Source organism: Sinorhizobium numidicum, assembly GCF_029892045.1.
Classification (GTDB): Bacteria; Pseudomonadota; Alphaproteobacteria; order Rhizobiales; family Rhizobiaceae; genus Sinorhizobium; species Sinorhizobium numidicum.
The window spans coordinates 113,703-229,045 of sequence record NZ_CP120367.1 but is presented as its reverse complement, the minus strand read 5'-3'; the positions used below and the strand labels follow the sequence as shown (position 1 = coordinate 229,045).

Sequence of the window (115,343 nt, the reverse complement as noted above, 5' to 3'; positions counted from 1 at the left end):
GCAGAGTGCGGCCGCCCAGCGGAAGATGCCGAGAAGGATGAGCGCCGACATCGCGAGTTCGAAGACGATGACCCCGACCGCGAACAGCGGAGCCGGCGTCAGGCCAAAATGGTTCATCTCCGCGATCGCGCCGCCGAAGTCATATATTTTCATCAGCGGCCCCTGGATGTACGCCGAACACAGGGCAAGCAGCGCGAGGAAGCGGAGCGGCGGAGATGCAAGGGGCCGCACATAAGCCGCCGCGCGCGTTTCTTTCGAAATGGTCGTCATGGCCCGGTCCCTTCCTATACGGCCCAGCAGGAGCAGCCGAGTGCGCCGAAGAAGCCCTTGAGGTCCGAAATCGGCAGCTTCGATGTCCATGCCCCGGCATGGTCGTGGCCATGGACGTTGCAGTTGCTGGCGCAGCCGCAGGTGGCGATCGCCGTCCGACGCAGAGAGCGCTTGCCCGCGCCCTCCGGTTCTCCCCAGGCCGCATAACCGCCGAAGGTGCGCACCGGGGACCAGTCCGGCATTGCCGGCGGAACGTCATTTTCGTTGAAATCGGCGAAAGCGCCGGCCCCGTAGACGATCTTGCCGCCGACCATGGTGAGCTCGGACGTCAGGAACGATATTTCGTCTTCCGCGCAGGCAAAGAAATCCTTGTCGGGCACGATCAGGTCGGCGAACTGGCCCTTCTCGATCCGGCCCTTCTTGCCTTCCTCGTTGGAGAACCAGGTGACGTTCTCGGTCCACATCCGAAGTGCCGTTTCGCGGTCGAGGCAGTTGGCGCGCGGATAGAGCTGCATGCCGCCGAGCGTCTTTCCAGTGATCATCCACGAGAGCGAGACCCAGGGATTGTAGGAGGCGACTCGGGTGGCATCGGTGCCGGCCGAAACGTGCACGCCTTTCTCCAGCATCTTCGCAATCGGCGGCGTTGCCTCGGCGGCCCCATGCCCGTATCGCTCGACGAAGTATTCACCCTGATAGGCCATCCGGTGCTGGGTGGCGATGCCGCCGCCGAGCGCGGCGATGCGGTCGATCGATCGCTCCGAGATCGTTTCCGCATGGTCGAAGAACCAGTTGAGCCCCTCGAGCGGCATGTCCTGATTGACCTTCTCGAACACATCGAGCGCCCGTGAGATGGTCTCGTCGTACGTAGCGTGCATGCGCCAGGGCCAGCGGTTCTCAACGAGCACACGCACGACCTCCTCGAGGTCGCCTTCCATCTCCGGCGGCATGTCCGGGCGTGGCTGGCGGAAATCCTCGAAGTCGGCGGCGGAGAACACCAGCATCTCGCCGGCACCGTTGTGGCGGAAATAGTCGTCGCCCTGCTTGTACTTCACCGAAGAGGTCCAGTTGAGGAAGTCCTGCTTCTCCTCCTTGGGCTTTTGGGTGAAGAGATTGTAGGCAAGACGAACCGTCATCTGCCCCTCGTCGGAGAGCTTCTGGATGACTGCGTAGTCGTCGGGATAGTTCTGGTAGCCGCCGCCGGCATCGATGACACCGGTGACGCCGAGACGGTTGAGCTCGCGCATGAAGTGGCGGGTCGAGTTGACCTGGTAGTCGAAGGGCAGCTTCGGCCCCTTGGCGAGCGTCGAATAGAGAATGCCGGCGTTGGGTTTTGCGAGCAGCATACCGGTCGGATTGCCGCTGGCGTCGCGGATGATCTCACCGCCCGGCGGGTTTGGCGTGTCCTTCGTATAGCCGACGGCGCGCAGCGCGGCACCATTGAGCAGGGCGCGATCATAAAGATGCAGCAGGAAGACCGGCGTATCCGGCGCAACGGCGTTGATCTCCTCGATGGTCGGCAGACGTTTTTCGACGAACTGGTGCTCGGTGAAGCCGCCGACGGCTCGCACCCATTGCGGCGGTGGTGTGATCGCCACCTGACGTTTCAGCATGTCCATCGCATCGGCGAGCGAGCGCACGCCGTCCCAGCGGAGCTCCATATTGTAGTTGAGACCGCCACGGACGACATGCGTGTGATTGTCGATCAGGCCCGGCAGAACGCGCTTGCCCTTGAGGTCGATCACCTTCGTGCCTGGTCCGGCAAGCGCCATGATGTCCCTGTCGTGGCCGACCTCGAGGAACTTGCCGTCCTTGACGGCGACCGCCGTGGCGTGCGGATTCGTGCGGTCGAGCGTGGTCACCAGACCATTGTGCAGGATCAGATCGGCCCTCATTGGCTTGTCTCCTGAGGTCGGAATGGCATAGGCGGCGCGCGCCGGTGAGAACAGGTTAGGGAGCGCCAGGGCGGACGCTGCTCCCAGAAAACCGCGGCGGGTCGGCATTAGCTGATCTCCCGTGCCGACGGCTGGTCGGGCGCAACAACAGGCTTATGGGCGGCCCCGGTCGGCAGTTCCCCGAAAACATGCGGCAGGCAGTGGCTATTGAACCACGAAATGTTGACCGGATTGCCGGACATCAGGCGCTTGACGAGTGGCACTGCCTGTTCGCCGACGAGGATCCCTAAGAGCCCCACCAACGCGATCACCGGCGGAGCCGGGGAGCGAACGTTGAGCAGGCTGTAGATGACACCGACGAGTAGCCCGGCCCCGAGTGAAAGGAGATACATCTTCATCGTCAATCCCTTTAACAATTGGTCGTCTCCACTCCGACCGCGTGGGAGCGGCCGGAGCGGTGCTCGGCTGAGCAAACCCAGTGAATGTCAGTGGCCTTCGGAGGCGCCGAACATGGTCTTGGCGTAGATGATACCGAGGCCGTAGGCGCCGCCGAATTTTTTGGCGATGCCGGTGGTCATGTCGTAGGTTTCGGTGCGTGCCCAATCGCGCTGCAATTCGAGCATGTATTGGAGCGAGGTCATCGGACGGACTCCGGCTTGCACCATGCGGTCCATGGCGCGCTCATGCGCCTCGTCCGACACGTCGCCACAGGCATCGGCAACGACGTAGGCTTCGAATCCCTGATCAAGCGCGGACAGGGTCGGGCCGACGATGCAGACTGAGGTCCACAGGCCGCAGAAAACGAGGCGCTTCTTACCGATGCGATTGACCTCCTCGATCACCGCGGCATCTTCCCAGGTGTTCATCGAGGTGCGGTCGAGCAGCGGCTGTCCGGGGAAGGCATCGGTGATCTCCGAGAACATGGGACCGGAGAAGCTCTTTTCCGCGACGGTCGTCAGGATCGTCGGGACGCCGAAGCCGGCAGCCGCGTTGGCGACCAGCGCCGCATTGTTGCGCAGTTGCACAGCGTCGATCGACTTTGTCGCAAAGGACATTTGCGACTGGAAGTCGATCATGATCAGGGCGTGATCCTTGGGCGAAACGAGAAGTTTCCCGGGGTTCGGTGTCGCGGTCATGGTAGTGGCCTCTTTCGGTTCGTTGCTGATGTCCGACACAATGCCGAGGACGACTGCCCATTTCTTGTAACGAAAGAGGGACTTTTGTACTTTTTGATTGCCGCCAAACCTGCGCCCGGACGAATTGATGCAAGATCACTTGCTTCAGTTGAACCAGTAAGAGGTGTCAACCGTACCGTCGCATAGCGCGCTCTTGGCCTCCCCCAAGGCTCCCTGACGGGAACCGCTCTTCTTTTCAAGCGCCCAACTTAGGACTGCCGGCTTCGTCTCCAGGCCCCGGGGGTGGCGCCTATCGACTGGACAAAGGCGCGAGTGAAGTGGCTTTGGTCCGCGAAGCCGCAGATGGTAGCGATCTCACTGAGAGACCTCTGCGAGAACTGCAGCAAATCAACGGCCTTTTCGATGCGTTGCTGCAACAGCCATCGATGCGGCGTCTTGCCCATCGTTTCACGAAAGGCCCGTAGAAATGTCGCCTGTGACAGATTGCAGGCCGAAGCGAGCTCCTCGACGCTCAGGTCACCATTCAACCGGCCCTGGACGAGATCCTTGATCTTTGTCTGGCAATGTGAGGAAAGTCGGCGTCCGCTCGCGGCCGTCCCGCCGCGGCCGTTGCCGTACCGCTGAACAATATGAAGCCCGATTGCGACCGAGAGCTGGTCGACAAACAAGGCGCTCCGGTCCGCGCGCCCATCCACCGTCGCAAACAAGGCGCCCAGCATGCCGCCGAGCACAGGATCTGGGTGCGCGGCAACGGGGCGTAACTCGCTGACACTTCTGAGGTCCGCCGCGTCGGCGATCCGCTCGAGTGCGTTGTGATTGATTTCGAGCAGCATGAAGTTGAAGGAACCGCTCAGGTCAGCGCGATAATCGTCGGCGAAATTCCGCAAGTAAACGGCGTTCTGCTCGAAATCATGCATAGTCGAATGATGTTCTTTGAAGATACGGCGCCTGTGTCCGCCTGCTGCGGAAAGGCCGACCAGATATCCACGCCCGGTCGCTGGCGTCGTGACCCTGCCGGGCGGCGCCGAAGCCGACCTCTTGCGATAGAAGGTCATGTCGCGACCCTCGAGCATTCGGTCGTCGTCTAGCCTGTCCATAGAACAACCAAGACTGTCGTGCGGTCTTCTGCTTGCTGCAATCGAGGAGACGTCGGTCATGGCCTTTGGGTCCTGAAAGTTGAGCTTACCTGCAGCGTAGACCGCTTCGACCGCACTAAGCATCGGCACAGGACCAAGGCAGTACGCGGGTCGCGGTTTAAAGAGACAGCCTCCAGATGGTGCTCGGAGTCGCGATGAATGGCCCCATCATCGCCGCGACCGGGATATCGTTCTTGTACGAAACTCACGTATTTTGCATGATATGAGCCAGCCGCTGGGATCAATCCCCGAGCTGATCCAAGGCCACGCTGAAGGGCTTGTTCTTTCGTCTGAACCGTGCCGGTGTCTCACCCGTCAGACTTGTGAAGACCCGTGTCATGTGGCTCTGATCGGCGAAACCGCAACTGATCGCGACCTCCGCTATCGGCAGGTCCTGCAGCAACAGTTCCTTGACCCGCGCGATCCGGTATTCGGTCAGCCATTTTGAAGGGGTGCGCCCAAAGCTTTCCTTGAAAGCCTTGTTGAAATAGCTACGCGACAGTTCGCAGCGAGAAGCCAGATCTCCAATCGAGAACGGTTTGTTGAAATGAGCAGCCAAAAATTCCGTAGCGAATCTTTCCTGCCAGGGCGCCAAGGTCCCCTTCTTATCCACGGGGAAGTGCAGCCCGCCATAGGTTTGACTGAGGTGCGCCAGCATCGCGAGATTGATCTGCTCCAGAAAAAGAGGATTGGCCTGTTCGGGGTTGTCGAGCGATGGCAGCAATGCCTGGGCGAGGCCATGCATGACCGGATCTATGCGGCCTTGGACGCAAGTGAGCGCCGTGTATTCGCTACGCCCGACCTCTTCCGCGAAGGCACGCATGCGGGAAAACGGAACATGGAAGCGGATATTGTCGAACGGCGAAAGGTGATGGCACTGCCACTGATCGCGAAGATCGGTGATCGCAAGCGACGCCTTGGCGTGTCCGCCTTCGTAGATCAATCGGCCACGTCGCCATAGCCGATGGGCATCGAAGTCACGAAGCTGAATAATGACGCCAAATGCGTCTGTGCACGGGATGGCCGATGCGACGTCCAGATCGAAACGATCGGAATACGTCCTCGTAACGATTATATCGCCGGCAGCAATTGACTTGACGATCGGGTCCGGCCCATGGCTTGCGGCGTTCAATCTTTCATGCAGGGCCATCGGCGTCGTCTCCCGATTTCTGGCTAGGCGCGATAACACCGTTTAATGGTGTGTCGGATGCTACAGTAGTTCAGGGTACGGATACAGGGCTGACACTCGTTCGCACGAAGCCGCAAGCGATTTACCCTTCCCATCATTGGAGCCAGCGCGCCCGCCAGGCTGACGGGGTGGCGCCGGTCACTCGACGGAATACCTTGGTGAAATGATCCTCGTCGGTGAAGCCGCATCGGGTGGCGATCTCTACGAGTGTCAATGCACGCTCGGCGAAGTACTGCTTGGCACGCCCAATTCGATGGCGCATGAGCCACTGTTGCGGTGTCTCGCCAGTCACGCCCTTGAAGCCTCGGATGAAATCACGGCTGGACACACCAGCCGCCGAAGCTACTGCCGCGATCGGGAAGTGATCGGCAAAATGGTCGATCATGAAGTCCTTGGCGGCCTTTTCCTGCCAGACTGAGAGGCGCGCTGTACTGGAGCCCGGCTCACCGGAAAGATCGCCATGAGCGTGAAGCAGGTGGGCACAGATGGCGATTGCGATGTGCTGCAGAACTGGAGCGTGGAAGCTCCCTTGCTTTTCAAAAAGCGGCAGAAGAGCTGCCCCAAGATTGCGCATGACATCATCGTACTCACCCCGCCGGCATCTAAGCCTGGTTGCTTTTGGGGCAGCCGAGAACTCGCCTACTTCCCGAAAGAGCTCTCGCGGCAGCTGGAAAGCGAGTGAATCGAGATTGCTGAAAAGGCGGATGCAGGCGCCAGGGGCCAGATCGACGAGACAAACGGAACCCTGCCGAAAGCGGCGAACTTCGCTCTCCGTACCATCGGGAGCAACGTCGCAATGGTGCGCATCCTTCAGATAGAGCATTAGGAAATAGGCGTCGTCCGGCGGCAAGGACACCAGGCGGCTCGCATACCCGTTCAACCGCCAGTCCAAGCGCGTCACAGAAAATCTGGCATCACGAACCGGTCGAGCCAAAAGACATGGAGTGTGCGGCAAGCCGAAATGAGCGCCCACGCCCTCTCCCCTTCCCGTCCTATGATTCATCCGCACCTCCCAATAGATGCCTGCTCTTGTGCTGCGAGAGGTCCAGTCGCGACCGGGTTCATTCCGGGCCGACAGAGGGGTATTCGCCGACGTGCAAAGAAAGACGCGTTTTCCCGACCGTGACGATCTCTACCACAGATGGGGGCCCATATAGGCGGTTGCTGTCCCATTCAAAAGGAAGGATGCCAGCTAGCCAGCTCAATTTCTTGTAATATTTGCTCGCCTTTTGCCGGATAAGACACGTTTCACGCCAAATAGGACGGGAGCCCGCCTCCGCTTTACAGCGGGCGCGTATGGGTAACGTACTTTTCGAAGAAGTCCGAGAATTTGGCAACCCGCATCGGCAGTTTCTCGTAGGGAGGATAATAGAGTGTCAGCCAGAGCTCGGGAGGCTCCCACTCGGCAAGGACTTGCTTCAGCGTGCCCCGTGCCATCGCATCGTCGACGATGAAGTGCGGCAGCAGGGCCACGCCTTCTCCGTTTTCCGCCATTCTTGCGATGAGCTCGCCATTGTTCGCGGCCAGCAATTTGCCGGCTCTTGTCTTTCGTCTTCGTCCGCCATGCGTCAGTTCCCAGCTCTCGGCGATCGCCTCCTCGTCATAGGCAATGCAGGCATGGCGATCGAGGTCGTCGGGCGTCTCAGGTGTTCCAAAAGCGGCGAGATAGCCTGGGGAGGCAACAAGGACACGCCGCACGCGACATACTTTGCGCCATATCGTTGACTTGTCGCCCGGCGGCTCCGAGACCCTCACCGCGAGATCGAAACTGTCGGAAACGATGTCGATGAACCGGTCGGTCAGGGTAAGCGAAACACTCGTCCGCGGATATTCGACCCGAAAGCCTGAGACGATGTCCGGCAGGATGTGTTGGCCGAGCGACAGCGGCGCGTTGATGCGGATCAGCCCGGCGACATCCCCATGCTGTTCGCGCAGTTCCTCCCTCGCCTGGTCGAACTGTCTAATCAGCGGCTCGATGCGCGCCGCGTAGACGGCTCCGGCCGAGGTCAGCGAAACCTGACGCGTCGTTCGCAGCAGGAGCTGAACTCCAAGGCTATCCTCCAGCGCACTGACGGCGCGGGTAACGGTCGGCGCCGTCATCGATAGCTGGCGCGCCGCCGCCGTGAAGCTGCGCTGCTGCGCCACTGCTAGGAATACGCGGATATCGCCTAGATCGCTCATGCCCTTTTATTGCAATAAATGCAACAATATTGTCAATATTATTGCTATTCATTTTCGCGACGGCCTGACCGACCTTTGCTCTCGGAAGTAACCGAACCAGAGAGAGACCACCATGCTCACACAGATCAAAGGGCTTCACCACGTCACGTCGATGGCCGCCAATGCCCAGGAGAACAGCGATTTCTTCACCAAAACACTCGGCCTGCGCCGGGTGAAGAAGACAGTCAATTTCGATGACCCGGAGGTATATCACCTCTATTACGGCGACGAGATCGGCACGCCGGGCTCGGTGATGACCTATTTCCCGTTTCCGCACATTGCCAAGGGACGCGCGGGCGCCGGCGAAGTGGGCGAGAGCTCTTTCGCCGTCGCGAAGGAGACACTCGGCTACTGGGAGGAACGACTTACCGCGCGTCACGGCCTTTCGAAGCACGAGCCCCGCGGCGAGAAGCGCCTTCGCTTCAAGGGCCCCGACGGAGATGCCTTCTCGCTGGTCGAAGTCGATGGCGATCCGCGCTCGGGTTGGGCCAGCAAAGAGATCGGCGCCGACAAGGCGATCAAGGGTTTCCACGGCGCAACTCTGCGCATTCGGGATCCGGGCGCGACCCGGGAGCTGCTAAGCTTCATGGGTTACCAGGAGGTGGACCACAAAGGCGACTGGTCGCGCTTCGCCATCATCGGCGGAAACGGCGCCGACGTCATCGATCTGGAAACAGTTCCCCAGGCCGAATTCGCCCGCCTCGGCGCTGGCTCGGTGCATCACATCGCCTTCGCCGTGGACGACCGTGCGGCCCAGGCTGAGGTCCGCAAGGCTCTGATGGACGCCGGCTATCAGGTCACGCCTGTCATAGACCGCGACTACTTTTGGGCGATCTACTTCCGCACGCCCGGCGGCGTGTTGTTCGAGATAGCAACCAACGAGCCGGGGTTTGACCGGGATGAAGACACGGGGCACCTCGGTGAAGCTCTGAAGCTTCCCAGCCGCTACGAGCCTTATCGCCACCAGATCTCATGCCGTCTCGAGCCGATCAGGGACTAACCGACTGCGGGACCGCGGCAGTTCACGTCCAGCCCGACGGAGAAGACCATCATGACGACCTCATCCTATCAGGCGCTCATAAGAGCGCCCGGACGCAACGCACCCATCGTCTTCTCCTTTCACGGCACGGGTGGAGACGAATATCAATTCGCCGAGTTGGTCGGACAAATTTTGCCCGATGCCGGGCTGATCTCGCCGCGCGGAGACATCTCGGAGTTTGGCGCGCTGCGCTTCTTTCGTCGTACGAACGAAGGCTCCTACGACATGGAGGACCTGGCAAGACGAACAGAAAAGATGTCCAGTTTCATTGCTGCCCACAAAGCAGCAAATCCCGGGCGGGCAATATACGGCCTCGGCTACTCGAACGGGGCAAACATCCTTGCGTCCGTTCTGTTCAGACATACCGGCCTTTTCGACCGAGCTGCCCTGCTGCATCCACTCATTCCATGGATCCCCGCGAATGTTGAGCAGTTGAAAGATCGATCAATTCTGGTCACCGCAGGCCAACGTGACCCGATCTGCCCGCTCCCGCTCACAGAGAGGCTGGTCGATTATTTTGTTAAACAGAAGGCTCGCGTAGAGGCATGTTACCATTCCGGCGGACATGAGATCCGACCTGAGGAATTGGAAGCATTGCACGCGTTCCTGACGTAACAGACCGCGCTTTCTGACGTCGCCGGTGCTCGCCGGAGCCGGGCCGGGCCTCGCGTTCATGTATTTTACAGCCATGCTGGTGAAGATCTGAGCAAACACGCAAACGGCCAGGGTTGGCTCTGGCCGACCGCTTACGCCAGGGTCCCTGCACGGCGAACAATTGCGCCGAGTAGAATGGCGGCTCGTCGATTGTCAATGTCCGCTTCTCAGCGAGCGTTGCCGTTAGGCAAGGGGTGGGAACTTCCGCCTCCCACGCCCGTGGGCCAACAACCATGTAGCGGTTCCCGTTGATACATTATGCGATCTTCAGACCACAGAGCGGGAACGCGGCCAGTACGACCCATTTACGCCGCCCTCTTCCCCAAGAGGAGCGCAAGTCCCTCGGTACATTGGGCAGGCCCGACGAATCGCAGGCATTAGTAGCGATGGTCTGGCGATGCGCCGGTACACACCGAAAATTAGCTCTTCTAACATCGCGTAGTCCTAATGCGAAACAGGAGAGATAAATGCGCGGCGCTGATATTCTGGTAGAAATGTTGATCGGCTATGGCGTCGAGACGATTTTCGGCGTGCCCGGCGATACCAACGTCCCACTCTACGAAGCTCTGCAGGGCCGTGAAGACAAGATCCGTCATGTGATGGCCCGCGACGAACGTTCGGCGGGGTTCATGGCCGATGCCTATGGCCGTTTCACGAACAGGCCCGGGGTTTTTGAATGCCCATCGGGGGCGGGTGCAATGTACTCTCTGCCACCAGTCGCGGAATCGAACGGTTCCTCCGTGCCCGTCATCCTGCTGACGATCGACATCCCCCTGCCCGGGGAGGGGCGCGGGGTTCTGACCGAGCTTGACTGCGCCAAGCTCTTCGAGCCCGTCACCAAGCTGTCGGTGCAGGTCAAATCGCCCGAGAAACTGCCCGAGATCATTCGCCGCGCCTTCCGTGTTGCCTGCTCGGGCAGGCCAGGTGCGGTGCATCTGCAGATCCCCGAAGACATGCTAATGGCCGAGGTCGACCCGACGCGGATTTCACTGCATGTTGAGGAGGAATGCCGCACGTTCCCCGCCTACCCCACCCTGCCTCCTCGCGGCAAGCTGCAGGAGGTTCTGGAACTCATTGCCAAAGCTGAACGCCCGCTCATCGTCGCGGGTGGTGGGGTAAACCGGGCAAGAGCCGGGGACCTGATCACGGAGCTTGCCGTGAAATACAACATACCAATGTGCACGACCATGACGGGACAGGGCGCTATCGACGACGATCACCGCCTTGCAATTGGTGTAATTGGCGACAACGGTTACCATCCCCATGCGAACTGGGCACTAGAACACTCGGATTTCGCCCTGTTCGTGGGCTCGCGCATCGGGTCGGTCGTCACTATCGGCTGGACTTTCCCCAAAATAACGCTGAACCGCCGCCTCGCGCAGATCGACATCTCGCCGGAGGTGATGGCGAACAACTACGAGAACCTGCTGTCCATCCAGGGGGACGCGCTTCTGGTGCTGACGGAATTGCTGCGGCTCGAGAGCGCCATTGATGGCTCGCGCCATGAGCCTTGGATTGAGGAACTGAATGCTTACCGGCGCGTCTTCTGGCAACACGCCGAGGACGCGTTGACAGACGAGCGACTGCCCATGCGGCCTGAGCGGGCAGTCCGAGGTTTCAACGACGCACTGAGCGCCTCTGGAAAACCGGCGTTGATTTACTCCGATGCCGGCACGCCGACCCCATATATGACGCGCTATCTGAAGATCAACGATCGCGAAACTCGCTTTGCAATCCCTCGCGCCTTCGGCGGTCTCGGCTCCGCCTTACCTGCCACAGTCGGTGCATGGCGGGCTGATCCTAGCAAGCGTCCGATCGGCCTTTTCGGTGACGGATCCTTCGGGATGACGGTAGGCGAGCTTGAGACATTGGTGCGACTGCAGGTGCCCGCAATCCTCATTCTGTTCAACAACGGCACCTTCGGGTGGATCAAGGGTCTGCATCGGTTGAAGGGGCACAACCACTGCTTCGGCGTCGATTTTCTCCCACCGCAGGGCCAAGCCATCGCCGAGGCCTATGGGCTGAAAGCCTGGACGGCAAAGACCGGACCAGAACTGGACGAGGCTCTCGGTGGGGCCTTCGCCTATGAAATGGGTCCATGTTTCATCGACATCCATGTCGAATCGATCGCCGACCGGGTCCCACCGGTTTACTCCTGGCTGACGAAACGCGGCGATGACCCGCTGGACCTTCAGCCGGCGGAACGGCTCTATCTCTGATGAAGGCCCGGCGCCGGAGGCAGAAATTGCCTCTGGCGCTGGAACTCGGCCAAAAACCAGTCGCGGAAAGCCCGCACGCCGGCCGAGCCGATGCGAGACTCGGGATAGCATAGGTAAAAGCTCTCGCCTGAGGGCTGACGCCGGCGGAACGCCGGTCGAAGCCGACCTTCCGCAATCTCTTCGCGCACATGTATTTCGGGTACCACTGCCAAACCCATTCCCCGAATCGCACATTCGATGATCATGTCCGTCGTCGGAAGGCGTGGTCCGTAGATGCGGCTGTTATAACTTACTCCGGCGCCGCGCAGCCAATGTAGCCAAAGGCTCGGCCGGGCGGAGTTCTGGATCAGCGGGCAACCGAGCAGCGCTTCGTCGTTCGGCAGGCCCTCGGCTGGAAGGAGCTCCGGCGAGCCCACAACGACCAGCTCCTCCGCGAACAGCAGATGGCTGCGCGCACCGGACCAGTTTCCCGTCCCCCTGACGAGGGCGAAGTCGAGCTCGGATGTCGCGAATTCCAGATCATGCCGGCAGGGATAGACTTCAAACCACGCTTGTGGATGGGTCGAAGAGAACGCCGTCAGTACAGCCGCTCCCCATCTTCGCATCAGAGTCGGAGGCAGCCCGATCTTTAGAATGCCTTGGGTCTTCCTGCCGCGCACAGCGTCAATGGAGGCTTCTTCCAACTTGCCGAGCAGGCGCGAAACCTCCTCATAGTAAGTCGCCCCGGACTCGGTCAGAATGAGCCGCGGACCCGAGCGCTCGAAGAGGCTAAGGCCAAGGAAACCCTCAAGATTCCTAATCTGGCGGCTAATGCCGCTCTGGGTGATACCGATGTCTTCGGCCGCGCGGGTAAAATTCAGATGCCGGACTGAAGCGTCAAAGGCATGCAGGGCTGAAAGGGACGGCAGGAAACGGCGCAAACATCAAGCCTCCAACGATGCATGATGACTTTAAGTCATGAAGAACGGAGTTTTCAATGTTTTTCCTTGGGGGGATTCAACTGCATTCTAATACAAGGAAGGATGTGAGGTTGACATGGATTACGGCGACAGCATCGATCGCAATCTGATCAGCATGTTGGAAGAGAACGCGCGGCTACCGGCAAGTGAGCTTGCGCGCAGGGTCGGTTTGGCGCGATCGAGCGTCCAGGAGCGGATTGAGCGACTGGAGCGTCGCGGGATCATTTTGGGCTATCGAGCGATCGTCGGGCGTCATCTCGTTGCCCAGAGCATCTTCGCTTACCTGTTCATCGCCACGGCACCGCGGGCGGCGCAGCGGCTTTTTGCGATCCTGCGAGAATATCCGGAAATCCTCGCCGCCGATGCGACTAGCGGCCCGGCCAACATCATGTGCCGGGTCTGTGTCAATTTCCTCGAGGACCTCGACGCACTCATCGAAGACCTCGCGAAGATGGAAGGAATTGAGAGCGTCACCTCTTCGGTGGTGCTTTCCAACAAGATCAACCGCGAAAGCGGCTTGATCAACGTCAGGGCCCAATGAAGGCCACCAACCAAAGGGGAACCACAATGAAGAGACGTGATTTTAACAAGAGTTTATTGCTCGCCGGCAGTGTTACCCTATTATCGCGGGGTACCGTGCGAGCGGCGGCCGAAGGGCCGACGCTCGAAGCCATCCGGGCGCGCGGCGCACTGCGGATCGGCGTGTTTTCAGGGACCGAACCCTACTATCACAAAGATCTGGCAACCGATGAATGGGGCGGCTTCTGCGTGTCGCTGGCGAAGGACTTCGCCGAGCATCTCGGTGTAAAGCTCGATATGGTCGAGACTACCTGGGGCAATGCGGTCATGGACCTGCAGGGCAACAAGATCGACATGATGTTCGGGCTGAGCAAGAATCCCGAGCGGGCAAGGGTCGTCGATTTTACCGGCGCGATGCTCGACAACACTTTCACCATTCTGACTCGCAGCGATCTTTCGGTCACCAAATGGGAAGAGCTGAACAAGTCCGAGGTGCGAGTGGCGGTCGACTTGGGATCCACACACGATATGTTCGCGCGGAAGAACTTGCCCGACTGCACACTTGTCGCGCTCAAGAGCGCGGATGAAGTGATCCTCGCCCTGCAGTCCGGCCGAGCCGATGCACTGATCCAGGTGGCGCTGCTTTCTGTGGTCACGTCGAAGAACCTCGGCGACAAGTTCAATCTCGTCGTGCCTCAACCGCAGTCCAGCCAACCGACAACGATCGGCGTTCGCCGCGATCCGAATGGCGAGTTTCGCGATTTCGTCGATAACTGGCTCCAAGCGCGGCGACAGGAGGGTAAGGTGAACGAGTGGATTCTCGACAGCCTTGCGCTCGTCGGAGTCGACCGGGCGAAGCTGCCGCCGACGCTGAAGTTCTAGTCGCCGGTCGCCGCGATGTCCGCCCCTGCCCGTTCACTGGGTGTCATCATGCTGGATACGGACTTTCCTCGTCCACCGGGCGATGTCGGTCATCCCGGCTCATGGGACTTCCCGGTAAAGTTCAGACGCGTCAGCGGAGCCTCGCCGGACCGGGTGATCCGTCGAGGAGGCGCTGGCCTCCTCGACGACTTCATCGCGGCCGGTGAGAGCCTCATAGCGGAAGGTTGCTGCGCCATCATCACGTCCTGCGGATTCATGGCACTGCATCAGCAGCGCTTGGCCGCTGCCCTTGGTGTTCCGGTCGCGGCTTCGAGCCTGGTCCAGCTTCCATTGATCGAATCAACCCTTGGCGCCGGACGGCGGGCCGGTGTCATTACCTATGATGGCGCCAATCTGACGCCGGAAATGCTCTCGGCCTGCGGCGCGGAACCCTCCACGCCAGTCGCCGGGGTCCCTTCCAACGGCGCTTTCCATGCCCTGATCGAAAGCGGAGCTTCCTATGACCGGGCCGGGCTCGAGGCTGAGGTCATATCCGTCGCCTGCGATCTCGTGGCACGGAATCCCTCTATCGGCGCGATCGTTCTCGAATGTACCAACATGCCGCCTTTTGCAGCCGCTATCGCGCAAGCCTGCGCCATGCCGGTCTTCGACGTCCTGACGCTTGGCCGGCTGCTCTACAGTTCAACCTGCCCCCGGCACTTTACCGGGATGGAATAAGGTCGCACCCAATGGATTATCAATGGGATTTTGCCACTCTCTGGCAATATCGTTATCTCCTTCTGGAGGGCCTAGCCTATACGGTTGGCTTCACGGTGCTTACCGTCGTTTCCGGCGTTCTCGTCGGCACGATCTTCGCGCTGGCCAGGCTGTCCGGGCTCCGCGTGGTTACCGTTCCTGTGATGGCTGTCGTCGAATTGTTTCGCTGCACCCCGGTGCTCGTCCAGCTCGTCTGGTGTTATTACGCGTTGCCCATGCTGACCGGGATCGAAATCTCGCCACCCATGGCCGCCTTCCTGACGCTGACGCTCTATGGCGCCGCGTTTTATTCCGAGATCATCCGCGGCGGGATCGTCTCGATCGACATAGGCCAGTGGGACGCCGGCCGCGCGATCGGGATGCGGCGCCGGCAATTGATGGGCAAGATCATCCTGCCGCAGGCGCTGCGTCGGATGGTTCCGCCGCTCGTCAACCAATCGGTTCTGCAGTTGAAGAATACGTCGCTCCTTTCGGTCCTGGCCGTTCCCGACCTGCTCTATCAGGGCCAGCTCGTGACGTCGGCGACCTATCGTCCGCTGGAAACCTACACTCTAATCGCCGCGATCTACCTCGCAGTCCTCTTTCCGCTGACCCGGACGGCACACTGGCTCGAGGACAGGACGAAGACATGACCTATGAGCCCCTTTCCGATTTGCCGAACCGCCGGAGCACCCTCATGGACAAGGATCTGATGATTGAAGTCGTGGGGCTGAAGAAGTCCTTCGGCCCGCTCGAAGTTTTGCGCGACATCAATCTGATCGTGCCGCGTGGCCATGTCGTCGCCCTGATCGGTCCGAGCGGCTCAGGTAAGTCGACCCTGCTGCGCAGCTTAAACCTTCTTTGCCTTCCGGATGCGGGCTACGTCGCTATTGGCGATCAGAAGATGGATTTCTCCGCCGGAAACGTCTCACTGCGTGACAGGGACCTCGCCGCATTCCGAGCGAACACGGGGATGGTGTTTCAGAACTTCAACCTGTTTCCGCATATGAACGTAGTCGAGAATGTCATGGTCGGCCCGGTGACAGTATTGAAGCAGGACAAGAAAAGCGCACGCGAACGCGCCATCGAACTTCTTGCCAAAGTGGGCCTTGCCGACCGAGCCGAAGCACACCCCGATCAGCTCTCGGGGGGTCAGAAGCAGCGGGTCGCCATCGCCCGCGCTCTTGCGATGAACCCGGACGTGATGCTTTTCGACGAGGCGACCTCCGCCCTCGATCCAGCGCTCGTGGGTGAGGTGCTGGCTGTGATACGGCAGCTCGCCGAACAGGGCATGACCATGATCCTCGTCACTCACGAAATGGCTTTCGCCCGCGACGTGGCAGACACCGTGATCTTCATGAAGGACGGTTACGTTGTCGAAGCGGGCGATGCACGCCAGGTCATCAACCATCCGCACGAAACGGCAACGCGCGAATTCCTTAGCCATTTCCACGGCAGGCTTGCCTGATCTGGATCGCAAGACAACGGATAGAACTCATGACGGGCAAGGTAATTGTTCTGGGCGCGGGGATCGTCGGCGCTTCCACCGCGCTGAGGCTGGCTGACGCAGGCTGGAATGTGACGCTCTGTGACGGCGGGCGCCCGGGCGGCGAAGGGGCCGCAAGCTATGGCAACGGAGGATGGATCAGCCCGGCGTCGATAATCCCGATGAGCGTCCCGGGGATCTGGCGCAAGTTGCCAGGCTATCTCCTCGATCGCAGCGGACCGCTGACCATCGACTGGGCCTCCATCCCACGTCTTGCGCCATGGCTTTTTCGATTTCTACTGGCCGGCGCGACCGAGGCCCGCGTCACGAGAACCGCACGTCACCTCAACAGCCTTCTACACGATGCGCCGGCGCGTCATCTGGCGCTCGCCCAACGCATCGGGCAACAGCAACTGGTCATCCAGAAGGGCTTGCTTTATGCCTATCCGGATCGGGCCGCATTCGAGGCTGAATCCCTGAGCTGGCGGCTGCGGCGGGAGAATGGCGTCGCGTTTGAGGAATGGGACGAATCCGAACTGCGGCGCCAATTGCCGGCACTTGGTCCCAATCACCGCTTTGGTGCCTATGTCACGAAAGGCGCCCACTGCATAAATACGGGCGCCTATGTCGCCGGCATAGTCGAGGCGGCGATCAAGGCAGGTGTGCGCTTCGTCCAGCGAGGTGCCTACTCGATTCTCACCACCCCGACACCCAGGGTGGTTCTCGATGGTGGCGACAGTCTTGCTGCGGATTACATCATCGTCGCCGCCGGAATCCACTCCGGACGGCTAATGCGCGGGCTCGGAATCAAGATCCCGCTGGAAAGCGAGAGAGGCTATCACGTGACGATCACCTCGGACGAGGTCCCGTTCGACATTCCGGTAATGCCTAGTACCGGGAAGATGGCAAATACACCGACGGAAATGGGACTGCGGCTTTCGGGACAGGTCGAGCTGGCGTCGGTCGACAAGGCACCGAACTGGCGGCGCGCAGAAGTTCTTCAGTCCCACGCACTGGCTAGCTATCCCTATCTGGCAAACGAGAGCCAGTCGGAGCTCAAACTCTGGATGGGCCACCGCCCCTCCACGCCCGACGGACTGCCCGTCATCGGTCCACTGAGGCAGTATCCGGGGATCGTCACCGCGTTCGGTCATGGGCATGTCGGGCTCGCATCCGGGCCGAAAACGGCCGATCTCGTGCTGCATGCACTTGATGGGCGGCAACCAGAGCGGGAAGGAGCGTTCTTGCCGGCGCGATTCGGATGCTGAGGCTGCGCGCTCGGTGCTAAGCTGGTCTATGTTCAAGCCAAGGGAACAAACCCGCGCTTTGCACTTTCCGTAGCTCGGGGAGTGGGAGGAAGTGCTGCATTTCGACGTTCACGTCGGAAAGGCTCTGATCCGGCTTTGGCACTCGGCGTCGGCTTGCGTTCGCCTGCCCCTTCCAGACTCCCGTCGGCTGCCCACTCTAGGGAGATTATCATCCGTTCGCCCAGAAGGAATTCGGAAAACCTTCACGGCAGTGGCGGTGTTAGCGTTCTGACGGCCGGGACGCGGATGAATGCAGACGATTTCCAGCCGGTCGGCGCCGATATTTTCGAAGCGGGGAATATTGGCAGGCCCGACGACGATATCGCCGGCCGAGCCGCGTGTTTTGTGATTGCCAACCGTAAACTCGGCCTCGCCTTTGCGGATCACCCACGTTTCCGCATAGGGGTGCACGTGCAGTGCCGGCCCGCGCCCGGGATCCGCATCGACGACAAAGAGCGATACTTTGCTGCCAAACTCACAGCCTCGTGCTGTCGGTTGCACTCAGTGCACACCGAAGGCCCGATCGCGACGGGAACGCTTCAGCGACTGCTGCACGAACGAGGGCACACAACGAAAACACCGGTCAGGAGTTGCCCCGCCCTGCGTGCAAGAAGTGACCACTCGCCTCCAACGGATGAACGGATTTGAATCGCCTGGCAGTGGAAAGCTATGTCACTGCCCCAATTTCGTGGCGGCGCCCATTCCCTTCAATACATTATGCGACTTTTGAAGTACAGAACATGAACGTCCCGTCGATTGATGCTCACAACTTCAGAATGGTTTCCGATGCCTTTTCCGCGATCATAATTACCGGTGAGTTCGTGTTACCGGAGACAATGGTCGGCATGATAGAGGCGTCGACGATACGCAGTCTGTCGATCCCGTGCACGCGCAACTTCGGGTCCACCACCGCCATTGGGTCATTCCCCATCTTGCAGGTGCCGACCGGGTGAAAGATGGTCGTCGCAATATCGCCGGCGCGACGGATTAGGTCGGCGTCGCTCTCGTATTCCTTGCCAGGCAGCATTTCGTGCGGACGGAAGCGGGAGATCGCCTTGGTCTCCATGAGGCTGCGGGCCTGTCGGATGGACTTTACCGCGAGCAACCGGTCGCCGGCAGTGGAGAGATAATTCGGGCGGATTTCCGGCGGCAGCGCCGAGTCGCGCGTGGTCACATGCACCGTGCCGCGGCTTTCAGGCCGAAGATTGCAGACGGAGACCGTGACGGCCGGATAGCGGTGCAAAGGCTCGCCGAGCCGGTCGGTGCTGAGCGGTTGCACGTGGTATTCGAGATCGGCCGTCGCGATGGCCGGATCGCTCTTGGCGAAGATCCCGAGCTGGCTCGGCGCCATGGAGAGCGGGCCGGATCGGCTGATGGCATATTGCAGACCCATATCGGCGCGGCTGAAGAGGTTGTGATAAAGCTGGTTCAGTGTGCGCGCGCCTTCGATCTTGAAGACGGTGCGGATCTGCAGGTGGTCCTGAAGGTTCTCGCCGACGCCCTGAAGTTCGTGATGGACGGGAACGCCGAGGGCGGACAGCAGATCCGGTCGACCGATGCCCGACAGCTCCAGGATTTTCGGCGAGTTGATTGAGCCAGCCGACAACACGACCTCGCGGGATGCGCGAGCGACGCAGAGGCGGCCGCGAAGGCGGAAACGCACGCCGGTGGCCACCTTTCCCTCTAATTCTAGCCGTGCGGTCTCGGCAGCGGTCAGGACGCGCAGATTCTCGCGCTTCATCGCCGGCCGGAGGAAGGCTTTTGTTGTGTTCCAGCGCACGCCGCCGCGCTGGTTGACCTCGAAATAGCCGGAGCCCTCGTTGTCACCGGTGTTGAAATCGTCGGTCTTCGGAATGCCTAGCTCTTCCGCCGCATCGCGGAAGGCGTCGAGGATTGGCCAGGAGAGTCGCTGGCGCTCGACGCGCCATTCCCCACCCGCGCCATGCATGGCGGATTTGCCACGGTAGTTGTCCTCCGACTTCAGAAAATAAGGCAGCACGTCGTCCCAGCCCCAGCCCGCATTGCCCGCCTGCCGCCAGCCGTCGTAGTCGGCAGCCTGGCCGCGCATGTAGATCATGCCGTTGATCGAAGAGCAGCCGCCAAGCACTTTTCCACGCGGATAGTTGAGCGCACGGCCGTTGAGGCCGGCTTCCGCAGCTGTCTTCATCATCCAGTCGGTGCGGGGATTGCCCATGCAGTAGAGATAGCCGATCGGCACATGGACCCAGTGATAGCGGTCCGTACCACCAGCTTCGAGCAGCAGAACCCGGTTCTTCGGATCGGCCGAGAGCCGGTTCGCCAGGACGCAGCCGGCCGAGCCGGCGCCGACGACGATGAAATCGTAGGTGCCTTCGTCCACCGCAGTTTCAGTTATAGGCATGGTCACGCCGCAACTCCCGCTGCCTTTTTTGCCGCCGCCGAAAGCCGCCGCCAGATCGGCGTCATGGCGTCCGTGATGTCCTTGTAGAGCGCGTAGCGCCGGTTGTAATGCGCGGCAAGCGCGCCATCCGGCCCATAGTGCCGATCGACCCGCACCATGGCATTCGCCCCTTCCATGAAATCGGCAAAGAGGCCGACGCCTGTTCCCGCGGCAATCGCGGCACCCAGCGCGCCCGTTTCCCGCGACACCGCGACGGAGACCGGCACGCGGAGCACATCGGCAAATATCTGCGGCCAGAGCCGGCTACGCGAACCGCCACCGGACAGCACCGCCTCGTCGAAGGTGGCCCCCGCCTTGCGGATCGTCTCGATATGCTGGCGGTGGCCGAAGGCGACGCCTTCGAGCAGGGCACGGATCAGATGCCCCTTGGTGTGCCAGCCGGCAATCCCATAGAAGCCTGCCCGCGCGTGGCCGTCCTGCTGGGCGCCGTAGAGATACGGGTGATAGAGCGGATCGTCCGCCGCCGGCTCGACGGCAGCCGCCAGCGCACAGCAGGCGTCGAAGGGCGAGAGGTTCTCCGTATGCTCGCCCTCGAAGAACTCTCGCACCAGCCATTCGAGATTGGCGGCCGAGGTGGCGCTGTTTTCCATCGCCATGTAGCGGGTGCGGTCGAAGGTCGAGGACATGAAGACCGGCCCGTCGAGATCGGGACCGTCGATGATGACCTGGTTTATGCTCCAGGTGCCGGCGATGATCGAGGCGCTGCCGGTGCGCGCGACGCCGGAACCGAGCGCCGAGGCGACGACGTCGAAGAGCCCGCCGATCACCGGCGTGCCCGCAGCAAGCCCGGTTTCCTGCGCCACCCTCTCCGTAACTGTGCCGGCGATGTCGGCGCTTTCGATGAGCGGCGGCAGCAGGTCCATGCAATCGGCGAGCCCATAGGCGTCCATCAGCGTCCTGTCATAGCGGCGGGCGGCGAGATCGAGCAGGCCGGCGCCGGACATGTCGGAGACCTCGCTGACGCGACGGCCGGTCAGGCGGTTGACGACGAAATCCTTGGAAAAGAACACCGTGCCGATGCGCTTGAAGACCTCCGGCCTGTGACGCTGCAGCCAGGCAAGAAGCGTCGGCGTCTGTGAGGGCCAGGGGCGCTGGCGGCCGATCGGATAGGTCCGGTCGCCCACGCCGTCCGCCGCCCATTCCTCGACGAGGCCTATCGCCCGCGTGTCGAGCGACTGGATGCCGAGCAGCGGTTCGCCGTTCCGGTCGAGCGCATAAAGTCCGTTGCCGTGGCCGGCACAGCCAATCGCGGCGATATCGGTCGCCGCGATGCCCGCCTTGTCAAGACAGGCGCGGATGACGCGTTTGGCATTGGCCCAGAGTTCGCCGAGGTCGCGCTCGACATGGCCGGGGCATGGCATGCGGCTGTGGCCCTCCTCCCCCGCATACGCCAGTTCCCGGCCCGTCCGGTCGAAAATCACCGCCTTGATGACGGTGTTGCCGGCGTCGATCCCCAAAAGATAGTCTCCCATTCGGAACCCCTCCCAAGGTTCGTTTACGCCATCACCCCTGCTGATAGAGCGCGAAGGCGTCCTCGCCGCTCGCATCCTCGTGCACGATCGCCATCAGCCCGCGCACCACGGCGCTCGGATTGGCATGCTGGTAGATGTTGCGCCCATAGACCATGCCCACTGCGCCCTGCCGCATCAAGGCGGCTGACTTGTCGAAGACGGCGCGAAGATCCTCCTTGCCGCCGCCGCGCACCAGAACCGGGCAGCGCGCCGCCTCGACGACACGGTGGAAATCCTCCGCATTGGTCGTCGGGTCGGCCTTGACGATATCGGCACCCATCTCGCGGGCAAGCCGCGTCAATGTGACGATTTTTTCCGCATCGCCATCGACCATGTAGCCGCCGCGTTCCGTCACGGGCTGCATGACGAGCGGTTCGATCATCAGCGGCATGCCGTATTTTTCGCAGTCTGCCCGCACGCGCGAAATGTTCTGCACGCATTGGCGGAAGAGACAGGGTTCGTCCGGCAGCATGAAGAGGTTGACCACCACGCAGGCGGCATCCATCTGCAATGCGCCGATCAGCGGCTCGGCCTCGTTCTGCAATACCGCCCACATGTCGCGATGGCGGATGCGGTTATAGGGATTGCCCATGTCGATGCGCATGACGAGCGCCGGCTTGTCCTTGCCGGGAATGTCCTGCAACAGATCGGCCTGGCCGTAGTTCATCTGGATCGCGTCAGGTCTGGCATCGACCAGCACCTTTACGACGGCCGGCATGTTCTCCAGCCCATCGAGGAAGGACGGCTCGTTGCAAACGCCGTGATCGATCGCCACGTCCAGGCAACGGCCGTTGCCGAACAGCCGGTTCATCCGGACCTTGCGGTTGTTTCGCATAATTCACTCCTTTGTTCGTTCCTTGCGGAAAGGCTCGCCTCCGCGACGCCGTGGCGCTCGCGCATGAGGGTGAGAAAACGGCTGCGCTCCTCGGCCTTGCGCGGCTCCGGCCATTCCTTTTCGGCTGCAAGCAGCTCGAGCGCGACCTCGGCCATGGCGAGGGAAAGCTCGCCGGTGATGGCAAGTGTCGTGCGCCGGAGAAGCAGGTCGTCCAGATGCTCGACCGCCTCCGTGTGGATGAGATACAGGAGCTCACGGGCGCTGTAGGCGGCATGGGGCAAGAGGTTGTCCGGCCCTGCGGCGGTGAAGCGGACGACGTCCTCCGCATCTGTGCCGTAGCGCTCGAAAAGCGTTGCGGCGCGATCGGGGGGAAGGCCTGTCGATTCCGACAGCGCCCGTATCCAGCCGCTGCGGTCTTTCGGAAATGCCCGTCCGCCGCCGAAAGCGCGATCGGCCGTATCAACGCGGCGGCTCTGGCCCAGCCGTTCCAGCGCCATGTCAGCGGCGAGTTCGCCGAAGGATCGGAAAGTCGTCCACTTGCCGCCGATCATGCAGAGCACCGGCGGCCCGCCATCGCGGCCTTCGAACACGGTGCAGAAATGGTCGCGCGGGATGCGGCCGGTGAAGCTATCGTTGCTGGCCGGCAGTGGTCGCACGCCGGCGAACTGAAAGACGATCTCTTCCGGTCGGATGCGCACGCCCGGCAGCACGAAGGCGAGCGATTGCAGGATATAGTCCCGCTCATCGGCCTCGCACCGCACTGCATCGGGATCGTCCACGCGGATATCCGTCGAGCCGACCAGCACCTTGCTGAGATAAGGAAAAAGGATGCAGATGCGGCCGTCCTCGTTCTCGTAGTAGATCATGTGCCCGTCGAGCATGTCGCGAAGCGCAGGATTGTCGATGATCAGATGCGAGCCCTTCGTGCCACCCGTCAGCGGAGCGGGTCGGGAGTCTGCGGGAAACAGCGTGCCGTTTGCGATATCAATCCAGCCGCCGGTGGCATTGATGACCAGCCGCGGCCGTATCGGAAACTCTTCGCCGGTTAGGTTGTCATGCAGCAGGAACTCCCCGGCGCCGGCCTGTTCGATCGTCGCGTAGTTCAGAGCGCCGGCATTTGGCGCGCCCGACAGAGCATCGCGCAACAGCTCGATGCCAATTCGTTCGGGATGACTGACCCAGGCATCGTAATAGGTAGCGGAGCTGCGGATTGCCGGATTGAGCGCAGGCCATTTTTCCAGCGTTGCTTTGCGGCCGCGGAACTGGTGCCGCGGCAGCAGCGCCCGCTTGCGCGCCAGGAAATCGTAGATACCAAGACCGGCCTTAATGGCGACGGCACCACGGCGGCTGGGGCGGCGGGTGAGGCCGAGAAAGCGCACAATGCCGTTGGCGAGACCGGAGAAGGTATTGAAAATCGGCACCGTGGTCGGCAGCGGGGCGACATAGTGGGGGGCGTTGCGCAGCAACCGATCGCGCTCGACGAGCGACTCCTGCACCAGGCTGAACTCACCATTCTCGAGATAGCGCAGACCGCCATGGACCATGCGCGAGAGGGCAGCGCTCGCGCCCGAGCAATAGTCGCCCTTCTCGGCCAGCAGCACATTCACGCCCTGCAGCGCAAGCTCGCGAAAGACGCTCAGGCCGTTGATGCCGCCTCCGAGGACGCACACGTCCACCTTCGGGCTTTGGCGGAGCCCGTCCAATGTCTCTTTGCGATTCATGATGACAGTTATCCGTCCATGTTGGCCAGCTTCGCCGAAACGGCCGTTTCGATGGCTGCCAGGTCTTCACCGGAAAGCGGCAAGGTTCCGGCTTGCGCATTGTCGATCGCCTGCGCTGGGTTGCGCGCGCCGCAGAGGGCAAAGGTCACGCCCGGCTGCTTCAACGTCCAGGCGATTACCGTCTGCGCGATGCTCGCGCCGTGCCGCTCTGCGACGGGCCGGATCGTCTCGGCGAAATCCCTGGCCTTGCGCCGGTTTGCGACGGAAAAGCGCGGATTGTCCTTGCGCTGATCGTCGCCGGAAAAGACCCGCTCCGGTCCGATCGCGCCAGAGAGCAGGCCGAGCGCCAGCGAGGAATAGCTGAGCGTCGACACGCGGTTGGCGATAGTGCGCGGCAGCAGGTCCGCCTCGATCTCGCGATCGATCATGCTGAACCGCTCCTGGATGGCATCAAGCGATCCGGTCTCGATGTACCGTTCCAGCTCCGAGCGGTTGACGTTGCTGGCGCCGATCGCGCGGATCTTGCCGGCCCGCTTCAGGTCTTCCAGCGCCGCAACCGTCTCCTCGATGGGCGTCGTCGCGTCCTGCCAGTGGGTGATGTAGAGGTCGATATGATCCGTGCCGAGTCGGCGCAGGCTTTGCTCCACCTCATGGATGATCGAGTCGCGGCCGAGATAACGATGGACCGGCTTGCTGTCCTGATCGAAGAAGTGGTTGCCTTTCCGCGTATGCCAGACGAGGCCGCATTTCGTGGCGATCACCGCCTTGTCGCGGCGGCCGGCGATCGCCTTGCCGACGATCTCTTCCGACCGGCCGAGGCCATAGGCCGGCGCCGTGTCGATGAGGGTGACGCCGGCATCGAGCGAGGCCTGAATGGCGGCAATTGATTCCGCCTCATCCGTTCCGCCCCACATCCAGCCGCCGATCGCCCACGTGCCGAGGCCGACGGCCGATGCCTTGACGCCGGAGCGTCCGATCTCGCGGGTTAACTGCTCACCGCTCATGCGGAAAATCCCTCCTCGGACGCAATTTCAAGAATACGCGCGCCGGTCGCCTCGTCGGTGACGAGCGTGTCGAGATGGTTGCCTCGCATGACGCTGAGGATCGGGCCCGCCTTGTTCGGTCCGCTCGCGACCCCGATCTTGGTCGGGATCGAGGCAAATTCCTCAAGCGTCAGCGACACCAGCGAACGGTTGAGGCTGTAGTCGCAAACCTGGCCCCGGCGGTCGAGCAGGTGGGCGAGCAGTTCGCAGGTCGCGCCGGAGCGTTCGATAGCTGCCCGGTCGGTGCTGGAAGATGGATGCAGGTCGTAGTAGCTCGAGTCGTCCGTAAGGATCGAGCCGATACCGACCACCGCCACCTTCGCCTCGCACGCCCGTTTGAAGACGTCGGCCACGGAGCGCATGTTGATCAGCATTTCCCGCTGCTCGGCATCGTCGGCGAAGAGGGGCGCGTGGATCTGGTAGGAGCGCCCCCCGAGCCGGTCGGCCATGAGGGTCGAAACATGGTTGACGTCAGTATAGTGCTTGCCCTGCACGCAGCCCGTTGCCGGAATGACTTCGACAGCAAAACGGCGCGGCGGCTGCAGGCCGGCGACGACGGCGCTCACCCCTTTGCCGCCGGTGATGCAGATTGTGTCGCCGTCGCCAATCTCCTCGATCAGTAGGCGGGCCGCCGCCTCTCCGACCGCCTGGAGCGCGATCTGCGGATTGTCGGAAACGGTCGGGACCACGACCGCACGGCTGATGCCGCCGAGCGCGAGCAAGCGTTCCTCCATGTCGACCAGCGGCTCGACCGGCGACTTGATCTTGATCTCAACGAGACCGAGCTGGCGGCCGCGCTTGATGAGGCGGTTGACGGTGGCTTGCGAGATGCCGAGCTGATCGGCGATCTGTGCCTGCGTCAAACCCTCCATATAGTGCAGGACGAGCGCCTGGTGCATCTGGCGGGCGATGACGATCTCCTCGCGCGGTGCTGTCGTCTTGGATTTCAGTTTCGCAATTGGCATGTCAGGCGGCCTTCCGCTTGTGCAGGAAATGGTCGAAGGAAACGGCAGCGAGCAGAATGCACCCCTTGATCATGTCCTGCCAATAGACGGAAACGTCGAGCAGGATCAGGGAGCTGGTGACGACAGAGAGAAGCGCGATGCCGAGGATGGCGCCGAGGATCGTGCCCGAACCGCCGTTGAGGGAGGCCCCTCCGATCACCGCCGCAGCGATGATGTTGAGTTCCATGCCAACGCCGAAGGTGGGGGTCGCCGCACCGAAGCGGGACATGTAGATGATGCCTGCGGCACCGGCGAGCGTCGAGCAGAGCACCGTCACCCAGAATTTGACCAGATTCGTCTTGATGCCGGAATAGAGCGCCGCCTTCTCGTTGCTGCCGGTGTAGAAAACCTTGCGGAAAGCGGTTGCGCGGCGCAGCAGGAAATCGAAGAGGATGACGACAGCGACGAAGATCAGGATGACATAGGGAACGCCGTAAAACGTGCCCTGCCCCACCGCCTTGAAGCCCGCCGGCAGCGTGAAGAGCGAAAGCGGCGTGCCCTTTGTGATGATCAGGCAAAGACCGCGCACGATCACCATGGCGGCGAGCGACGTGATGAAGTGGTTGAGACCCACGACCGTCACGAAGAAGCCCATGACGCCGCCGATCGCGCTGCTCGCAACGATGCCGACGAGCGAGGCCATCCAAGGGTCGAGGCCGGCGAGGAAGAGCGTGCCCGAGAGCACCATCGCAAAGCAGACGACGGAGCCGACCGCGAGATCGATGCCACCGACGATCAGCAGGATCGTCATGCCCACGACGACGATGCCTTCAACGGAAAAACTCATCAGCATGGCGCGGAAATTGCCGAGTGTCAGGAAGTGCGGCGAGGCAAAGCTCATAACCACGCAGAGTGCGAGGATGATCACGATCAGCCCCGCCTCGCGCATCCTGCCGATGCGTTTCCAGGACGATGTCTTCGGCGCGCCTGCCACCATCGTATCGATTGCCATTCCCGTCCCTCCCACTTGCTCGTCACGCGGCATGGCTCGCCGCCCTTGCCGTTCCCACCCCCGAGGCGAGGCGGATCACAGCCTCCTCCGCCATCTCGGCAGCGCCGAGCTCACCGGCGATGCGCCCCTCCCGGACGACGAGCACGCGATCCGCGAGCCCGAGCAGCTCCGGCATTTCCGAAGAGATGACGATGATGCCGATCCCCGAGCGGGCAAGCTCGCGCAGCAGGCGGTGAATCTCCGCCTTCGCGCCGACATCGATGCCGCGTGTCGGCTCGTCCATCAGGATGACCTTCGGCTTCACCGCGAGCTGCTTGGCAATCGCCACCTTCTGCTGGTTACCGCCGGAGAGCGATTTTACGGGTGCCTCGATACCGCCCATGCGCACCGCAAGACGCCGGGCGAAATCCTCGGCAAGCGCAGCCTCCGCACGTGCGTTCATGAGGCCAGCGGAATTGGTCAGCGACTTCAGATCCAGCACGGAAATGTTCTGCGCGATCGACATCTCCAGAAAGATGCCAGCGCCCTTTCGGTCCTCCGACAGATAAACGACCCCGGCCTTCACCGCATCGGAATAGGAATTGATCTTCTGCGTCTTGCCGCGAAGGCGTACCGCACCGGCCGTGCGCGCTCGAAGCCCGCAGATACCCTCAGCGATTTCCGTGCGGCCGGATCCGATCAGGCCGCCGATGCCAAGAATCTCGCCCTTGCGCAGCGCGAAGCTGACGCCATGGAAACGCTCGCCGTCACCGATGTTGTCCACCTCGAAGACCGGCTCGCCAAACGCGTCACCCGGTCCGAGCTTTTCCGGGTAGAGCTGCGTGATCTCGCGCCCCACCATGCGGCGTACCACATCATCCGGCGTGATGTCGGCAATGCGATCGGTACAGACGTAACGGCCGTCGCGGAACACGGTGACCCGGTCGCAGAGGGTGAAGATCTCGGCCATGCGATGACTGATATAGATGATTGATATGCCGTTCGCCTTGAGGTCGCGGATAATCGAAAAGAGCTGCTGCGCCTCGCTTTCGGTCAGCGCCGCGGTCGGCTCGTCCAGGATCAGCACCCGGCAGTCGAGCGTCAAGGCCTTGGCGATCTCGACGAGCTGCTGGCTGGAAATCGGCAGGTCCGCAACCTTGCGGCCGACGTCGATTGCGCCCAGCCGGTTCATTACCGCCTGCGCGTCGCGTTCGAGCGCGCGGTAGTTCATGAAGGGGGCACGGCGGCGGTTGGTCGCCGCCATGAACATGTTTTCGGCAACCGTCACATCCGGACAGAGCGCGATTTCCTGATGCACGAGCCCAATGCCGAGCGATTGGGCGACGGCTGGTGAGGATATCCGCACGACCTTCCCGTCCATGCGGATCTCGCCCTCGGTCGGCTGCAGTACGCCGGCGATGATGTTCATCAGCGTCGACTTTCCGGCGCCGTTCTCGCCGCAGAGGGCATGGATCTCACCCCGTTCGAGCCTGAAATCGACATCCGTCAGCGCCTTCACCGGACCGAAGTGCTTGGTCACGCCATGAATGGTCAGCACAGGCTCTGCCATCGTGTTCCTCCCCTCCCTGTGGCCATCCGCGCCATGAGGCGCGGATGTCGCAAATCCGGAGCTTACTCCTCGATGCCCTTCGTGCCGCGACGCTTCAGGTATTTGTCCCAATAGAAGTCGTCGGCATTTTCCGCCGTCACGATGGAGAGGCCGTTGTCGACGACCGGGATGCTCATTGGATTGAAGCCGGAGCGCTTGGCGTCGTTCATCGGATCGATCAGTTCCGGATGCTTGGCGAGCCATAGCAACATGAAGCCCATATAGCCCTGCATGCCCTGGTTCGGGTTGATCGAACCGAAGACCTCGCCAGCCTTGATCATGTCGAGGATATTGGCGTTGACATCCGCGCACATGACGAGGACCTTGCCGCCGCTTTCCTTGTTGGCTTGGGCGGCGCCGATCGCCGAATTCGCTTCCGGCATGAAGACGGCGCCGAGGTTTGGATTGGCCTGGATGATGCTGTTGAGGCCCTGATAGGCCTTGGTCGGATCCTGGTTGGAGGCAGCGCGGCCGACCAGCTTCATGTCCGGCCACTTCTCCTCCATGCGGCCGATGAAGGCCGCGATGCGCTTGTCGTGGTTGTCCTGGCCCGGATTTTCCAGAACCGCGTACTCGCCCTTGCCTCCCATCTTCTCGGCGATTGCGTCGGCGGCATAGATGCCTTCGCGGGTGTTGTCCGAGGTGATGAAGGACACGCGCTTGGAGAGCGGCGAGTCGGCCGCGAAGGTCACGACCGCCGTGCCCTGGTCGATCGCGCGGTTGATCGGCTCGATGAAGGGGTCGGAGTTCATCGGATGGACGAGAATGCCGGCCGGATTTTGCGCCAGTGCCTGGTCGAAGGTGGCGATCTGTTTGTTGACGTCATATTCCGGCGTGCCCGTATATGCCGTCTCGCAGCCGAACTGCTGACCGGCCTGCTTGAACATTTCATAGACCGGGAACCAGTATTCGACGCCGGAGACCATGACGTTCATGACGTATTTTTCGCCCGGCTTGCAGCGGAACGGGTTCTCCGTCTCGGCGGCCGCGGAACCGGCAAAAAGTGTTGCCGCAAGGACCGCCATCGCGGTCGTGCTCAGAAAAGTGCGCAAGTGTCCTCCTCGAGGCCGAAGCCCCTCCCAAAAAGCCCGAGGGCGTCGAACCGACGCCGATGATCTCAGTGAAGACCGGATTTCCTCCTCGAAGTCCGGTATGGGCAGCTAAACGCATAGCGCACTGCGTGTCAATATAATTCATGGTATGAATTATAATTCACGGCTGCAATCGCACTGGGAAGCAGGATTGATGCTTTGACCGAAGCTGTGCTGTCGAGCCAACGTTTGCTGTGATGCGAAGGGCCGGATGCGAGGAAAGCGACCGTGGCGTTCGCGCTTCAGTTCCGCTCCACGAAGAATCACCGAAGGTAGGGCGAGCGTCGCGTTTTGGACGAGGCATAGCGGAGTCGACTGCGTCATCTTCAGAGATCTGAGAGATGTCGAAGAATTGTGCTGCGCGATGGGACGGCGACCAGGAGGGGTTTTGATCCGGCAGTTCCGGTCAATACAGCATTAGGGAGCAAAGACCGTGGTTTTGCTACCTAAATGCCGGCTCAATACACTATGCGATCCGTTTTGGACATTAGGCGATCCCTCCTGGAACGTCTCCCTAGGTTCGCGCCCAAGGCCCGCGTAGGGAGGGCTCCTCTCGAGATGTTTGCGCGCCCAAAGGGAAGGTAAAAAGCGAGCCTCCTCTGCCGTTCAGTGGGCAAGCCTGAAAGGAAAATCGTGATCCAATGCGGTCTTCCGACGGTCGGCTGACAGGAAAGCGACGGGTTTGGGGCCGAAGAGCCGGTTTGAACCCTTCGCGAAATTGAACCTGAGACCCCCGAGAAAGTAGCGTCGATTGCGTCTGTGGGCCACATCTGGGCGTCATGCAAAAACACGCAAAATGCGAACTCTATCCGCCATCACGGTATAGGCTGCGATGAAAGGTGTACGCGGGATGACAAGCTCCCGAGTCCCGGCAATCCGGCCAGGACGACCACTTTCAGGAAAATCAAGAAGACGGCGACAGCGCGGACGATCTCTTCGTCGACGTGAACCGCCGCCTTTGGATTCTCGCTTTGAAGATGGTGTCGCGATCGTCAAGGGCGTATTGTGCCCAGACAAGCCTCATCGGTCACCCGCCACGGCCTTGCGCAAGGCCGCCGCCCGACGGTCGCGAAAGTGCGCGTCGGCGTCAGCATCATCGGCGTCGGGTCGCGTGTCCTCGAGCGCCCGTAATACCTTGGCGCGGAACCAGGCATCGTAGGACTCACTGTGGCTGACAAGTTCCAGCGGCAGGGCTCGTTCGTTCGCCGTCCGGGTTAATAGGATTCGAACAGCATCCGAGACGGTCAGGCCCATGTTTTCTAAAACCACCGTGGCGCGCTCTTTGACGTCGGCATCAATCCGAGTCTGGACCAGTGCATTTGAAACCATATGCGAGTCTCCCTTCACTGGTGTCAGTGTAATGCACCTGCATGACAAACTCCAGAGCCACCACTAACATCTCATTCTGAGCAGACCGCGCATTCCTCGTCAAACGCGGAGTTCCCGACGATAGATTATGCGATTTTCGAAGCACAAAACCGGAACATACGGAACGGCCGAGATAGCCCCTGCGCCCCGTCGCCCGCGCACATCGACCGGTTTGCCGCTGTTGCATTTATGTGCTGAGCACGGTGGACCCACGCTACGAAATGCCAGCTGAGGAGCGATGGTACGCCTCAATTCGGGGCGTCCATCCTGACCGGACCGTCAATCGATCGACGATGGGTTGTGCAAAGTTTGAGTTGACCGTTTTCGATGGCGAGGCGACACTTGCAACCTGCAGCAAGACAGGAGGAAAATGATGGCCGAGCCAGACCCCTGGCGCCACATGGCAAGCGCGCCGAAAGACGGCAGTCGGATCCTCGTTACGATCCGCCCGTCCGAACAGGGGGCGGCAGAAGTTGACCTCGCGTATTGGTCGAATGGCGATCAGTTCGGTCCAGGAGGTTGGCGCGCCTCTGACTCCTCGCCCGGCCGCATCATCGAATACGCCGAGCCCGAATTGAAGTGCTGGATGCCGATGCCCTCGGCCAATCTCGATCGCACCTCGATGCCCTCACCCTGGGAAGGCGAAGACGAGCGAGAGCTCGACGGGTCAGGGATTTAAGCTCTCGCACCGTCGTGTTGCGCAGATAATACGCAGCGAGTGGCGAAATCCAGTTGAGCTATCCACAACCATCCTTGCGATGGAAATATCTTTATCGGAAGTGCCGTGCGTCGCATGCCTTCGCTCTTTGCCTGCTCGACGTCGGCAGGCCCAGCTCTTCTACCCGTAGGCTGAGCAAGGAACTCGATCCGTTTCATAAATGCGCTTCCGTCGAACCTTTTGGACAATGGACCGTTGCCGGAAGGCTCTGCGTGGAAGAAAATCTCAAGATTGACCACAGGTATCGGGCGCATGCTGCGCAGGAGATCGATCTCCGGTCGCGTCGTCACGGCGAAGGAGCAATTATCGGAACGGAGTGCATCAAAGACTCCCGGCACCGTCGACCCTGCGATCGACTCATGCCCACGCTCCGCCAGTTTCGTGGCGATCATATTGGCCGCCGCCTTGGGTAGAAACACAAGGATTTTGTTGGGACGAATGGCTTCCAAAGACATGGCGAGTTCCTCGTGCGGAGACGAAGAATCTAGCCTTTGCCCGTGCAAGAGTGTGTTTGGTTATATTTGATTTTGTTGCGGGCCTCGCCCACTCGTCCCAAAGGACGGGACCTAGCGACTAAGCGGGCTCGATGATTTGCCACCCCGAACCGCTCCGGAAGCGCCCCCGTCGCTCTCGCGCGCCTCGTTGACGCGATCGGGTATAGGGCCTTGTGGAATCACACAGCGCAGCCAACGTTACCAGTCGTTTGCTTAGGCGCCGCGCCGCTCGCCGCATGACCTTCGGTAGGAAAATCCATCTGTGCCGCGAGACCGTGCGGCGGTCTGTTCAGGAGTTCGATCGTGCCGCCGTGTGCCCGCACGATGTCGTCGACAATCGAGAGCCCGAGACCGAACCCACCGCGGTCGGTCGATGTTCGCGCCGTATCGGCCTTGAAGAAAGGTTCGAGCACCCGGGTACGCAAACTGACGGGAAGGCCCGGGCCGTCATCGACAACGCTTATTCGCACGGTCCCATTTTCGAGCAGCGACAGCTCAACCGAGATCTCCTGAGCGAACTTGGTGCTGTTCTCGACGAGGTTGGTGATCGCACGTGCCAGCGATCGCGGTTTGCAGCGATAGGCGAGGCGTTCCGGCCCCGCATACCTCACATCGAAGCCCACATCGGAGAAGTCGGAACATACGGTCGCCAACAGACTGGGCAGGTCGGCGTTGACCGGTTTCTCGGCCGCCATCTCCTTGCTGAGATAGGTGAGGGTATCGTTGATCATGTCGCTGAGGGCGGAGATATCTTTCAACAGTGCCGTTTTCAGCTCAGGCTGCGCCGAGCGCTCCGCGCGCAGACGCAGACGCGTCAGCGGTGTGCGAAGGTCGTGGCTTATTGCGCGCAGCATGCGCGTGCGGTCATCGATCATGCTGCGAACGCGGCTGCGCATGTCATTCAATGATTTTGCTAGGGTTCGGATTTCGGCCACTCCGCTTTCGTTGAAAGGCCTGTCAGGCCCGTCATCAGGCTTCAAGGTTTCTGCGGCCTGCGCAAATTCAAGAAGGGGAGCCGCAATCACACGTGCAGCATAGAGCGACAGAAGAACCACCGGCAGGACAAGACCCAGCAGTTGCAGGACGATACTCACTTGCTGATCGCTGATCCATGCATCCGGAGGGGGTGGCGCAGGGAGAAACGCCAGAGCCCTATCATTACCGACTCCGACGACCAGCACATCGCGAAGTTTTCCAGTGGAAGTCTCCGCGCGGAAAGCCGTTGCGAAGCTGGCTGGCAGATTGTTCTGCACAAGATGGCGGACATCCTCAAAGGAGATGTCCGTATCGGCCTGCTTCAAAAGCTCCGCTGCCGAGACCTGTTCGACCTGAAGCCCTGTCCCGGACGTGGCGTCCAGAATCGCGGCTCGTTGCTCTGCGGACGCGGACGCTCGAACCTGATCGACGACCGTCTCGATCTTCAAGGCCGTCGTTCGGGCATACGAAACACTCTCCAGATCGTCACGCAAGAGCAATTCGGAAATGGCACCCAGTATGACGAGGCAGATGACGGGGCCGACGGCCAGGGCCGCAATCTGTCGACGGATCGACCCAGCTTGAAAGCGTGCAAACATCAGTACGCCTCGACTTTGGGCGTGAACACGTAGCCGCCGAGCCGGACCGTCTTGATCAGGGTCGGCTCCCGAACGTTGGATTCGATTTTCTGGCGAACCCGGCTGATGTGAACATCGATGCTGCGTTCGACCGGACCTGCGGTACCGGCATGGGTCAGTCGGAGAAGCTGCTCACGCGTCATGACGCGACCGGGATTCTGGCAGAATGCGAGAAGAATATCGAACTCGGCCGTCGTCATCGAAACGTGCACGCCCTGCGGATTCACGAGTTGCCGCAGGATCGGATCGATCTGCCAACCGGCGAACTGCATGGCTGTCTGCTGCGGGGGGGAGATCGCTCCGTATGAGGCGCGCCGCAACAGTCCTTTTATTCGCGCTATCAATTCCCGCGGATGAAACGGCTTGGTAATGTAATCGTCAGCTCCAAGCTCAATGCCTACAATGCGATTAATTTCATCGCCGAGTGCTGTGAGCATCACGATCGGAATGGTCGACGAGGCCCGCAGCCGACGGCATATGCTGAACCCGTCTTCTCCCGGCAGCATGCCATCGAGCACAACCAGATCGAAGGACTGCTTCTTCAGGATTGCGTCCATGTTAGCGGCTGAGCCAACCGCAGCAGCTTCGAAACCATTCTCCGTCAACATTTCGATGACCATCGCAGCGATCTCGTCGTCGTCCTCGACAAGAAGAATGCGAGGCACTGTCTCTGGCGCGATGAGATGTTGAGCTGTCATGTGGTTGCTCTTCAAGCGTGTGATCGAAAGCTGGATAAGGCACGATGTTTCATTGTCGCAAAAACACACCCAAAGTCACGGGTGAAGATATTTTGATATGTTAAGCTGAAGCTGGACCGTAGCGAGGCGCCACCACTCCGTCGGCCGCGCGACGATCATTGATGCCGAAATCACCGGCTGGCCACACCATGACGAGTATTGCACCGAGTTTGCCTAAACGGATGGCTGGCCTTCAATTGTCCGGGTGCTGACAACTGGTCTGCACACTCACGCGGAAGCTGTGCGGACTGCTGCGAATGAGTGTTTTTCTGCACTCATAATCTTTGTTTCGATCTGTTAGGCAGGACCCGCGGGCCAGCGGCATCGCCTCGCCAACATTTCTTAACATCAGAAAACCCAAGTTAACGACGTCGTCCGGGATAGTGCGGCCGCGAGAGGTATGACGCATTCCGCGTTGAACACTCTCGGTCAGCCCCCAGGAGCGAATTCGAATGTCATTGACCAAGTCCTATTTAATCCGGCCGCGTGTCGCCATAGCTGCGGGCCTCTCGGTGGTTGCTTGCCCACTGTTCCAGGCACACGCTGCCGACCTTTACGAGAGCGAGGCGGCCGCCATTCCTCCCTCAGGGAGCTTCGACAACGGACGCTTCGGTGGGATACGCCAGAAGCTTTCGGACTGGGACGTTATGGTCGGCGCCGGAGCCATCTATGCGCCAAAATTCGAAGGATCCGACGAGTTCGAACTCGTCCCCATTCCTATGATCTCCGCAACCTTCGGTGATCGCGTCACCGTCGATCCTGGCGGGGTGGCCGTCGACGTGTTCAAGTCCAACGGTTTCAAGTTCACGGTTAAGGGCGGCTACGACATGGGAGGAGGGCGCGATGAAGACGATTCCCCTCACCTTAAAGGCCTCGGTGACATCGACGCCGGCGCTGTCGTTGGAACGCAGATCTCGTATGAACTGGGACCCATGGAACTTTATGCGTCTGTCGACAAGACGATTGGCGGCAGCGACGGTCTGCTCGGTGAAGTCGGAGCGAATGTCTCCCATCACCATGATCGCTTTATCCTTTCCGCGGGCGCTTCCGCTACATTCGCCGACGAGAACCATATGGAAAGCTACTTTGGGGTAACGGCTGCCCAGTCCGCACGATCAGGCTTGCGGCAATACGATGCAGGCGCGGGTCTCAAGCGCGTCGACCTCGAAGCCTCCGTGACCTATATGGCGACGGAAAACTGGCTGGTCCGAGGCCAAGCAGGTGTCGGCTTCCTGACCGGCGACGCGAAGGACAGCCCGATCGTTCAGGACGATGTGCAGCCGTCAGCGATGTTGATCGTCGGTTACAAGTTCTAGGTGACCAGCAGCCACAGAAATTCCGCTGGTCTCCCTGCATCGGGATCGGCGGACTTTCTGTGGCCGGCACAGCGCGACCCGGGTCGTCGCGTTCGGCGACCAGACCTCGATTTTGCATTGTGGTCGTTTTCCCCGGCGAGCAAACACTTCCGTTGGAGATGGGCGGTAGTCACTTCGATCCTGCCTGGTTCTTTTTTGAGCCAGCAACTTCTTGTCGGCTGCATTCATACTGGAATATCGCCGCTGCAATCGGTGTACTTGCCTGCGTCTGCGTCGTTCTTATTCCCGCTGCACAAGAGGCCGTCAGAAAGCAGAGGCCGAGTCAGCCCCTTCAGCCATGATCGCCCCGTCAGCAAATCTTGATGCTCCTTTCCTCTGGCACCATGACCTCGACCTGCCGCGTGCCTGGCGTCCCTGCCTTCGGCCTCCAAAGAAAGACCCCTAGCCATGCGGCAGTCTCCGGACGAGCACCGGAACCACGAACGAGGCTGCGAGCGAGTCGCAGTCGACAGACCGGCGACTGTGGCGTTGGCCGGCACGATGCGGGTGATGGTCGCGTGAACAACGAGATCGATATTCTCTTTCCTCTCCATAACACGGTTGAATACTTATCAGGGCAATGCGTCAGGGCAATGCGGGGAAGCGCCTCCTGCTAAGTGAGGGAAGACGAGTGCGGCTATCGCCACTGCGCCATCTGTGTGGCTGCCAGCGTGTCGGTGAACGAGGGCCTGTCTTTCCACAGGCTGTCGCTTGCCATTCTTGCGTACCCCAAGTTGTAGACCGAGCGCATGTAATTGGTATTGAATGGGTCGGTCATGTCGTAGGAAACCTGCGCATCGATCGAAGCCATCCGAAACCGAATCCCGGTCTTTTGGGCATAGGCATAGGTAGCCAGCAGCGCGCTGCGTGTCTGTGCCTTGATGAGGAATGAACTCGCCCTCGCCATGACGACGAACGTATTATTCGTGGTGATGGCGAATTCCGGCATGAGGGCGTTGTTGACGAGAATGTACATGCTGAACTTAGGCCCTTTGGGCCATTCTCCCTCTTCCGCATTGGCAATCCAGCCCTCCGGGATCGTCAGGATTTGGGAGGCTGCACCTCCGTCGGAGTGCATTTCCTCAAACATCCGCCCACCTGCTGTGGCCTTGATGAGCACAGCGGGATAGAGGCCCGGGATGCTGGCTGATGCGATGATGATGTCCTGGAAGAGTTTCAGCGCGTCAGCCCGCTGACTGTCGGCGATGGCGCCCATGTTCCAGATCACTGCTCGTTGGGAATCGAGGTTCGAAGTCAAAACGAGCAAGCGCCGTCCTTTGCGATGCTCCGCGGCGATCCTCGCCAGTGTGTCGTGCGTCAGATACCGTTCGACCATTTTCCGAAGCGGTTCCTGGTTGAGGAGACTTGCGCCCAGCAGGCCCCTGGGCAGAAATCTCACGTCGACCAACTCCTGGGCGACGCCGCTTGTATAAAGATCGACCAGCGCCTTGTCGTAGGCCGGCCCGAGAAAGGCATAAGGCGCAATCAAGGCACCCGTGCTGACGCCGCTGACCATGTCGAATTCGGGCCGTTGTCCCTTGTCCGACCAGGCCTTCAGCGCTCCGACACTGAACGCGCCCCCGGCCCCTCCGCCCGACAATACGAGGTAGTTGATTTCCTTGTGTCTCAGGATAGGAAGCCAAGCACGTCCCTGGGGCAAACTTCCGCTCGAATCCGCGTAAATGCGGATATCGCCAAACCCCTCGACACTGGCTGCCGATGCGGCTTTTGGCCCGTAAGGAATACGGTCCGGCGCCATACAACCAGCAAGAAACGCCAACAGGAGGATAGCCAGTAGTCGAGGCATATCTGTAGCCTCTACCTACAATTCCGACGAGACATCAAAGCGTCCGCCAGCCGTCCACCAGCCGCCGTGAATACCGCTTCCGCTCCGAAGCCTGTTCGCCCGACGTGGTGACCGCAGTAGCAAACCTTCATAGTTCACAGCCAGATTCCTTCGAGATATCTCTGGCGGAACTAATTCGATTCTGTCGTTGGCTTGGGTTTCCTCTTGTTAAGAGTTGTTAAGCCGCATCCGCGGGAGCAACGCCGGATAATACGATTGCCCGAGCAACTCTGGAGCCGGAGTGCCTTTCTGCCCGGTACCGCCCGACATCAAACTTAATCTATCTTAATCGATCTTCGACCCCGTCTCACATTCGATCCGCTACATCCCGTGCAGGAAAGTACGGGATTGTGAGCACAGTAAATGAAGGCGGCCCATCGTAGAATCGTCGGCATCGGCAGCATTGCCGCCTGGCTAGTCGTCTCAGGCTGCACGGCCGTAGCCGATCTCAGGAAACCCGACGTTGAGATCGCAAATGTCTGGCATGCGACTTTCCCGCATGGCGGCCGGACCAGCGATCTTGTGTCCTGGTGGTCGGCCTTCAGCGATCCGTCGCTGACAACCCTCATCGCAATGGCACAATCCAAAAGCCCCGGCCTCGAAGCCGCAGCAGCTGAGATCGAGAGCGCCCGTGCCACGCTGGCGTCCGCACATTCGAACCTCTTTCCGGGGCTCAGCGGCTCGGCTTCGCTCGCGCGCTCGGGCACTGGCGGCAACGGTGCCAGCGAAGTTGCGGTATCCACGCTGACGAGCGGCAACCTCGACGCCTCTTGGGAGATCGACCTGTTCGGCAAAGTGCGGCAGAAAAGCGAGGCAGCACGGCTGAGGGTTGACGAAAGGATCGCCGATTGGCACGGCGCGCGCGTATCGCTCGCCGCCGAGGTGGCGGACTATTATGTGCAATACCGTGCCTGCCGGCAGCTAGAGCGTACATATACCGCCGAAGTAGCCTCGCAGCGCGAGACGATCCGGGCAACCGATACGGCGGCGGCCTCTGGCTTCACGTCGAGCAGCGACCTTGCACTGGCCCGGGCGGGCGCTGCGTCCTCCGCCTCGATACTCACTGCGCAGCGCGCCGAGTGCGAACTTCTCATCAAGTCACTCACCCGCCTTACCGGCGGCGACGAGCCTTGTGTGCGAAACCTTCTGGTGAAAGGCAGGTCGGACATTCCGACCCCGAAAACCTTCAGCGTCGCGGCCGTGCCGGCCGATGCCCTGCGGCAACGCCCTGACATCAACACGCTGGAACTCGAAGTCGCCGCTTCACTCGCCGAGGTCGGAGCGGCCAAAGCCGATCTCTATCCGAGCCTCAGCCTCGGCGGCTCGGTGACGATCGGCAGTTCTTCGCTGACGGGAACTTCGGCGCCCTGGTCCTTTGGCCCGGCCCTCTCAATCCCGCTCTTCAACGGCGGTGCGCGCCGCGCGGCGGTGGCAAGCGCGGTAGCCGCCTACGACCTGGCAGTGGCCGCCTACAAATCAGGCGTGCTGGATGCAGTCGCCGAAGTCGAAACCGCGCTCGTGCGGATCAACAGCACGCGACGGCGCATCGGCCACGCCACGGTCGCGGCGCACAACTACCGCGCCTATTTCAACGCCGTGGATTCAAACTGGAAAGCGGGCGGCGCGAGCCTTCTCGACCGTGAGACTGCCCGGCGGTCGGCGCAGTCGGCAGAACTTTCGCTCGTCGAGATCCGCCGCGACTCCGTGCGCTACTGGATCGCCCTCTACAAAGCACTCGGCGGCGGCTGGAATACGAGCGCCGCGGCCTCTGGAACTCTCCAGAAAAAACCAAAAGGAGATCAGCTCTGATGCGAGCGAAACCCCTTCTTGTTGCCCTTTTCCTCGGTGTGAAGCTCGTTTCGGCCGCGGCGCCTGTGCTCGCGCAACAGAACGAGGCAGCAGCGCTTACCGTCGCCGTAACAAAGCCTGCAGAACGCCAATGGCCTGAGACTATACCGGCCAGCGGCTCGCTGAAACCATGGCACGAGGCGGTCATCGCTGCGGAAATCGATGGCCTGCGTGTGACCGATGTCCTTGTCGATGTCGGATCGGTTGTCTCTCGAGGTCAGCCCCTCGGCCGGCTTGCCGACGAATCGGTGCGCGCTGAACTGCATTACCAGGAGGCCGCGCTGGCAAGCGCCAGGGCCGACCTCGCCAAGGCGAGGGCGAATGCCGGCCGGGCACGCAAGGTGGAGGGAAGCGGCGCGCTTTCGGATGAGAAGATCAACGAATACCTGATCGCCGAGCAGACGGCGATCGCCGGTGTCGAATCCGCCGAAGCCTCGCTGGAAAGCCAAAAGATCAAGCTTGCCAAGACAACCGTCATGGCCGCGGACGATGGGCTGATCACATCCCGCTCGGCCCAGCTTGGCGCGGTCGTCTCCTCCGGCACGGAACTGTTCCGCATGATCCGCCAACAGCGCGTCGAATGGCAGGCGGAAGTGTCTGCACGCTATTTGCCTCGCATCAAGGAAGGCCTGACCGCTACGTTCGTCGGTCCCGGTGAACGACGCGTCAAAGGGACAGTTCGGCTCGTCGGCCCGACGGTCAGCACCGATACCGGACGGGCGCTCGCCTATGTGGCGCTGCCGCAGCAGGCGCGCCCGCCCATCGGCCTTTATGTCACCGGCCAGATCGAACTTGAGACCACGGCGGCGCTCACCGTGCCCGAGACGGCGCTGATCCTGCGTGACGGCATCTCTTACGTCTTCACCGTGGACGCAGATAAGCGCGCTTCCCGGGTTCGTGTGGAAACCGGCCGCCGCAATGGCAGTGAAGTGGAAATCCTCTCGGGCCTCGACCGCTCGGCCGAGATCGTGATGGCGGGCGGCGCTTTCCTTTCAGACAAGGCCTTCGTCCGGGTGGTCGGTGACGCGCTCGTTCAGCTCGAACAGGAAGAAGCGCGATGAACTTTTCCGCCTGGTCGATTCGCAATCCGGTTCCCGCGATCCTGCTGTTCATCCTGCTGACCGTCGGCGGCCTGCTCGCCTTTGACCGGCTCCCGGTGCAGAATTTTCCCGACATGGACCTGCCGACGATTCAGGTCAGCGCCTCGCTTGAAGGTGCCGCACCGGCCCAGCTCGAAACGGAAGTCGCGCGCAAGATCGAAGACAGGCTCGCTTCGCTGAGCCTCCTCGACCACATCACGACGACGGTCACGGACGGGAGCGTCACCATCAATGTCTCGTTTCAGCTTGGAAAGAGCAGCGACGAAGCATTGAACGAGGTGCGCGATGCGGTCGACAGCGCGAGCGGCGATCTGCCTTCCGAGATGCAGGCACCGGGCGTGACCAAAGTGACGGTGCAGGGCTCCACTCTCCTCACCTACGCGGTGCGCTCCACGCGCCTCAACGAGACGGAACTCTCCTGGTTCGTCGACAACGACATGACGAAAGCCCTGCTTTCCGTATCCGGCGTCGGCGAGGTCAGCCGGATCGGCGGCATCGACCGTGAAGTGCACATCGACCTCAACCCCGAACTCATGAGCGCGCTCAGCCTTAGCGCGGCGACCGTTTCCTCACAACTCAAGTCCGTGCAGTCGGACACATCGGGCGGTCGAGCGGAGATCGGCGGCGGCAAGCAGGGGATACGCACACTCGGGGCGGTTTCCTCAATCGAGGAACTGAAGGCGCTCGCGATCCCCCTTCCGAGCGGCGAACTGGTGCGGCTGGACGAGATCGGCACAGTGACGGACAGCTTTGCCGACCGGTCGTCGATCGCCTATCTCGATGGCGAACGTGTGATCGCTGTCGAAGTCAAACGATCGAACGGCTTTTCGGACACGGGAGTCGCGGCTGCCATCGACGCGGCCATGCAGGATTTTGCTGCCTCCAATCCCGATGTCGAGATCGTCAAGGCTTACAGCACGGTCGGGCCGATTGTCGAAAATTATGATGGCTCGATGCACATGCTCTACGAGGGCGCGATTCTCGCGGTCATGGTGGTCTGGCTCTTCCTGCGCGACTGGCGGGCGACTTTTCTCTCGGCGGTGGCGCTGCCGCTATCGGTCATCCCGACCTTCGTTGTGATGTATCTGGCGGATTTCAGCCTCAACACGGTCACGCTGCTCGCGCTCTCGCTCGTGGTCGGCATTCTCATCGACGATGCCATCGTCGAGATCGAGAACATCGCGCGCCACCTGCAAATGGGGAAACCGCCGAAGGAGGCTGCGCTCGAAGCTGCCGATGAAATCGGCCTTGCCGTCATCGCCACGACCTTGACGCTCGTCGCGGTCTTCCTGCCGACCGCCTTCATGAGCGGCATTCCAGGCCTGATCTTCCGCCAGTTCGGCGTGACAGCAGCCGTGGCGGTCCTCGCCTCACTGGTCGTCGCGCGCCTGCTCACGCCCATGATGGCCGCCTACATGATGAAGGCGCACCCCGTCGAGGCAAAGGATGGCCGGATCATGCGCGCCTACATGACCGTGGTCACAACCTGCCTGCATCATCGCAATCTGACCATTCTCGGCGTTTGCCTGTTCCTCGGGCTATCCCTCTCGATGGTTCCCATGCTCAGCACCGGTTTCCTGCCACCATCGGACGACGCGCAGACGCAGGTCACCCTGACACTGCAACCCGGCAGCACGATCCAACAAACGGACGCGACCACACGGCGAGCGGCGGATATCGTTTCCGATCTGCCGGACGTCACACGCGTGTTCTCCGCGGTCGGTAGCGCCTCGTCGGGCGACCTTATCGCTTCCTCGGCGACGATCGACACGGCGACCGCCTCACTCGTCGTCGACCTGAAGAAGATCGGCGACCGCAGCCGCAAGCAGGCCGAGATCGAAAACGACATCCGGCAGGCGCTTGCCGTTCTCCCAGGCGCCAGGATCGGGGTGGGCACGGGCGGCAATGGCACGACGCTAGACATCACGCTCGCGAGCGACGATGCCTATGCACTCGACCGGGCGGCGGCCGAGCTCGAAGAGCAACTGCGCACCCTCCAGGGCATCGGAGCGGTGACCTCCAGCGCCTCCCTGCAGGCCCCGGAAATCCAGATCGTCCCCGACCTCGACAGCGCCGCCGCCCTCGGCGTTACGGCAGAAGCGATTTCCGAGGCGGTTCGCGTGGCGACGAACGGCGACTATTCCTCCGCACTCGCCAAGCTCAACTTGCCACAGCGTCAGCTTCCGATCCGCGTCCGATTCGATCCCAGAAACCGGACGGCACTCGACGACATCGCCAATCTCCGTGTTGCCGGCATCAGGGGCAGCGTCGATCTCGGCTCGGTCGCCGACATCCGCATCGGCGGCAGCCCGTCGGAGATCAGCCGCATCGACCGCTTGCGAAACGTCACGCTGTCGGTCGAGCTCAACGGCCGCATCCTCGGTGACGTCTACCGTGAGGCGCAGGCAGTGCCTGCCCTGCAGAACCTTCCGGACGGCGTCAAGCTTATCGAACAGGGCGAACTGCAGCGAAGCTCCGAACTCTTCGACAACTTCGCCATCGCGATGGGGATCGGCGTGTTCTGCATCTATGCCGTGCTGGTGTTACTCTTCCATGACTTCTTGCAGCCGTTGACGATCCTGACGGCGCTTCCGCTGTCGCTGGGGGGCGCCTTGCTGCCTCTTGTGCTGACCGGCACGAGCTTTTCGATGCCGGTGGTGATCGGCCTGCTGATGCTGATGGGCGTCGTGACGAAGAATTCGATCCTGCTGGTCGAATACGCGATTGTAGGGCGGCGCGGCGGTATGTCTCGGTTCGACGCCCTCGTCGATGCATGCCACAAGCGGGCCCGCCCAATCGTGATGACTACGATCGCCATGAGCGGCGGCATGTTCCCGGTGGCGTTGAGCCTTAGCGGCGGCGATGCGAGTTTCCGGCAACCGATGGCGATCGTCGTCATCGGCGGCCTGCTGACTTCCACGGTACTCAGCCTCGTCGTCATCCCTATCATCTTCACCTTCGTCGATGACTTCCTGCTGCTTCTCAAGCGGATCTTCCAAGGAAGACAAGATGAAGGACCGCTTGCCTGCTCAATTCGTCCCAAAAAATTCAAATCTTACACGGAAGTAGATCAATGACCCACTTTGCAACGCCGCCGGAACGGCCATTCAGACAGAAAGTGAGAATTCTTCTGCTCTGGGCGCTCGCGACGGCGTTCATGATTCTCAATCTCGTCAGCCGCCCAATCCGCCCGGGCTATAGTCTGCTCGAAAGTATTCTTGAGCAGACCGGTACATTACTAGTCATCGCTGGGGTGATCGGGCGGATCTGGTCGATCCTTTACGTGGGCGGAAGAAAGAATTCCGAGCTCGTGACCCAAGGGCCTTACTCGATCACCCGCAACCCCCTTTACTTCTTTTCTCTGCTGGCGATCTTCGGAGTCGGGCTGGTCTTCGGTTCAATTCTGATAGCGGCATTTTTCACAATTCTGGCGTATTTTGTTTTCTTGTACACCGCGAACCGAGAGGCGGCATATCTGTCGCATGTCTTCGGCAGGGAATTCGACGACTACGCCCGTGGCACGCCGCTGTTTTGGCCGGACTTTTCAGGTTTCCAACGGGGCCCGGAACGGAACTTTTCGCCTAATGCGCTACGAGTGACCATGCGAGACGCGCTCTTCATCGTGGCGCTTGTCCCGATTTCAGAGTTCTTCGAGTACCTCCACACCCAAGGCTATGTGTTGGCCGCGGTCACCCTCCCCTGATCAGCGGTCGGACGCCCAAAAGCCTCCCCGTGCCCCGTGCGGGGTGGCTTCGGGCTTTCCCGCCCGCAAGGGACGGTATAAGACGAAGTATGACTAGCCCTGCTTGAAGGATGAGCGCTGCGCCAGTGGAGGGTGGCTCTTGGGAGAAAGGCTATGACTAGCTGGAACTCGGGCCGCATAATCGGTCAGAAGCCTCCATTGAAGCCGAAGGAGGTCTGGGCCATCCGAACCCGCCTCCAGATGTGGGGTGCGGTACGCGACCTGGCGCTGTTCAACTCGCGATCGACAGCAAATTGCGAGCTTGTGATCTCGTCGCGATCTCAGTTGCTGATGTTGCGATTTCCGGGAGGGTTCGCGACCGGGCGATCGTTATTCAACGGAAGACCGGCCGACCAGTGCAGTTCGAATTGACCGATCAGACAGGGGAGGCCATCGCTGCATGGATTGGAAGTCGCAGGCTCGGTGAACGGGATTACCTGTTTCCGAGCCGCGTGCACGCAAAGACGCACCTGTCGACGCGGCAATATGGCAGGATCGTCGAAAGGTGGGTGTCGAGCATCGGCCTTGATCCCAAGTGTTACGGCACACATTCGATGAGACGGACTAAGGCGGCGCATATCTGCAAGAAGACGGGCAACCTGCGCGCCGTCCAGCTCTTGCTCGGCCACAAGCAGCTGGAGAGCACCGTGCAGTACCTCGGGATCGGGTCGACGATGCCTTGGCAATTTCTGAGCAAGGGGAGTTGTAGCGCTCAATAGCGGCGCTTCGCGTCGAAGCGCCGCCCGCTGGCCTGCCGAGGAGAAAGTTCGACCCGAAGCGGCCATCCGCTCAATCCATCCCGAATTGCCGCAATGGGGGAAAGCGGTCGCTCGAGCAATCCTGTTCCGAGAAGCGGTTGGAACGGACATTCGATCTGAAGCCACAAAAGGCCCTTGCGGCTGTTGGGATTTCGACCACAGCGGCTGTAGCTGCCGTTCCGGTATTTCGACGAGTGCCCATCTGGATCGAAGAATCTGAATACTCGTGGACTCCAAGACTCATCACCCTCGTGTGGGATTTTGCCGTTCAATCAAGCATCGATGCCGAATGCACGAGCATGCGCCGCCCACGACCTCAATCTTGCGGGGCATAGAGCCGTCTCGAATTCCGTACTCCCTTGAGTTGGAAAGTGCCGACATCGGCCAGATACTCCGCATCTCTGTCAGCGAGCAGCGCACGAAAGTTTTCCGACACCAGCAGCGACGCCCCAAAGCCCTGCAACTCGCCGCGATCCGCCAGACTTCGTTCACTACCGGGCCGATCACGGTAAAGTCCAGCCTTTCGTCGCTGCCGATGTTGCCGTAGAACACGTCGCCGGAGTGCATGCCGAGATAGATCTGAGGCAGCAGCACTCGCCGTCCAGCGGTTCGGCCGCATCGACGTGCTCGCCAACAACGCAGGCTACGGGCTGTTGGGCGCAGTCGAGGAAGCAACGGCAAGCGAGATCGAGGCCCTCTATGCCACCAATGTCTTCGGGGTCTTGAAGGTTACGCGCGCCGTCCTGCCGCACATGCGCCGCCAGCGCTCGGGCCATATCCTGAACTTCTCGTCGATCGGCGGCTACTTTGGCTATCCGGGCTGGGGCGTCTATGGGTCGACGAAGTTCGCGGTCGAAGGCCTGTCGGAATCGCTGGCAGCGGAGGTTGCCCCCTCGGCATCAAGGTGACGATCTTCGAGCCCGGCTTTTTCCGCACGGACTTCCTGCATGACAGCTCGCTGGCGATCAGCCCGGCTTCCATCCCGGAACCCCGAACCGTCATGGACTAACAAGAGGTTGTGAATTCGCCTCAGACTTCTGGCGCGATTTCTGGCTGCTCGCGCTTGCCGCGGAACATCGGACGTCCGGCATAAAGGCCACCCACAATTTCCAGTTGGAAACGCTGCTCGTCGCGATCGCGGACATTACCCGCTATGCCGTCGATTTCATGCAGCTCCGCGCCTAGCGTTTCCAGCGCCTTTTGGCCGAGAAGCATTGCCGATTCGAATGTCTCGCGAATATGGAAATCGACACCTGCCTTGACGAGGTCGAGCGCATGACGGCGATCAGTTGCGCGCGCCAGAACCGGGACAAGGGGGAACTCCGCCTTCACGAGCTCAACGATCTGCGTGGCGTCCTCAGCCCGGTCAACGCAGACCACGATCGCCTCGGTGCGCCCTGCGCCGGCTGCATGCAGTATATCGAGCCGCTTTCCGTCGCCATAGTAGACCTCGAACTCGAACTCCCGCGCCGTATTGATCATCTCGACGTCGATGTCGATGATGGAAATGTCATGACCGTGATCGAGCAGGAACTGGCTTACAATCTGCCCCACCCTGCCGAAACCGATGATCAGGACGGTTCCCTTCAGGTTCTCCGGTCGCTGCACCCCCTCCAATGAAGCGGGGATCGACTTCTCCACGACATTCAAGGCCGCGATAACCAACGGTGTCAACACCATCGAGATTATGATGATGGCCGTCAAAATGGCGCTCTGCTCGATGGTGATGATGCCGGCGGAAAGTGCAGCCGTATAGAGTACAAAGGCGAACTCGCCGCCCTGCGCCATGAACACCGCCCGCTCGATCGCCTCCCAATGGGAGGACCTAAGCAGCCGTGCGACCACGTAGATGACCAGCGCCTTAACGATCATATAGGCCGCGACATAGAAGAGGATTATCTGCCAATTGCGGGCAACGACGCGAAGGTCGAGCGACATCCCCACGGCGAGAAAGAACAGGCCGAGAAGGATGCCGCGAAACGGTTCGACATCGGCTTCCAATTGATGCCGGAACGTGGATTCGGACAAGAGTACGCCAGCGAGAAACGCGCCCATCGCCATCGACAGGCCGCCAAGTTGCATCACATAGGCGGATCCGATCACGACCAGTAGCGCTGCGGCAGTCATGACCTCGCGCGCCTGGGCGCTCGCGATTAGGCCGAACAGTGGATTCAGGAGATAGCGTCCGGCCAGGACCAGGCCGGCAATTGAAGCGATCCCGACGCCGATCGCTAACCAGTCGATGCCTGGGCTCGCGATCGCCCCACCGGGAACGATTGGGGCAAGGAAGGCGACCAGGGCGAGCAAGGGCACGATCGACATGTCTTCCAGCAGGAGGATCGAGACGATCCTCTGCCCCTTCGGCGTCGAGATCTCGCCGCGCTCCCCAAGGAGTTGCATCACAATCGCGGTCGATGTCAGGACGAAACCTGCGCCCGCGACGAATGAGGGCGCGACCGGAAAACCAGTGAACACGCCGATGGCCGTGAGACAGGCGGCGCACAGCCCGACCTGGGCGGCTCCAAGGCCAAAGATCTCGCGCCGCAATCCCCACAGCCGCGAGGGTCTCATCTCCAGACCGATGATGAAGAGGAACATGACGACGCCGAGCTCGGCGACCTGGAGGATTGATGCCGGATCATCGAGTAGTCTCATTCCGAATGGGCCTATTACCACACCACCGGCGAGATAACCCAGAACGGAGCCGAGCCCCAGGCGTTTGAACAACGGAGCCGCGACGATCGCCGCACCGAGCAGGCCGATCACCGGCAGCAGATCGATGCCGTGGGATTCAGAAGACACTTATGCACTCCCCGTTCCGTCGCGGCTCCTAAGCCTGCGCCGCCGAGATTTCAATTTTGGCGGATTACCTGTCTCACCCCGCGTCGATCGAGTCGATCAGGTCGCAAAGTTGATCTGGCAAGCTTCCGTGATGCATACGTTTTTTCAATGGTGCAACATTTCACCTAACTCTACATGCGAAAGCTTCCCATGCTGAAGAGCGCCGTTTCCCGTCTAGCCACGCTCAGGACTGCCGCACCGTTGGCCGCAGGGGCAGCCGGTGATGGAGCTGTCAGCTCGGTCCGGCAAGCACTAAGATACCCCTTGAACTGGCGGTTTCCCCGCGAAATGATGATTGGCATCCCTGTGCCCCTCAGCCCCTCAATTGGGACATTCGGCACCGGTGCTGACCCAGGTAGCGATCAATGCGGCAAACGTCTCCTGCGAACCGGGAGGAGCACTGCGACCTTCGCCAGGGTGCCAGGCCCAGCCGACCAGATGGTCTTCGCCCATGTGGCGTATGAGATCGGCAAGGGAACGATTGCCGTTCCGGCTCGTATCTTTCACCTGTTGGCAGATCTCACCCACCGTCAGCCCTTGCCACGCCATGCTGGCCGGCGCCAATGACCAGTGCGCATTCCCCGGAATTGACTTCATGCGGCTGCCGACCACCGGACGATTCTCGGCACCGTGGCAGGTGCTGCAGACAAGTCCCGCCGGACCTAGCGAGCTTTCGCTGGCATTGATAAACGGCACATGCGGGTGCATGTCTTCACCCTGCGTCGGGCTGCGCGTTGCCGGATGGCAGTTGATGCAGCGCGGATGCGTCATGACACGGCTTGCCTCCTCGAAGATGGCCTTCGAGCGCGCGTTAGTGTCCGCAATCGCATCAAAGTCGGAGACGGGCTTGAGGGCTCCACCATCCGATGATTCGGCATAACTTTGCAGTGATCCCATACCAGCAACGATACCGGTCGCAGCGAGAACGGCGACGAGCGTGATGGCGAAAATCCGCTTGAACATGATCACACCCTCCGCAAATCGTTTTGGTCGATCGGCAGCGATCGCAGACGCTTGCCGGTTGCCACAAAGATCGCATTGAGGAGCGAGGGTGCGACACCCGGTGTGCCGACCTCTCCTATGCCGCCTGGCGCCTCGGAACTTTGCACAATGTGAACCTCGATCTTCGGCGTCTCGTTTATTCTCAGAACGGGAGAATCGTCGAAGTTGCCCTCCACGACGGCGCCGTTCTCGACAGTGATGCGTCCATAGAGAGCAGCGCTCAGACCGTAGATGATGCCGCTCTGTATCTGGGCTTCGACCGTGTCCGGATTGATGACCTGGCCGCAGTCGACGGCGCAGATGATGCGCTCGGTCTTTAGGCTTCCGTCGTCCCCGACGCTCACTTCCGAGATCATCGCGGCGAAACTGCCGAAATCCTCCGAAAGCGCGATGCCTCTTCCCTTGCTGGGGGCAAGAGCGGTTGCCCAACCGGCCTTCTCCGCCGCAAGATCGAGCGCGGCGAGGAGGCGCGGCTTATGCTGAAGCAGGCGCCTGCGGTATTCCAGCGGATCGACGCCGGCGGCATGGGCCAACTCGTCGATGCCGCCTTCTATGGCGGGAAGATTGCGCGTCGCACCGACTCCGCGCCAGTTGCCCGTCAACATGCCCTGCGGAGCCTCATGGCGCACGAAGTCGGTGTATTTATTCGGGATCGCATAGGGGGTTTCGGCGCCCGCCATGATGTCGAGGTCTATGCCATCGCGGGTGAAGGCCGGCAGCCAGCGCGCCATTACGGCAGGGCCGATGACGCGGTGACGCCAGGAAACGGGCATGCCGTCGGCGCCCAGGGTCGCCGTGACCTTGCTGTAGTTCAGGTAGCGATAGCAGTCGTGGCGGATGTCCTCCTCGCGGCTCCAGGTGACCTTGACCGGGCCATCCACCTGCTTTGCGATTTTCGCCGCCAAAATGATCCCGTCGACATCAAGCCGCCGCCCGAAACCGCCACCCAGCAGGTGGTTGTGCACAACGACCTTCTCCAATGGAAGCCCGGTCACATCGGCGACGGCTTGCCGTGCTCGCCCCATGACCTGCGTTCCAACCCACACGTCACAACCATCGCTGCGAACGTGCAGCGTGCAGTTCATCGGCTCCATTGCCGAATGGGTGAGGATCGGGAGGCGGTAGACGAAGTCCAGCGCAGGTCCGTGCTCGGCTTCGGCTTTTGCAACATCGCCCTCGTTGATGTGCGGCAGGGCGTTGCCGTCAATCGCCTCTTCCGCCCGCTTCTCCAAGTCCACCAGCGAAAGAGTGCCATTCGGGCCTGGCTCCCATTCGATGGCGAGAGCAGCGAGCCCCTTGCGTGCGGCACCGGTGTTGTCGGCCACCACGGCAACAGCATCCTCGATCCGGACAACTTGTTTGACGCCCTTTACTGCCATGGCCGGTCCGGTCTCGACCGCGCGCAGTTTGCCGCCGAAGTGGGGACAGATTGCGATCGCCGCGTAAGACACGCCTTGCGGACGGGCGTCGATGCCGAATTTCGCGGTACCGTTGACCTTTTCCGGGCTGTCGAGGCGTCGGACGGAGTGGCCGATCAGTTTGAAGCTGGACGCAGGCTTCAGTGGCATTTCCTGTGGAACGGCTTCAGATGACGCAGCCTGTATCAGGCTGCCATAGGCGGCGCGGCGGCCGCTTGCGGCGTGGACGATATGCCCGGCCTCGGCACTGCACGTCTCGGGCGCGACGCCCCAGCCACGCGCAGCAGCGTTCACCAGCATGATGCGGGCGGCAGCGCCAGCTTTGCGCATCGGCTCGTAAACAGCGCGGATTGCGATGGAGCCGCCGGTGATCTGGTCGCCGAGCAAGGGATTTGCATACCGCGTGGGATCAGCAGGCGCATGCTCCAGCTCCACCTGATCCAGGGAGACTTCCAACTCTTCGGCCAGCAGCATAGCTACCGAAGTATAAATGCCCTGTCCCATCTCCACGGACGGCATGACGAAGACAACCTTGCCGTCGGCGGGGATGCGAATGAAGGCGTTGGGTTCAAAGGCTTCTGCGGCAGCGGACGAAGGCGAAGGCTGCAGGCCAATGACGAGGCCCGCTCCCGTCAGCGATGCACCAATCAGGAAGTGCCGGCGCGATACCGGAAGGGTGAGTTTGTCGTGAACGGACATGGCAAATCACCTCCCCGCTGCAGCGAGCTTGATAGCGGCGCGAATGCGCGGATAGGTGCCGCATCGACAGATATTTCCGGCCATGACGGCGTCGATATCGTCGTCGGTCGGCGACGGGTTGGCAGCTAGGAGCGCGGCCGCGGACATGATCTGTCCAGACTGACAGTAGCCGCACTGGACGACATCGATGTCGAGCCAGGCCTTCTGCACACGGGCGCCTTCGGCAGTCTCGCCAATCGCCTCGATCGTGGTGATCGGCTTGGCCGCCGCATCGGCGACCGGCATGACACACGCCCTCACGGGCACGCCATCGACATGCACCGTACAGGCACCGCACATGGCGATGCCGCAGCCAAATTTCGTGCCAGTGAGACCTATGGTATCGCGTATGACCCAGAGAAGGGGGATGTCGCCGTCTACATCGACGATATATTTCTCACCGTTGATTGAGAGTTCGTAAGACATACAATTGCTCCTTCGGTGCGGAGGGAGGAGTGATGATCGAGTACGCGCGTAGTCTTGGACCGACAGTGCTGACCGTATTTATACGGTTTCAGCACGCGACGCGTCGAAATCGGTCGAGATCGAGACATGCCGCCACTTTGAGATGATGCGGGCATCAGAGTCGTGCTTTGCCACGATGGCGGCAATCGTGTCGCTTCCGACAGGCATTCGAACCGGCGGATCAACCGCATCGGAGAACTCGACGACGAGTTTTGCAAATTTCTCCGGGTCGCCAGGCTGACTGTGATTGAGCCTGGCGGCACGCTCGCGTACCACTCCTGCGGTCTGGTCGTAGTCGCTTATCCGAACCGAGCTAATCGACAGCGAGGAAGAATCCAAGAAGTCCGTCCGGAAGTAGCCCGGCTCGATCACCGATACATGTATACCGAGCGGAGCGAGCTCTGCGTGGAGAGCTTCCGACAGTCCCTCGACTGCAAACTTCGTCGAGCAATACACTCCGAAGCCAGTCGCGGCTCTATAACCGCCGATCGAAGAGATGTTTAGAATTCTGCCCGACTTCTGCTTACGCATTTGCGGAAGGACCGCGCGGGTGACGGTCAGCAGACCGAAGACGTTTGTTCGATAAAGTCGCTCCACCTCCTCCGCCGATGCCTCTTCGACGGCACCAAGCAACCCGAACCCAGCATTGTTCAGAAGGACGTTTATCCCACCGAAACGCTCGACACCGGCTTTCACCGCCTGGCGGGCTTGGTCCGCGTTCGTCACGTCGAGTGGAACGGCCAACAAATTCGATCGCTCTCCGAGTTTGTCGGTGATCAATGTCGCGTTACGGGCCGTGGCCACGACGTTGTCGCCCCCCTCCAACGCCAACTGTGCTATCCGCGCACCGAACCCTCGGGAGGCTCCGGTGATAAGCCAAGTCTTCATAGTCACATCTCCTCATAGGTGACTGCGGTCGCCTCGTGGCTGCAGTCTGTGGCCGGTTTGCGCAACCGTGCCGCTCATTGCGCAGCGGCCGGAGGGAGCCTGGTCCAAAGGTCATTGAATGCGATGCTGTCAAAAAATGCCGATGCCTTAACGATCTTTCCTCCGTGCAAATCGAGGAACCACGCATAGGTGTTCGTATAGGGTTTCCCGTCCTTCGCCGTCCCACTTGCATCGAAAAAGACAATGACGGTATCGCCGTCGGCATACATATTACGGATAGTAGGCTTCAGTCCAACGCTCATGCGAGCATTGAAGGGCCGAATCACATCACCGATAAACGCTTCGCGGCTGGGGTAGCTTTTCGAAGCCAGTGAGTTACCCGTGATCGTCCACGTCACATCCTCGGCCAGAAGGTCGTAGGGACTGCCAGTCCCATTGGCCCAAGCGTCAAAGGCGCGCTGCACGACTTTCTTGTTTTCCGCTTGGTCGGCGGCCCGGCTTTCTCCGGCTGACACCACTGGGATCATCGCCATGGCAATAACGGTGGCCAGCGACTTGCTCATGCTCATCTCACTTATCCTTTCCCAGACTTTCCATCGGTGGACCGGAGTGGGCGGCGGGGGCCCGCCGCCGCGAGATTGCTCAAATCTGGTTCTCCCAGGCCTTGAGCTGGTGATCCTTCAGCATGTCCTCGATCACCTTGGGGCAGACGTTGCGGAACTTGCCCGTGTCGGCCGGAACGATCTCGATCATGCGTTCGATCATCTCCTTGGGATCCATCCTGCCTTCGGGCGTCGCGAAGAAATCGTCGAACCCCTTGCGCAGGTCGGCGCGCTTGGTGATGTTCTCGCTGTCGTCCAGCCAGCGGAACGGATTGTCGGCCATGGTTTCGTTGTAGCCGGTGTAATAGGCGCCCGGATTGATCGTCTGGATCTTGATCCCGTATGCGGCCAGCTCCTGCTGCAACGCCTCGGCGATCGACTCCAGCGCGTGCTTGGTGGAAACGTAGGTGCCCCAGTTGGCCGGGGTGAACAGGCCGCCCATCGAGGAGGTGAAGACCACCTTCTTGCCCTGACTCTTGCCCTCGCGCACCCACTTCTGAACGACGCCCTGCGTCAGCGTGAGTGGCAGGAAGACGTTGATCTCGAAATTGCGACGCACGATGTCGACCGGAATTTCCCAGACCGGGCCGGGCTCACCCTGACCGGCATTGTTCCAGAGAATGTCGAAATCCCAGCCCTGGGCCTGGCGGATGTCGTAGGGGTCGGTGAGGTCAAGCCGCTCGACGCGAACACGGTCGGCCAGGCCGAGCGCCTCCACCTCGTTGCGCAGTGCCGTGACCATCGGCGAAACCTGGCAGGTGGCGATGATGTTGTGGCCGTTCTTGGCCATGCCGATGGCGGCGCCCTTGCCAAAGCCCGAACCGGCGCCGGTGATGAGAATTGTTTTGGACATGGAAGTTCCTTTCGACTGGTTGGTAGTTGCCTTTGAGAGGGTTAGGCGCCCAAGGCGGCGGCCGCCGCCTGTGCGATTTCAAGATCCTGTGGGACGGACCCGCCTGACACGCCGACAGCGCCAATCATCGTGCCGCCCGCATCAACGAGCGGAAGCCCGCCCGCAAAGGGGGCGAGGCCACCGTTCGTAAGTTCGAGCGCGTGGGCGGGCGCGCCCGGCTTGCAATATTCCCAGACTGCCTCGCTGGTGGTCCGGAAAAGCGCGGCGGTTCGTGCCTTGCGTGTGGCGATGTCGATCGAGCCAAGCACTGCGCCATCCATACGGCTGAACGCCTTCAGATGGGCGCCGGAATCCAGCACCGTGATGTTGACGGGCACGCCGAGCTCGGCGGCCTTTGCCTCGCCGGCCGAGATGATCGCCTGGGCTTGTTTGGAGGTCATTTGCAGCATGTGCTTCTCCGTTTGAGTGCTTCGATCGGCACTCTTCACACGTGCCAAGTCGCTGATGAGCATGCTGCTGGACGAATGCCATCGCCGCCATCGTACGGGCGGCTGTCTGGTTAAGACGAGCGGCTATGCGGCTCATGCCTTGGTATGAGGCTCAGCGGTGTCGGCGGTCATTGCAGTTGAGGGCAACCACCGGCCGTCACACCGCTGTTGCCAGCAGTGAGCGTCCGGTTGCGGTTGAAATCTTGATGAAGACTAATCTAGTGCGGGAGCAGATGCGGGCCGGGTGGGCTCATGCCCTCATCACCATTTCCAGGCATTCAACGAAGGCCGTGGTGTCTATCGGCTTCCTGAAGAAGGCCACGGCCCCGCTGGCAAGGGCGACCTCCTCGAGTCCAGGCTCAGTACGAGCGGTAATCAGGATCACAGGCACCTGGGATTGCCGCTCCGCGAGCAGCCTTGTCAGATGAATGCCGCTCATGCCCGGCATCTGGATGTCCGTGATGATACAGAAACAACCCGGCATGACATCCGCTTCGATGAATTCCTCGGCTGATGCGAAACCACGGGCAACATATCCGAGCGAACGGATCAGCCTGACAAGCGCTGACCGCATCGCCTGATCGTCGTCGATAATGGATATGAGTGGTTCCCCAGCCACGCGGCATCACTCGCTTCTTGTTAGCTGGCCGCGGAGATGGGCGGAGCACTGGACGTCAGCCTCGCACACGCACCACCCGTTGGGAATCATACACAGGTGTTAGCGTCAGTGCTCAAGTGCCAGGTTCAAGGCGTCGGCCATTCGCACCAGATCGGCGAGCGTACGAGCACCCATCTTGCGCATCGCGGCGCCACGATGGATTTTGACCGTTACCTCGCTGAGACCCAGATCCCCGGCGATCTGCTTGTTCATCCTGCCGGAGGTCGCCAGCATCATCACTTCCCGCTCGCGCGTCGATAAAGTGGCAAAGCGACCTTTGAGACCGACAGTGAGGTCCTCCGCGGCGCGTCGGCTGCGATCGCGGTTGATCGCCGTGCTCACTGCATCGAGCATGTCCTGGTCGCGGAAAGGCTTCGGCAGAAAGTCTACGGCCCCGGCCTTCATGGCCCGAACCGTCATGGGAATATCGCCGTGACCGGTTATCAGGACGACGGGTAAGTTGATGCCCAAGGCGCCAAGCTGCGCCTGGAATTCAAGCCCGTTGATGCCCGGCAGCCTTACGTCGAGTACAATGCATCCGGGTAGATCCGGTCGCTGGGCATCGATAAATTCGCGGGCAGTTCCATAGCTGCGCGTTTCAAGGCTAACCGAGCGGAACAGGCGGTCTAGCGCGCGACGCAGCGCTTCATCGTCGTCGACGATGAAGACTATCGCTCTATCGTCCGGACTGTACGACATCTAAAGGGCCATATTCTCTAAAAGCGTTGAAACCATAGCATGAGGGAAACTGCTCGGAGATAAGACGAAGGTATTAGCCATCTTGGACTTGATGCGGGCTCCTTCATCGAATCGTTCGTGGAACTGACCGAAGCAGTTCAGGAGGTTATGTCGGCGAGCGGTTGGGGCGCTTGAGAGGGCATGACGGGATCCGGACCGCCTTTTCTGGATTTTGCCGGCGCGGAAATGGGAACAGTAAACGAAAACACGGCGCCGCCTTTCTCGGCGTTTGTCGCCCAGAGTGCGCCGCTGTGGGCCTCTATGATTGATCGGCAGATCGACAGCCCCACCCCGAGACCGGTCGGCTTGGTCGTGTAAAACGGTTCGAAGACGCGCTCCAAGGTGGCTTGCGTCAAGCCCGGACCGGAGTCCTGCACGCTGACAAAGACATTGTCGTCGTCTCTTCCGGCGGTGATCCGAACATTGCGATTACCATCGTCGACATCGCTCATTGCCTCGATGGCGTTGGTGATCAAGTTGAGCATCACTTGCTGCAACTGTATGCGGTCTCCTCGGACGGTCGGCAAGCCCTCCGAGAGTTGGACCTGTAAGGAGATACCGTTCTTCAGGGCTTTGCCGCGGCTAAGGGCAACGATCTCGCTGAGCGCCTCGGTGATGTCCAGGTTCTCAAGCGACGGCGGTGCGTTCTTGAACAGGGAGCGTATCCGATCAATGACATTGCCGGCTCGCGTGCCGTCCTTCACAACGTCGTCGAGTGCCTCTCTCACCTCCGCAAGATCCGGCGGGTCCCTTCTCAGCCAGCGAAGAGCAGCCTGCGCGTTGGCGAGTGCAGCGGCGATCGGCTGATTGACCTCGTGCGCGATTGAGGCGGAGAGTTCCACCAGGCTTGCGACCTGCGATGCACGCGCCAGCCTGTCGTTCGCGGCCTGGAGGGCCGCCTCTGCTCGTTTGCGTTCGTCAATGTCGATAAGCAACTCAAACCATCGCAGAATGCGTCCGTCGACGTCCCGCAACGGCATAGCCAGCACATTGAACCAGCGATAGACGTCATCTGCGCGTCGCAAACGGGTCTCGATGTCGTAGGATCGACCTGCTTCATAATTTGCGTTGTGAGCGGCGATTGTGCGCCCCAAGTCCTCAGGATGGACGGCGTCTGTGGCTTCCCATTCCTTCAGCGTCTCCAGGGTCTTGCCAAAATAGTTGAGCGTGGCCTGATTGAGGCCCTCGACCGCCCCCGATGGCATCGTCACGGCGACCGGAACCGGGATGCTGTCGACGATCAACTGAAAGTCGAGCTCACGTCGCCGCAAGGTCTCCTCAGCTCGCCGAAAATCCTCGACATCGGTGACCGTTCCGCACCATTTGACGATCCGTCCGTCATCGTCAAACATCGGACTACATCGCACGCGAACCCAGCGATACTGCCCGTCGAAGCGCCGTACGCGCGCGTCCATCTCGCCGGGCTTGCCGGACGCCAGAATCGACCGCCAGCGTTCGAGCAGTGTGGGCAGGTCGTCCGGGTTGATCGCGGCCTGCCATTCCCATCCATGGGCTTCGTCGAGACTGAGGCCGGTGTATTCAGACCAGCGTCGATTGATAAGCTCGAGGTGCCCGTCGGGCAGTGCGATCCACACCATGGCCGGGAGTGCGTCCAAAACGCGGCTGAGATCGAACTCCATTGCTGTCCTTTCCCCTCGAAAAGTATCGATTAGAGTTTGCTTACGATGTCATTCGATCTGTGTACAGACCGAAGAGACGGACGCTGCGCAAGGAATGCAATATCCGCGCTTGCCGTGTACGTCATTCGAAAAACCTCCTATGATAAATCTCCTCCCGAGAGCTTCCGGAGAATCCAAATGATCCAGCTTGGGCCACCGCTACGAGTTGCGAGCGAAGCAGATGCAAGCGAGCTGGCTGAACTCGTCAACTTCGCCGGCGAGGGCTTGCCCCTGTACATTTGGGAGGGACTTGCAAAGGACGGCCAGGATCCTTGGGAGGTTGGTCGAGCTCGTCAAATCGAAAAGGCACGCGAAGGCCAGATCGTGGTTGTGGACTTTGGAGACGGTGCTGTAGCAAGTCTGACTGGCTACCCAATCGGTTCCGAACCCAAGCTAATTGGCGACGACTTCCCCGCCCTGTTTCGGCCGCTTCAAGAACTGGAAAACAAGGCACTGGAAAGCTGGTATGTCAATGTGCTGGCCTGCTATCCCGAATACCGAGGGCAAGGACTTGGCTCGCGACTACTCAATCTTGCAGAACAAATAGCACGGCAAGAGGCGTTTCGTCGGATGAGTGTCATCGTCGCCAACAACAACGCAGGTGCAAGACGACTATATGAGCGGCATGGCTACGAAGTTGCTGCCACACTGCCCTGTGTGAAGGACGGCTGGGAGACCGATACAGAGCACTGGGTGCTCCTGATTAAGTCGCTCGGTCCAGTGGAAGGCCGCTAAGTCTGCACTGCAGACGTTCATCGCCATCGCAGTGAACTTCCGCCCTCCACCCATTCGAGACAATCGATGGATGGCCGATGCGACCGCTCTCGGGAGGCGACTGTGCATCCTTCGTCTTGATAGGAGTCGAACCGCAGGTCCGCAATCTCACGCCCCCGCGCCATGCGGAAGGGAAGGTGACGCTGTACAAATCGGCCGTCAGCCCGTAACCTTCGAAGCGCCCCTAACAACGCACCGCAATAAGTGGTCACCAGTCATTGAACATCCTTGAACAACTGGGGACTATCAAGGCCTGACCGTTGTTCCTATGACCCCCCATGGGGCGGCTACTGAGCGCACCGATATGCCACGCCCTCTTGGCGCAGCCGCCAGGGCTTCAGTGCGGGATGAGGAAAAATGTGCGGTTTTTCGCCCGCCAATGTCTTGGAATCGAACCGACAGAAGGCCGCGATGTCATTCAAACCATTGCTTGGCGACGGACGTATCCGGGCCCGGGAAGAGGAAACAGCACCGCTGCAAACTGCGTCCTGGATTGGCTCTTCGGTCGTATTCGACAGTCGTCGCTGGGTTTGTCAGGAAGCAGAACTCCGCTGGACGGCACCGCACCATCTGGTCGTGCTGACAGACGGGGGGAGCACGTCCCGGACATCGATACGCACCGAAGGCAAGGCACTTTATGAGGGGCAGGACCGGCCCGGTGTCCTCACTTTTGTTCCGGCCGGCGCAGAGCGCGTCGGCTTCTATCGCGACGTAGACCTCTCGTATTCCGCCCTGTGGATTGACCCCGAACTTGCGCTCCCGGGATTGGAACGCCTGCGCGACATCCCGATTCTGGTGAACAGGAGCGACACCGTCATCGGCACGCTCTTGACAGCGCTTTGCACCGAGATGTCACTCGGCCACTTGCCCGATACCGTCTACGTCGAGCATCTGGTGGCCCTCGTCGGCTTGCGCATGGCCAGCCTGGAGGGAAACCCACGCCCAGCTGCGAGCCAAGGCCGCCTTGGTCGCCGGGCGTTTGAGCGTGTCCGCGATTATATCGACGCTCACGTGGCCTCCGATATCTCGCTGAGCGAGGTGGCAGCCATTGCCGGCATGCCGGTTGATACTTTCGCACGTCGCTTCAAGGAGACAACCGGCCGTCCGCCCTATGCCTATATACTCGAGGAACGCGTAAGAAGGGCGGAACTGCTCCTCAGCGATACCAGCACAGCAATAGGCGCCATTGCATTCCGCCTCGGCTTCTCCAGCCAGAGCCATTTCACCGCAACATTCCGTCGCCTTAAGGGCATCACCCCGCGTGCCTACCGGCTGCAGTTTTCTCCAGAATCCTGACAGCGCCTCCGGTTTCCTGACAGAAAGCGATCCCCCGCGCTCCCAAGTCCCAGATGTCGAAGAAAGCAAGTCGCCGGCTCGCCAGAGGGTGGAAGCCCTTTCCGGGATCACGCCGTTGCGACTGGGAGATCATTCATGGCTGAAACGGACTTCAGGATTACGCGCCGGGCGGTTTTGGAAGGCGGAGCGGCGACTTGCCTCCTCCTGGCATCCGGCTTGCCCGTCAGGGCTCAGGACGCAGCGGCGGCGGCCGAGCGCGTCACCATGCCGATATCGAGAATACCGATGACCTTCAGGATCAACGCTACGGAGCATGCCCTGGAGCTCGACCCGCGCATGACCCTGCTTGATGCCCTGCGAAACCATCTCGGCCTCACCGGCTCCAAAAAAGGCTGTGACCACGGCCAGTGTGGTGCGTGCACCGTTCTCGTGAACGGCCGACGGATCAATTCCTGCCTCTCGCTCGCAGCCCAGCACGAAGGCGACGAGATCACGACGATCGAGGGGCTGGCCGACGGCGACGAGCTGCACCCGGTCCAGGCAGCCTTCGTCGCTCATGACGGCTTCCAGTGCGGCTATTGCACACCGGGGCAGATCTGTTCGGCGGTGGGAATGCTCGAGGAGATCCGGGCCGGCTGGCCGAGCTATGCAAGTACCGACGGGGCGGCCAGGCCCGATGCGCTTACCGAAGCAGAGATCCGTGAGCGTATGAGCGGCAATATCTGCCGTTGTGCTGCCTATCCCAACATCATCGCAGCAATCCGCGACGCAGCAAAAGAGGTGTAAGCATGCAACCCTTTACCTACGAGCGCGCCAGCAGCGTGAAGGCGGCGGCAGCCGCCGTGGCGGCCCGGCCCGAAGCGAAGTTCATCAGCGGCGGCACCAATCTTCTCGACTTGATGAAGCTGGAGATCGAGCGGCCGGCACATCTCGTCGATATCAGCCGGCTGCCGCTCGACGAGATCAACGAGACGCCGGAAGGCGGCCTTCGGATCGGGGCGCAGGTCCGCAACAGCGATCTCGCCGCCGACCCGCGAGTGCGATCGCGCTATCCGATGCTCTCGCATGCGCTTCTCGCGGGAGCCTCCGGCCAGATCCGCAACAAGGCCTCGACTGCCGGCAATCTTCTGCAGCGCACGCGCTGCCCCTATTTCTATGACGGCAACATGCCCTGCAACAAGCGCGAGCCGGGTTCGGGCTGCGCGGCTCTCGAGGGCTTCAACCGGATGCACGCTGTGCTCGGCGCCAGCGAGGCCTGCATCGCGGTGCATCCCTCGGATATGGCTGTGGCCATGGCCGCACTCGACGCTGAGGTCGAAACCACCTTGCCCGACGGCACGATCCGCACGATCCCCATCGGCGACCTTCACCGCTTGCCGGCCGCGACCCCGCATGTCGAGACGGAACTCGGCCACGGCGAGATGATCACCGGCGCGATCCTGCCGCCCCCGCCTCCCGGCCGGCAGCTCTACCGCAAGGTGCGCGACCGCGCTTCCTACGCCTTTGCGCTCGTCTCGGTAGCGATCGTTGTCGAAAAGAGCGGCGACCGCATACAGAGCGCCCGCATCGCGATCGGCGGCGTTGCACCAAAGCCGTGGCGCCCGATGGATGCGGAGTACGTGCTTGCCGGGACGGCCGCCGCCGACGCCGCCTTTACCGAGGCGGCAGAGAGCGCCCTCGCCGGAGCCGTCGGGCGTGGCGGCAATGATTTCAAGATCCCGCTGGCAAAGCGAACGATCCGGCAGACGCTCGCCGCGGCTGTCGAAGGTGCATGAGGTGCGATGATGACAGAGACCATAATCCGGGAAAACCGTAGCTCCGAGACCGGCAATGGTCTCATCGGTCAGCCGCTCGCGCGCGTCGACGGGCCGCTCAAAGTCACCGGCCGTGCGACCTACGCCTATGAGCATGCCTTGGATGGGGCCGCGTATGGCTACATCCTCGGTGCCGCCATCGCCAAGGGTCGTATCGTCGGGATCGACACTGCGGAAGCCGAACGGGCCCTCGGCGTCCTTCATGTCATGACCCACCGGAACGCGCCGGCTCAGTCGGAATTCGGCCCAGCGGTCACGCCGACGGTACCCGAGGTCTTCACCCGCGCCAGGCCGGTTCTCAATAGCAGCCGCGTTCGCTTCTACGACGAGCCAGTGGCGCTCGTCGTGGCGGAAACCTTCGAGGCGGCGCGCGCCGCCGCGAGGCTCATCAGGGTGCGCTATGAAGAGGAGCGCGGGGCCTTCGATCTGTCGGCGCGTCTCGCCGACGCCTACACGCCCCGGCGCACCAATGCCGGCTTTGAGACGGACAGCGCGATCGGGGACTTCGATGGGGCTTTCGCCGCTGCCCTGGTGAAAGTCGACGCAACCTATCGGACGCCCTACGAGCACCACAACCCGATGGAGCCGCATGCAACGCTCGCCGTCTGGTCGGGCGACGAGGTGACGATCTATACGTCCGCACAAACGCTTGCCAACTTCCAGGCCGGCCTCGCCAGCACGCTCGGCATTCCGCGAGAGCGTGTTCGCATCGTCAGCCCGTTCATCGGCGGTGGTTTCGGCTCGAAGTTGATCGTCCATGCCGACGGCGTGCTCGCCGCGCTCGCCGCAAGAGTTCTGCGCCGCCCAGTCAAGGTGGCGCTGACGCGGCAGCAGATGTTTGCCAATGCCGGTCAGCGGGCGGAGATGGTCCAGCAGGTGCGTCTCGGCGCGGACCGCGACGGGCGGCTGACGTCGATCGGCCATGATGTCTGGTCGGCGACCTCCAGCTTCGAGGAGTTCTGCGAGCAGACCGCGGTCTTCGGCCGCTCGCTTTATGCCGCGCCGAACCGGTTGACCCGCCACCGCCTCGTCCCCGTCGATCTCAATCGCGGCGAATGGATGCGCTCGCCGGGCGAAGCGCCGGGCATGCTCGCCTTTGAATGTGCCGTGGATGAACTCGCCGAGCGGCTCGGCCTCGATCCGATCGAGCTCAGGGTCCGCAACGAGCCGACCGAAGACCCGGAGCGCGGCGTTCCGTTTTCAACCCGCAACCTCGTCGCCTGCATGCAGGAAGGTGGACGGCGCTTCGGCTGGGAACGCCGCAACCCGACTCCGGGCCGCATCCGCGAAGGCCGCAAGCTTATCGGCTACGGCATGGCAGCCGCCATTCGGCCGAATTATATCGGCGAGACGACGGCGAAGGTCGCGATCGATGCGAGCGGCCGGGTCACGGCTGAGCTCGACATGACCGATATCGGAACCGGCACCTACACCATCCTCACCCAGATTGCGGCAGAAAGCCTCGGTGTGCCGATCGCCGCAGTCAAGGTCGAGCTCGGCGACAGCCGTTTCCCGCGGACGGCCGGCTCCGGCGGCTCCTGGGGAGCGGCGAGCGCGGGTTCGGCATTGCACCACGCCTGCAACGCCCTTAAGGAGAGGATCATGGAGGCGGCCCGGTTCAGCGGCGGCTCACCGCTGCGTGGCGCGGACGACGCCAAGCCGACCTTCGTCGGCGGAGAGGTCAGGGTCGGCGACCGTTCCGTGAGCCTGACCGACCTCATCGGCAGAATTGCCCCCGACGGCATTGAGGCCACCGGTTCGGTCGCCGCCGGCCGCGACACGGAAAGCTACAGAACCCACTCCCAGCACTCCTATGGAGCGCACTTCGCGGAAGTCGCGGTCGATCGCGACACGGGCGAGATCCGCATGCGCCGCATGCTGTCGGTGATCGGTGCAGGCCGGATCCTCAACCCCAAGACCGCACGCTCGCAGATCCTCGGCGGAATGACCTGGGGCATTGGCGCTGCGCTGATGGAGGAAACCGTGCTAGACCCCCGCTACGGCCATTTCGTCAACCACGATCTCGCCGAGTATCATGTCCCCGTCAACGGCGACGTGCCGGAGATGGAGGTCGTCTTTCTCGATGAATACGACGACAAGGCCAACCCGCTCGGCGCCAAGGGGCTCGGCGAACTCGGCGTCTGCGGTGCAGGCGCAGCAATAGCCAACGCCGTCTACAACGCGAGCGGTGTCCGCGTACGCGAATTCCCAATCACCCTGGACAAGCTGCTCCCGGGCTTGCCCGCGACAGCCATCTGACTCTGCCAACGCGACAGAGCGGTTGACCGTCATCAGAAACAGTGAACCGTATCGTCAGAAGACAAAGCCAGCAGGAATGTTCATGACAACGGAAACGGCTCTAAACTCTTACATGGATGCGATACTGGCGAACTGCCGACAGTACTGGCTCAATTATTCAAACGTCCACTGCTCAAATGAGCACATCACATCCTATCAGACAGGGGTCCCTCATCCCCAACTGAATGGCGTTATCCGGATGAGGGAGGCCGCCGCCGTTGAAAAAATTCCTCTCATCGTTTCCCAACTGAGCGGCAGACCGTCAGTCTGGTGGATAGGGCCGGATAGCTACCCTGCGGCCAGTGATGACCTGGTTGACGCCGGTGCCCGACTGATTGGAAAGGTCCCGGTGATGGCAGTTCAACTCGAGGACCTGCGGCCCCCAGCGAAGCTGGCAGGAAACGTTTCAATAGAACGGTTGGAAGGCGGAGAAGAACTGGGGTCGTGGGTTCAATGCTATTCCGAGCCCATGGGTGTCGCTGCAGAGGATTTTGCCGTCATGCTTCACGCTGAACAAAATCGCTCTGACGCTTCCGGACAGCTGACCCGCTTTGCAGCGCGTTCCGAGGGCGAGATCGTTGGAACCTCGGAGCTTTTTGTGCACGATAATGTTGCCGGGGTCTATCTTGTTACGACCAAAAATAGCCATCGTAGGCTGGGTATCGGCACAGCGTTGACCCAAGCAGCCGCTGTAGCCGGCCTTGAACTGGGCCTGAAAATTGGAACATTGCAGGCGAGTAGCAGTGGATATCCTGTGTGTACAAAAAAATGGGATTTGATGACGTAGCTTCTTACAACCTTCTGATGTTTCCAGAATAGCTAGAGCACGTCCGTTGGTGATGTCAGGTTAAATGCGCCAGGAATATTTATGGACCGACGCCTGGGGAAGGCGGCCGCGCCGGCAACGGCCTTTCAATGTGCGATCGCCTATGCAGATGGACGGCGATGGCTGAGTGTTTCGAGTGCGGCGGAACGAAGAGATTTCGGACTGCCGAGAAGACGGACAGGAAGCGTTGCAGCCCGCCTGGCGATCGAAATCCCTGCAGGACCCGCTCTCGTTTTCGCAAAGGCAAATGCGAATTTTCGGCGCGATTGTTCAGGCCCTTGCGCGATCGCTGCTCGACGGCCGGCATGACCTGGCGTGCCGCGCCATGGGAGCGAAGCTGTCAGTGACGATGCGCTTTGGCAGGCATCCCAGCTTCTTCAGCCAGACCGCGTGGGTAACAACCGAGGCCGGAAAACGACGTCGTTTGTAACTGCCAGTGGCTTGGATCATGCCTGCCGATTATCAGCCAACGGCTTCAGCTATCGTTAACCTGACATCACCCTCTGAGGCGCGGGAACGTCGTAGCCGCCGCAAAAGTCGTTTCATTGGCTCATAAGCTCACAAGCTTCAGTTCCACTCGATACATTATGCGAGTACAGAACGGGAACAACAGAGCGAAGGTACCAGGCGACTGCACGCACGATCAGCCATGCTTCGAAATGCCGGCCTTTGAAACCGGCCTTCGACTGGCCCGGCCGTTTGTCAGCGATCGCATTCAGAATCATGGGCACGCTCCACATTAGTTTGAGCGCAAAAATCCCCGGTCATGGTAGCTCATTAAGCACGAAGGTTTGCGAGAGGGCCACCGAGCGGCTTGGACGGAATATCACTGTTCTTTGCCGGCGACGCGTGCGGGGTGCTTCGCCTTCGGTCTTCTTCAAATACTCGGCTCCAAAATCAATCTCCAGAGCCGTCCACATCGGAAGATGGTCGGAAATCCGATATGTGCGCCAGGCTGTCGCGTAGCATTCCGCCCTGATTTCTGCGTGAGTGCCAGTTCCAGGCCGACTCGGTGATTGCCGCGAGATTGTATTGCGGCTCCCAGCCAAGCACCTCGCGGGCCTTGTCGTTGTTGGCGACAAGCGTCGTCGAGTCGCCTTCGCGTCGTCCGGCATAGCCGACATTGAACGGCCGTTTGGCCACCTTTTCGATCGCGCTCAGCAGTTCCTTGACCGTTGTTCCGGTACCGGTTCCAAGGTTGAGCTCGACGCTCTTACCGCCGTCGAGGAGATAGTCGACTGCACGCACATGCGCGTCCGCAAGATCGAGGACATGGATATAGTCGCGCACGCAGGTCCCGTCGCGGGTATCGTAATCGGTTCCGAACACCTTGAAGCCCTCCCGCCGACCGAGCGCCGCTTCGATCGCCAGCGGTATCGCGTGGGTCTCCGGTTCGTGCCATTCACCGATGCGGCCCTCGAAATCGGCGCCTGCGGCATTGAAGTAGCGCAGGATGACGGAGCGCATGCCCTTATAGAGGCCGTAATCCTTCAGTGCTTGCTCGCAAATCCATTTCGTCCGGCCATAGGGGTTGATCGGCGCCTGTTTGTGGCTTTCGTCCATGGGCACGCTGTCTGGCAGACCATAGGTCGCGCAGGTGGACGAGAACACGAAGGCGTCGATCCCGGCTGCGAGTGCTGCCGACAGCAGGGTCAGCGTGCCGATCACATTGTTGTCGTAGAAGGCGGCCGGGTCCTTCACGGATTCGCCGACCTCGATCATGGCCGCAAAATGCAGGATGGCGCGCGGCTGATGGTGCGCCAGGACCTCGTCGAGACGCTGCCGGTCGCGGATGTCCCCCTTTTCAAGCACGCCCCATTTGACGAACTCCTCGTGGCCATTCGAGAGGTTGTCGTAAACGATCGGCCGATAACCCTTTTCAGCAAGTTGGAGGCAGGTATGGGAACCGATATAGCCGGCACCACCGACGACGAGAATATTGTTGTTCTGCACGGGCAACCTCTTGGGATGACTTGGGAAGAGACTGCGAAAGGCGCGTAGGCTCCGCAGCGGCGAGTTTCCAACACATTGTGAACTTCCTGCAACAAAACGGCATTTTCTCCGGGTACCGCCGCCGTTTCGACGACGGATACGGATCACAGTTAGAATTCGTCATCCCCCCGTTTCCACATCTACACCACGTTAACGTTGCCCTACCCGTTAATGTCATCAAGGAGCAATTCAGGATGAAGGCGGGGGAGCTTGGCGGTTCGGCAGGCGCTCGACGACGTTTGCGACGGCCGAGCGGGAAGCGGCGAGCGCGCGCAGCAGGCGTTGCCGACGAAGGGCATGCGCACGAGGGCTGGGTCCGTTCGCCAGCGCCGTGCGGGCGTTCCGTATCGGCTCGGCCAAGTTGGCGCTCACCTCCGGCAGCGCCACCACTTCTGCCTCCAGCCGGTCGAGATAGGCGCCGAGCCCGTCCGCCGCCGCTTGACGCAGGCGGGCGGTAGGGGCAGCGTAAAGCTTGTCCGCCGCCCAGCGGAGGTGCTCCTCGGCATGCCGGTGCAGCGCCTGTGGCTGCTTGTAGGCCCGGTGGTCGCCGAGAAGCCCTGCGACATAAGCCACCTCGCCAAGCTCGCCGCAACGCCACCACAACTCCATGTCCTGCAGGTACTGCCAGGCAGGGTCCCAGCAACCCGCCTCGAAGAAGACATCAGTTCGGATGGTCGCGCCCGGCATCGCAATCATGTTGTTGAGCAGCAGCAGCTCCCGGAACGCTTCGCCATTGTTGCTGTAGCTCCACGGGAAGCGGCGACCGGCTATGGGCGCGCCGTCATAGGTGATCTGGCGGAAGCGGCCGTGGACCAAGGCCGGGCGGCGCCTTGCCGCGTGCCCAATAGCCTGCAGCGCGCCCGACGCCAGACGATCATCTGCATGCAGTGTGACGAGGTAATCCGCATGCGACCCGGCGGCGTAGGCGCGGTTCCAATTGTCGGTGCGGGAGACGGTGTCCTGGTGCAGCGCCGGCCGCAATCGGGGCGACGCATGGGCCTCGATGATCTCCCGGCTGCCGTCCGAGGAGCCGTTGTCGCAGACATGCACTTCGAAGGCCAGGTAGTCCTGCGAGAGTGCGCTTGCGAGCGCCTCGGCAAGGGTCTCGGCATTGTTGAAGCAGGGAATGATGATGGCGAGCGAGGGTACTTTTGTGGATGGCTGGGCTGTCATGGCTAACTCCCCTCCGTCTTTCTACGGCGTGTCGCTGATCGCTGGCGAGCGTGCCAACGCCTCTCGCGTACCGTGCCCCCGGGCGTTGGATCGGACTAGCGGGCCGCGCTTAAATTGGGGAACAGCGTGGCACCCTCCGTCCAACACTGGATCATCTACCACACTGCTTCCCATAGTCCTTGGTAATGCCGCGTCTAGTCGGCCAGGCTGGCCCCCTCTAATTTGACATCCAACACCCTGTGTGCTGGCAAGCAGCGTACGTCGAGCCCCTGAGCCACAACGCCGTTCAGCATGGGGCAGACAAAGAGCGCGCCCTGGTGCGACAGCGTCGCGCGATGGTGCAGGCTGTGCGCAAAAGCCGCATGGAAGACAGCGACGTCGCGAAAAGCGTAAACACCGGCCGACGCGTTCCCGGAGATGACCACCTTCTCCTTCGCCTCCTGCATCCGCCCATCCGGCGCAAGCCGCAAGTAGCTGTATTGCGGATGGCGGGAGGCGAAGGTCAGCGCAAGGCCGCCCAGAGCGGGATCGGCTGTGAAAGCTGCGGCCACATCCGCATCGCTCTCGAATATGATGTCGCAAAGATCGACGATGATCGGTGCCTCCTGCCGGGCGATCAGCGTTGCGCCCGCCACGGCGCTCCAGGCGGCGCCGCCGCTGGCATGCGACAACCACACGATCCTCGCCGCAGGGTACTCCGCACAGAGCGTCTCTCGCGCAAAGCGCTGCGACGCAGCGGTGTCCCGCAGAACGAAGACGGGCGCTGCGGTCGCGCTCCACCATGGACGTGCCTCCAATGTGGCGCGCAGCAGCGTCGTGCCACCAACCACCATCTCAGCCTTCACCGAGCCATCGGGCCGCTCAAAATCCCGTCCCGCCAGGGGAATGATAACGTTCAGCGGCGTCGAAGGGCCATGTCTCGCGCCAGCATCAGGCATAGGCTGGCTCGCGGCCCTGCAGGTACTCGGCTAGATCCTCTGGCGTGCCCAGGCCATGCATGCTGCTCTTGTCGATCTCATATACGCCGATACGCGCCCCATTCCGGATGGCGTAGTTGTAGGTCGGGCAGACGTAGAACTCGCCATTGGTGCGGTCGTTGTGCACCATCATGTCGAGTGCCGCCTTCATGTAGTCGCCCGCGCGGCGAAAGAAATAGATGCCTACCGTCGCGAGATCGGAGATCGGCTGCTTTTCGGCGACCCGCAGCACCAGGCCCTCCGCATCGGTTTCTGCGAACGACCATTTCGGATCGCGTTTGCGGTCGCGGAAAACGAGGATTGATCCGTCCAGGCCTCGCGAGATGCAGTCATCGATGAAGTCCCCGATGCGCATGTCCACCACCTGGTCGGAGTTGGCGATCAACAGCGGTCCCTCTTCGTCGATTTGCTGGCGAGCTAGCAGGACGGTGCAGGCAGTGCCCTCGGTGAGCCGATTGACCGGAACGATGCCTACGCCCCGCGAGCGAAGCTCAGCCACCGCATCGGGCTGACTGTGCAGGTGGTCGCGGAGCAGCAGTACAGTCGGGCGGCCACCCGGCGGCAAGGCGTTGTCCAGCACATGTTGAATCATCGGCCGGCCAAGCACGTCGATGAAGGGCTTCGGATGCTGGAAGCCGACTTTGGCGAAGCGGCTGCCCCGTCCGGCCGCTGGCACCACCAGCTGCACCGACCGGCTGGCATGCGTGGAGGACAGACGCTGCACGCCATTCACCTCGAAATTCTCGATCATCTTCGGGTTGTAAAAACTGTGGTACTGGTCGGCGCTGATGGTGGCCGAGACGACGCGGCCACCATCGAGGATTACCTCGTTCAACGAGGAGCTGACATAGTAGCGCCCTTCCACGGTGACCCCGTGCCGCAGCGCAGCGGCGGCCGCCTTGAAGAACAGCTGCGCCTCGCGGAAATAGTAGCATCCGGCGATCGCCTGGTTGCTGATCACCTCCTTCTCGGAGGTGCGGTTCACCAGACCGTCTTCCCCAAGGGTCGCATAGGACCAGCGCGGATGGATCGTCTCAAACGTGATGATGCCGGCATCCGCCCCGGCCGCCTCGAACTCTGCAATCACGGAAGAGAGACGGATGTCGATGATCTGATCGCTGTTGGCGATCACCAGCGGCTCGGTCGGGTCGATGACGTCGATCGCCATGAGACAGGTACAGAGCGCTCCGGCGGTCGGCCCCTTCAACATCAACATCTGCGAGCGACCGCCCGTACTGAGGTCGAAGATCCGCTCGTAGGAATATCGGACGGCCTCTTGCTGATCGACGACGAACAGGAAGCGTGTCTCGGCGCCGAGCGACTTCATGTTCTCGATGGCCCATTGGATCATCGGCTTTCCCGCCACTTCGATGAGCGGGCGCGGATACGCGTAGTCTTCCGGGCTGAAGTAAGAGCTCGGGCCGTTGGCCGGGAATAGCACGATCATGCCGCCACCTCCGATACAAGCTTGATCTCGGAAACGATCCTGGCGTACACGACATCGGCCGGCGAGCCGACCTGCAGGACATGCGCGCCGCTGTCGCGCGCCGCCTTCAGGCCGTATTCATTATCTTCCAGGATCATGCATTCCCTCGGCTGCAGGCCGAAGCGCTCCATCGTGGTAAGGTACATCTCCGGATCCGGCTTGGAGCGGGTGACGTCCTCGTTCGAGACGATCAGGTCGATGTAGTCGATCAGCCCGGCGCGCCGCATCATGGATTCGACGGTGTCGCGGATCGAGTTCGAGCAGACTGCGATCTCGTAGCCCTCATGCTTGAGACGGCTGAGGGCGTATTGATGCGCGAAGACCGGTCGGCAACGCGTGTAGATCAGCTCCATCGTGTAGTCCTGCTTCAGCGAATGGATCAGCTCGCTGAGGCCATGCGGCAGACCATTGGAGCGCGACAGTATCTCCAGCTTGCGGCGGGTCGGCAGGCCGTCGAAGGTGGCAAGGTGCGCCTGATGGTCGATCGGCATGCCGAAAAGCTCAAGCGCCCGGTTCAGTGCCTCGTAATGCCATTCCTTGGCATCGATCAGCACGCCGTCCATGTCGAAGAAAACACCTCGGATCATTGAACTTCCTCCTGATGCATCCAGGCGAAGCGCTGCTGCGCTAAATCCGGCAGGTCGGTGCACAGCATCAGTCGCTCAAGCGGCAGACCGCCCATCGCGGCACGTCGAAGCGCGGCCGACCACTCGGTCCAGGCCGCTTGCTGCGGACGCTTGTGCAATTCCGGCGACACCATCGCAACAAACTTGCCGCGTGCAAGATCATCGATGGCGCGCTCGATCGAAGCGGGCGCCTCGGTGAAGGAGTCCACCCACACGCCCTGGCAGCGTTCATAGAAGGGCGGATGGCGCTCAACCTCGCTGAAGCGGGTGAAGACCGGCAGGGCGGTTTCGAGATAAGGCCTGAGATCCGGGACCGACGCGTCAAAGACGAAGGCGCGGTTCATGACGCCGTAGCGTGCGAGCAGCGGCACGAGCGCGGAGCAGAGACCGTCTGCCTTGATGTTGATGGCCAATCGGCCCGGCGCGCCATGCGCCGCATAGCACTCGAGCACGCGCTCGAAAGGCAGGGCTCCGGTTGCGGGGGGATCGTGCGAAGTGACGAGGGCGCCGCTTAGATCGCGAACGTCCAGCTCGACGCCGTGGCCGGCGGCAAAGGCCTTATCGAAGGCTGCCAGGGTGTTTCGCTCATGGGGCGCATGCCACCAGCCACGATGCGCAAGGATCATCATCGGTCATGCACCCCGGCCAGACGGGCCGTAATGCCTGCGCCAGCCCCGTGCTCAGCGCCTGCCCGCGTGCTGTTTTCGCGTCGTGCTCTGGTCACCATCTTTCACTTCCCCATCGCGGCTAATACCAGTGCGACTTTGCTGCACTGCGATGAGGCTGTATGTGACCAAGGTCATAATCATTAACAAAATATTCTGATAGGAAACCCACTGAATATAGCGCAAGTGATTGATTATCTAGTCTTGTTTCGGATCGAAACGTCTTCGGAAAGAGTGATTTTGCAAAAGTGATCCTCAAAGAAAATAATCCCTTTCTGACTTGCCGATGTTCTTTGCTGTAGTGCTGGAGATGCCCGTTGCGCTTTTTATTTGGCGGCAGAGACGTAACTGAGGAATGTCGTGCTATCCCCGGTCTCGGCGTGCCTTGGATGCGCCGCCGATGAGGTCGTCAGACACCGTAACCGAGCCGAAGGTGGGCCAGGCGGCAGGCCGCTCATCCAGTTCACGCGATGCGCTCTGGGTATCCGGCGCCCGCTTGGTCAGCCAGCTCTGCGGCATCGGCGCGCTGCTGATCGCCGCGCGCATCCTGTCGCCTGCGCAGGTCGGCGTTTTCGCCATGATTTCCGCAATAGTGCTGCTGCAATCCAAGGTCGCTGAGGCGGGGTGGAGCGAATACCTTATTGCTGCGCCGCGCGGCAGGGAGTTGCCCGCGACCATGCTCTATTGCGCACTCGCGAGCGGCGTCGTCTTCACCCTCATCGGCCTCTGTGGGCTCGCCGTCTGGCTTGTCTGGCTGGAACCCGAAGGCGCCACATTCCTCACCCTGCTCTTGCTGATGGCCACTATCGTTCCCGGCACGTTCATCATCTGCCAGAGCGGTGTGCTGGTGCGGGCACGGCGGTTGCGTGACCTTGCCTGCTATCAGGCGGTATCCGAGCTCTGCGGCCTGCTCGTGACTGGTGGAGGATTGCTGCTGGGGTGGGACATCGTCGCACTGGCGGCGGGGCGCTGCTGCGTCGTGCTCGTCGCTCTGATCATGTCTACGAGCTTTGCGCGCTGGCTGCCTCGCTTTGAATTCCGGCTGAGCGTGGCCCGAGAGGCCTCGGCCTATTCAGCGCGTCTGCTGATGTCCCGGCTGATACAATTCGCGCAGAGCTATGGAGCGGAGTTCCTGATCGTGTTCTTCATCGGCGTGACCGAGGTTGGCCTCTATCGAATCGCCAGCCGCATGGTGGGCGCGGTGACCGAGCTGATCTCCGAGCCGGTGCGAATGTTGGCCTGGAGCTATTTCTCGCGCCAGCAGGGCGACGCAGGGGGCTTCGAGGAGTTGGGCCGCCTCACCGGGCTGATGTTGGCTGCCACGGCTTTCGCCGCACTTCCGGTCTTCCTGGGCCTCGCTGTGGTCTCGCAGAGGCTCGTGCATGTGCTGCTCGGCGAGCAGTGGATCGCGGCCGCCCCGGTTCTGGTCCTTTTGGCCGCCGCGCGGGGCATTGCTGTCGTCCAGATGCTGAACGAGCCTGTGCTCAGCGTCATCGGCCGCGTCGCCCTGTTGCCGCGCCTGAACATGCTGTTTACTGCGGCGAGCCTTGCCTGCCTTGGAATCGCAGGTTGGATCAGGCCGGAACTGCTCGACATCGCCATCGCGCAGGTGGCGGCGGCGATGCTGACCACGGCTGCATCGCTCCATGCCCTGCAGCGTGGCACGGGGTTCCGCTGGCGGCCGCTGCTGCGCAGGATCCTGCCGGCCGGCTTGGGCGCGTGCCTGATGGTCGCCACGGTCGGGGTGTTGCTCCACACGACGGGCGGCTTCCGCCTGCTTCCTGTGATGGAATTGCTGGTCGGGGTGGTGGTGGGCGGCCTCGTCTATGGCGTCATCGCCTGGCCCAGCGGCCGTGCCTTGATGGCGGAGCTCAGCCAAGTGACGGAACCCACTGCAGCGCCGCGCGTCTTGTCAGACGCGCCAAGGACGCTGTAGCCCTTTGAATTCCTTAAATCGGCGACGATTTAGGGAGACATGCAGTAGCGAAATGCAGCTCACATCTAAAGCACGTTGCATTCAATCGGAGCCCGCAGTACACGCCAGTAGGCTGCTGCGCCTCGTCGGTTCCCGTACGGCAGGGCTTCTCCTCCGATCCTCATTCCTGTGCTCGTCACAGGAATCCAGCCAGTCCAAGTCCCTTGGCTGAAAGAACTCTTCCGCGCCGCGCCGCTGCTGGATCCCTGTGACGAGCACAGGGATGAGGGCGAAAAAAGCATACAACAAACCCATTACGTTACTGTCGTGTACTGTGATAAGAGCCGGGCGACGCGCTTTAAGTCTTTGTTTGCATGCATGTCGTTGCCCGAAACCGCGGCACACTTTCGGGCGATATGCATTAGGCCCGCCCAAATTCGTCTACGATGCGGATGATGTCATCCTCCCCGAGGTAGGAGCCCGTTTGCACCTCAATCATCTCGAGCATGATCTTGCCGGGATTGGCGAGACGATGGATCTCGCCCTGCGGGATATACACGGACTCGTTTTCGCGAACGATCTTGAGGTCGTTGCCAACGGTGACTTCCGCCGTCCCTTTGACACAGATCCAATGCTCGGAGCGATGATGGTGCTTCTGCAGCGAGAGCTTCTTGCCGGGCGTCACGAACAGCCGCTTCACCTGGAAACGGTCGCCATTGAGGACTGAGGTGTAGCCGCCCCAAGGGCGGTAGGACGTCGGATGGCTTTCCGTCAGGCAGGCGGTGGTCTTGGCCGACGCCAATTGCTTCACGAGCTTACCGACATCCTGGCTTTCGCAGAGCCGGCCGACATAGACTGCGTCTTCACTGGCGATGACGGCGACACCCTCCAGCCCCTGAACGGCAAGGTGGTTGGTGCGCGTCATGACAAGCGAGTTCTTGGTGTTGATGAGCGTTACATTGCCGGAACTGACGTTTCCGTTGTCATCGCGGTCTCCAAGCTTCCAGACCGCATCCCAGCTCCCCAGGTCCGACCAGGTGAAGGACGATGGCACGACGGCAGCATTGGATGTCCTTTCCATGATCGCGTAGTCGAAAGAAATATCCGGGCACAGCATGAAGGCCTCGGCATCGAGGCGCGTGAAGTCGAGGTCGCTTGAGGCTTTTTCCACCGCCTCTCTTGCTGCCGTTCCGACCGCCGGCGCTAAACCGTGGATTTCGTTCAATACCTGGCCTGCGGAAAACATGAAAATCCCGGAATTCCAGACGAATCCGCCCGTCTCCACCATCCCTTGCGCCTCCGGGAGGGCAGGCTTTTCGACAAACTGCTTTACGACATGCGCTCCACCCGGCAGCGCGGCGCCAATTTCTATATAGCCGTATCCGGTCGCCGGTTCTGTTGGGGTGATGCCGAAGGTCACCAGTTTGCCACCGGCTGCCGTCCGCTGTGCCACGCGGATCGAATCGAAATAGGCGGCATCGGCCACGATGTCGTGGTCGGAGGCCAGCACCTGCAGGACTGCGTCGCTCCCGAAACGTCGGCTTACCAGGGTTGCAGCTGCGGCGACGGCGGGCGCTGTATTGCGCGCAACGGGTTCCAAGAGGATGGCGGAAAGCGCGATACCGATGTCGCGAGCCTGTTCGGCGACGAGAAAACGGAAATCCTCATTGGTGATGACGACCGGTGCTTCATAGAGCGCCGGGTCCGAAACGCGAGAAAGAGTGGCCTGGAAAAGGGTCCTGTCGCCCACGAACTGGATGAACTGCTTCGGAGCACTTGCGCGCGACAGTGGCCAAAGACGTGTCCCCTTGCCGCCTGCCATGATCACCGGAACTATCCTGTTGCTCATTCGAATATTTCCAGTGTGTTCAAAGGCATAGGCTACCGTTCTTGCTTCCCGCCCACTCACGGATCAGTCCAAGCCCCTGATCGAGCAGGATGTTGGCGGCCTCTTCCGTTTCGGCTTCGACGTAGCAGCGCATCTCCGGCGCATTGCCCGAGGGCCGGAAGTGCATGATCCGGCCATCGGCCAGCGTCATGCGCAGTCCGTCGATCTCGCTCTTGGCCGCGACTGGAGAACGCGCTTTGAGAAACCCGCCGAGATTGCCGTCAGAGGTCCTCAGATGTGCCATTAGTGCCGCGCTCGCCTCTCCCGGAACGTTCTCGTGCCTGCCGGCCGCCGCGAAGGGCAACCGATAGCCGGCAGCGACCTCGGAAAGCGGCCGCTTCTCCTGGATGGCATTGGAGAGCGCCGCGAGCACCGGCAGGAAGCTGTCACGGGTCGGCAAGGGGCTAAGCCTGCCGGCCGCCACAGGAAATTCGGAACCAGTGAGGACGCCGCCATTTGCCTCGAAGCCCATCACGGCATCAGCGTTGCCCTCGAGCGCCGAGAGTATGGCGGCGATCACGAAGGGCGAACCAACCTTTGTTCGGACGACCCGGAAATCCCCCGCCTTCTCGATCCCGGAATTCGACGTAACCGGTGTAACGACGACCTTCGCGTCCAGAAACCTGGCGGTCATCAGCCCGAGCAGATCGCCACGCAGCGGCGCGCCCGTCTCGTCAGCGACAAGCGGTCGGTCACCGTCACCGTCGGCCGAGACAATGGCGTCGAGCTTGTTCTCCCTCGCCCAGGATCTGAGAAGACCTATGGTCTCGGGCGAGACAGCTTCGGTGTCCACCGGGATGAAGCGGTCGGAGCGACCGAGCGCAACGACCTCGGCGCCGTAGGTCTTCAGGACCTTCCCCAATAGGTCCCGGGCGACCGTCGAATGCTGGTAGAGTCCCACGGTGAGGCCGCTGAGGGCGCCCGGCGGAAGCACGATCGTGTTGCGCTTCAGGAAGAGCGCCTCGATTTCGGTTGAGTGGTCCGGCGCATCTGCGGGAGAACAGTCGACCTCTCCTTTGTTCAACTCCGCGGCAATCGCGGTGATGTGCATCTCGTCCTGTTTGCCGATCTCGCCATCGGACCGGTAGAACTTGATGCCGTTGCGGTCTGCAGGGATGTGCGAGCCCGTAACCATCAGCGAAGCTGCCCCAATGTTCAGCCCGTAGAGCGCCAAGGCCGGCGTCGCTACTGCACCGCATGCAAGTGGCCTTAACCCTTCACGCTTCAGGGCGCCGATGCAGGTTGCGGCAATTCCCGGGCTTGAAGCGCGGAAATCATGGCCGACGAGCACCGGATCACCCGCCCTGATGCCGCCCGCCCCCAACAGGTGCCGGACGAATGCCGTCGTATAGAGCGATGCCGTCCGTCCTTCGAGATCAACGACAAGCCCGCGAAGACCGCTTGTTCCGAATTTCATGAGGTTCTCGCAAAAAAATCCGCGCCGCCATCGACGTGCCATCGCCGGAAGCAGTCGAGGAGAGCGCAGTAAATTCAATTCTTTACAGACGAGCGAAGCCGTGGCCGCAGCCGAGCAACACGCTCAGGCATCGTTCGCCGCAAACCGATTCGCCCGGTCGGCACGCAACCGCCTGGACGGCTGTCTTGAGTCAGCGGTCTCGCCACCGGCCTTTGCCGGGGATCTCACTCGCTCCGGATCAAGCATTCTCCATTCGCGCTCGAGTTTGATCAGGAGACCGACGGAATCTAATAAAACCATGTGAAACCCTGTGGTAATATTTCACGCCTCAGACAACAGTATTCGGCGGACGATCGAACAATTCGCATCGAATAAATTACAATATACGCATCCTGCCAGAGAAAATATGTGACCTAGGTCACTCCCATCACTCGGATCGACTCTTCATTTGATTTCAAATATTCTTCGTCAACTTGGAATCGATTCTTGAAATGAGCGAAAACTATAGCGCCGCGCGCCTGATCAGACGAGCAAAGGACGGCAAGCGTCAAAACAATGGGCTAGAGCGAACGAGACCCCGGGGTACGAGGGTGAGTCCGGCCAAGCCTTGCAAGAGCGATTGGCGTGGTCGATGTGCCCGATGTTCTTTGATCCTCACGGCCGTTTCTGCACTCGTGATAAACGAGGTAAAGCACCGCAAAGAAGTATCCGAGCTGCATCAAAACAAAGCAGCCGCCGGCATATTTGAGAGCGGGCCACACCGAGCTCTCGGAGAAATAGGTGATCAGGCCGGCTGCGAACGTGGCAAAAGGGATCTGAACGAAGACAGCCGGAGCCGCCATCAATTGGACAAACCTTTTCAAGACTTCTCCTCACGTGTCGCGGAAGCTTCCAAGGGAAGCGGAGGTGCGTGACGTTTCGGGCGCGGACTCCCGATCTCGGGGCCAACATCAAGGTACGAGTCCTGCGTCGGCACAATTGGCCTCGCGCGTGCCCCCGAAGGACGCGCCGTCAAGCAGTTCAATTTTCCGCACTTTGGGCTTTGCGCTTATAAACGTGAATGTAATCCACCAGGAGATATGAGGGGTTCGGCGTCTCATCGATCGGCCAGCCCGGGCCGAGAGCAAGATTCACCAGCGGGAAGAAGGGCATATGAAATTCCGGCGGCGTTTCAAAACTCCATATGGACTTGCGGTCCAAATAGAACGTCGACCTGCCTGGGGTGATCTCCACACCATAGGTGTGGTATTCGTTGCTCAGCACACCATCCTCGACGGTGGTCAAGTGGCCGTCCGTGGTGTGCTGCGCTCCCTCGCCCTGCCTCCAGACATGATAGCCACTGCTGAACTCCCCGGGCGCCCGTCCGTAATACTCGATGACGTCTATCTCAGCCGTGAACGTTGATCGATCGAGACCGATGAGCCAGAAAGCCGGCCAAACTCCCTTGCCCGGCGGCAGCTGCATCCGTGCTTCGAAATACCCGAACTGCTGAGCAAAGCCCTCACCCTTTGGGTTCGTCGAAGCCAGAAGGCCGGAGCGCCATTGTCCGTCGGCGCCCTTGCGCGCCTCAATGCGCAAGATGCCTGCGTTGACGGTAAACGGAAAGCCCTCCTCCGGGTCGTGGAAGCGAGCATCGCCGAAGTCGCCGTTCCAAGGCGTGTGCGCAATCCAGCGTGAGCGGTTTTGCCCCCAGGCGGAGACGTCCAGCTGATCGAAATCTTCCGTGAATGTGACCTCAAAGTCATCCAGATCGATCGGTTCCTGGGCGAGGCCCGGTCTGCCTGCCAATCCTATGGCGAAAATGCAGGTCAATGAGAGCGTCCTGGCAGATTCTGTGAAGCGCATGTGGTTTTTCCTTCACGACAATGGTGGCGAGCGTCCTGTCGGCCGGTGAGATCAATTGGCGCCGGCGCGCTGACCCGCGAAAGGCGCGATCGAGGCATCCGAGCCGCCGAAATGCGCCGACAACTGCTGCTCGATGAAGGCAGTCAGACGGTTGCGGAAGGTCGCCGAAGAGAATTGCGCTGCATGCTCGCGGATGAGGCTCGCGTCCATATCGTCCTCGACCCGCTCGAAGGCCTCGATGGCTTCGAGAAGTGCCTCCGGCGTCTGGCGCGCAAAACGAAATCCAACAGCGGAGGACGAGACAGTCTCTCGCGCCCCGCCGGCATCAAAGGCCAGGACTGGCCGCCCGGATGCCATCGCCTCCACCGGAAGAATGCCAAAATCCTCGACCCCGGGAAACAAGAGAGCGCGGCACCGCGACAGGTGATCGCGCAGGACGGGGAAGGGCTGATGCCCAAGGAATTGCACGGTGGGACCGGCGATGGATTTGAGGAAGGCTTCCTGTTCGCCCTCCCCGATCACCACCAACTTCCGACCCGTCTCACTACAGGCGCGCACCGCGATATCCGGCCGCTTGTAGGCGGTCAGTTGCCCGGCATAGAGATAGAAGTCGCCCCGTCCACTGCCGATCGTGAAATCGTCAACGGCAACGGGTGGATGAATGACCGTGGCTTCCCGGTCATAGAAGCGTCGGATGCGGTTGGCGACATAGGCGGAGTTGGCCACGAAAGCATCGACCCGCGTCGCGGTCGTCACATCCCAGGCCCGCAATATCGGCGCAGTCGCCGTCATCAATGCCCGGCCCGGCCAGGAAAGCCCATGCCGATAGACATGAAACTGGTCCCAGATGTAACGCATCGGGGAGTGGCAATAGCATATATGAAGCGCGTCCGCCCGGGTTATGACCCCTTTGGCCGGCCCCGATTCACTCGATAACACCAGATCGTAGTCCTGCAGGTCAAAATGTTCGAGCGCGAAGGGCATCAGCGGCAGCATCTTGGTATAGTGCCGTTGCGCACCGGGAATCTTCTGCAGAAAGGATGTGTGGATGGTCCGTGCCTGCAGAAAGGCGCTGAGACGATCCCGGTTGCAGACCAGCGTGAAAATATCGGCGTCGGGAAACATCCGGCACAGTTCCTCGACCACCTTTTCGCCGCCGCGCATCGATACGAGCCAATAATGTACAATGGCGACGCGAAGCTTCTTGCCATCGCTTCCACTGGAGGCATCGGCCGTCCTGGCTTTCACGATCGTCGGTTCATCGGCCCTGAAGGCTAAGACCTCAGGAAGCGCAGGCGCTAAGTCGAACATCACGCGAAAACTCCTTTAAGCGGTGTAGTCCCTATTGACGCGGTGCTTTGCGAAATGAGCACCCGATACTCGGCCAGGAGGGCATCCCGCCATTCATCGTTCGTCAACGCCAGACGTGATGACGATCGGAAGGCAAGCTCGCTCATTTGGCGAATCTCGTCCTTTGGCATTTCCCGGAAGCGCACCAGAACATCGGAAAAAGCTTCTTCATCGCCCGTATTGCAGGAAAGCGCGATACCCGCACCGGTCATCTCTTCGGCGAGAAACGCGTCTTTCGACAGGATAACCGGAACGCCACTGCGTGCCGCTTCGATCGCGACCAGACCGAACGGCTCCGGATACCGCGAAGGCATAACAAGTGCACGCGCCTTGCGGATCGCCTGGCTGATTTCCGCGTGCGATAGCCACCCGAGAGTCCTCACATGGGAGCCCGATGCCGAAACCTTTCCCATCAGCGGGCCGTCGCCAATCACACAAAGCCGTGCTCTGGCTCGCTTCGTGGCTGCCACCGCATCTTCGATGCCCTTCTCCTCGTCCAGTCGACCGATGAAGAAGAACTCATCGTTATCTTCCGTCTTGACGCGTTCGGGAGAAAGGAAAGCGACAGGATTGCGAATTGTTTTGGTCCGAGTGGCCGGGTAGCCGGCACGTAGGAAATAGCCCTGCATCTTCTCGTGAAGAAGAACGATTCTGCCAAACTTGTCCTGGTCCCTCAAAAGCCGCTGGACATTGGCACCCCGCACAACCCGCCAAAGCTTTTGCGGATAGCTTCGCTTGTCACAGGCGGTCGCAAGGCAAGCCCCCCCGAGCGGAGGATGGGGGCAGATTCTCTGGGCCTGATAATCGAAATAGGCGCCGTTCGGACAGGCCGCGAAGAAATCATGCGCGTGAATAACACACCGACTCGCAACCGGGACCAGGGAGCTGAAAATTGCCGGCGAAAGGATCTTTGACCAGCCATGCACATGATAGGCCGTGTTGGGGGTGTCGTTTGTCCTGATCCAAGCAGCTATCATCCGAGCGGCATGGAGATTATGGATTCCGGTAAAAGCCGCCATCATTCGCTTGGCGCTCAGCAAATCGCGGCCGCCCAAGGCGAGGATGGTAACATCCCGAGCCCGCAGTTCCGCGTTCGCGCCATCGTCGCCGCAAATATAGGTCACGGGAATACCAAGATCGCGAAAAAGCCTTGCAGACAACAGGGAAAGGGTCGTTGCCCCACCGCGCGCCGCAGAGTAGTCGTCAATGATGACCACTCGGTCAATGCCCGCGGCGGTCAAGTGATCGCCGAAGGAGCGTTCCGCAACGACGTTCGCGCCTGCACTTCCTCGTTGATCTGGACTATGTGCTTCAGCCTTGGACACGAGAACCTCATTTCTCCGAGAACGTGCTGTCGGCGCAAGCTTGCAAAGCCTTGCGGTTAAGGATACGGATCCGGCCTTGCGCTCCGTCGATGATCTTGCTCTCCCGCAATCGCCGGAGGCACCTATTGACCTTCTCGCGAGAAGCCGGAAGCGTCGCCGCAAGGTCATGCTGTGAAATGATCAATTCGTCCCGGGAGTTTGGCGCCTCTTTGGCGTAAACTTTCGAGAGCCGCAACAGCGTGCTTGCCAGTCTTGATTGCAGGCTCGACCCGGCATTCGAAATAATGCGAAGCTCAAGCTCCGAAACACGCGCCAATGCCTTGAGCAGGACCGATTCCTGAAAATCAGGATCGCTGACGTATTTCTCGCGCAGCAGCCGTCCTTCGAAGAAGTGAAGTTCGCAGTCGGTAGCGGCGCGATATTCCAGACTCAACGTCTGCCTCCGCAAGACTTCGAGCTCACCAATAACCCCGGCCGTGGGTATGACCTCGGCGATGAACTCCCTGCCATCAGGCAAAACAGTGCTCGCAATGACCAGGCCGTGCTGCACGCGAGCAAACTTGTCGATGCGGACGCCTGGCATGGCGATAATCTCGCCGCGGCGAAAGGTCCTCACGCTCGAGCGAAAGAAGGCGAATCCATCGTCCACGGCCGCGCGGCGCCCACCACCAAACGGCGAAACAAGCGCACGACCAGTCTCGATACTGTAACAGCGGCTGAATATAGGGCCGTCCATACGCTTCACTCCTCGAGTGAGATCACAGAGTAATGGCGAATGCTGCAGCGCAACATGAGTTAATACATGTTATTACTTTGCTGGATCTAGTCAAATCACCCATTGGGGTTATTTTTTGAGTATCAAACTAATACCAATGATGTTTTTTCAGGCAAAAAGCAAAGATTCTAGGCAGACCACGGGTGAATTATTAGACTAGTTCAGGATTACACTGGAATTACTTCATTCAAAGCAACGACTTATCAAGCTTTATCAGGAACAAATACGCCCTAATCTCCGAATACCTGACTTGTTCCCTATCAGAATATTTTGTTAACTAGTATGACCTTGGTCACATACAGCCTCATCGCAGTGCAGCAAACTCCTCTCGATTTTGACCGCGAGAGGGATGTGAACGATGGTGAGCAGAGCACGGAGCCGAGAGGCAGAACGGCCATGGCGCGGCATTGACGTTTCCGCGCATACTCCCAATTTCAGCGGATCCAGATCTGATCCCCTCGGACGAACCTCCAAACGCGCAGTCGACCTTTTGCTCGGAACATTCGCCTTGGTGGCCCTTGCTCCACTTCTTCTCATCGTGGCGATCATCGTGAAACTTGGTGATGGCGGTCCGGTCCTTTACTCGCATACGCGGGTGGGATTTGGCGGCACCCCTTTCGGATGCCTCAAATTCCGCACGATGAAGACGAATGCAAGCGCTCAACTCGCAGAACTGCTGAAGACCGATCCTGCCGCCCGGATGGAATGGGAAGCGACCCGGAAGCTGAAGGATGATCCGAGGATTACGGTTGTCGGCGAAATCCTGAGGCGATCGAGCCTCGATGAGCTCCCGCAGCTCATCAACGTCGTTCGCGGAGAGATGAGCCTGGTGGGACCACGACCGGTCACGGCCGAGGAACTGCCACGCTACGGAGAGCACGTTCTCACCTATTTTGTCGCCCGTCCGGGTCTGACCGGCCATTGGCAGACGAGCGGGCGCAACGATGTCAGCTATCAGAGCCGCGTATCGCTCGACGTCCACTATGTCCGGACCTGGTCGCTCTGGAGGGACTTCGCCATCATGCTCAAGACCGTTCCGAGCCTGTTTTCGCAGCGCGGGTCATACTAGCGCGCCTCTCAAGGCAGCAAAACGAGCGCGCCAAAGCTTCGAAATTCCAGTGATTGCTGTGGAGACGGATGAGGCAATATGAATTACGTCTATGGCGGTGTTTCCCCGATAGCCCTCCCCGTCTCGAACAATAGCGCCAATTCGCCGTTGGCCTTGCAGGACGTGTTCTTTTTTCTTCGCGTGCGCTGGCCCTGGATCGTCTCTACGATCACAGCCTTCCTCGCCATAGCGATTATTCACCTCGCGACAGCCAATCCGACGTTCGTGGCGGACACCCAGCTCCTCGTCATGCTGCCGGCCAACACGTCCGAGACGCAAAGAGCCTCGGCCGAAGATGCGTTCATAGAAGTGCAGCTGCAGATTGCCGGTTCCAGCGACGTACTCGCCGCAACAGCATCCGCGCTCGATCTCGCCAGCGACCCGGATTTCGCCGATCAGCCGCCGTCGTCCAAGGACATCGCAAAAGAATGGTTGATGGGTCTTCTTCCGGGCCGCGCAGAACCAGGCAGCCAAGCGGGCGAAGCCCAGCCGGGAGCGCGGACGGAAGAGCAGAAACGGATCGATCGGATCATCATGCGGCTGCGCGGCATGGTGACTTTGCGTCGGAGCGGGCGATCCACGATCCTGCAAATATCGGCGGCGGCATCCAGCCCCGACAAGGCAGCGAAAATCGCCAACACGGTCGCGCAGGAATATATCCGCAAAAACATCCAGATGAATGCGCAGGCCGCGCAACAATATAGCAAATGGCTGGAGAAATTCGTCACTGAGCAACAGCGCGAATTGAGTGAGGCAGCCAACGCCTTGACCACCTTCAGGGCCAATCCACGCGACCAGTTCAAGCTTGCCGAATTGCGGGGCGCCGCGGACGCCCGCCGCGCACTCTTCGAAAGTACCCTGACGCGATTTACGGAAGCGAAACAGCGCGTCTCCTATCCGGTCTCCGACGCCACAATCGTTTCCGCGGCAACCCCGCCACTTTCCAAGGAGCGTCCGCGTAGCAGCCTGATCCTCGGTTTTTCCATCGCCGTCGGCGCAGGCGCCGGCTTGATGTTGGCCATGATACGGCATGTCGGTGATCGCCGGATCATCCGCGCCCGGCAGCTCATCCAAGCAGCAGGCTTGAAATCGGTCACATTGTTGGGACGTCGCTCTGCCTTGTTTTCCCCTGCCGCCGACGCAAGCAATGGTGCCGCCATTCTTAGGACTCTGGATGGCATGGGCGAATTGGCCGCGATTGTCGCAGGTTTGCGACGCAGACAACGGACCGTCATCGGGATAGTAGCGGTCAATCCTGGCAGCGGGGCGTCCACCATGGCCCGCGAACTTGCGATCCTCACCGCGCTGTCGGGCTCGCAAACCCTTCTTATTGATGCGGCCGCCCCAAATTCCTCCCTGAGCGCGGCAATTGCGCCTCAAGTCGCGATCGGTCTCGTCGATGTGCTCGACGATGTCGACCTGATGGAGAAGGCGGTGATCTCGCTTGCGCCGACTCTGCAATTTCTGCCGCTTGGTAAAGTCGGCAGGGTCACTCCAGCCATTCGTATCGGCTCGGGCCGGACACAATGGAGTTTTGATGCCCTGAAGAAGAAATACGACACCATTCTCGTCGACCTCCCCGCATTCTCTGCTTCCCCGGATACGAATGCGATAGCGCCGGAACTGGACGGAGTCCTGGTGGTGACAGCCTACGGGCGCACATCCGTCGATGACGCAGTCAGGGCGATCGACAGCATGCGCAACGTCGACGGCGAGATCCTCGGCGCCGTCATCAACAACGCCCCAGCCAGAATGCTGCGATGACAGCGGACTCCGACTGAACGAGAAAGCGAGACAGGCAAGCCATGCAAGCGCGTTTTGACCACACCTTGCCCCGTCGCGCGGAGTGCGCACCGCTCCCGTTGCGCACCGCCGTCGGCATCGCTTCGGCCGGCCGCCCAGCGACGCTTCATCAGACGATCCACTATCTGGCTGCGATGCAAGCTCCTCCCGTGCGGACGATCGTATGCGTGCCGGACATGGACGATGCGGGCTCGCTTTCGAGCTCGCCCGGCGTCGAACTCATCGTCGGCCGGCGCGGCCTCACGTGCCAACGCAACGCGATCATCCGCGCCGCGGCGCCGGATACGGATATTATCGTCTTCCTCGACGACGACTTCGTTCCCGCACCCGACTTCATGGCGCGAATGGCAGCCGTTTTTGCGCGGCAGGAGGATGTCGTCATCGCTACCGGCGAAGTCCTGGCTGACGGTATCCTCGGCAAGGGCCTGAGCATGGCCGAGGCGCTCAGCATCATTGAAAGGGCGGGCGAGCGGCCCGAATTGGTGACGGACGTCTACAATGCTTACGGCTGCAACATGGTGGTGCGCCTGGCGCCCGTCCTGGAACAGGCACTGACATTTGACGAAGAACTTCCGCTCTATGGCTGGCTGGAAGATGTCGACTTCAGCAGAACCATCGCACGTCACGGGCGATCCGTTAAGGTCGCGGGAGCCCTCGGCGTTCATCTCGGGGTCAAGTCGGGTCGTCAGCCTGGTCTACGGCTTGGCTACTCGCAGGTCGCCAATCCTGCCTACCTGATGCGCAAGGGCACGATGACGAGCGCGCGCGCGATCGCGCAGATAAGTCGCAATATGTTGGCAAACCTTCGCGGCGTGCTGATCGCTGACCGCTCCGTCGATCGGCTTGGCCGCCTGCGCGGCAATATCGTCGCCATGAGAGATCTTGTCGCCGGCAATGCCTCTCCTTCGCGCGTCCTGGAATTCAGCAGCAGCTCAATCAAACCGTCGCCATCGACCCCCGCGAACCGGAGCGAGCAGACGTCATGAAACGACTTTTCTTGCCCGCTCTTCGCCTTTCCGGTTGCCTCGCCATGCTTGCCGTCGCCTGGACGGCGCCTTTTGAAGCAGCCCATGCCGAACCTTATACGCTTGTCCCGGAGGACAGGATAAAGCTGCGCATTGTTGAGTGGCGTTCGTCTGAGGAACAATATGCCAGTTGGCAGGCGCTCGAAGGGACATATGCGGTCGATCATGCGGGCAACCTGTCGATCCCCATCGCGGGCCAGGTCACGGCCATCGGCAAGACGACCGAGCAGGTCTCCGACGCCATTGCGAACTCCTTAACCGAAAGGGCAACGCTGCCGGGCAGACCCTTCATCGCCGTGGAAATCGCCGAGCATGCGCCGATCTTCATCACCGGCGCCGTTGAGACGCCAGGGCGCTATTCCTTCCAAACGAACATGACCGTGATGAAAGCGGTCAGCGTTGCCGGCGGCTTTCTGCGCCGCGGGGAAACCTACACCCTCGAGCGCAACCGGATCGAAGCCGCCGGCGCCTATCGCACGGCCGCCCTCGTTCAACGCGATCTCCTTGTTCGACGGGCCCGGCTCAGCGCCGAAATCGCCGGTGAAACCAGCTTCGAGATCCCCGCGGAACTTTCGGGCACGCCAGACATCGACAAGTTGAAGGAGGAAGAAACCAACCTGATGCGACTGAGGCGCATCGAGCTCAAAAGCCGGATCGACGCGGCCGGTGACCTCAGCCGTCTTTACAGCCAGGAAATAAAGACGCTTGAGGCAAAGATCACCACGCAGAAGCGGCAGATCGACCTCGCACAGCGGGAGTTCGACAGCGTCAACAACCTCGCCAGCAAGGGTCTGACCGACAATGCGCGGCATTTGTCCGTCGATCGAGGTTTGGCGGAGGCCCAGGGCCGGTTGCTCGACCTGGAAATCGCCCTCACCAAGGCCCGTCAGTCGCTCAGCGAAAGCGAGCAGGAAAAGCTCAACATCGTCAACAAACAAAATGCCGAGAACCAGCAGGAGGTGAATACGATCGATTTGGCAATCCGCAAGTCGGCAATCGACATCCAAGTCGCACGTTTGCTTGGCGAACAGGCCGACTACAGCGCGCAGGTTGCAGGGAGCGCACAGGAGGAGGCCGTCGCGCTTGGCAACATTGGCAAAACCTTCAGGATCATGCGCCGCAACGACGACGGAAGCTATAGCCATATCGATGCCGATGAAACGACGCCCTTGTTTCCGCACGACCTGGTCGAGGTCGGCGTCGGCGTGGCCTCGCAAAAATCATCCCTGTCGCAGCGCCCACAACTTTCGCCCGCAATGATCGCAAACGTGGCGCAGGAGGGTCGGCCTGCCTCCGAGCCGCTCGAGCCGACCAAGAGACGGCCATGACGATAGAAGTGATCGGCTACATCGTCTTTCTACTTGGTGCGTTCGGCATCGTTCTCGGAGCACGCTTCGCGATCGCCGTCCTTTGCTTGTCGGTGTTGTTAGGCGCCGCCGCCGCCATTCAGCTCCCCTCGCTTGGCGGCAGCAGCATCCAGCCTAGCCATCTTCTTCTATTTTCGCTGATCGCATGTTGCATGCTTCGCCCCCGCCTGATCCAGGCGGCACTGGCGAGCGCCGCTTATCCGGGCCCCGGCTTCTGGTTCGCCGCGTACATACTCTTTTCTGTGCTTTCGGCTTTTTTCCTGCCGCGAATCTTCCAGGGCGCGACGCTGGTCTATTCCTCGGCGCGGGGTGCGTCAGGCGTGATGTCGACGATAGCCTCCCCGCTTTCGCCGGGCTCGTCGAACCTGACCCAGGCCGTCTACCTGCTCAGTGATCTCGCCTGCTTTGCCGTCGTCTGTGGCCTCGCGCAACTGGGGTACGCGCGCTTCCTGGCCCAAACATTGGTGATGACTGCCGTAACCTGTTTTGCTCTGGCGAGCCTCGATGTGGGGACGTTCATGGCCGGTCATCCCGAATGGCTCGATTTTATCCGGAACGCCAACTACACGATGCATACGGCAGAAACCATGAGCGGTTTCAAACGTATCGTCGGCTCGTACCCCGAAGCAAGCGCATACGGCTCGGCGGCATTGGCGTACTTCACATTCACGCTCATGCTTTGGCTGGAGCGTTTTCCAAGCCGGTTGGCGGGTTTTGCCGCCCTGTCGATCGGCATGACAGTCCTCCTGTGCACATCAACGACCGCGTATATCGCCGGTGCGCTTGTTCTCTTGGTCGTGATCGCGTTCAGCCTGAATCAGCTTGTCGCCGGCCGGACAACGACGCGCCACGCAGCCTTTCTGAGCGTCACGCTCTTTGTCGTCCCCGCCGCGGTCATCGGCCTCATGCTGATCCCGGACGCGTGGAACGCGGTGAACGATCTCGCAAGTTTGACGCTCGTCGACAAGCTCGAGTCGCAGTCCGGAGAGGAACGCACGGCTTGGAATACCTTGGCTCTGACGGCTTTTGTCGAGACGGCGACGTTCGGCGGCGGACTCGGAACCGTGCGAGCATCAAGTTTTCCCGCCGCATTGCTGTCCAATATCGGAGTGGCCGGCACGGTCCTTTTCCTCGTCTTCCTGCATAGCCTCTTAAACGCGGCTCGCTCGAAAAAACTGCCTGAGCGGCCAGGCAGAACGATTGAAGACAGAACGATTGGACTCGCCGCGATCTTCGCATCGATGGCCCAGATCGCCTCCGCAACGGTGTCGGCAAGCGGCGCCGACCTCGGCCTTTTGTTCAGCATTACCGCAGGCCTGGCTGCCGGTTGCCTGACACGCCCCGGCGCATCCCCGGAATGGTTCGCCCAGCCGCATCTATCGAGGACATCGGCATCGTTGACGACCTTGCCGGTGCTGGTCTCAAGATGATCGCCCGCTCGCATTCCAGACCAGAAACGACAAGGCCGTCGGCGACGAGCGCGCCTCGCTTTCGAGCGGCACCCATCGAGGTCGCAGGACTTGCCCGTCCGAAAGCCTGGAAGCTACTTGCCCGGGGTATGCGAGGGATCGGCGATCGCTTCCCTTGCGGAAGGCCGGCGTGCACGGCGCAGGAGTACCCAGAAGAACACGCCGCCCATGTAGGAAATCTCCATCACCAGGAGAAAAGCGATGCCGGAGACGGTCGCATCGAGGATGGGAGACCCTTTCATAAAGGTCAAAATTCCGAAGCCGAGTGCTACAAAAAGCGCAAACATGGCGAAGGCCGCTACGCGGATGCGGGCCGCGGCTGCGATCGATATGGCCGCTACCATGACTCCGGAAAGTATCGCCATCTCTCGCTTTGCACCCCTTCCAGGATATTGCCCATTCCCCCCCGGTTTGAGCTGTCTGACGTGCAGCTTCGGGGTGTCAGCCGTTTATACACGCTGGCATTTAAGATTGCGATAATCAAACGCACAGGCGTCGCCACTTTCAACGCGCCGCCCGCCGCTCAAGCTCCCGCCGGTTTTTTCCAGACGACAGCTTTCCCAAAACAGATTTCATCATCGCCGTCCCGGCGATGCGGCATGAAAAGAGGGTGACGACATGAACATTCAATGCGTCGTTTACGTAGCAGATGTCGAATATTCGTTTCCGACGATCCTGTCAGCGCTCCAGGCACGAGAATTCTCAAGTCCGACAAGCGATGTCTGTATCCTCATGTCGGAGCATCTGGATAATTTTGACGAGCTAAGAAGCCTGCTTGCATTGCGCGGGGTTCAGCTGGTGGACGCCACAGAAGCCCTGCAGCAGGCCCTCGGCAGACTCGACGGCTCCCACTTCCAAGGGCGCATCAGCGTCAGCACCATGGCGAAGCTCGTGCTTTGCGACGTCCTGCCGCCACACTATACGCAGATTCTCTATCTCGATGGCGATACCCAGATCGTCAGCAGCTTGAGCGAGCTTCAAAATGCCTATGTCCCTGAGGGGAAATTCTTTGCGGCTCGCGACTACACGTCCATTCATGACTTTCTGCACTGTGGCAAAGACAGCCACTACTTCAACGCGGGTTTCCTCAAATTTCACCGCAATGGCTGGATCGGTCCGGAAGCGCTGGAGCTCTTCGTCAAGAATCCGGCTGCCTGCGACGGGAAGCATGATCAGGGTGCTCTGAACTATGTCTGCGGCTCCTCACTCATTCTCGTTTCAAGCCGCTGGAACTTTCCCAAGCAGTTCCTTCACCTCGTCAATTCGTCCTCCTTGTCCGTCGTCCACTACATGGCGCATCCGAAGCCTTGGCATGGAACATTCTTTCCGTGGACCGACAAGGAAAGCCAAGTCTATGTGGAGTTGCGCAAGGCCCATCCACTGTTTCGGTCTCTCTACCGGGGAATAAACTTAGATCGCAAGGCCTTATACAAGTATCGCTCCTTGAAGGAGCGTGTCGCGCACACCATTCGGCAAAACAAATTCGGCCCGCAGCTGCAGGGCCTGTTTGTCGGAGATTACGCTGTCTGACCGTCATCTCCGCATGCGATGTCACACCGCGGCTCAACTTCCAGCGTGACAGTCCTAGCGGGGATCCATGTAACCCATGCATCGAAGGCGAGACGCTACGCCGCCAAACGTTGGGAAAGACCGATGGACCCGATCACAGCCACCGCCAGCATACACCACTACGTCAAGGCTCGCCTGCGTCGGACCTGGAAAGCCAGGGAGGTGAAATACGAGCGGCTCCGCAGTGGACTCGACCACGCTCGTCACGTCGTTGTCTTCGTCGTTCGTGACGAGGGGCGCCGGCTTCCCTTCTTTCTCCAATACTATCGAAATCTCGGGTTCGAGCACTTCATCTGTATCGACAACCGATCGGCCGATGGCACGCGCGAGCAATTGTCAGGCTGCAGTGATGTGTCCATCGTTTCAGGCGGAGGCTCCTATAAGGGCGCGCGCTTCGGCAACGACTGGATCAATGCGGTTATCAACCGGCACTGCAGGGGCAAGTGGATTCTCTACGTCGATGCGGATGAGTTTTTCGTTTATCCACATTGCGATACACAACCGGTCAGTAGTTTGACTGCTTATCTTGAATCAATCGGCAATCAATCCCTGCAATCGGTCATGGTCGACATGTATAGTCGGAGGCCTATTCTTGAAAATATCTGCGAGGTAGGGCGTGACCCTCTTGAGATTTGCAATCTATTTGACCGCACCGGCTACGCATCGCATTTCGACAAACGCAATCAAACAATCTGGATCAAAGGCGGCGTTCGCGGACGGGTGTACTTTCAAAACCGGATTTGGGATGGGCCTGCACTCAACAAAGTGCCCCTGGTTTATATGGGCGGAGAACGCATGTTCCTGAAATCGTCGCATCAGGTTTGGCCGCTTTCCCTCAATCTTGGCGAAACGCGGACTGCCGTCAGAATCTCGGGGTCACTTCTACATTTCAAGTTCTTGTCGACCTTCGCCAAGAGGGCAATCGATCCGCTTAACCGGGCTGAGCATACCGAAGAATACACGGCGTATACCACCACAAGTATCGACAACGCCGACTTCGTAAGCAGCAATACTACTGAATACAAATCCTGGCATGACCTATCGGAGGCGGGACTTATGCAAGGCATTGGATGGATATACTGGAAATGCGATCAATCAAGAGTAATGTCATCACAGCTCAGCTAGAGCCATCCCGCCAGCGTGTCCCGCCACGGAGTTCGCTCGAAAATGGGAGAGCATAATGTTTGCAGACGCGCATGCCTTTTCGGCACCGTTTCAGGTCTGCATCGTCGGCGCGGGGCCGGTTGGGTTAGCCGTGGCTCTCGAATTGTGCCGGTTGCAGATTCGCACATTACTGATCGACGCAGGAGCGAAGCGCGCGAGACGCCCACACCCGAACGAGGCCTCCTTTGACGTTTGCGAAGGCCAAAATCACGGTGGAGACCGTGAGACGCTCGGAACAGGGCTCGGCGGCACCTCTGTGCGCTGGGGAGGTAAATGCGTTGAGTTTGACGATATCGATTTTGCAAAAAGGAACTACGTCGGCGATGGAAACTGGCCCATAAGCCACGGGGAGCTTTCGCCTTTTTACGAACGAGCGCGCGCAATCCTCGGCTGCGACGCCGATCTCGACGAGCCCGCTGCCATTGAAGCGCCAGGATTTTTCCGGTCGCTCGAACGCTGGACGCGTGTGCGCGATACAGCCGCGGCGAACGGAAAGGAACTTCATTCCTCGCCATATCTGACCATCGTCTTGAACACGCGGGTGCACTCCATCGGATTCGATCCCGTCGCAGGCACGGTGAGGAAGCTCGGCGTCTCCTGCATGGGTCATTTTCACTTCATATCCGCGCAACATTTCATACTGGCCTGCGGCGGCCGTGGAAATGCCCGGCTCCTACTCAACCTGCAGGCCGAGTTTCCTGAACTATTTTCGGGCAATGAAGGCCCGCTTGGCCGCTTCTACATGGGACATTTGGCCGGCGAGATCGCACAGGTTCAGTTCTCGAGTTCCGGGCAGGCCCGAAGCTATCGGTTCTACAAGTCTGCCAATGGCACCTTCGTGCGCGGACGATTTCAGCCGGTTGCCCAACTTCAGTCGGAGCTCGGTATCTCAAACATCGCAATGTGGCCCCAAAATCGAGACATAGCCACTGCCGTGCCCGGGGACACAACCAGTTCTCTCGGATATGTGCTCAAGAACATGAACAGCAATTCCGAGAACCGAAGACGAACGGAGCAGAGCATTGCGCCTCATCTGTGGAACCTGGCGCGCAATCCGTTGAAGTCCATCAGCTCAGCCGTGAACCTGTTCCACAAAAGGGTGCTCCTTCATGAGCCGCATTTGTTCGTGCCTGACCCATATCATCTATACCGTCTACGTTATCATGCAGAACAAGTACCGAACCGTGAGAGCAGGGTGTTCCTTAGCCAGGTGCGCGACCGCGACCGGTCCCTGAAACTGGACGTGTCGTTCAGTTATTCCACGCAAGATTACCAGTCGACGGTCCTAGCTCATCAGGCGCTCGATCTATGGCTCGCCCGGCAAGGCGTCGGCAGGTTGGTCTTCATGGGCGAGCCTCAGGATCTTGAACGATTGGTCGCGATGCAAGCCAAGGACGGCTACCACCAGATTGGCGTTACGAGAATGTCTGCGAACCGTCGCAACGGGGTCGTTAATGCAGATTGTCGGGTGCATGACATCGCCAACCTCTTCGTGGCAGGTAGCTCGGTGTTCGTGACTTCGGGCCAGGCCAACCCTACCCTGCCCGCCGTCGCAATGGCAGTCCGGCTCGCCCACCACATACGCGGATCATTGTCCTCTGTGGTGCCTGCGACGAAATTGAGGCCGCGACCTGCCGGCATTTTGCCTCCACCCTCTGATATTGCTCAAGGACTACACGACTAGACTTGATTATGGCGCATTTTGCGGTCAGCACATTTTTGCTCGCGAAGCTGTGATTGTCGACTTGATGCAGAATGCCATGGCTTCGCGAGACTGGCTGGTTCGGTGGGGGGCGACACGGTCGCATAGATCAGCACGTTACCGACATAGAGTGGATTGCGGCAGATGCCGAACATGCCCTCGGTGACGAGTTTTTTGGCGTAGACTTTCTTCTTGAGCCCGCCGCGTTGGATATAGGCATAGCCGATGACAGTAGCGCGGAGCGCCAGGCCCGAAAGCGCGAACAGGATGACGATGACGTCCTTGATGCGCTCCAGCGTCGTGCTCGCCCAGATTTCGCCGGGCGGCGGCACCGTGACGAACAGCGAAAGAATAAGGAGTGGGAAGATCAGGTTTCTGTATCGAAACAGAAAGTTTCCGAAGTGGATCATCGACAATTTCATTTTGCCCGATTCTGACAGTTAGGAGGCGGCCTCATCCCGCCTACAGCGCCGTGCGTCTTTTCAGACGCACAAGGTCGGTGTAACATTTTGAACTGCTACTTCACCGCGACAATCCCGCAGAAATTGTACCAGCGGAAAAAGAGCTCGACGCTCCGGAAGCCTGTTTCCCTCAGAAGTTGAAGGTTTTCTTCGAGCCGATACGGGATTAGGACGTTTTCCAGCGCCTCGCGCTTCTTGAAAATCTCGATCTCCGAATAGCCGTTCCGCCGCTTGAAATCGTAATAGTGCTGGATGAAGAGACGGTTGAACGTCGTATCCTCGCTGGAGAGTTTTTCGACAAGCAGCACGCAACCCTGCTCGTTCAATCCCGAATGGATCATCTGCCCGTTCCGTTCGATGCACTATGCGATCTTTTGAGCAATTAACGAGAACAGCTGACCAGCACCCGGGGACCGCTGTGGGCCATAGTCGGTACTGCCTAGACGCGAAGGCGCCGCGCATCGCAAAGGACACGCGGCGACCCTTTTTTCGAGCGACGTCAGATCTGTCTCACTGCGGAGTGAGGTCGAAGCCGAACCACTTTTCCGACAGGCGCTTGATCGTGCCATCCGCCTTTGCGGCGGCGATCGCCGCATCGAACATGACCTTGAGGTCGGTGTCGCTCTTGCGCAAGCCGACCGAGCTGCCGGCGCCGAGGAAGCCGCCCTGAAAGCGCGGGCCGACGATTATCATGTCGCTGTTCGCGGGGGCCTTTCGACCGCCGTTTTCAGATAGCCCATGGGGGCCACCCTCGGAAGACCAGTGTAGGGCGAGCCACCTCAGCCACGAAGACGGACATACGGTCTTACCATCCTTGACCGACCACGTCAGCGGTCGAGTTTCCAAACAAGGACGACATGCCGTCACGGTTGAGAGGACGAAGCCTCGGGGAGCGCTTCGCGCCATTCCGCCTCCCGCACAGAGGGGCGTGCCGCGATGCGCGCCACGTAGTCGCGAAAGCACGCTGAGAGCGGGAACCCGAGTTGCTGCGCGCCGCGCGCCAGTATGAACAGATACGGGTCCGCCGCGCTGAAGCTGTCGCCGAACAGGTAGTTCGTGCGTTCCAAACGGACGGCCAAGAGGCCGAAGCGCTGCAGTATCTCCCCCGAATCACTGCCCTCGATTCTTCGGTGACCGAGAGGTAAATCGGGAAGCGCTTGTATATCTCGCTGGCGAGGAAACTCAGCATCTCGATCAACCGGTATCGGCCGAGTTCGCCCTGCGGCGCCATGCTCGGAGCACGATCCGCGACCCAGGCAAGTATCGCGGCGTTCTCGGTCAAGAGTTCCCCAGTGTCGAACATCAAGGCAGGGACATGGCCTTTGGGATTAATATCCGTGTAGCTCCCGCCGTCTTCAATCTCCTTGGTCCGGAGATCCACTTTGACAAGGTCGAACTGAAGCTTGGCCTCGAGCATGGCTATGTGGTCCGCCATGCTACTGAATCCAGGGGCATAGTAGAGTTTCATTGATCCAATCCTCGCCTGATTTTTTAGTTTGATGCCCCAAAGGCCTGCCGATTGACGGGGAGGCCCATTCGCATCGTCGGAACTAGCGCAGGGTCAGGCCCGCCTCGACAGGACGATGTGGATCGCCTTTTCCGACGAGACATGCTCGGTCACCTCGTAGCCAAGGCGAGGCAGGTCCATGCCGGCAAAGAGCGCCTCACCGCTGCCGAGAAGGATGGGCGAGACCGCAATATGCATCTCGTCAACCAGCCGGGCGTTCAGATATTGCCGGACGGTGGCGCCGCCGCCGCCAAGGCGGACATCACGACCGCCCGCCGCCTCCCTCGCGCGGGCGAGCGCGGCTTCGATGCCGTCAGTGATGAAGTGGAAGACCGTGCCGCCCTCCATCTCCAGCGACGGACGCGCATGGTTTGTGAGGACGAAGACGGGGTGGTGATAGGGCGGGTTTTCGCCCCACCAGCCCCTCCAGGATTGGTCGGGCCAGGGTCCTCGCACCGGCCCGAACATGTTCCGGCCGAGGATCCAGGCGCCGATGTTGTCGAACCCCCGTGCGGCGAAATCCTCGTCGATGCCGGTTGTCCCCTCCTCCTTGCCCGACATCCGCTGGAAGGTGCGGGTAGGCAAAAACCATTCGTGCAACGCTTCTCCGCCCCTGCCCAACGGATTATCGAGGCTCTGGTCGGGCCCGGCGCCGTATCCGTCGAGCGAAATTGAGAAAGCATGAATACGAAGCCTGGACATGGTTTGTCTCCTGAACTGCTTGGTTGATGGGACGATCTGGTGGGTCGAGGTCATTCGTTCGGGTGAGTGTTGGTGTGCTTGATGATCGCGGAGATGATCTTATCCCAGTCTGCCGGATGCAGCTCGTGTCCGCCCCCTTCGATCTCGATCAGCCTAGCTCCATCGACCGCCGTCGCGACGGCCGCTCCATGTTCTACTGGGAATACCGGATCAGCGGCGCCGTGAATGACCAGAAGCGGCACTTTCATCTCGTGCAGCCGATCTTGCCACGCATCGCTGATCTCAAACAGGACGCTATGATTGGTGGCGCTGAGGTAGCCGCCTGAGCGGTCGAAATCCCGTTCGATGAAGGCCCTGGTCTCGGACTCGTCGAACGGATGTGCCGTGCTCGCGACCAAGCGCGCATCCTCGACCATGTAAGCGACCGCCTCTGCCCGGTGCGACCAGTCCACCTCCATGTTCATGTGTTCCATCCAGGCCTTACCGCTGGCAGGAAGGTGGGATGTGTTCATCCCAACCGGCGAACTGCTGATCGCCGTCAGGGAAAGCACGCGTTCGGGATGCTTGAGCGCTGTGGCCTGGCCGATCATGCCACCGAGGGACATTCCGACGATGTGGGCAGCGGAAATTCGGTAGCCGTCGAGCACGCGGAGCACGTCGTCGACCGCATCGTCGAAGGCATATCCCGGCTGACCTGGCGGATATTTGGTCGAGCGACCGGTATCGCGCTGGTCGTAGCGAAGGACAAAGCGGCCGTGTTCCGCGACCCGGCGGCAGAATCTCTCAGGCCACCATAGCATGGATGCCATTCCCCCCATGATGAGCAGGACCGGCGGATGCGCCGAATCGCCGAAGGCTTCGGTGGCGATCTCGACATCATTACCCCTAATGACACGCATGCTCATGGAAGCCTCCCTTGGTTTGCTGAAAATGTGCTTGCAGTCTGCAACTGGTTGCAGCCTAGTATAACTGGTGCTGTTCTGCAATCAGTTTTGCGTGAATCTAAATTGACGGCGAAATGGATGGAACCGCCCCGCAGCTCCGGCCGCCCACCAATCCCGCTTTGGAGGTCGCAGAATGACGAGGGGAGTGCGTCGAACACTTGCCGACCGCTTTGCGGTACCTAGTGGCGGAAGAGGTCATCTCCTAGGAGGACGACGCGAGTCACAAACAGAAGCGATCTGCCGGCGCCGAGGCGGGAGGAACCTATTCCCTTGTTGACCGAGGGCTAAGATCGGTGCATCGAACAGGTTCCTACCGTAAGCGTCGTTCGTCTCCGAACCCTCAATTTCACAGGCTTCCGAGCGGCGGAGTTTCGTCGCCCGACAAACCCGTCCGGCGCAGGCCGTTACCGAAATGGCTTTTGACCTTGCCCAAAGGCCGTCTGGATCTCGTTCCAAGACGTTTCAATAAGCATCGGACTAAGGTCCTATCGACGTAAGAAGACGGCAGCGTAGCTCAGCTCGGGTCAGGTGCGCATTGCAAAGCTGAGTTTCCTGGAGCCCCGCAGATGACAGAAAAAGGAGTTGAATGAATAGCAATCGCGATGATCATCATCTCTGGCCTCGTTTGGCTATCTGTTGCGTTCAGTTAAGATGGAGGACACCGGAGACAACCCGCTTGCGCATGGAATGCGCTCTCCGCTCCGGCCAACACGCCACAGCCGGTGATTGCCCGCTTGACGCGGCGCACTGAGCAGCCGTTCACCGCGTAGCGTCGAAGGATCGAGGTCGCTGACAGCCATTTGGCGTTCCATTCGATACATTATGCGATTTCCGGGGCACGAAACGAGAACATGTGATCGCCACGGCCATGTCCCCGCTTTGCGGCCCGGAGAGGTCGCTCATCGGGTACGCCGGGAGGCAGACGGCCCTATCGCAGCCGCACACCGTCTTCCGCTTCAAAGAGGTAGAGGTGGTCCTTCGACAATCTGACTCCCACGGCGTTGCCGACCTTCGCCGAGAAATCCTTCGCCGCCTTCACCGTGAGCATGTCCGACTCGGTCTTGACCGTCACTAAGGTGTGATCACCGATGAGTTCGATCGCGTAGACATTCCCGTTCATGTCGGCGTCCTCGGGCGCCGTCACGGCGCAGTCCTCGGGACGCACGCCAAGCACGGCCTCTGCAACCTTGCCCATCACCGGAACCCTGATTTTCGTCCCGCCCGCTATGAATAGATTGCCGTCAAGCGTACCGCGCACGCAGTTCATCGGCGGCGAACCGATGAACTGCGCGACGAAGAGATTGGCAGGATCGTTGTAGATATTCGCCGGCGTATCCAGCTGCTGCAGCTTGCCTCCTTCAAGCAGGGCAACGCGGTCAGCCAATGTCATCGCCTCGATCTGGTCATGGGTCACATAGATGGTAGTGATCCCGAGGTCATGCTGCATGTGTTTGAGTTCTGCCCGCATGTGACCTCGCAATTTGGCGTCGAGGTTTGACAGGGGCTCATCCATCAGGAACACCTTGGGCCGTCTGACCATAGCCCGCGCCAGCGCCACGCGCTGTCTCTGCCCGCCCGAAAGCTGGCGGGGATAGCGTTCGAGGTAGGGCGTCAACTGAACCTGGTCGGCCACATCCTTGATGCGTGCCTCCATCTCGGATTTTGGAAGCCTTCGGACCTTTAGCGGATAGCCGATATTTTCGCCGACCGTCTTGTGCGGATAAAGCGCATAGGACTGAAACACCATCGCCACGTCGCGGTTCTTGGGCAGCACATTGGTGACATCCCGCCCCGCGATGGTGATCATGCCGGAACTCACGGTCTCGAGCCCGGCGATCATGCGCAGCGCAGTGGTTTTCCCCGAGCCCGAGGCACCCAGCAACACGAGGAACTCGCCTTCCTTCACATCGAGATCGAGTTCGTGCAGGACCCGCACCGAACCGAAGAACTTCGCTACTTTCTCGAGCCTGACGGTCAAGTGTTCATCCCTTGACAGCGCCAAGGAGCAGTCCCTTGGCGATGAAGCGTTGCAGGACGAGGGTGAGCAGAATGACCGGCACGATCATGATAATGATGAGCACACTCATGTACCACCATTGCGGTCCGCGCGTCGCGTTCTGTGCTGCGACCAGCAGGGGCATGGTCTGGGCGTTGGCAGTCGAGAGGAACAGAGCCAGCAAGTACTCATTCCAAGAGAAGATAAGCACCAGAAGGCTCGTGGCGATGAGGCCCGGCTTGGATAGCGGCAGGATGATCTCGAAGAAGATGCGGATCCTCGAGGCACCGTCGAGCTCGGCCGATTCCTCGAGATCCTTGGGGATCGAGACGAAGAAATCGTACATCAGCCAGACCACGATCGGCAGGTTCACCGTCGTATAGGTGACGATCAGCGCCATATGGGTATCGAGCAGGCGGACCTGCTGGAACATCACATAGATCGGGATCGCGGCGACGACCGGCGGAAGGATGCGCTGCGAAATCATCCAGAACAGGATGTCGGGATTGCCCAGCGTCGGCGAAGGGATCCTGCGGAACACCCCTGCCCCGATGACGGCCAGCGCCACCCCGACGGTTACTGCGATCAGCCAGTTCACTCCCAGTGCCGCGACCAGCACGATGACAAGGGCGACGACGAAGATGAAGATCAGGATGGTCAGCAGCCGCGGCCGGAACGTGAACCGCGACAGCGCGTAGGCGGCCAGCGACCCGGCGATCATCACAAGAAACGTCGAGAAGACGGCCACGACCACTGAGTTAAAATAGGGTCGAAACGTATCGTTGCCCAGATCGAAGAAGATGTAGCTCCAGGCGTGCAGTGACGGCAAGAAGTCGACGAAGGGCAGGTAGAAAGGTCCGCCGGATACGGCGATGGGCAGCTTGAACGAGGTGATCAGCACCCAATAGAGCGGGAACAGGACAATGAAGCTCCAGATGCTAAGCACGCCGTAGACCACGATCTTGGTCCCGACGGCCATTTCGCCGAGCTTCTTGGATTCGAAAATGCTCATTGGCGCGCCCTCCTCGCAGGATTGACGACGAAGTTGAAGAACGACACGCAGATGATCGTCGAGGTGAAGAGCAGGACATAGGAAATCGCGGCCGAAGCGCCCAGATCGAGGGCGCGCCACTGCATGAAGGCGTGCAGCGTGAGGGATTCGGACGCGATTCCGGGACCGCCATTGGTCAGGACGTTAGGGAGGTCGACGATCTTGAAGGCCTCGATCATGCGGATCAGCACGATGGTTGCCGCGACCGGGGCGACGGAAGGCCAGGTGATGTCGCCGAAGATCTGGAAGCCGGAGGCGCCGTCTAGTTCGGCCGCCTCGATCTCATCTTTGGGCTGGCTCTCGAAGGCAGCCAGCATGACCAGGAACATGAACGGGATCCATTGCCAAGAGTCGCCCAGCACGACCACGAGCCGCGCCGACCAGGCATTGGTCGCCCATGAGAAATCGCCCAACCCCAGCCAATGCCAGAGGGGCGAGATGGGCCCCACCGTCATGTCGGCCATCATGCGGAAAGTGTAAGCGATGCCCACCGGCGTGACCATGAGCGGGACGAAGAACACCACGCGAAAAAAGCTTCGCCCGCGGATTCTGAGCGAGCAGAGAAAGGCCAGCCCGGCGCCGATGACGAACTGGATGGCGACCCCCAGGAAGACGTAGAAGATCGTCGTCGACAGCGAGCCAATTTGGCCCTTGTCGCCGACGGTGGCGGCGAAGAGCCAGGCGAGTGACGCGAAGAGACCAAAGGCTATGAGGCGGCCGATCGCACCCATGACCGTCATGTGCCCGGAAGTGACGAAGCTGCGAATGCCCGAGCCGATCAGGACAATCGCGGCCGCGACAATGAGCCAGCCGAGCCACGATATGGGCATGAATGTGCCAAGCAGATGGTACTGCTCGGACCCGAACAGCAGCTTCCTGAAATTGTTCCAGCCGACAAAGATGAGCTCGTATCCTTCGCTGCCCAGCTTGAAGCGGGAGAGCGCAAGCCATGCCGAAATGATCAACGGGAAGATCGAGAAGGCCAGAATGAGCAGGCTGGCCGGAAGCACGAAAAGCCGCCCCGAATGGCGATCAAACCAATCGACAGTGCGTGTCTGCCAAGTCTCCAACGGCGTGTGCTCCGTCTGGATTTGAAGCTTCTCCCGTCCCGGAGGACGGGAGAAGCCGGGTCGATGGTGACGCTAGTTTGCGCCGATGGTCGCCTTGTAGGCGGCGAGCTGTTTGTCGCGGCCAACTTCGTCGGTGATCTCGTTCCAGCCGTCTTCAATGGTCTTCATCGTGGTCGGAATGTCTATTTCTCCGGCGAGCATGCGGGCAATCGCCGTATCCAGCACGATCTGCTGGTACTTCTGATTGTTCGGAATGCGCAGGTCGAGCACCATGTTGGGCGAATTCAGGCTCGCCTCAATGGCGCCCAGATAGTCCTTGGCCGCAGCTTCGCTCATGCCTGCCTTGGTCCAGTTATCTAGGCTCTGGAACTGCGACAGGCGGTAGGGGTTGAAGCCGGTGATGCCGATAGTGACGTCGACATTGGACTGCTCGGGTGCGCTCATGTAGCTGAAGAAGGCGTAGGCCGCATCCTTCACCTTCGGGGCCGCCTTGGCGTTGATGCCGCCCGACCAGCCGCCGAAGGCCGCGAAGGGCGCATGGTTCACCCCGTCGATGGCGTAGGGGCAGATCTCGGCTGTGCAGTCGACGAGCTTGCCGGTGTCGCGGTCGAGCACCTTGGCGGACCCCGGCAGGATGACGGCGCCTACCTTGTCGATCACCTTGGACTTCTCCGGGTCGATGGCGAGCGTGCCGATGTCGCCCCAGTCGACGGTCAGCGCACACTGGCCGGAGGTGAACAGGTTGCGCGTGTCGCCCACGTCGAGGTTGATCTCGTCAGGCGGGCCATATTTGGTGGTTTCACTGTAGATAGCGAGCGCCGCCGCGAAGGCGTCGTTGTTGACCAAGGGCTTCATGTCCCGGACGTCGAAGAAGGCGCCCTGCGACGTGCCCATGGATTGCAGGAAGGCGCCGGCGACAGAGGTCACCATCCAGTAGGACTGGGCGTTGCGCTTCTTGGCGATGCAGGAGCCGAAATCCGGCTTGCCGTCGCCGTTCATGTCCTTGCCGTTGGCAGCCTTGGCGAAAGCGATGTAGTCGTCCCAGGTCTCGGGCGCGCCGAGGCCTAGCTCCTTGGCCACATCAGTTCGGTAGTAGACCATCTGGAAGTCACCATCGAGGGTAATGGTGTAGGTCTTGCCCGCGAACTTCATCGAGAAATCGCGGAAAAACCCGCCGATGTCGTCGAGCTTGAGAGCGGGGTCCGCCTCGACGCGCGAGCTAAGGTCTTCCATCAGTCCCGGTGTGACATAGTCCACCATCCACTGCGGCGCGAACACGCCGGCATCGAGCGAGTTGGTACCCGTCGACCAGTCGGTGAGGATCTTCTGGTAAAGATCGGAGAAGGGAACCGTGATCACATTGATGTGGGCGCCCGTGAGCTTCTCAAATTCAGGAGCGCGCCGTTGCATCGGCTCGGCGATTTGCGGGCCGGTGAAGGTGATGACATTGACCGTCACGCCGTCAAACTCGCCAGCCCATGCGGAACCCGCAAGGCCCATAGCCGCCGCGCCCGCGATCAGAGGCCCGGCAAACAAAAAACGAATAGCCATTACTTCCTCCCTTTATCAGGCATCCCATTTGTGAGGCGGCCCGATAGTTGTTGATTTTCTAGTTACATAGCGCAGCCGTCAATCATTTCGATTGGCGGGCCATCTGCAGCCAATCTGAACGAGCTCCCGAGCGGAGCGACGCCCAGGGAGGGAATGGATGACGGCGCCGCTTCTGTAGCATGCGGCCAACTAGATCGGCCGACTGCGCTTTCAACAAGCCGCTCCATACCAGGCTTACCCCGTTAAGTGCCACCTGAGCACTTGAGAACGCGGCACCCGAAAGGTTCGACAACGCTCATAACCGAGCCGCCGCCCGTGACCCGTTAGAGAACACATTCGGCCCGAAGCAGACACGTGGCATGCTGTTAAAACCAAAGATCGCGCACACAGCGCCCTTTTGAAGGAAGGTCTTCGAAAGTGTCCAAGCCGGTCGAAATGATCAATAGCCAGATCATGAACGAGATCTGGCGGCGCAAGCCGCAAGTTTACAGCCATGCGCCGACGGCCATCCTCTTGAAGCCGTAAGCCGCGCCAGCTCAATACACACGCGCAGGATGGGCAGAACAATATTTCGAGAGATGACTTGTCCTTGCCGGCGCGGTGTAGGCGGCGACGATCTACGCGAATGCCGTTTCCAAATCTATCTCGGACGTTTGTTCCAGATGAGATGGGGTCGTCCAAGCGCTGGCTGTCGCCGGTATCGAGCCGGTGGCCATCGGCGCCGCTATGTTGCAGTCGCGCCAATGGCTGGAACGCTTGACGGCTTTGGGCAGCCATTGGCCAGATAGAACCGTAGGCGTCTTTTCCACTCCGCTACTGTTGAAAACGACAGAAGGAAGCTGGGACGCTCAGGTCAACTGACAAACGCCAGGTGGCCAAGCACCCTTTCCGGATCCTGTTGCGCTCGAGTGCTCCATTTTCACAAACAAATACCTGCTGGGACGAATGGAAGCGCGGCGGAACGCCATGTGGGTTTCATCATTTCATCACGGAAGCTAGGACGGATTGTCACACTCGGCTGCTAGCAGAAAGCGAACTGAAGCGCGGTAGCAAAGCGCCAGCTGGTTGATCGTCATACTTCCAAGGAGCACTTGTGATGAAACTCGCCGTCATTCAATCTTTCCTGGCGGGCCTTCTGGCCGCGACCACACTCGGTGCTTCTCCGGCATTCGCCGAGAAAACCAAGTTCGAATTCTGGTATGGCCTCTCCGGCGATCTGGGCGAGCGCGTGCAGGATGCATGCAAGAAGTTCAACGATGCGCAGACCGACTTCGAGATCGTCTGCACCTCGCAGAACGGCTACGACACGACGCTGCAGAATACGATTGCCGCCTATCGCGCCAAGAAGCACCCGGCGATCACCCAGATCTATGATGCCGGCACGCTCGACCTGATGCTGTCCGGCGCCTTCGTGCCCGCCAAGAAGCTGATGGCCGACAATGGCTACACGATCGACTGGAACAACTATTTCGGCGGTATAGCCAACTATTATGCAACCGCTGCCGGCGAGCTGAACTCCTTCCCGTTCAACTCTTCCACCGCCATGTTCTATTACAATGTCGATGCTTTCCAGAAAGCCGGCATCGATTTCAAGCCGGACACCTGGGAACAGGTCGAGGAAGCCGCCCGCAAACTGCAGGCCGCGGGCTTCGAATGCCCGATGGGCTTCAATTTCGACACATGGCCGATGATGGAGCAGTTCTCCGCTATCCACAACCAACCGATCGCCACCAAGGGCAACGGCTATGAAGGCCTCGACGCCGAACTCGTCATCAACAAGACTAAGTTCGTCGATCAGGTGAAGTTCTTCAAGAAAATGGCCGACGAGAAGCTGTTCGTCGTCAAGACCAAGCAGCTCGGCATGGATACCGTGCCCTCCTTCACCTCACAGACCTGCCAAATGATCCAGACGTCGATTGCCGACCACGGCACGGTCGGCAAGACGCTGCCCGAAGGCGTCAAATGGGAAGTCGCAATGCTTCCGGTCTGGAGAGGCACCGAGCGCCAGAACTCGCTCGTGGGAGGCGCATCGCTGTGGGTCATGGCCGGACGGCCGGAAGCCGAATACAAGGCCGCTGCAGCATTCCTGAACTACATCGCCACCCCGGAAATGGCCGAATGGTGGTCGACGGTCACCGGCTACATCCCGGTCACCAAGACCGGCTTTGACGCCATGAAGGATAACGGCTTCTATGAAAAGGCTCCCTATAAGGGCCGCGAATTCGCGATCCAGAGCCTGACCTACACACCGACGTCGCAGAACACCCGCGGCATCCGGCTTGGCGGCTTCACGCAGATCCGCAAGGAAGTATCGACGTCGCTCGAAGCAATTTTTATGCAGAACGCCGACGTGCAGACGGAACTCGATCAGGCCGTGGAGCGCAGCAACGCCGTTCTGCGCCGCTTCGAAAAGACCTATGCCGGGCAAAAGCTGAACTAAAACCCCGCCCTACTCTGAGAGCCTGCCGGTTTCGCGCGGCGGGCTCTCTTCTCTTTCCTGTATGGTTTCAAGTCACCCATGGACAAGCATTCCGTTTTTAAAAGCTGGTGGTTGCCGATCCTGTTCGCCCTGCCACAGATTGCTTTGATCCTCCTCTTCTTCTATTGGCCGGCAGTTGCGGTGATGCAGTGGGCTTTCACGCTCGAGCCACCTTTCGGCGGTGCGGCAGAATTCGTCGGATGGGCCAATTTCCAAGACGTGTTCGCCGATCCCTTCTATTGGAACTCGGTGGTTGTCAGCCTGATTTTCTCCCTCTGCGGAACGGTGTTCACAATCGTCGTCGGCCTTGTCCTGGCGCTCGCAGTCGAGCGTCAGCTTCCCGGCTCCGGTCTGTTCCGCTTCCTTTATATCCTGCCCTACGCCATCGCCGGACCTGCCGCCGGCATGGCCTTCCGCTTCATTCTTTCGCCTGAACGCGGGCTGATGGCCTCGGTCAATGCCATCTTCCCTGATTTTTGGAATCCGGCGAAATACGGCAGCCATGCACTCGTCCTTGTGATCATCATCTTTGCCTGGAAATGGGCGGGTTATACCTTCATCTTCCTGCTGGCCGGACTGCAATCGGTCCCGCGCGCGCTAACAGAAGCGGCCGCCATGGACGGTGCCGGTCCGATCCGGCGCGCCGTGGATATCCAGATTCCGATGCTCGCTCCGACGTTGTTCTTTCTGCTTGTCATCATGATGACGGAAGGCTTCGTGGGGGCCGACACCTTCGGTATCGTGCACAACACCACTGGCGGCGGGCCCAATCACGGCACGGAGGTGATGGTCTTCCGCATCGTCGATGAAGCCTTCAAGGGCTTGAACTATTCTGGCGCCTCGGCCCAGAGCATCGTTCTGATCGGCCTGATCATGGTCTTCACCTTCATCCAGTTCCGCTTCATCGAGAAGCGGGTGCATTACAAGTGAGCCGATCATGATCCAGCGCACCCCCTTCGCCGATGCGTTCACCTATGTGCTGATGGTCCTCGGTTTCCTGCTGTTGATCGGGCCCTTCATCGTCATCCTGGCCGGCGCCAGCCAGACCTTGCAGCAGGTCAACAGCGTGCCGTTCCAGTTCGTGCCGCAGGACCGCCTGTTGGAGAACGCCGCTGCCGCCTGGTCGCGCGCCAGCCTCGCCACGGCTTTGACAAACAGCCTCATCATGGCCAGCCTCGTTACCTTCGGCAAAGTGGTCTTGTCGGCCTGCACCGCCTTTGCCATCGTCTTCTTTCGCACACCCCTCAAGCATTTCTTTTTCTGGATGGTGTTCATCACGCTGATGTTGCCGCTCGAAGTCCGCGTGGTGCCGACCTACGCCGTTGCCGCGGATCTCTTCCACCCGTTCCGCCTCCTGATTGCCGCTCTCACGGGAATCGAAGTGTCGGTCGAATGGAACCTGCTCAATTCCTATGCCGGCCTGAGCTTGCCGCTGATTGCGACCGCAACCGGCACGTTTCTCTACCGCCAGTTCTTCATGACGCTGCCGGATGAACTTGCCGAGGCCGCGCGCATGGACGGATCCGGTCCTGTGCGCTTCTTCTTCGACATGCTGTTGCCGCTGTCGCGCACCAACATGCTGGCGCTCACCACCATCATGTTCGTCTATGGCTGGAACCAGTACCTGTGGCCGCTGCTGATGATCACGGACCCGTCCTACAAGACGACGATGATGTCGCTGGTAGCGCTCCTGCCCTCGGAGAACGGAACGCCGGACTGGAACGTCACGCTCGCCGGCTCTCTCATCATCATGGCGCCGCCGCTGATCGTCGTCGCTGTGCTTCAACGCTGGTTCATACGTGGCCTGGTTGCCACGGAAAAATGATCCACGCTTTAACAAACAAGGTTCAAGACTATGGCTGACATTGATATCCGCGCCGTCCACAAATCCTATGGCAAATCGAAGACATTGCATGGCGTCGATCTTTCCTTTGCGTCCGGCGAATTCGTGGTCATCCTAGGCCCTTCCGGCTGCGGCAAGTCGACGCTTCTCAGGATGATTGCAGGGCTTGAGGAAATCACCGCAGGCGAGATCGCGATCAACAGCCGCGTCGTCAACAAGCTGGAGCCGCGTCAACGCGGCTGCGCTATGGTGTTCCAGAACTATGCGCTCTACCCCCATATGACCGTTGCCGGAAATATCGGCTATGCGTTGAAGGTCGCCGGCGTGTCCAGGGCCGAGCGCGAAAAGCGCATCGAAGAGACGGCGAAGATCGTCGGCCTGTCCGACTATCTCACCCGCAGGCCTGCGGCTCTCTCCGGCGGCCAGCGTCAGCGTGTCGCCATGGCGCGCGCCATCATTCGCGAGCCGAAGGTCTTCCTGTTCGACGAGCCCTTGTCGAACCTCGATGCCAAGCTGCGTGTCACCATGCGGGCCGAGATCCGCAAGCTGCACCAGCGCCTGTCGGCAACGTCGATCTTCGTCACGCATGATCAGGTCGAGGCGATGACACTCGCAGACAAGCTGGTGGTGATGAACAAGGGCCGTGTCGAGCAGGTCGGCCAACCACTCGACATCTATCACCGGCCGGCAAGCGTCTTCGTCGCGTCTTTCATCGGTTCGCCCGCGATGAACCTTTTCGAAACCCGCGTCGAAGCCGGGACCGCCATGGTTCGGTTCGGGAATGCACAGCTGCCGATCGACGACGCCCTCGCCGCGCAATTGCGCGGAAAGAACGTCACTGTCGGCATCCGCCCGGAGCAATGCGTGGTCGTGCAGGCCGGCACCGGCGTGTCGGCGAAGGTGGATTTCATTGAAGAGCTCGGTTCCGGCCGTGTCGTTCATGCCGAGATCGATGGGCAGCCCTTTGCCGCCATCATCGGCGAGCAGATGACCGTGCGCCCCGGGGATCGGATCAGCCTGGAGCTGCCCTTATCGCAACTGCATGTCTTCGACCGCGACAGCGGGCGACGGATAGACGTCGGGCCCGTGACCGGCGCCAAGGAAAATCCGGCCGGGATCCCGGCACTTGCAACCGTCGCGTGATCTGTTGCAAGTCTCGAAGGAGAACCTGTCATGAACGACATCATAACCGCCATCGGTTTCTGCAACCGGACCGGCAACGGTGATCTGACCATACTGGATGCGTCCTTGCGGGAAATCGCCGATACGGGCGCCGATGCCTGCGAGATCGGCATCTATGGTGAGGAAATCATCAGCGGCGGCCGGATCATCGAGGACCGGACACAGCGCGTCACAGAGATTGTCCGCCAGTACAACTTCAGGAAGCTGTCGCTGCACGGCCAGATCGTTTCCAACTTCATGGACCGGGAGCATCTGCATCTGCAGAAGAAGATCGTGCGGGCCATGCTGGAACTGTGCAATCGCCTCGGCGCCGGCATTCTCGTGCACCATTCGGGCGCCGCACAGGTTGCAGATGGCGAGAATGGCGGAGATCTCGACCAGATTGAACGTGAGGCGCTCGCCGAGATGGCCGAAATCGCCAAGGGTTACGGTGTGCGCATCGCCCTTGAAAATATCTTCACCACCGAAAGCGGCCAGTATCGGCAGACGCCGAGCCAGGTGGCAGCGACCGTTCGCGCGATCGGCTCGGATAACGTCGTTGCACTGATCGATTTCTCGCATGCCTATATCGAAGCGACCTTCCGCAATCTCGATTTTCGCGAACAGTTGCGCGACATGGCACCGGTGACCGGGCATCTGCATGTGCATGATAGCTTTGGCCTGCCCTATTCGATGAAGCGCTTCTATCATCCGGCCGAGGCAACCGCGCTCGGCATCGGCGACCTGCATCTGCCGATCGGCTGGGGCAACATTCCATGGGAAGACATCTTCTCCGAGCTGGCATTCCTGCCGGATACGACGCTGATCATGGAAATCGGCGCGGAGCGATTTGCAGACCAGCAGCCAACCTGCCTCGAACGGGCAAGGCGTCTTGCGGCGTTGCTCATGCGTCAGCGGGCAGCCTGACAAGCGCTGAAGTTAATGGCGGCACGTTCGGGGCCGCCACTGGCTATCCGCAGGAGAGAGTGTACGCGCCGCGATTACCCCAAGTTTAGCGTCAGCCGCCTGAAAGGCGGAAACCGGGACCAACTGCGCCCGGCAAGCTGCTCCGTTTGGGCGGGCGAAGACCGCCTCCCCCTCACCTTCCCGGCCGCGCCAGCGATCTTGCAATGTCGATGATGTCGTCGCGCGCGGCGGTCGGATCCTCCTTGTTCCAGGCGACCCCAAGTCCGATCCGGAAGTCGACGCCCCGCACCTTCTTGAGCTCGAAATTGCGGTTCGGCAGATCCTGCGTCCATTCCGGCGCGAAGCCGATGCCGAGACCGGCGGAGACCAGCGAGACGAGCGAGAAGCTGTCGTCGCAGCTATAGGCGATGTTTTTCGTCAGATCGTGCTCCTCGAACTTTCCCGCAAAATAGCGCTCGGTATAGGAGAGGTTCGCCCTGGAAAAGGAGATGATCTTCTGGTCTCTGAGATCCTCAATGCCGATCTCGGATCGAGCGGCAAGCGCGCTTTGCTTTTCCACCGCCAGTAGATAGCGCTCCTGGGCGATCGAGAAGAAGCGTAAGGCGCCGATGTTTTCGACCGGCCGGATGAAGCCGAGATTGATCTGGCCGGTCTCGATACTCCGGATGATGCCATCGGTCGAGCCGCTGGAGATGTGCAGCTGGATCTCCGGGTATTTCCTTGCGATCCTTGCCAGAAAGGAAGGCAGCACGCCGATGGTCGCCGGATAGATGGTGCCGATCTTGATCTTCTTGACGTTCTTGCCGGCGACCGAGCGGGTGGCCTCGGTGGAGAGATCGACATCTCTTAAGATCCGGACGCAACGATCATGAAACACCTCCCCTGCCCTGGTCAGCGCCACCCGTCTGGTCGTCCGGGTGAGAAGCTGGACACCGAGTTCCTTCTCTAGCGCCTGCACATGATTGCTCAACGCCGGCTGGGCGATGTGCACCCGTGCCGCTGCCCGGCCGAAATGTAGCTCCTCGGCCACCGCAACGAAATAACTCAGCTGGCGCAGTTCCATGCAGCCTTCCCTTAGCGCGTAATCTGCTCGCGCGTTGACACGCCGGACGGAATCCGCCCAGCCAAACCGCTCGGAATCATTGATGCAGATGTCGATACAGTGTATCTATATTGCGTCCGGATGTTTGTCAATACGCTGTATCGAAATGAATACGAGGTCACCGTGAATTCTGCTCAGGCCCGAGCCGCGCGCGCAATATTGAAGCTCGGAGTACGAGAGGTCGCCCAACTGGCGAAAGTCACAGCCAATACGGTCAGCAGGATCGAGCAAGATGAAGTCGGTCCGCGCGGGCCTCAGCCCGTCACTGTGGAAGCGATCAGGCGCGTTTATGAGGAGCGCGGGATTGTCTTCTTTGACGAAGGACCGGCCCCCGACGGTGGCAGCGGTGTGCGCTTGGGCAACAAGGCTGTCTAGCCACCAAAGGGGACACTCAAACTGTTCCCGTTGATACATTATGCGATCTTCTTAGCTAGAACGTGAACATCCTCGCAACAAACCGTGCACAGGGAACGGCTCCCTTCGACCCACAGCGGCCCCTCGCCAATAGTAGATTCCCACGCGCCGCTGCGGCGATTGCTTTCGCTCGAATGGCTCTCCTAGCCCGCGCACCGCGTACGGTCGCAATGCCGGTTCGGCGAAGGCATTCACATGAGAGATTAGAGTTCCGGGCCATCTCGAACCTCACACGCGCCGCACCGCGGCAAGCTTGCTCACCTGGCGAATTCGGAGCGCGCTGATGCTGCTCTTCAGCAGCACTCAAGGCTAGAGCAGAAACATTGCGAGCGTCGCAAGCCCCATAACGATCGCCGTGAGGCCAGCCAGGCTGGCCATCCACCAAGGTGCGGTCAGCCGCCCCATGATGCGCGGGTTGAGCGCCATCACCGTCATTATGCCAATGAGCGGCGCGGCCAGCATGCCGTTGACGACGGCGCTCCAGTAGAGCATCCGGAACGGATCCAGTCCGGTGAATGAGAGAGCGACACTGCCGAGCGTCGCCGCCGCGATGGTGCCGTAGAACGCTTTCGCCCTATGCGGTGCACGATCAAGTCCTTCGGGCCACTGGAACAGTTCAGCGACGGCGTAGGCGGCCGAACCGGCGAGAACCGGGACCGCCAGCAACCCCGTTCCGATGATTCCGGCGGCGAACACGACGAAGGTGAATTCCCCGGCGATCGGCCGCAGAGCCTCTGCCGCCTCTGCCGAGGTCTCGATCTGCGTGATTCCGTTCGCATGCAGTGTTGCGGCCGTCGCCAGAATGATGAACAGCGCGACAACATTGGAGAACCCCATGCCCACGAGAGTGTCCAGGCGAATGCGCGCGAGTTCCGGGTCTGCCGCCTTCGGATCAGCCGCGAGCCTTTCGCGCCGCCGCATGTGCAATTCCTCGACCTCCTGACCGGCCTGCCAGAAAAACAGGTACGGGCTGATCGTCGTCCCGAAGATGGCGACCAAAGCCATCGCGTGTCCGCTGTCAAAGGCGAGCTGCGGGACCAAGACGCCGCGCAATGCCTCCGACCAGGGGACCTCGACGGCAAAGACGACGATGACATAGGCAAATAGCGACAGCGTCAGCCACTTGAGGAACAAGGCGTAGCGGCGATAGCGCACGAAAACCTCGAGGACGACGCTGATAATGCCGAAGATCGCGACGTAGATTAGTTGCGGACCATCCAACAGGAGACGAAACGCCGCGCCCATGGCGGCGAGATCGGCACCGATGTTGATGAAGTTGGCAGCGAACAACAGCGACACGGCCACCCTGCCGAGCCACAGTGGGTAATGCTGGCGCAGGTTCTGCGCAATGCCCTGTCCGGTCACAGCGCCGATCCCGGCGCTGACGCCCTGGACGGCCACCATCAGCGGATAGCAGAACAGCATCGCCCAGCCGAGGGTGAAGCCGAACTGGGCACCGACCTGGCTGTACGTTGCTATACCGCTCGGATCATCGTCGGCCGCGCCGGTGATCAGGCCAGTGCGAAGTTTTCTGAGGAGATGGAATGCAGGCCGCTTTTCAGAAGAGGGAGCCGATGACAATTTCGCCATTTCATGCGGCCTCGGCCCGGTGCACGCTTCTGGCTCGCGCGTGAGGCGTGTTCTCCGGCCGGCGATCGAGTCCGGGTACCTTGAGCCGAAATCCTGCAGAACCCGATGGCATCCATGCTCCTGACGAAGTTGGGGCCTACTTCAGGCGACGCCTTTGCGCCGGCAATGCGAGCAGCTAAGATAATGCTGCGGGGAGGCCGTTGTTCCTGAACCCTGCCGATGCGCACGTCTCATCCAACATGGGGCCGAGGCGATGTTCAAGGTGATCGCACTCATCCTGGCGTTAGGCGCAGTCCTGATCCAGGCAGCGGCAGCCGAGGAGGTCGATGTTGAGCTCCTGCTTGCCGTTGATATTTCGGGGTCGATGGACATGGAGGAAGCGCGCGTACAGCGCGCCGGCTATCTGGAGGCGCTCAGACACCCGGACTTCATCAACGCGGTGCAAGGCGGCCACCTGGGGCGCATCGCGCTCGGGTATTTCGAATGGGCTGGGCTGGTGAACGAGGATTCCGTCATCCCCTGGCAGGTGATTGACGAAGCCGAGGACGCCGAAGCTTTCGCCGCCAGGCTGCAAGTACGGCCCATCGGGACACGGCGCGCGACCTCCGTCTCCAATGCCATCATCTTCGGCGCGTCGCTTATCGAAGCGAATGAGTTCTCCGGCGAACGCCGGATACTCGACATTTCCGGCGACGGACCGAACAATTCGGGACCGCCGGTCACGCCCGTGCGCGCTGAAGCGCTGGCCCGCGGCATCATCATCAATGGGCTGGCGATTCTCATTCGGCCGTCGGCGTCTATTGGCCCTCTTGATCAATATTACGGCGATTGCGTCATTGGCGGTCCTGGCTCGTTCGTTCTTGCCGTGCATGAGCCGGAGGACTTCGGAATCGCCATTCGTCAGAAGTTGATCCTGGAAGTCAGCGGCCACTCGCCAGCCGCGAGTGTTCGCCTCGCAGCCGAAGAGCCTGCCACCGACTGCATGATGGGCGAAAGGCTGAGGCCTACCCCGCTGGACCGCGTCTATCCCGAGCAGAATCGTTAGGGAGCGCTTGTTGATTTCCTCGGCATCCACAACTGAGATCGAACGGCCAACATCAGAGCCAGCCGGCTTTCCTGAAGCGGTAAAATAGGAAAGAACACAGCAGCGCGATCGTTGCGAGCACCGCGAAATAGCCGTAGCGCGTTTCCAATTCCGGCATGTGCTCGAAATTCATACCGTAAATCCCGGCGATTGCCGTCGGGACAGCAAGGATGGCGGCCCAGGCGGCCAGTTGCCGGGTGATCGTGCCTTGGCGCTGCTGCTCCAGAAGGTTGCTGGCCTCGAACACCGAGGTGATGACCTCGCGCAGGCCGCTGACCATGGCCTCGACGCGCCGGACATGGTCAAGCACGTCGCGGAAATAGGGCTTGGCGTGATCGTCGATGCACGGCAAATCCAGATTTGCCAGCTTGCCAACCACCTCGGACATCGGTCCGAGAATGCGCTGGAACAGGATGACCTGCCGGCGCATACGAAAAATCCGACGGATCTCCTCGCGCTCGAGAAACGCGACCAGCATGTGCTTCTCCATCGCCAGCACCTTGTCCTCGATCGTCTGCACGACGGGCAAGTAGCCATCGACGATGAAATCGATGATCGCATGCAACACATAATCCGGCCCCTTTTGCATTAGTTGCGGCGAGGCCTCCAGTTGCGAGCGAAGCGCGCTGTGCGCACGCGCCGAGCCTTGGCGAACCGAGATGATGTAATGCCGGCCGACGAACAGCGCTGTCTGACCGTAGGCGATCTTGTCGCCCTCGAGGTGCGCGGTCTTGGCAACTACGAACAATTGCTCGCCATAGATGTCGACCTTCGGTAACTGGTGCGCATTGAGCGCGTCCTCGACGGCAAGCTGGTGAAGGCTGTAGGCCTGCTGAAGCGTCGCCATCTCTTCGGCCGTCGGGGCATAGAGGCCGATCCAGCAGAACTCATTGTCGTTGAAGGCGATCGGCGTGGGGAAGACCGGCAGTTTCTCCGCGCGCTTCCCATCCCGGTACATGAACGAGGCAACTACAGACATGAATTTCCTTCTTCTCTGCTTACGGCAGGATGGCCGAGTGGCCATGGGTTGAAATCCCTAGAGCTAATGGGAGAGCTATTCGCAATGTGCCACAGTGAACCGCCAGAACAATACGGTGAAACGGAATCCTGCCGCCGTTTACCCGATGATCGCTCCCACTACGCCTGACAGCGTTCGGAGCTCTCACGGGAGTCCGATTGTGGTAGGAGACCGGCAACGCCAGCGCCCGTCCTGGAGGGCCACCGCACCGCATGCAGGTTGGCGAAGCCGCATCGGGACGGCCCTGGAGCCCCCGATCCGCGGATCTCGGGAAGTCCACCTCGACACGCAAAGCCGCCGTTAAGCGCGTCCGCACCGAGCTTCCGCTCCCCACCCTTCTGCGACGGTGGGTGAACGCGAAAAAACGACCCTAAGCGGTCACACGTCCACCCGATTCGGAAGGACAGCAATGGCGCCGGAAAACGGACGCACAAGAAATGAGTACGGTAGCAATACACTGCGGGCGGCGACAAAATTGCGGTCACGGCCTAATGTTGATCTGATCTTCGAGACTGCGGCGATCCACCATCGGACGGCTCTGCGTTCTCGCATCCCTTCGTTCTTTGCCTGCTCGACGCCGCCAGGTTCAGCTCGAGCCGTAGGCTGCACAAGGAACTCGATCCGTTTCATAAATGCGCTGCCGTGGCGGCTGGAATATGAGCGCCGCAGCAGACTGGACCTTGTTGCCTTCCAAGACGAGAGTGTTCATCGACTACATAGCCGAGGTCTTCCAACGCGAACGATGGCCGGAGCGGTTTGCGGGATCGTTGACCTGACATCGGCGAGCGCTGCCCTTTTTTCGCAGCAGGATGGGAATCCGCCGGATGATTCTTCTGATCGCCATGCGGCTGTTCCACCATTCGCGTTGGACTTCTTGTTTCCACCGTCCAAGACGGATGGGAACCGGAAAGTTCGACCCATTGTCGACCTCCGGAATGCCGCCGCTATTTAGGCGCGGCGACCTTGGGGCGTCGCTCCTTCCTTCAAGCTGAAAAGGAAAGCGCCGCCTTCCTGAGC

The 115,343-nt window shown here is 60.6% G+C and carries 97 protein-coding genes and 11 pseudogenes (1 of these 108 only partly in view); 41 read left to right on the top strand and 67 right to left on the bottom strand.

Annotated elements, in window-relative coordinates; genetic code table 11:
- The 8 genes from PYH37_RS01105 to PYH37_RS01070 all read right to left on the bottom strand — a co-directional run.
- On the bottom strand, nt 1-270 hold the 5' portion of the coding sequence (locus PYH37_RS01105; RefSeq protein WP_280731629.1) for a DoxX family protein. It extends 186 nt beyond the left edge of the window; 270 of the gene's 456 nt are visible here — the first part of the coding sequence; its start codon is at nt 268-270; the stop codon falls past the left edge of the window.
- A 14-nt stretch (nt 271-284) separates the two neighbouring features.
- The gene (locus tag PYH37_RS01100) at nt 285-2,270 is read right to left on the bottom strand and encodes an amidohydrolase (protein WP_280731628.1); all 1,986 of its coding nucleotides are present in this window, start codon (nt 2,268-2,270) and stop codon (nt 285-287) included.
- Entirely contained in the window at nt 2,270-2,560 is a 291-nt protein-coding gene (locus PYH37_RS01095; RefSeq protein WP_280731627.1) for a XapX domain-containing protein, read from the bottom strand. Before PYH37_RS01095 ends, PYH37_RS01100 begins: the two co-directional genes overlap by 1 nt.
- Before the next feature lie 87 nt (nt 2,561-2,647).
- On the bottom strand, nt 2,648-3,298 hold the full coding sequence (locus PYH37_RS01090) for a hydrolase (protein ID WP_280731626.1): 651 nt from the start codon (nt 3,296-3,298) through the stop codon (nt 2,648-2,650).
- A 248-nt stretch (nt 3,299-3,546) separates the two neighbouring features.
- Nucleotides 3,547-4,455: a helix-turn-helix domain-containing protein gene (locus tag PYH37_RS01085; RefSeq protein ID WP_280731625.1), complete on the bottom strand. Its 909-nt coding sequence runs from the start codon at nt 4,453-4,455 to the stop codon at nt 3,547-3,549.
- A 220-nt stretch (nt 4,456-4,675) separates the two neighbouring features.
- The gene (locus tag PYH37_RS01080) at nt 4,676-5,584 is read right to left on the bottom strand and encodes a helix-turn-helix domain-containing protein (protein ID WP_280731624.1); all 909 of its coding nucleotides are present in this window, start codon (nt 5,582-5,584) and stop codon (nt 4,676-4,678) included.
- Nucleotides 5,585-5,717: 133 nt separating this feature from the next.
- Nucleotides 5,718-6,626 carry a helix-turn-helix domain-containing protein gene (locus PYH37_RS01075; RefSeq protein ID WP_342394630.1) on the bottom strand — a complete coding sequence of 303 codons (909 nt, stop codon included), beginning with the start codon at nt 6,624-6,626 and terminating at the stop codon, nt 5,718-5,720.
- Between the two features lie 278 nt (nt 6,627-6,904).
- Nucleotides 6,905-7,804, bottom strand: coding sequence for a LysR family transcriptional regulator (locus tag PYH37_RS01070; protein WP_280731622.1), 900 nt, complete (start codon nt 7,802-7,804; stop codon nt 6,905-6,907).
- 112 nt (nt 7,805-7,916) lie between these two features.
- On the opposite strand from PYH37_RS01070, the gene PYH37_RS01065 reads away from it, so the two are divergent.
- From PYH37_RS01065 to PYH37_RS01055, 3 genes are all read left to right on the top strand, one after another.
- Entirely contained in the window at nt 7,917-8,843 is a 927-nt protein-coding gene (locus tag PYH37_RS01065; RefSeq protein WP_280731621.1) for a ring-cleaving dioxygenase, read from the top strand.
- A 51-nt stretch (nt 8,844-8,894) separates the two neighbouring features.
- Nucleotides 8,895-9,497, top strand: a complete 603-nt coding sequence (locus PYH37_RS01060) for an alpha/beta hydrolase (RefSeq protein ID WP_280731620.1) — start codon at nt 8,895-8,897, stop codon at nt 9,495-9,497.
- A 506-nt stretch (nt 9,498-10,003) separates the two neighbouring features.
- Nucleotides 10,004-11,755 carry a thiamine pyrophosphate-binding protein gene (locus tag PYH37_RS01055; RefSeq protein WP_280731619.1) on the top strand — a complete coding sequence of 584 codons (1,752 nt, stop codon included), beginning with the start codon at nt 10,004-10,006 and terminating at the stop codon, nt 11,753-11,755.
- On the opposite strand, the gene PYH37_RS01050 is transcribed toward PYH37_RS01055, so the two are convergent.
- Complete coding sequence (locus tag PYH37_RS01050) at nt 11,746-12,675, bottom strand: LysR substrate-binding domain-containing protein (protein ID WP_280731618.1); 930 nt, start codon at nt 12,673-12,675, stop codon at nt 11,746-11,748. The two genes, PYH37_RS01055 and PYH37_RS01050, sit on opposite strands and share 10 nt — an antisense overlap.
- A gap of 115 nt (nt 12,676-12,790) precedes the next feature.
- Between PYH37_RS01050 and PYH37_RS01045 the strand changes: the two genes are divergently transcribed.
- From PYH37_RS01045 to PYH37_RS01020, 6 genes are read left to right on the top strand one after another with little or no spacing between them, the layout of a single operon-like run.
- Nucleotides 12,791-13,255 carry an Lrp/AsnC family transcriptional regulator gene (locus tag PYH37_RS01045; protein ID WP_280731617.1) on the top strand — a complete coding sequence of 155 codons (465 nt, stop codon included), beginning with the start codon at nt 12,791-12,793 and terminating at the stop codon, nt 13,253-13,255.
- A gap of 26 nt (nt 13,256-13,281) precedes the next feature.
- Nucleotides 13,282-14,115, top strand: coding sequence for a transporter substrate-binding domain-containing protein (locus PYH37_RS01040; RefSeq protein ID WP_280731616.1), 834 nt, complete (start codon nt 13,282-13,284; stop codon nt 14,113-14,115).
- A 15-nt stretch (nt 14,116-14,130) separates the two neighbouring features.
- Complete coding sequence (locus tag PYH37_RS01035) at nt 14,131-14,832, top strand: aspartate/glutamate racemase family protein (protein WP_280736682.1); 702 nt, start codon at nt 14,131-14,133, stop codon at nt 14,830-14,832.
- A gap of 11 nt (nt 14,833-14,843) precedes the next feature.
- Nucleotides 14,844-15,503, top strand: coding sequence for an amino acid ABC transporter permease (locus tag PYH37_RS01030; RefSeq protein ID WP_280731614.1), 660 nt, complete (start codon nt 14,844-14,846; stop codon nt 15,501-15,503).
- A 44-nt stretch (nt 15,504-15,547) separates the two neighbouring features.
- Nucleotides 15,548-16,318: an amino acid ABC transporter ATP-binding protein gene (locus PYH37_RS01025; protein WP_280732490.1), complete on the top strand. Its 771-nt coding sequence runs from the start codon at nt 15,548-15,550 to the stop codon at nt 16,316-16,318.
- Nucleotides 16,319-16,347: 29 nt separating this feature from the next.
- Nucleotides 16,348-17,604, top strand: a complete 1,257-nt coding sequence (locus tag PYH37_RS01020; protein ID WP_280731613.1) for an NAD(P)/FAD-dependent oxidoreductase — start codon at nt 16,348-16,350, stop codon at nt 17,602-17,604.
- A gap of 285 nt (nt 17,605-17,889) precedes the next feature.
- Here the strand turns inward: PYH37_RS01020 and PYH37_RS01015 are convergent.
- The 12 genes and pseudogenes from PYH37_RS01015 to PYH37_RS00960 form a co-directional block, all read right to left on the bottom strand.
- Nucleotides 17,890-18,108 (bottom strand): annotated as a pseudogene (locus PYH37_RS01015) (cupin domain-containing protein); the annotation flags it as partial.
- Between the two features lie 298 nt (nt 18,109-18,406).
- On the bottom strand, nt 18,407-20,023 hold the full coding sequence (locus PYH37_RS01010) for a GMC family oxidoreductase (RefSeq protein ID WP_280732489.1): 1,617 nt from the start codon (nt 20,021-20,023) through the stop codon (nt 18,407-18,409).
- Nucleotides 20,024-20,025: 2 nt separating this feature from the next.
- Nucleotides 20,026-21,555: an FGGY-family carbohydrate kinase gene (locus PYH37_RS01005; protein ID WP_280731612.1), complete on the bottom strand. Its 1,530-nt coding sequence runs from the start codon at nt 21,553-21,555 to the stop codon at nt 20,026-20,028.
- Nucleotides 21,556-21,586: 31 nt separating this feature from the next.
- On the bottom strand, nt 21,587-22,429 hold the full coding sequence (locus PYH37_RS01000; RefSeq protein WP_280731611.1) for a class I fructose-bisphosphate aldolase: 843 nt from the start codon (nt 22,427-22,429) through the stop codon (nt 21,587-21,589).
- On the bottom strand, nt 22,402-24,150 hold the full coding sequence (locus tag PYH37_RS00995; RefSeq protein WP_280731610.1) for a glycerol-3-phosphate dehydrogenase/oxidase: 1,749 nt from the start codon (nt 24,148-24,150) through the stop codon (nt 22,402-22,404). Before PYH37_RS00995 ends, PYH37_RS01000 begins: the two co-directional genes overlap by 28 nt.
- A gap of 8 nt (nt 24,151-24,158) precedes the next feature.
- Nucleotides 24,159-25,154, bottom strand: coding sequence for an aldo/keto reductase (locus PYH37_RS00990; protein WP_280731609.1), 996 nt, complete (start codon nt 25,152-25,154; stop codon nt 24,159-24,161).
- Complete coding sequence (locus PYH37_RS00985) at nt 25,151-26,158, bottom strand: sugar-binding transcriptional regulator (protein ID WP_280731608.1); 1,008 nt, start codon at nt 26,156-26,158, stop codon at nt 25,151-25,153. The genes PYH37_RS00990 and PYH37_RS00985 overlap by 4 nt, the downstream gene beginning before the upstream one ends.
- 1 nt (nt 26,159) lies before the next feature.
- A complete protein-coding gene (locus tag PYH37_RS00980; protein ID WP_280731607.1) occupies nt 26,160-27,149 on the bottom strand; it encodes an ABC transporter permease in 990 nt (329 codons plus the stop codon).
- Nucleotides 27,150-27,171: 22 nt separating this feature from the next.
- The gene (locus PYH37_RS00975) at nt 27,172-28,698 is read right to left on the bottom strand and encodes a sugar ABC transporter ATP-binding protein (RefSeq protein ID WP_280731606.1); all 1,527 of its coding nucleotides are present in this window, start codon (nt 28,696-28,698) and stop codon (nt 27,172-27,174) included.
- 62 nt (nt 28,699-28,760) lie between these two features.
- Nucleotides 28,761-29,789, bottom strand: a complete 1,029-nt coding sequence (locus tag PYH37_RS00970; protein ID WP_280731605.1) for a substrate-binding domain-containing protein — start codon at nt 29,787-29,789, stop codon at nt 28,761-28,763.
- A gap of 785 nt (nt 29,790-30,574) precedes the next feature.
- Nucleotides 30,575-30,852, bottom strand: a pseudogene (locus tag PYH37_RS00965) (type II toxin-antitoxin system RelE/ParE family toxin); the annotation flags it as partial.
- Nucleotides 30,849-31,157 carry a type II toxin-antitoxin system RelB/DinJ family antitoxin gene (locus PYH37_RS00960; protein ID WP_280731604.1) on the bottom strand — a complete coding sequence of 103 codons (309 nt, stop codon included), beginning with the start codon at nt 31,155-31,157 and terminating at the stop codon, nt 30,849-30,851. The pseudogene PYH37_RS00965 and the gene PYH37_RS00960, both read right to left, overlap by 4 nt.
- A gap of 412 nt (nt 31,158-31,569) precedes the next feature.
- On the opposite strand from PYH37_RS00960, the gene PYH37_RS00955 reads away from it, so the two are divergent.
- On the top strand, nt 31,570-31,875 hold the full coding sequence (locus PYH37_RS00955) for a hypothetical protein (RefSeq protein WP_280732488.1): 306 nt from the start codon (nt 31,570-31,572) through the stop codon (nt 31,873-31,875).
- Here PYH37_RS00955 and PYH37_RS00950 read toward each other — a convergent pair.
- From PYH37_RS00950 to PYH37_RS00940, 3 genes are all read right to left on the bottom strand, one after another.
- The gene (locus PYH37_RS00950; protein WP_280731603.1) at nt 31,872-32,369 is read right to left on the bottom strand and encodes a hypothetical protein; all 498 of its coding nucleotides are present in this window, start codon (nt 32,367-32,369) and stop codon (nt 31,872-31,874) included. The genes PYH37_RS00955 and PYH37_RS00950 overlap by 4 nt on opposite strands.
- Nucleotides 32,370-32,587: 218 nt before the next feature.
- Nucleotides 32,588-33,982 (bottom strand): ATP-binding protein, encoded by a 1,395-nt coding sequence (locus PYH37_RS00945; RefSeq protein WP_280731602.1) that lies wholly within the window; start codon nt 33,980-33,982, stop codon nt 32,588-32,590.
- A complete protein-coding gene (locus tag PYH37_RS00940; RefSeq protein ID WP_280731601.1) occupies nt 33,982-34,719 on the bottom strand; it encodes a response regulator in 738 nt (245 codons plus the stop codon). The genes PYH37_RS00945 and PYH37_RS00940 overlap by 1 nt, the downstream gene beginning before the upstream one ends.
- Nucleotides 34,720-35,210: 491 nt before the next feature.
- On the opposite strand from PYH37_RS00940, the gene PYH37_RS00935 reads away from it, so the two are divergent.
- Nucleotides 35,211-36,074: a MipA/OmpV family protein gene (locus tag PYH37_RS00935; protein ID WP_280731600.1), complete on the top strand. Its 864-nt coding sequence runs from the start codon at nt 35,211-35,213 to the stop codon at nt 36,072-36,074.
- Between the two features lie 676 nt (nt 36,075-36,750).
- Here the strand turns inward: PYH37_RS00935 and PYH37_RS00930 are convergent.
- The gene (locus tag PYH37_RS00930; RefSeq protein ID WP_280731599.1) at nt 36,751-37,920 is read right to left on the bottom strand and encodes a patatin-like phospholipase family protein; all 1,170 of its coding nucleotides are present in this window, start codon (nt 37,918-37,920) and stop codon (nt 36,751-36,753) included.
- 402 nt (nt 37,921-38,322) lie between these two features.
- On the opposite strand from PYH37_RS00930, the gene PYH37_RS00925 reads away from it, so the two are divergent.
- The 5 genes and pseudogenes from PYH37_RS00925 (at nt 38,323) to PYH37_RS00905 (ending at nt 45,358) form a co-directional block, all read left to right on the top strand.
- Entirely contained in the window at nt 38,323-39,768 is a 1,446-nt protein-coding gene (locus PYH37_RS00925) for an efflux transporter outer membrane subunit (protein WP_280731597.1), read from the top strand.
- Complete coding sequence (locus PYH37_RS00920; protein WP_280731596.1) at nt 39,768-40,868, top strand: efflux RND transporter periplasmic adaptor subunit; 1,101 nt, start codon at nt 39,768-39,770, stop codon at nt 40,866-40,868. The genes PYH37_RS00925 and PYH37_RS00920 overlap by 1 nt, the downstream gene beginning before the upstream one ends.
- On the top strand, nt 40,865-43,984 hold the full coding sequence (locus tag PYH37_RS00915; protein WP_280731595.1) for an efflux RND transporter permease subunit: 3,120 nt from the start codon (nt 40,865-40,867) through the stop codon (nt 43,982-43,984). The genes PYH37_RS00920 and PYH37_RS00915 overlap by 4 nt, the downstream gene beginning before the upstream one ends.
- Nucleotides 43,981-44,610 (top strand): methyltransferase family protein, encoded by a 630-nt coding sequence (locus PYH37_RS00910; RefSeq protein ID WP_280731593.1) that lies wholly within the window; start codon nt 43,981-43,983, stop codon nt 44,608-44,610. Before PYH37_RS00915 ends, PYH37_RS00910 begins: the two co-directional genes overlap by 4 nt.
- A 153-nt stretch (nt 44,611-44,763) precedes the next feature.
- Nucleotides 44,764-45,358: pseudogene (locus PYH37_RS00905) on the top strand (tyrosine-type recombinase/integrase).
- A 498-nt stretch (nt 45,359-45,856) separates the two neighbouring features.
- Here PYH37_RS00905 and PYH37_RS00900 read toward each other — a convergent pair.
- Nucleotides 45,857-45,986: pseudogene (locus PYH37_RS00900) on the bottom strand (adenylate/guanylate cyclase domain-containing protein); the annotation flags it as partial.
- Between the two features lie 2 nt (nt 45,987-45,988).
- On the opposite strand from PYH37_RS00900, the pseudogene PYH37_RS00895 reads away from it, so the two are divergent.
- Nucleotides 45,989-46,395, top strand: a pseudogene (locus PYH37_RS00895) (SDR family NAD(P)-dependent oxidoreductase); the annotation flags it as partial.
- Between the two features lie 41 nt (nt 46,396-46,436).
- Here PYH37_RS00895 and PYH37_RS00890 read toward each other — a convergent pair.
- From PYH37_RS00890 to PYH37_RS00840, 11 genes are all read right to left on the bottom strand, one after another.
- Nucleotides 46,437-48,209 carry a monovalent cation:proton antiporter-2 (CPA2) family protein gene (locus PYH37_RS00890; protein ID WP_280731592.1) on the bottom strand — a complete coding sequence of 591 codons (1,773 nt, stop codon included), beginning with the start codon at nt 48,207-48,209 and terminating at the stop codon, nt 46,437-46,439.
- A gap of 360 nt (nt 48,210-48,569) precedes the next feature.
- Complete coding sequence (locus PYH37_RS00885; protein WP_280731591.1) at nt 48,570-49,211, bottom strand: Isoquinoline 1-oxidoreductase subunit; 642 nt, start codon at nt 49,209-49,211, stop codon at nt 48,570-48,572.
- Nucleotides 49,212-49,213: 2 nt separating this feature from the next.
- A complete protein-coding gene (locus PYH37_RS00880; protein ID WP_280731590.1) occupies nt 49,214-51,367 on the bottom strand; it encodes a xanthine dehydrogenase family protein molybdopterin-binding subunit in 2,154 nt (717 codons plus the stop codon).
- 6 nt (nt 51,368-51,373) lie between these two features.
- Nucleotides 51,374-51,832, bottom strand: a complete 459-nt coding sequence (locus PYH37_RS00875) for a (2Fe-2S)-binding protein (protein ID WP_280731588.1) — start codon at nt 51,830-51,832, stop codon at nt 51,374-51,376.
- Between the two features lie 78 nt (nt 51,833-51,910).
- Nucleotides 51,911-52,759 (bottom strand): SDR family NAD(P)-dependent oxidoreductase, encoded by an 849-nt coding sequence (locus PYH37_RS00870; protein WP_280731587.1) that lies wholly within the window; start codon nt 52,757-52,759, stop codon nt 51,911-51,913.
- 74 nt (nt 52,760-52,833) lie between these two features.
- Nucleotides 52,834-53,328 carry a nuclear transport factor 2 family protein gene (locus tag PYH37_RS00865; RefSeq protein WP_280731586.1) on the bottom strand — a complete coding sequence of 165 codons (495 nt, stop codon included), beginning with the start codon at nt 53,326-53,328 and terminating at the stop codon, nt 52,834-52,836.
- 73 nt (nt 53,329-53,401) lie between these two features.
- On the bottom strand, nt 53,402-54,214 hold the full coding sequence (locus tag PYH37_RS00860) for an SDR family oxidoreductase (protein WP_280731585.1): 813 nt from the start codon (nt 54,212-54,214) through the stop codon (nt 53,402-53,404).
- Between the two features lie 41 nt (nt 54,215-54,255).
- A complete protein-coding gene (locus tag PYH37_RS00855) occupies nt 54,256-54,663 on the bottom strand; it encodes a GlcG/HbpS family heme-binding protein (RefSeq protein WP_280731584.1) in 408 nt (135 codons plus the stop codon).
- A gap of 289 nt (nt 54,664-54,952) precedes the next feature.
- Complete coding sequence (locus PYH37_RS00850; protein WP_280731582.1) at nt 54,953-55,321, bottom strand: response regulator transcription factor; 369 nt, start codon at nt 55,319-55,321, stop codon at nt 54,953-54,955.
- Nucleotides 55,322-55,426: 105 nt separating this feature from the next.
- On the bottom strand, nt 55,427-56,059 hold the full coding sequence (locus PYH37_RS00845) for a response regulator transcription factor (RefSeq protein WP_280731581.1): 633 nt from the start codon (nt 56,057-56,059) through the stop codon (nt 55,427-55,429).
- 137 nt (nt 56,060-56,196) lie between these two features.
- Nucleotides 56,197-57,738, bottom strand: a complete 1,542-nt coding sequence (locus PYH37_RS00840) for a PAS domain-containing sensor histidine kinase (protein ID WP_280731580.1) — start codon at nt 57,736-57,738, stop codon at nt 56,197-56,199.
- Nucleotides 57,739-57,915: 177 nt separating this feature from the next.
- Here PYH37_RS00840 and PYH37_RS00835 point away from each other — a divergent pair, with 177 nt between their 5' ends.
- The 6 genes from PYH37_RS00835 to PYH37_RS00810 all read left to right on the top strand — a co-directional run bounded on the left by PYH37_RS00835 (nt 57,916) and on the right by PYH37_RS00810 (nt 64,746).
- The gene (locus tag PYH37_RS00835) at nt 57,916-58,512 is read left to right on the top strand and encodes a GNAT family N-acetyltransferase (protein WP_280731579.1); all 597 of its coding nucleotides are present in this window, start codon (nt 57,916-57,918) and stop codon (nt 58,510-58,512) included.
- Between the two features lie 450 nt (nt 58,513-58,962).
- Nucleotides 58,963-59,847, top strand: a complete 885-nt coding sequence (locus PYH37_RS00830; RefSeq protein WP_280731578.1) for a helix-turn-helix transcriptional regulator — start codon at nt 58,963-58,965, stop codon at nt 59,845-59,847.
- 264 nt (nt 59,848-60,111) lie between these two features.
- Entirely contained in the window at nt 60,112-60,633 is a 522-nt protein-coding gene (locus PYH37_RS00825) for a 2Fe-2S iron-sulfur cluster-binding protein (RefSeq protein WP_425336086.1), read from the top strand.
- Nucleotides 60,634-60,635: 2 nt separating this feature from the next.
- Complete coding sequence (locus tag PYH37_RS00820; RefSeq protein WP_280731576.1) at nt 60,636-61,622, top strand: FAD binding domain-containing protein; 987 nt, start codon at nt 60,636-60,638, stop codon at nt 61,620-61,622.
- Between the two features lie 9 nt (nt 61,623-61,631).
- Nucleotides 61,632-63,920, top strand: a complete 2,289-nt coding sequence (locus tag PYH37_RS00815; protein ID WP_280732487.1) for a xanthine dehydrogenase family protein molybdopterin-binding subunit — start codon at nt 61,632-61,634, stop codon at nt 63,918-63,920.
- Nucleotides 63,921-64,002: 82 nt separating this feature from the next.
- Nucleotides 64,003-64,746, top strand: coding sequence for a GNAT family N-acetyltransferase (locus tag PYH37_RS00810; protein ID WP_280731575.1), 744 nt, complete (start codon nt 64,003-64,005; stop codon nt 64,744-64,746).
- Nucleotides 64,747-64,825: 79 nt separating this feature from the next.
- On the opposite strand, the pseudogene PYH37_RS00805 reads toward PYH37_RS00810, so the two are convergent.
- The 8 genes and pseudogenes from PYH37_RS00805 to PYH37_RS00770 all read right to left on the bottom strand — a co-directional run.
- Nucleotides 64,826-65,166 (bottom strand): annotated as a pseudogene (locus tag PYH37_RS00805) (DDE-type integrase/transposase/recombinase); the annotation flags it as partial.
- A gap of 233 nt (nt 65,167-65,399) precedes the next feature.
- Nucleotides 65,400-65,510, bottom strand: a pseudogene (locus PYH37_RS00800) (IS6 family transposase); the annotation flags it as partial.
- A gap of 172 nt (nt 65,511-65,682) precedes the next feature.
- Nucleotides 65,683-66,738, bottom strand: coding sequence for a UDP-glucose 4-epimerase GalE (gene galE / locus PYH37_RS00795; RefSeq protein WP_280731574.1), 1,056 nt, complete (start codon nt 66,736-66,738; stop codon nt 65,683-65,685).
- 228 nt (nt 66,739-66,966) lie between these two features.
- Complete coding sequence (locus PYH37_RS00790; protein WP_280731573.1) at nt 66,967-67,950, bottom strand: glycosyltransferase; 984 nt, start codon at nt 67,948-67,950, stop codon at nt 66,967-66,969.
- Between the two features lie 194 nt (nt 67,951-68,144).
- Nucleotides 68,145-68,888: a glycosyltransferase family protein gene (locus PYH37_RS00785; protein ID WP_280731572.1), complete on the bottom strand. Its 744-nt coding sequence runs from the start codon at nt 68,886-68,888 to the stop codon at nt 68,145-68,147.
- Complete coding sequence (locus PYH37_RS00780; protein ID WP_280731571.1) at nt 68,881-70,374, bottom strand: glycosyltransferase family 2 protein; 1,494 nt, start codon at nt 70,372-70,374, stop codon at nt 68,881-68,883. The genes PYH37_RS00785 and PYH37_RS00780 overlap by 8 nt, the downstream gene beginning before the upstream one ends.
- Nucleotides 70,371-71,000, bottom strand: coding sequence for an HAD family hydrolase (locus tag PYH37_RS00775; protein ID WP_280731570.1), 630 nt, complete (start codon nt 70,998-71,000; stop codon nt 70,371-70,373). Before PYH37_RS00775 ends, PYH37_RS00780 begins: the two co-directional genes overlap by 4 nt.
- Complete coding sequence (locus tag PYH37_RS00770) at nt 70,997-71,668, bottom strand: PI-PLC domain-containing protein (RefSeq protein ID WP_280731569.1); 672 nt, start codon at nt 71,666-71,668, stop codon at nt 70,997-70,999. Before PYH37_RS00770 ends, PYH37_RS00775 begins: the two co-directional genes overlap by 4 nt.
- 436 nt (nt 71,669-72,104) lie before the next feature.
- Between PYH37_RS00770 and PYH37_RS00765 the strand changes: the two genes are divergently transcribed.
- Nucleotides 72,105-73,640: an oligosaccharide flippase family protein gene (locus PYH37_RS00765; RefSeq protein WP_280731568.1), complete on the top strand. Its 1,536-nt coding sequence runs from the start codon at nt 72,105-72,107 to the stop codon at nt 73,638-73,640.
- Nucleotides 73,641-74,040: 400 nt separating this feature from the next.
- Here the strand turns inward: PYH37_RS00765 and PYH37_RS00760 are convergent, their stop codons facing one another.
- The 6 genes from PYH37_RS00760 to PYH37_RS00735 form a co-directional block, all read right to left on the bottom strand.
- Nucleotides 74,041-75,468: a mannose-1-phosphate guanylyltransferase/mannose-6-phosphate isomerase gene (locus PYH37_RS00760; protein ID WP_280731567.1), complete on the bottom strand. Its 1,428-nt coding sequence runs from the start codon at nt 75,466-75,468 to the stop codon at nt 74,041-74,043.
- Nucleotides 75,469-75,487: 19 nt separating this feature from the next.
- Entirely contained in the window at nt 75,488-76,924 is a 1,437-nt protein-coding gene (locus tag PYH37_RS00755) for a phosphomannomutase (RefSeq protein ID WP_280731566.1), read from the bottom strand.
- Between the two features lie 1,020 nt (nt 76,925-77,944).
- Nucleotides 77,945-78,769: a glycoside hydrolase family 16 protein gene (locus tag PYH37_RS00750; protein WP_280731565.1), complete on the bottom strand. Its 825-nt coding sequence runs from the start codon at nt 78,767-78,769 to the stop codon at nt 77,945-77,947.
- 51 nt (nt 78,770-78,820) lie between these two features.
- Nucleotides 78,821-80,080 carry a glycosyltransferase family 4 protein gene (locus PYH37_RS00745; protein WP_280732486.1) on the bottom strand — a complete coding sequence of 420 codons (1,260 nt, stop codon included), beginning with the start codon at nt 80,078-80,080 and terminating at the stop codon, nt 78,821-78,823.
- The gene (locus PYH37_RS00740) at nt 80,080-81,360 is read right to left on the bottom strand and encodes a glycosyltransferase family 4 protein (RefSeq protein WP_280732485.1); all 1,281 of its coding nucleotides are present in this window, start codon (nt 81,358-81,360) and stop codon (nt 80,080-80,082) included. Before PYH37_RS00740 ends, PYH37_RS00745 begins: the two co-directional genes overlap by 1 nt.
- A gap of 91 nt (nt 81,361-81,451) precedes the next feature.
- On the bottom strand, nt 81,452-82,180 hold the full coding sequence (locus PYH37_RS00735) for a Crp/Fnr family transcriptional regulator (protein ID WP_280732484.1): 729 nt from the start codon (nt 82,178-82,180) through the stop codon (nt 81,452-81,454).
- Nucleotides 82,181-82,577: 397 nt separating this feature from the next.
- On the opposite strand from PYH37_RS00735, the gene PYH37_RS00730 reads away from it, so the two are divergent.
- From PYH37_RS00730 to PYH37_RS00710, 5 genes are all read left to right on the top strand, one after another.
- On the top strand, nt 82,578-83,288 hold the full coding sequence (locus tag PYH37_RS00730; protein ID WP_342394629.1) for a sugar transferase: 711 nt from the start codon (nt 82,578-82,580) through the stop codon (nt 83,286-83,288).
- A gap of 78 nt (nt 83,289-83,366) precedes the next feature.
- Nucleotides 83,367-85,091, top strand: coding sequence for a cellulose synthase operon protein YhjQ/BcsQ (locus PYH37_RS00725; RefSeq protein WP_280731564.1), 1,725 nt, complete (start codon nt 83,367-83,369; stop codon nt 85,089-85,091).
- A 41-nt stretch (nt 85,092-85,132) separates the two neighbouring features.
- Nucleotides 85,133-86,116 carry a glycosyltransferase family 2 protein gene (locus PYH37_RS00720; protein ID WP_280731563.1) on the top strand — a complete coding sequence of 328 codons (984 nt, stop codon included), beginning with the start codon at nt 85,133-85,135 and terminating at the stop codon, nt 86,114-86,116.
- Nucleotides 86,113-87,483, top strand: coding sequence for a polysaccharide biosynthesis/export family protein (locus PYH37_RS00715; RefSeq protein ID WP_425336062.1), 1,371 nt, complete (start codon nt 86,113-86,115; stop codon nt 87,481-87,483). Before PYH37_RS00720 ends, PYH37_RS00715 begins: the two co-directional genes overlap by 4 nt.
- Nucleotides 87,480-88,952, top strand: a complete 1,473-nt coding sequence (locus tag PYH37_RS00710) for a hypothetical protein (RefSeq protein WP_280731562.1) — start codon at nt 87,480-87,482, stop codon at nt 88,950-88,952. The genes PYH37_RS00715 and PYH37_RS00710 overlap by 4 nt, the downstream gene beginning before the upstream one ends.
- Nucleotides 88,953-89,065: 113 nt before the next feature.
- Here the strand turns inward: PYH37_RS00710 and PYH37_RS00705 are convergent, their stop codons facing one another.
- A complete protein-coding gene (locus tag PYH37_RS00705) occupies nt 89,066-89,335 on the bottom strand; it encodes a hypothetical protein (protein WP_280731561.1) in 270 nt (89 codons plus the stop codon).
- 274 nt (nt 89,336-89,609) lie between these two features.
- On the opposite strand from PYH37_RS00705, the gene PYH37_RS00700 reads away from it, so the two are divergent.
- The 3 genes from PYH37_RS00700 (at nt 89,610) to PYH37_RS00690 (ending at nt 93,408) form a co-directional block, all read left to right on the top strand.
- On the top strand, nt 89,610-90,521 hold the full coding sequence (locus PYH37_RS00700; protein WP_280731560.1) for a glycosyltransferase family 8 protein: 912 nt from the start codon (nt 89,610-89,612) through the stop codon (nt 90,519-90,521).
- A 123-nt stretch (nt 90,522-90,644) separates the two neighbouring features.
- Nucleotides 90,645-91,685, top strand: a complete 1,041-nt coding sequence (locus PYH37_RS00695) for a glycosyltransferase family 2 protein (RefSeq protein WP_280731559.1) — start codon at nt 90,645-90,647, stop codon at nt 91,683-91,685.
- A 55-nt stretch (nt 91,686-91,740) separates the two neighbouring features.
- Entirely contained in the window at nt 91,741-93,408 is a 1,668-nt protein-coding gene (locus tag PYH37_RS00690) for a GMC oxidoreductase (protein WP_280731558.1), read from the top strand.
- Here the strand turns inward: PYH37_RS00690 and PYH37_RS00685 are convergent.
- From PYH37_RS00685 to PYH37_RS00630, 12 genes and pseudogenes are all read right to left on the bottom strand, one after another.
- Nucleotides 93,405-93,836: a hypothetical protein gene (locus PYH37_RS00685; RefSeq protein WP_280731557.1), complete on the bottom strand. Its 432-nt coding sequence runs from the start codon at nt 93,834-93,836 to the stop codon at nt 93,405-93,407. The two genes, PYH37_RS00690 and PYH37_RS00685, sit on opposite strands and share 4 nt — an antisense overlap.
- A gap of 107 nt (nt 93,837-93,943) precedes the next feature.
- A complete protein-coding gene (locus tag PYH37_RS00680; protein ID WP_280731556.1) occupies nt 93,944-94,228 on the bottom strand; it encodes a class I SAM-dependent methyltransferase in 285 nt (94 codons plus the stop codon).
- 169 nt (nt 94,229-94,397) lie between these two features.
- Complete coding sequence (locus PYH37_RS32325; RefSeq protein WP_425336061.1) at nt 94,398-94,793, bottom strand: transporter substrate-binding domain-containing protein; 396 nt, start codon at nt 94,791-94,793, stop codon at nt 94,398-94,400.
- Nucleotides 94,751-94,954: a glutathione S-transferase family protein gene (locus tag PYH37_RS00670; RefSeq protein ID WP_280731553.1), complete on the bottom strand. Its 204-nt coding sequence runs from the start codon at nt 94,952-94,954 to the stop codon at nt 94,751-94,753. Before PYH37_RS00670 ends, PYH37_RS32325 begins: the two co-directional genes overlap by 43 nt.
- A gap of 227 nt (nt 94,955-95,181) precedes the next feature.
- Nucleotides 95,182-95,304: pseudogene (locus PYH37_RS00665) on the bottom strand (glutathione S-transferase N-terminal domain-containing protein); the annotation flags it as partial.
- Nucleotides 95,305-95,448: 144 nt separating this feature from the next.
- Entirely contained in the window at nt 95,449-96,096 is a 648-nt protein-coding gene (locus PYH37_RS00660; RefSeq protein ID WP_280731551.1) for a dihydrofolate reductase family protein, read from the bottom strand.
- A 50-nt stretch (nt 96,097-96,146) separates the two neighbouring features.
- Nucleotides 96,147-97,001: an alpha/beta fold hydrolase gene (locus tag PYH37_RS00655; RefSeq protein ID WP_280731550.1), complete on the bottom strand. Its 855-nt coding sequence runs from the start codon at nt 96,999-97,001 to the stop codon at nt 96,147-96,149.
- 967 nt (nt 97,002-97,968) lie between these two features.
- Complete coding sequence (locus PYH37_RS00650; RefSeq protein ID WP_280731549.1) at nt 97,969-99,018, bottom strand: ABC transporter ATP-binding protein; 1,050 nt, start codon at nt 99,016-99,018, stop codon at nt 97,969-97,971.
- 4 nt (nt 99,019-99,022) lie between these two features.
- Complete coding sequence (locus PYH37_RS00645; RefSeq protein ID WP_280731548.1) at nt 99,023-100,048, bottom strand: carbohydrate ABC transporter permease; 1,026 nt, start codon at nt 100,046-100,048, stop codon at nt 99,023-99,025.
- Nucleotides 100,045-101,157: a carbohydrate ABC transporter permease gene (locus PYH37_RS00640; RefSeq protein ID WP_280731547.1), complete on the bottom strand. Its 1,113-nt coding sequence runs from the start codon at nt 101,155-101,157 to the stop codon at nt 100,045-100,047. The genes PYH37_RS00645 and PYH37_RS00640 overlap by 4 nt, the downstream gene beginning before the upstream one ends.
- Before the next feature lie 72 nt (nt 101,158-101,229).
- Nucleotides 101,230-102,708 (bottom strand): extracellular solute-binding protein, encoded by a 1,479-nt coding sequence (locus tag PYH37_RS00635; protein ID WP_280731546.1) that lies wholly within the window; start codon nt 102,706-102,708, stop codon nt 101,230-101,232.
- Between the two features lie 365 nt (nt 102,709-103,073).
- Nucleotides 103,074-103,296 (bottom strand): annotated as a pseudogene (locus PYH37_RS00630) (GFA family protein); the annotation flags it as partial.
- A gap of 96 nt (nt 103,297-103,392) precedes the next feature.
- Here PYH37_RS00630 and PYH37_RS32320 point away from each other — a divergent pair.
- From PYH37_RS32320 to PYH37_RS00600, 6 genes and pseudogenes are all read left to right on the top strand, one after another.
- Nucleotides 103,393-103,569: pseudogene (locus PYH37_RS32320) on the top strand (phosphoribosyltransferase); the annotation flags it as partial.
- 235 nt (nt 103,570-103,804) lie between these two features.
- Nucleotides 103,805-105,148 (top strand): extracellular solute-binding protein, encoded by a 1,344-nt coding sequence (locus PYH37_RS00620; RefSeq protein WP_280731545.1) that lies wholly within the window; start codon nt 103,805-103,807, stop codon nt 105,146-105,148.
- A 78-nt stretch (nt 105,149-105,226) separates the two neighbouring features.
- Nucleotides 105,227-106,117 carry a carbohydrate ABC transporter permease gene (locus PYH37_RS00615; protein ID WP_280731544.1) on the top strand — a complete coding sequence of 297 codons (891 nt, stop codon included), beginning with the start codon at nt 105,227-105,229 and terminating at the stop codon, nt 106,115-106,117.
- A 7-nt stretch (nt 106,118-106,124) separates the two neighbouring features.
- Nucleotides 106,125-107,012: an ABC transporter permease subunit gene (locus tag PYH37_RS00610; protein WP_280731543.1), complete on the top strand. Its 888-nt coding sequence runs from the start codon at nt 106,125-106,127 to the stop codon at nt 107,010-107,012.
- A 30-nt stretch (nt 107,013-107,042) separates the two neighbouring features.
- A complete protein-coding gene (gene ugpC, locus PYH37_RS00605) occupies nt 107,043-108,173 on the top strand; it encodes a sn-glycerol-3-phosphate ABC transporter ATP-binding protein UgpC (RefSeq protein ID WP_280731542.1) in 1,131 nt (376 codons plus the stop codon).
- 30 nt (nt 108,174-108,203) lie between these two features.
- The gene (locus tag PYH37_RS00600; RefSeq protein WP_280731541.1) at nt 108,204-109,118 is read left to right on the top strand and encodes a sugar phosphate isomerase/epimerase family protein; all 915 of its coding nucleotides are present in this window, start codon (nt 108,204-108,206) and stop codon (nt 109,116-109,118) included.
- A gap of 172 nt (nt 109,119-109,290) precedes the next feature.
- Here the strand turns inward: PYH37_RS00600 and PYH37_RS00595 are convergent, their stop codons facing one another.
- Nucleotides 109,291-110,181, bottom strand: a complete 891-nt coding sequence (locus PYH37_RS00595) for a LysR family transcriptional regulator (RefSeq protein WP_280731540.1) — start codon at nt 110,179-110,181, stop codon at nt 109,291-109,293.
- A gap of 120 nt (nt 110,182-110,301) precedes the next feature.
- Here PYH37_RS00595 and PYH37_RS00590 point away from each other — a divergent pair, with 120 nt between their 5' ends.
- A complete protein-coding gene (locus PYH37_RS00590; protein WP_280731539.1) occupies nt 110,302-110,595 on the top strand; it encodes a helix-turn-helix domain-containing protein in 294 nt (97 codons plus the stop codon).
- A 348-nt stretch (nt 110,596-110,943) separates the two neighbouring features.
- Here the strand turns inward: PYH37_RS00590 and PYH37_RS00585 are convergent, their stop codons facing one another.
- Complete coding sequence (locus PYH37_RS00585) at nt 110,944-112,224, bottom strand: NRAMP family divalent metal transporter (RefSeq protein WP_280731538.1); 1,281 nt, start codon at nt 112,222-112,224, stop codon at nt 110,944-110,946.
- A gap of 253 nt (nt 112,225-112,477) precedes the next feature.
- On the opposite strand from PYH37_RS00585, the gene PYH37_RS00580 reads away from it, so the two are divergent.
- On the top strand, nt 112,478-113,269 hold the full coding sequence (locus PYH37_RS00580; protein ID WP_280731537.1) for a DUF1194 domain-containing protein: 792 nt from the start codon (nt 112,478-112,480) through the stop codon (nt 113,267-113,269).
- Nucleotides 113,270-113,321: 52 nt separating this feature from the next.
- On the opposite strand, the gene corA is transcribed toward PYH37_RS00580, so the two are convergent.
- Nucleotides 113,322-114,287: a magnesium/cobalt transporter CorA gene (corA, locus tag PYH37_RS00575; protein ID WP_280731536.1), complete on the bottom strand. Its 966-nt coding sequence runs from the start codon at nt 114,285-114,287 to the stop codon at nt 113,322-113,324.
- A gap of 707 nt (nt 114,288-114,994) precedes the next feature.
- Between corA and PYH37_RS00570 the strand changes: the two are divergent.
- Nucleotides 114,995-115,102, top strand: a pseudogene (locus PYH37_RS00570) (LysR family transcriptional regulator); the annotation flags it as partial.
- Nucleotides 115,103-115,343 lie beyond the last annotated feature (241 nt).

Excerpts from the sequence above, each read along its gene's own strand:
- PYH37_RS01100 (WP_280731628.1), bottom strand. The coding sequence starts at position 2,270 with ATGCCGACCCGCCGCGGTTTTCTGGGAGCAGCGTCCGCCCTGGCGCTC.
- PYH37_RS01095 (WP_280731627.1), bottom strand. The coding sequence starts at position 2,560 with ATGAAGATGTATCTCCTTTCACTCGGGGCCGGGCTACTCGTCGGTGTC.
- PYH37_RS01090 (WP_280731626.1), bottom strand. The coding sequence starts at position 3,298 with ATGACCGCGACACCGAACCCCGGGAAACTTCTCGTTTCGCCCAAGGAT.
- PYH37_RS01085 (WP_280731625.1), bottom strand. The coding sequence starts at position 4,455 with ATGACCGACGTCTCCTCGATTGCAGCAAGCAGAAGACCGCACGACAGT.
- PYH37_RS01080 (WP_280731624.1), bottom strand. The coding sequence starts at position 5,584 with ATGGCCCTGCATGAAAGATTGAACGCCGCAAGCCATGGGCCGGACCCG.
- PYH37_RS01075 (WP_342394630.1), bottom strand. The coding sequence starts at position 6,626 with ATGAATCATAGGACGGGAAGGGGAGAGGGCGTGGGCGCTCATTTCGGC.
- PYH37_RS01070 (WP_280731622.1), bottom strand. The coding sequence starts at position 7,804 with ATGAGCGATCTAGGCGATATCCGCGTATTCCTAGCAGTGGCGCAGCAG.
- PYH37_RS01065 (WP_280731621.1), top strand. The coding sequence starts at position 7,917 with ATGCTCACACAGATCAAAGGGCTTCACCACGTCACGTCGATGGCCGCC.
- PYH37_RS01060 (WP_280731620.1), top strand. The coding sequence starts at position 8,895 with ATGACGACCTCATCCTATCAGGCGCTCATAAGAGCGCCCGGACGCAAC.
- PYH37_RS01055 (WP_280731619.1), top strand. The coding sequence starts at position 10,004 with ATGCGCGGCGCTGATATTCTGGTAGAAATGTTGATCGGCTATGGCGTC.
- PYH37_RS01045 (WP_280731617.1), top strand. The coding sequence starts at position 12,791 with ATGGATTACGGCGACAGCATCGATCGCAATCTGATCAGCATGTTGGAA.
- PYH37_RS01040 (WP_280731616.1), top strand. The coding sequence starts at position 13,282 with ATGAAGAGACGTGATTTTAACAAGAGTTTATTGCTCGCCGGCAGTGTT.
- PYH37_RS01035 (WP_280736682.1), top strand. The coding sequence starts at position 14,131 with ATGTCCGCCCCTGCCCGTTCACTGGGTGTCATCATGCTGGATACGGAC.
- PYH37_RS01030 (WP_280731614.1), top strand. The coding sequence starts at position 14,844 with ATGGATTATCAATGGGATTTTGCCACTCTCTGGCAATATCGTTATCTC.
- PYH37_RS01025 (WP_280732490.1), top strand. The coding sequence starts at position 15,548 with ATGGACAAGGATCTGATGATTGAAGTCGTGGGGCTGAAGAAGTCCTTC.
- PYH37_RS01020 (WP_280731613.1), top strand. The coding sequence starts at position 16,348 with ATGACGGGCAAGGTAATTGTTCTGGGCGCGGGGATCGTCGGCGCTTCC.
- PYH37_RS01010 (WP_280732489.1), bottom strand. The coding sequence starts at position 20,023 with ATGCCTATAACTGAAACTGCGGTGGACGAAGGCACCTACGATTTCATC.
- PYH37_RS01005 (WP_280731612.1), bottom strand. The coding sequence starts at position 21,555 with ATGGGAGACTATCTTTTGGGGATCGACGCCGGCAACACCGTCATCAAG.
- PYH37_RS01000 (WP_280731611.1), bottom strand. The coding sequence starts at position 22,429 with ATGCGAAACAACCGCAAGGTCCGGATGAACCGGCTGTTCGGCAACGGC.
- PYH37_RS00995 (WP_280731610.1), bottom strand. The coding sequence starts at position 24,150 with ATGAATCGCAAAGAGACATTGGACGGGCTCCGCCAAAGCCCGAAGGTG.
- PYH37_RS00990 (WP_280731609.1), bottom strand. The coding sequence starts at position 25,154 with ATGAGCGGTGAGCAGTTAACCCGCGAGATCGGACGCTCCGGCGTCAAG.
- PYH37_RS00985 (WP_280731608.1), bottom strand. The coding sequence starts at position 26,158 with ATGCCAATTGCGAAACTGAAATCCAAGACGACAGCACCGCGCGAGGAG.
- PYH37_RS00980 (WP_280731607.1), bottom strand. The coding sequence starts at position 27,149 with ATGGCAATCGATACGATGGTGGCAGGCGCGCCGAAGACATCGTCCTGG.
- PYH37_RS00975 (WP_280731606.1), bottom strand. The coding sequence starts at position 28,698 with ATGGCAGAGCCTGTGCTGACCATTCATGGCGTGACCAAGCACTTCGGT.
- PYH37_RS00960 (WP_280731604.1), bottom strand. The coding sequence starts at position 31,157 with ATGGTTTCAAATGCACTGGTCCAGACTCGGATTGATGCCGACGTCAAA.
- PYH37_RS00955 (WP_280732488.1), top strand. The coding sequence starts at position 31,570 with ATGGCCGAGCCAGACCCCTGGCGCCACATGGCAAGCGCGCCGAAAGAC.
- PYH37_RS00950 (WP_280731603.1), bottom strand. The coding sequence starts at position 32,369 with ATGTCTTTGGAAGCCATTCGTCCCAACAAAATCCTTGTGTTTCTACCC.
- PYH37_RS00945 (WP_280731602.1), bottom strand. The coding sequence starts at position 33,982 with ATGTTTGCACGCTTTCAAGCTGGGTCGATCCGTCGACAGATTGCGGCC.
- PYH37_RS00940 (WP_280731601.1), bottom strand. The coding sequence starts at position 34,719 with ATGACAGCTCAACATCTCATCGCGCCAGAGACAGTGCCTCGCATTCTT.
- PYH37_RS00935 (WP_280731600.1), top strand. The coding sequence starts at position 35,211 with ATGTCATTGACCAAGTCCTATTTAATCCGGCCGCGTGTCGCCATAGCT.
- PYH37_RS00930 (WP_280731599.1), bottom strand. The coding sequence starts at position 37,920 with ATGCCTCGACTACTGGCTATCCTCCTGTTGGCGTTTCTTGCTGGTTGT.
- PYH37_RS00925 (WP_280731597.1), top strand. The coding sequence starts at position 38,323 with ATGAAGGCGGCCCATCGTAGAATCGTCGGCATCGGCAGCATTGCCGCC.
- PYH37_RS00920 (WP_280731596.1), top strand. The coding sequence starts at position 39,768 with ATGCGAGCGAAACCCCTTCTTGTTGCCCTTTTCCTCGGTGTGAAGCTC.
- PYH37_RS00915 (WP_280731595.1), top strand. The coding sequence starts at position 40,865 with ATGAACTTTTCCGCCTGGTCGATTCGCAATCCGGTTCCCGCGATCCTG.
- PYH37_RS00910 (WP_280731593.1), top strand. The coding sequence starts at position 43,981 with ATGACCCACTTTGCAACGCCGCCGGAACGGCCATTCAGACAGAAAGTG.
- PYH37_RS00885 (WP_280731591.1), bottom strand. The coding sequence starts at position 49,211 with ATGTTCAAGCGGATTTTCGCCATCACGCTCGTCGCCGTTCTCGCTGCG.
- PYH37_RS00880 (WP_280731590.1), bottom strand. The coding sequence starts at position 51,367 with ATGTCCGTTCACGACAAACTCACCCTTCCGGTATCGCGCCGGCACTTC.
- PYH37_RS00875 (WP_280731588.1), bottom strand. The coding sequence starts at position 51,832 with ATGTCTTACGAACTCTCAATCAACGGTGAGAAATATATCGTCGATGTA.
- PYH37_RS00870 (WP_280731587.1), bottom strand. The coding sequence starts at position 52,759 with ATGAAGACTTGGCTTATCACCGGAGCCTCCCGAGGGTTCGGTGCGCGG.
- PYH37_RS00865 (WP_280731586.1), bottom strand. The coding sequence starts at position 53,328 with ATGAGCATGAGCAAGTCGCTGGCCACCGTTATTGCCATGGCGATGATC.
- PYH37_RS00860 (WP_280731585.1), bottom strand. The coding sequence starts at position 54,214 with ATGTCCAAAACAATTCTCATCACCGGCGCCGGTTCGGGCTTTGGCAAG.
- PYH37_RS00855 (WP_280731584.1), bottom strand. The coding sequence starts at position 54,663 with ATGCTGCAAATGACCTCCAAACAAGCCCAGGCGATCATCTCGGCCGGC.
- PYH37_RS00845 (WP_280731581.1), bottom strand. The coding sequence starts at position 56,059 with ATGTCGTACAGTCCGGACGATAGAGCGATAGTCTTCATCGTCGACGAC.
- PYH37_RS00840 (WP_280731580.1), bottom strand. The coding sequence starts at position 57,738 with ATGGAGTTCGATCTCAGCCGCGTTTTGGACGCACTCCCGGCCATGGTG.
- PYH37_RS00835 (WP_280731579.1), top strand. The coding sequence starts at position 57,916 with ATGATCCAGCTTGGGCCACCGCTACGAGTTGCGAGCGAAGCAGATGCA.
- PYH37_RS00830 (WP_280731578.1), top strand. The coding sequence starts at position 58,963 with ATGTCATTCAAACCATTGCTTGGCGACGGACGTATCCGGGCCCGGGAA.
- PYH37_RS00825 (WP_425336086.1), top strand. The coding sequence starts at position 60,112 with ATGCCGATATCGAGAATACCGATGACCTTCAGGATCAACGCTACGGAG.
- PYH37_RS00820 (WP_280731576.1), top strand. The coding sequence starts at position 60,636 with ATGCAACCCTTTACCTACGAGCGCGCCAGCAGCGTGAAGGCGGCGGCA.
- PYH37_RS00815 (WP_280732487.1), top strand. The coding sequence starts at position 61,632 with ATGACAGAGACCATAATCCGGGAAAACCGTAGCTCCGAGACCGGCAAT.
- PYH37_RS00810 (WP_280731575.1), top strand. The coding sequence starts at position 64,003 with ATGACAACGGAAACGGCTCTAAACTCTTACATGGATGCGATACTGGCG.
- PYH37_RS00790 (WP_280731573.1), bottom strand. The coding sequence starts at position 67,950 with ATGACAGCCCAGCCATCCACAAAAGTACCCTCGCTCGCCATCATCATT.
- PYH37_RS00785 (WP_280731572.1), bottom strand. The coding sequence starts at position 68,888 with ATGCCTGATGCTGGCGCGAGACATGGCCCTTCGACGCCGCTGAACGTT.
- PYH37_RS00780 (WP_280731571.1), bottom strand. The coding sequence starts at position 70,374 with ATGATCGTGCTATTCCCGGCCAACGGCCCGAGCTCTTACTTCAGCCCG.
- PYH37_RS00775 (WP_280731570.1), bottom strand. The coding sequence starts at position 71,000 with ATGATCCGAGGTGTTTTCTTCGACATGGACGGCGTGCTGATCGATGCC.
- PYH37_RS00770 (WP_280731569.1), bottom strand. The coding sequence starts at position 71,668 with ATGATGATCCTTGCGCATCGTGGCTGGTGGCATGCGCCCCATGAGCGA.
- PYH37_RS00765 (WP_280731568.1), top strand. The coding sequence starts at position 72,105 with ATGAGGTCGTCAGACACCGTAACCGAGCCGAAGGTGGGCCAGGCGGCA.
- PYH37_RS00760 (WP_280731567.1), bottom strand. The coding sequence starts at position 75,468 with ATGAGCAACAGGATAGTTCCGGTGATCATGGCAGGCGGCAAGGGGACA.
- PYH37_RS00755 (WP_280731566.1), bottom strand. The coding sequence starts at position 76,924 with ATGAAATTCGGAACAAGCGGTCTTCGCGGGCTTGTCGTTGATCTCGAA.
- PYH37_RS00750 (WP_280731565.1), bottom strand. The coding sequence starts at position 78,769 with ATGCGCTTCACAGAATCTGCCAGGACGCTCTCATTGACCTGCATTTTC.
- PYH37_RS00745 (WP_280732486.1), bottom strand. The coding sequence starts at position 80,080 with ATGTTCGACTTAGCGCCTGCGCTTCCTGAGGTCTTAGCCTTCAGGGCC.
- PYH37_RS00735 (WP_280732484.1), bottom strand. The coding sequence starts at position 82,180 with ATGGACGGCCCTATATTCAGCCGCTGTTACAGTATCGAGACTGGTCGT.
- PYH37_RS00730 (WP_342394629.1), top strand. The coding sequence starts at position 82,578 with ATGGTGAGCAGAGCACGGAGCCGAGAGGCAGAACGGCCATGGCGCGGC.
- PYH37_RS00725 (WP_280731564.1), top strand. The coding sequence starts at position 83,367 with ATGAATTACGTCTATGGCGGTGTTTCCCCGATAGCCCTCCCCGTCTCG.
- PYH37_RS00720 (WP_280731563.1), top strand. The coding sequence starts at position 85,133 with ATGCAAGCGCGTTTTGACCACACCTTGCCCCGTCGCGCGGAGTGCGCA.
- PYH37_RS00715 (WP_425336062.1), top strand. The coding sequence starts at position 86,113 with ATGAAACGACTTTTCTTGCCCGCTCTTCGCCTTTCCGGTTGCCTCGCC.
- PYH37_RS00710 (WP_280731562.1), top strand. The coding sequence starts at position 87,480 with ATGACGATAGAAGTGATCGGCTACATCGTCTTTCTACTTGGTGCGTTC.
- PYH37_RS00705 (WP_280731561.1), bottom strand. The coding sequence starts at position 89,335 with ATGGTAGCGGCCATATCGATCGCAGCCGCGGCCCGCATCCGCGTAGCG.
- PYH37_RS00700 (WP_280731560.1), top strand. The coding sequence starts at position 89,610 with ATGAACATTCAATGCGTCGTTTACGTAGCAGATGTCGAATATTCGTTT.
- PYH37_RS00695 (WP_280731559.1), top strand. The coding sequence starts at position 90,645 with ATGGACCCGATCACAGCCACCGCCAGCATACACCACTACGTCAAGGCT.
- PYH37_RS00690 (WP_280731558.1), top strand. The coding sequence starts at position 91,741 with ATGTTTGCAGACGCGCATGCCTTTTCGGCACCGTTTCAGGTCTGCATC.
- PYH37_RS00685 (WP_280731557.1), bottom strand. The coding sequence starts at position 93,836 with ATGATCCACTTCGGAAACTTTCTGTTTCGATACAGAAACCTGATCTTC.
- PYH37_RS00680 (WP_280731556.1), bottom strand. The coding sequence starts at position 94,228 with ATGATCCATTCGGGATTGAACGAGCAGGGTTGCGTGCTGCTTGTCGAA.
- PYH37_RS32325 (WP_425336061.1), bottom strand. The coding sequence starts at position 94,793 with ATGGCGCGAAGCGCTCCCCGAGGCTTCGTCCTCTCAACCGTGACGGCA.
- PYH37_RS00660 (WP_280731551.1), bottom strand. The coding sequence starts at position 96,096 with ATGTCCAGGCTTCGTATTCATGCTTTCTCAATTTCGCTCGACGGATAC.
- PYH37_RS00655 (WP_280731550.1), bottom strand. The coding sequence starts at position 97,001 with ATGAGCATGCGTGTCATTAGGGGTAATGATGTCGAGATCGCCACCGAA.
- PYH37_RS00645 (WP_280731548.1), bottom strand. The coding sequence starts at position 100,048 with ATGAGCATTTTCGAATCCAAGAAGCTCGGCGAAATGGCCGTCGGGACC.
- PYH37_RS00635 (WP_280731546.1), bottom strand. The coding sequence starts at position 102,708 with ATGGCTATTCGTTTTTTGTTTGCCGGGCCTCTGATCGCGGGCGCGGCG.
- PYH37_RS00620 (WP_280731545.1), top strand. The coding sequence starts at position 103,805 with ATGAAACTCGCCGTCATTCAATCTTTCCTGGCGGGCCTTCTGGCCGCG.
- PYH37_RS00615 (WP_280731544.1), top strand. The coding sequence starts at position 105,227 with ATGGACAAGCATTCCGTTTTTAAAAGCTGGTGGTTGCCGATCCTGTTC.
- PYH37_RS00610 (WP_280731543.1), top strand. The coding sequence starts at position 106,125 with ATGATCCAGCGCACCCCCTTCGCCGATGCGTTCACCTATGTGCTGATG.
- ugpC (WP_280731542.1), top strand. The coding sequence starts at position 107,043 with ATGGCTGACATTGATATCCGCGCCGTCCACAAATCCTATGGCAAATCG.
- PYH37_RS00600 (WP_280731541.1), top strand. The coding sequence starts at position 108,204 with ATGAACGACATCATAACCGCCATCGGTTTCTGCAACCGGACCGGCAAC.
- PYH37_RS00595 (WP_280731540.1), bottom strand. The coding sequence starts at position 110,181 with ATGGAACTGCGCCAGCTGAGTTATTTCGTTGCGGTGGCCGAGGAGCTA.
- PYH37_RS00590 (WP_280731539.1), top strand. The coding sequence starts at position 110,302 with ATGTTTGTCAATACGCTGTATCGAAATGAATACGAGGTCACCGTGAAT.
- PYH37_RS00585 (WP_280731538.1), bottom strand. The coding sequence starts at position 112,224 with ATGGCGAAATTGTCATCGGCTCCCTCTTCTGAAAAGCGGCCTGCATTC.
- PYH37_RS00580 (WP_280731537.1), top strand. The coding sequence starts at position 112,478 with ATGTTCAAGGTGATCGCACTCATCCTGGCGTTAGGCGCAGTCCTGATC.
- corA (WP_280731536.1), bottom strand. The coding sequence starts at position 114,287 with ATGTCTGTAGTTGCCTCGTTCATGTACCGGGATGGGAAGCGCGCGGAG.